Annotated in this window: 92 protein-coding genes, 4 tRNA genes, 1 other RNA gene and 1 pseudogene (1 of these 98 running past the window's edge); 77 read left to right on the top strand and 21 right to left on the bottom strand. The window is 44.3% G+C overall.

Annotated elements, in window-relative coordinates; genetic code table 11:
* The 9 genes and pseudogenes from HFM85_RS07180 to HFM85_RS16665 all read left to right on the top strand — a co-directional run.
* On the top strand, nt 1–787 hold the 3' portion of the coding sequence (locus HFM85_RS07180; RefSeq protein ID WP_173737569.1) for a hypothetical protein. 608 nt of this gene lie to the left of the window's left edge; the window shows 787 of its 1,395 coding nt (coding positions 609–1,395); the start codon falls outside the window, past its left edge; its stop codon occupies nt 785–787.
* A gap of 64 nt (nt 788–851) precedes the next feature.
* Nucleotides 852–2,030, top strand: coding sequence for a non-hydrolyzing UDP-N-acetylglucosamine 2-epimerase (wecB, locus tag HFM85_RS07175; RefSeq protein WP_173737641.1), 1,179 nt, complete (start codon nt 852–854; stop codon nt 2,028–2,030).
* A gap of 50 nt (nt 2,031–2,080) precedes the next feature.
* The gene (locus tag HFM85_RS07170) at nt 2,081–3,277 is read left to right on the top strand and encodes a polysaccharide biosynthesis C-terminal domain-containing protein (protein ID WP_173737570.1); all 1,197 of its coding nucleotides are present in this window, start codon (nt 2,081–2,083) and stop codon (nt 3,275–3,277) included.
* 22 nt (nt 3,278–3,299) lie between these two features.
* A complete protein-coding gene (locus HFM85_RS07165) occupies nt 3,300–4,538 on the top strand; it encodes a nucleotide sugar dehydrogenase (RefSeq protein ID WP_173737571.1) in 1,239 nt (412 codons plus the stop codon).
* 182 nt (nt 4,539–4,720) lie between these two features.
* Nucleotides 4,721–5,110, top strand: coding sequence for a VanZ family protein (locus HFM85_RS07160; protein WP_244092499.1), 390 nt, complete (start codon nt 4,721–4,723; stop codon nt 5,108–5,110).
* A 1-nt stretch (nt 5,111) separates the two neighbouring features.
* Complete coding sequence (glmM, locus tag HFM85_RS07155) at nt 5,112–6,500, top strand: phosphoglucosamine mutase (RefSeq protein WP_173737573.1); 1,389 nt, start codon at nt 5,112–5,114, stop codon at nt 6,498–6,500.
* A 66-nt stretch (nt 6,501–6,566) separates the two neighbouring features.
* On the top strand, nt 6,567–8,405 hold the full coding sequence (gene glmS, locus HFM85_RS07150; RefSeq protein WP_173737574.1) for a glutamine--fructose-6-phosphate transaminase (isomerizing): 1,839 nt from the start codon (nt 6,567–6,569) through the stop codon (nt 8,403–8,405).
* A 112-nt stretch (nt 8,406–8,517) separates the two neighbouring features.
* On the top strand, nt 8,518–8,667 hold the full coding sequence (locus tag HFM85_RS07145) for an AAA family ATPase (protein WP_173737575.1): 150 nt from the start codon (nt 8,518–8,520) through the stop codon (nt 8,665–8,667).
* A 58-nt stretch (nt 8,668–8,725) separates the two neighbouring features.
* Nucleotides 8,726–9,113 (top strand): annotated as a pseudogene (locus HFM85_RS16665) (PD-(D/E)XK nuclease domain-containing protein); the annotation flags it as partial.
* 47 nt (nt 9,114–9,160) lie between these two features.
* Here the strand turns inward: HFM85_RS16665 and HFM85_RS07135 are convergent.
* From HFM85_RS07135 to HFM85_RS07125, 3 genes are read right to left on the bottom strand one after another with little or no spacing between them, the layout of a single operon-like run.
* Nucleotides 9,161–9,799, bottom strand: a complete 639-nt coding sequence (locus tag HFM85_RS07135) for a hypothetical protein (protein ID WP_173737576.1) — start codon at nt 9,797–9,799, stop codon at nt 9,161–9,163.
* Nucleotides 9,799–10,704 (bottom strand): winged helix-turn-helix domain-containing protein, encoded by a 906-nt coding sequence (locus tag HFM85_RS07130; RefSeq protein WP_173737577.1) that lies wholly within the window; start codon nt 10,702–10,704, stop codon nt 9,799–9,801. Before HFM85_RS07130 ends, HFM85_RS07135 begins: the two co-directional genes overlap by 1 nt.
* 51 nt (nt 10,705–10,755) lie before the next feature.
* Nucleotides 10,756–12,255, bottom strand: a complete 1,500-nt coding sequence (locus HFM85_RS07125; protein WP_173737578.1) for a hypothetical protein — start codon at nt 12,253–12,255, stop codon at nt 10,756–10,758.
* Between the two features lie 179 nt (nt 12,256–12,434).
* Here HFM85_RS07125 and HFM85_RS07120 point away from each other — a divergent pair, with 179 nt between their 5' ends.
* Nucleotides 12,435–13,886, top strand: coding sequence for a hypothetical protein (locus HFM85_RS07120; RefSeq protein ID WP_173737579.1), 1,452 nt, complete (start codon nt 12,435–12,437; stop codon nt 13,884–13,886).
* 116 nt (nt 13,887–14,002) lie between these two features.
* Nucleotides 14,003–15,625: an LCP family protein gene (locus HFM85_RS07115; protein WP_173737580.1), complete on the top strand. Its 1,623-nt coding sequence runs from the start codon at nt 14,003–14,005 to the stop codon at nt 15,623–15,625.
* A gap of 138 nt (nt 15,626–15,763) precedes the next feature.
* Here the strand turns inward: HFM85_RS07115 and rfbD are convergent, their stop codons facing one another.
* The 4 genes from rfbD to HFM85_RS07095 all read right to left on the bottom strand — a co-directional run bounded on the left by rfbD (nt 15,764) and on the right by HFM85_RS07095 (nt 19,957).
* Nucleotides 15,764–16,696, bottom strand: coding sequence for a dTDP-4-dehydrorhamnose reductase (gene rfbD / locus HFM85_RS07110; RefSeq protein ID WP_173737581.1), 933 nt, complete (start codon nt 16,694–16,696; stop codon nt 15,764–15,766).
* The gene (gene rfbB / locus HFM85_RS07105; RefSeq protein ID WP_015525710.1) at nt 16,693–17,727 is read right to left on the bottom strand and encodes a dTDP-glucose 4,6-dehydratase; all 1,035 of its coding nucleotides are present in this window, start codon (nt 17,725–17,727) and stop codon (nt 16,693–16,695) included. Before rfbB ends, rfbD begins: the two co-directional genes overlap by 4 nt.
* Nucleotides 17,728–17,755: 28 nt before the next feature.
* Complete coding sequence (gene rfbA / locus HFM85_RS07100; protein WP_173737582.1) at nt 17,756–18,652, bottom strand: glucose-1-phosphate thymidylyltransferase RfbA; 897 nt, start codon at nt 18,650–18,652, stop codon at nt 17,756–17,758.
* A gap of 123 nt (nt 18,653–18,775) precedes the next feature.
* Nucleotides 18,776–19,957, bottom strand: coding sequence for a MerR family transcriptional regulator (locus HFM85_RS07095; RefSeq protein WP_173737583.1), 1,182 nt, complete (start codon nt 19,955–19,957; stop codon nt 18,776–18,778).
* 234 nt (nt 19,958–20,191) lie between these two features.
* Between HFM85_RS07095 and HFM85_RS07090 the strand changes: the two genes are divergently transcribed.
* A complete protein-coding gene (locus HFM85_RS07090) occupies nt 20,192–21,190 on the top strand; it encodes an acyltransferase (protein ID WP_173737584.1) in 999 nt (332 codons plus the stop codon).
* 170 nt (nt 21,191–21,360) lie between these two features.
* Nucleotides 21,361–22,071 (top strand): hypothetical protein, encoded by a 711-nt coding sequence (locus tag HFM85_RS07085; RefSeq protein ID WP_173737585.1) that lies wholly within the window; start codon nt 21,361–21,363, stop codon nt 22,069–22,071.
* An 86-nt stretch (nt 22,072–22,157) separates the two neighbouring features.
* Here HFM85_RS07085 and glgD read toward each other — a convergent pair whose 3' ends face one another.
* Entirely contained in the window at nt 22,158–23,279 is a 1,122-nt protein-coding gene (glgD, locus tag HFM85_RS07080; protein WP_173737586.1) for a glucose-1-phosphate adenylyltransferase subunit GlgD, read from the bottom strand.
* Nucleotide 23,280: 1 nt separating this feature from the next.
* A complete protein-coding gene (locus HFM85_RS07075; protein WP_119239971.1) occupies nt 23,281–24,420 on the bottom strand; it encodes a glucose-1-phosphate adenylyltransferase in 1,140 nt (379 codons plus the stop codon).
* A gap of 326 nt (nt 24,421–24,746) precedes the next feature.
* Between HFM85_RS07075 and HFM85_RS07070 the strand changes: the two genes are divergently transcribed.
* Complete coding sequence (locus HFM85_RS07070) at nt 24,747–25,400, top strand: DUF3786 domain-containing protein (RefSeq protein WP_173737587.1); 654 nt, start codon at nt 24,747–24,749, stop codon at nt 25,398–25,400.
* A 65-nt stretch (nt 25,401–25,465) separates the two neighbouring features.
* Here the strand turns inward: HFM85_RS07070 and HFM85_RS07065 are convergent, their stop codons facing one another.
* Both HFM85_RS07065 and HFM85_RS07060 read right to left on the bottom strand, forming a co-directional pair.
* Nucleotides 25,466–26,260 (bottom strand): ABC transporter permease, encoded by a 795-nt coding sequence (locus HFM85_RS07065; protein ID WP_173737588.1) that lies wholly within the window; start codon nt 26,258–26,260, stop codon nt 25,466–25,468.
* Entirely contained in the window at nt 26,253–27,020 is a 768-nt protein-coding gene (locus HFM85_RS07060; RefSeq protein ID WP_173737589.1) for an ABC transporter ATP-binding protein, read from the bottom strand. The genes HFM85_RS07065 and HFM85_RS07060 overlap by 8 nt, the downstream gene beginning before the upstream one ends.
* 212 nt (nt 27,021–27,232) lie before the next feature.
* On the opposite strand from HFM85_RS07060, the gene HFM85_RS07055 reads away from it, so the two are divergent.
* The 7 genes from HFM85_RS07055 to HFM85_RS07025 all read left to right on the top strand — a co-directional run bounded on the left by HFM85_RS07055 (nt 27,233) and on the right by HFM85_RS07025 (nt 34,641).
* Entirely contained in the window at nt 27,233–27,883 is a 651-nt protein-coding gene (locus tag HFM85_RS07055) for an epoxyqueuosine reductase QueH (RefSeq protein WP_173737590.1), read from the top strand.
* A 117-nt stretch (nt 27,884–28,000) separates the two neighbouring features.
* Nucleotides 28,001–29,380, top strand: coding sequence for an argininosuccinate lyase (gene argH / locus HFM85_RS07050; RefSeq protein WP_173737591.1), 1,380 nt, complete (start codon nt 28,001–28,003; stop codon nt 29,378–29,380).
* A 93-nt stretch (nt 29,381–29,473) separates the two neighbouring features.
* Nucleotides 29,474–30,559, top strand: a complete 1,086-nt coding sequence (asd, locus tag HFM85_RS07045; protein WP_173737592.1) for an aspartate-semialdehyde dehydrogenase — start codon at nt 29,474–29,476, stop codon at nt 30,557–30,559.
* 164 nt (nt 30,560–30,723) lie between these two features.
* The gene (locus HFM85_RS07040) at nt 30,724–30,960 is read left to right on the top strand and encodes a DUF3343 domain-containing protein (protein WP_173737593.1); all 237 of its coding nucleotides are present in this window, start codon (nt 30,724–30,726) and stop codon (nt 30,958–30,960) included.
* A 210-nt stretch (nt 30,961–31,170) separates the two neighbouring features.
* The gene (locus HFM85_RS07035) at nt 31,171–31,926 is read left to right on the top strand and encodes a formate/nitrite transporter family protein (protein WP_173737594.1); all 756 of its coding nucleotides are present in this window, start codon (nt 31,171–31,173) and stop codon (nt 31,924–31,926) included.
* Nucleotide 31,927: 1 nt separating this feature from the next.
* Complete coding sequence (locus HFM85_RS07030) at nt 31,928–33,976, top strand: DNA topoisomerase (protein WP_173737595.1); 2,049 nt, start codon at nt 31,928–31,930, stop codon at nt 33,974–33,976.
* The gene (locus tag HFM85_RS07025; protein ID WP_173737596.1) at nt 33,973–34,641 is read left to right on the top strand and encodes an LbetaH domain-containing protein; all 669 of its coding nucleotides are present in this window, start codon (nt 33,973–33,975) and stop codon (nt 34,639–34,641) included. Before HFM85_RS07030 ends, HFM85_RS07025 begins: the two co-directional genes overlap by 4 nt.
* A gap of 167 nt (nt 34,642–34,808) precedes the next feature.
* Here the strand turns inward: HFM85_RS07025 and HFM85_RS07020 are convergent, their stop codons facing one another.
* Nucleotides 34,809–35,546, bottom strand: coding sequence for a TraX family protein (locus tag HFM85_RS07020; RefSeq protein ID WP_173737597.1), 738 nt, complete (start codon nt 35,544–35,546; stop codon nt 34,809–34,811).
* Between the two features lie 247 nt (nt 35,547–35,793).
* On the opposite strand from HFM85_RS07020, the gene HFM85_RS07015 reads away from it, so the two are divergent.
* The 3 genes from HFM85_RS07015 to HFM85_RS07005 all read left to right on the top strand — a co-directional run bounded on the left by HFM85_RS07015 (nt 35,794) and on the right by HFM85_RS07005 (nt 37,979).
* Nucleotides 35,794–36,486, top strand: a complete 693-nt coding sequence (locus HFM85_RS07015) for an iron-sulfur cluster assembly scaffold protein (RefSeq protein ID WP_118071121.1) — start codon at nt 35,794–35,796, stop codon at nt 36,484–36,486.
* Nucleotides 36,487–36,525: 39 nt separating this feature from the next.
* The gene (locus HFM85_RS07010; protein ID WP_015525727.1) at nt 36,526–37,536 is read left to right on the top strand and encodes a GGGtGRT protein; all 1,011 of its coding nucleotides are present in this window, start codon (nt 36,526–36,528) and stop codon (nt 37,534–37,536) included.
* Nucleotides 37,537–37,685: 149 nt separating this feature from the next.
* Nucleotides 37,686–37,979, top strand: a complete 294-nt coding sequence (locus tag HFM85_RS07005) for a phage holin family protein (protein WP_173737598.1) — start codon at nt 37,686–37,688, stop codon at nt 37,977–37,979.
* Nucleotides 37,980–38,086: 107 nt separating this feature from the next.
* On the opposite strand, the gene HFM85_RS07000 is transcribed toward HFM85_RS07005, so the two are convergent.
* Complete coding sequence (locus HFM85_RS07000) at nt 38,087–39,370, bottom strand: O-acetylhomoserine aminocarboxypropyltransferase/cysteine synthase family protein (RefSeq protein ID WP_173737599.1); 1,284 nt, start codon at nt 39,368–39,370, stop codon at nt 38,087–38,089.
* A gap of 438 nt (nt 39,371–39,808) precedes the next feature.
* On the opposite strand from HFM85_RS07000, the gene HFM85_RS06995 reads away from it, so the two are divergent.
* The 9 genes from HFM85_RS06995 to HFM85_RS06955 all read left to right on the top strand — a co-directional run bounded on the left by HFM85_RS06995 (nt 39,809) and on the right by HFM85_RS06955 (nt 49,893).
* Complete coding sequence (locus HFM85_RS06995) at nt 39,809–40,813, top strand: Gfo/Idh/MocA family protein (protein ID WP_119239962.1); 1,005 nt, start codon at nt 39,809–39,811, stop codon at nt 40,811–40,813.
* A gap of 201 nt (nt 40,814–41,014) precedes the next feature.
* Complete coding sequence (locus HFM85_RS06990; RefSeq protein ID WP_173737600.1) at nt 41,015–41,848, top strand: sugar phosphate isomerase/epimerase family protein; 834 nt, start codon at nt 41,015–41,017, stop codon at nt 41,846–41,848.
* 45 nt (nt 41,849–41,893) lie between these two features.
* Complete coding sequence (locus HFM85_RS06985) at nt 41,894–44,002, top strand: cytidylate kinase family protein (protein WP_173737601.1); 2,109 nt, start codon at nt 41,894–41,896, stop codon at nt 44,000–44,002.
* Nucleotides 43,999–44,919 (top strand): sugar phosphate isomerase/epimerase family protein, encoded by a 921-nt coding sequence (locus HFM85_RS06980; protein WP_173737602.1) that lies wholly within the window; start codon nt 43,999–44,001, stop codon nt 44,917–44,919. Before HFM85_RS06985 ends, HFM85_RS06980 begins: the two co-directional genes overlap by 4 nt.
* A gap of 255 nt (nt 44,920–45,174) precedes the next feature.
* Nucleotides 45,175–46,080, top strand: coding sequence for a quinolinate synthase NadA (gene nadA, locus HFM85_RS06975; protein ID WP_173737603.1), 906 nt, complete (start codon nt 45,175–45,177; stop codon nt 46,078–46,080).
* Between the two features lie 24 nt (nt 46,081–46,104).
* On the top strand, nt 46,105–47,364 hold the full coding sequence (locus tag HFM85_RS06970) for an FAD-binding protein (RefSeq protein ID WP_173737604.1): 1,260 nt from the start codon (nt 46,105–46,107) through the stop codon (nt 47,362–47,364).
* A 101-nt stretch (nt 47,365–47,465) separates the two neighbouring features.
* Complete coding sequence (nadC, locus tag HFM85_RS06965; protein WP_118625355.1) at nt 47,466–48,320, top strand: carboxylating nicotinate-nucleotide diphosphorylase; 855 nt, start codon at nt 47,466–47,468, stop codon at nt 48,318–48,320.
* Nucleotides 48,321–48,512: 192 nt separating this feature from the next.
* Nucleotides 48,513–49,025, top strand: coding sequence for a transcription repressor NadR (locus tag HFM85_RS06960; protein WP_173737605.1), 513 nt, complete (start codon nt 48,513–48,515; stop codon nt 49,023–49,025).
* Nucleotides 49,026–49,242: 217 nt separating this feature from the next.
* Nucleotides 49,243–49,893: a trimeric intracellular cation channel family protein gene (locus tag HFM85_RS06955; protein WP_044961278.1), complete on the top strand. Its 651-nt coding sequence runs from the start codon at nt 49,243–49,245 to the stop codon at nt 49,891–49,893.
* 106 nt (nt 49,894–49,999) lie between these two features.
* On the opposite strand, the gene HFM85_RS06950 is transcribed toward HFM85_RS06955, so the two are convergent.
* Both HFM85_RS06950 and HFM85_RS06945 read right to left on the bottom strand, forming a co-directional pair.
* Nucleotides 50,000–51,724, bottom strand: coding sequence for an ammonium transporter (locus HFM85_RS06950; RefSeq protein ID WP_173737606.1), 1,725 nt, complete (start codon nt 51,722–51,724; stop codon nt 50,000–50,002).
* A 302-nt stretch (nt 51,725–52,026) separates the two neighbouring features.
* Nucleotides 52,027–54,129: a glutamine synthetase III family protein gene (locus HFM85_RS06945; RefSeq protein ID WP_173737607.1), complete on the bottom strand. Its 2,103-nt coding sequence runs from the start codon at nt 54,127–54,129 to the stop codon at nt 52,027–52,029.
* 391 nt (nt 54,130–54,520) lie between these two features.
* Here HFM85_RS06945 and purF point away from each other — a divergent pair, with 391 nt between their 5' ends.
* The 14 genes from purF (at nt 54,521) to HFM85_RS06875 (ending at nt 73,249) form a co-directional block, all read left to right on the top strand.
* Complete coding sequence (gene purF / locus HFM85_RS06940; RefSeq protein ID WP_119239956.1) at nt 54,521–55,915, top strand: amidophosphoribosyltransferase; 1,395 nt, start codon at nt 54,521–54,523, stop codon at nt 55,913–55,915.
* Nucleotides 55,916–56,193: 278 nt separating this feature from the next.
* Nucleotides 56,194–56,427, top strand: a complete 234-nt coding sequence (locus HFM85_RS06935) for an HPr family phosphocarrier protein (protein ID WP_456298181.1) — start codon at nt 56,194–56,196, stop codon at nt 56,425–56,427.
* A gap of 321 nt (nt 56,428–56,748) precedes the next feature.
* Nucleotides 56,749–58,377, top strand: a complete 1,629-nt coding sequence (locus HFM85_RS06930) for a CTP synthase (protein WP_173737608.1) — start codon at nt 56,749–56,751, stop codon at nt 58,375–58,377.
* Nucleotides 58,374–62,927, top strand: coding sequence for a glutamate synthase large subunit (gltB, locus tag HFM85_RS06925; RefSeq protein WP_173737609.1), 4,554 nt, complete (start codon nt 58,374–58,376; stop codon nt 62,925–62,927). Before HFM85_RS06930 ends, gltB begins: the two co-directional genes overlap by 4 nt.
* Before the next feature lie 13 nt (nt 62,928–62,940).
* Nucleotides 62,941–64,428, top strand: coding sequence for a glutamate synthase subunit beta (locus HFM85_RS06920; RefSeq protein WP_173737610.1), 1,488 nt, complete (start codon nt 62,941–62,943; stop codon nt 64,426–64,428).
* A gap of 227 nt (nt 64,429–64,655) precedes the next feature.
* Nucleotides 64,656–65,978 carry a type I glutamate--ammonia ligase gene (gene glnA, locus HFM85_RS06915; RefSeq protein ID WP_173737611.1) on the top strand — a complete coding sequence of 441 codons (1,323 nt, stop codon included), beginning with the start codon at nt 64,656–64,658 and terminating at the stop codon, nt 65,976–65,978.
* 38 nt (nt 65,979–66,016) lie between these two features.
* Nucleotides 66,017–66,571 carry an ANTAR domain-containing response regulator gene (locus HFM85_RS06910; protein ID WP_015525749.1) on the top strand — a complete coding sequence of 185 codons (555 nt, stop codon included), beginning with the start codon at nt 66,017–66,019 and terminating at the stop codon, nt 66,569–66,571.
* A 131-nt stretch (nt 66,572–66,702) separates the two neighbouring features.
* Complete coding sequence (gene aspS / locus HFM85_RS06905) at nt 66,703–68,034, top strand: aspartate--tRNA(Asn) ligase (protein WP_022426749.1); 1,332 nt, start codon at nt 66,703–66,705, stop codon at nt 68,032–68,034.
* Between the two features lie 14 nt (nt 68,035–68,048).
* Nucleotides 68,049–68,342: an Asp-tRNA(Asn)/Glu-tRNA(Gln) amidotransferase subunit GatC gene (gene gatC / locus HFM85_RS06900; protein ID WP_110102034.1), complete on the top strand. Its 294-nt coding sequence runs from the start codon at nt 68,049–68,051 to the stop codon at nt 68,340–68,342.
* A 15-nt stretch (nt 68,343–68,357) separates the two neighbouring features.
* Entirely contained in the window at nt 68,358–69,830 is a 1,473-nt protein-coding gene (gatA, locus tag HFM85_RS06895) for an Asp-tRNA(Asn)/Glu-tRNA(Gln) amidotransferase subunit GatA (RefSeq protein WP_173737612.1), read from the top strand.
* Nucleotides 69,827–71,266: an Asp-tRNA(Asn)/Glu-tRNA(Gln) amidotransferase subunit GatB gene (gene gatB, locus HFM85_RS06890; protein ID WP_119239952.1), complete on the top strand. Its 1,440-nt coding sequence runs from the start codon at nt 69,827–69,829 to the stop codon at nt 71,264–71,266. The genes gatA and gatB overlap by 4 nt, the downstream gene beginning before the upstream one ends.
* Nucleotides 71,267–71,272: 6 nt before the next feature.
* Nucleotides 71,273–72,496 carry an LL-diaminopimelate aminotransferase gene (locus HFM85_RS06885; protein ID WP_173737613.1) on the top strand — a complete coding sequence of 408 codons (1,224 nt, stop codon included), beginning with the start codon at nt 71,273–71,275 and terminating at the stop codon, nt 72,494–72,496.
* 129 nt (nt 72,497–72,625) lie between these two features.
* Nucleotides 72,626–72,952, top strand: a complete 327-nt coding sequence (locus tag HFM85_RS06880; RefSeq protein WP_118062612.1) for a cupin domain-containing protein — start codon at nt 72,626–72,628, stop codon at nt 72,950–72,952.
* Nucleotides 72,953–73,164: 212 nt separating this feature from the next.
* Nucleotides 73,165–73,249 (top strand) — tRNA-Leu (locus HFM85_RS06875).
* Nucleotides 73,250–73,439: 190 nt separating this feature from the next.
* On the opposite strand, the gene HFM85_RS06870 is transcribed toward HFM85_RS06875, so the two are convergent.
* A complete protein-coding gene (locus HFM85_RS06870; protein WP_173737614.1) occupies nt 73,440–78,539 on the bottom strand; it encodes an MBG domain-containing protein in 5,100 nt (1,699 codons plus the stop codon).
* 254 nt (nt 78,540–78,793) lie between these two features.
* Between HFM85_RS06870 and HFM85_RS06865 the strand changes: the two genes are divergently transcribed.
* The 10 genes from HFM85_RS06865 to rnpB all read left to right on the top strand — a co-directional run bounded on the left by HFM85_RS06865 (nt 78,794) and on the right by rnpB (nt 87,913).
* Nucleotides 78,794–78,878: transfer RNA gene (locus HFM85_RS06865), tRNA-Leu, on the top strand.
* 27 nt (nt 78,879–78,905) lie between these two features.
* A tRNA-Leu gene (locus tag HFM85_RS06860) sits at nt 78,906–78,990 on the top strand.
* A gap of 260 nt (nt 78,991–79,250) precedes the next feature.
* Entirely contained in the window at nt 79,251–80,261 is a 1,011-nt protein-coding gene (locus HFM85_RS06855) for a deoxyguanosinetriphosphate triphosphohydrolase (RefSeq protein WP_173737615.1), read from the top strand.
* A 19-nt stretch (nt 80,262–80,280) separates the two neighbouring features.
* Nucleotides 80,281–82,074 carry a DNA primase gene (gene dnaG, locus HFM85_RS06850; protein ID WP_173737616.1) on the top strand — a complete coding sequence of 598 codons (1,794 nt, stop codon included), beginning with the start codon at nt 80,281–80,283 and terminating at the stop codon, nt 82,072–82,074.
* 39 nt (nt 82,075–82,113) lie between these two features.
* Entirely contained in the window at nt 82,114–83,241 is a 1,128-nt protein-coding gene (rpoD, locus tag HFM85_RS06845) for an RNA polymerase sigma factor RpoD (RefSeq protein ID WP_173737617.1), read from the top strand.
* Complete coding sequence (locus tag HFM85_RS06840) at nt 83,234–83,962, top strand: tRNA (adenine(22)-N(1))-methyltransferase (RefSeq protein WP_243873832.1); 729 nt, start codon at nt 83,234–83,236, stop codon at nt 83,960–83,962. The genes rpoD and HFM85_RS06840 overlap by 8 nt, the downstream gene beginning before the upstream one ends.
* A complete protein-coding gene (locus HFM85_RS06835; protein ID WP_173737618.1) occupies nt 83,949–84,731 on the top strand; it encodes a Nif3-like dinuclear metal center hexameric protein in 783 nt (260 codons plus the stop codon). The genes HFM85_RS06840 and HFM85_RS06835 overlap by 14 nt, the downstream gene beginning before the upstream one ends.
* Nucleotides 84,732–84,756: 25 nt before the next feature.
* Entirely contained in the window at nt 84,757–86,424 is a 1,668-nt protein-coding gene (locus HFM85_RS06830) for a nucleoside kinase (protein WP_173737619.1), read from the top strand.
* Between the two features lie 8 nt (nt 86,425–86,432).
* Nucleotides 86,433–87,467: a selenide, water dikinase SelD gene (selD, locus tag HFM85_RS06825; protein ID WP_173737620.1), complete on the top strand. Its 1,035-nt coding sequence runs from the start codon at nt 86,433–86,435 to the stop codon at nt 87,465–87,467.
* A 94-nt stretch (nt 87,468–87,561) separates the two neighbouring features.
* Nucleotides 87,562–87,913: RNase P RNA component class A (gene rnpB, locus HFM85_RS06820), an RNA gene on the top strand.
* Nucleotides 87,914–88,003: 90 nt separating this feature from the next.
* On the opposite strand, the gene HFM85_RS06815 is transcribed toward rnpB, so the two are convergent.
* The 3 genes from HFM85_RS06815 to HFM85_RS06805 all read right to left on the bottom strand — a co-directional run bounded on the left by HFM85_RS06815 (nt 88,004) and on the right by HFM85_RS06805 (nt 89,831).
* On the bottom strand, nt 88,004–88,441 hold the full coding sequence (locus HFM85_RS06815) for an aspartate carbamoyltransferase regulatory subunit (RefSeq protein ID WP_173737621.1): 438 nt from the start codon (nt 88,439–88,441) through the stop codon (nt 88,004–88,006).
* Entirely contained in the window at nt 88,435–89,358 is a 924-nt protein-coding gene (pyrB, locus tag HFM85_RS06810) for an aspartate carbamoyltransferase (protein WP_173737622.1), read from the bottom strand. The genes HFM85_RS06815 and pyrB overlap by 7 nt, the downstream gene beginning before the upstream one ends.
* A 71-nt stretch (nt 89,359–89,429) precedes the next feature.
* On the bottom strand, nt 89,430–89,831 hold the full coding sequence (locus HFM85_RS06805; RefSeq protein WP_119240172.1) for a putative ABC transporter permease: 402 nt from the start codon (nt 89,829–89,831) through the stop codon (nt 89,430–89,432).
* 137 nt (nt 89,832–89,968) lie between these two features.
* Here HFM85_RS06805 and HFM85_RS06800 point away from each other — a divergent pair, with 137 nt between their 5' ends.
* The 6 genes from HFM85_RS06800 to HFM85_RS06775 all read left to right on the top strand — a co-directional run bounded on the left by HFM85_RS06800 (nt 89,969) and on the right by HFM85_RS06775 (nt 97,902).
* Nucleotides 89,969–91,270, top strand: a complete 1,302-nt coding sequence (locus HFM85_RS06800) for a bifunctional folylpolyglutamate synthase/dihydrofolate synthase (RefSeq protein ID WP_173737623.1) — start codon at nt 89,969–89,971, stop codon at nt 91,268–91,270.
* On the top strand, nt 91,263–92,393 hold the full coding sequence (gene pheA, locus HFM85_RS06795; protein WP_173737624.1) for a prephenate dehydratase: 1,131 nt from the start codon (nt 91,263–91,265) through the stop codon (nt 92,391–92,393). The genes HFM85_RS06800 and pheA overlap by 8 nt, the downstream gene beginning before the upstream one ends.
* A 25-nt stretch (nt 92,394–92,418) precedes the next feature.
* The gene (locus HFM85_RS06790; RefSeq protein WP_173737643.1) at nt 92,419–93,735 is read left to right on the top strand and encodes an ATP-binding protein; all 1,317 of its coding nucleotides are present in this window, start codon (nt 92,419–92,421) and stop codon (nt 93,733–93,735) included.
* 32 nt (nt 93,736–93,767) lie between these two features.
* Complete coding sequence (locus HFM85_RS06785) at nt 93,768–95,303, top strand: Ppx/GppA phosphatase family protein (RefSeq protein ID WP_173737625.1); 1,536 nt, start codon at nt 93,768–93,770, stop codon at nt 95,301–95,303.
* Between the two features lie 17 nt (nt 95,304–95,320).
* Complete coding sequence (locus HFM85_RS06780; protein ID WP_173737626.1) at nt 95,321–97,474, top strand: RNA degradosome polyphosphate kinase; 2,154 nt, start codon at nt 95,321–95,323, stop codon at nt 97,472–97,474.
* An 83-nt stretch (nt 97,475–97,557) separates the two neighbouring features.
* Complete coding sequence (locus tag HFM85_RS06775) at nt 97,558–97,902, top strand: hypothetical protein (protein ID WP_173737627.1); 345 nt, start codon at nt 97,558–97,560, stop codon at nt 97,900–97,902.
* Between the two features lie 113 nt (nt 97,903–98,015).
* On the opposite strand, the gene HFM85_RS06770 is transcribed toward HFM85_RS06775, so the two are convergent.
* Both HFM85_RS06770 and HFM85_RS06765 read right to left on the bottom strand, forming a co-directional pair.
* A complete protein-coding gene (locus HFM85_RS06770; RefSeq protein WP_173737628.1) occupies nt 98,016–99,185 on the bottom strand; it encodes a ComEC/Rec2 family competence protein in 1,170 nt (389 codons plus the stop codon).
* A 181-nt stretch (nt 99,186–99,366) separates the two neighbouring features.
* Nucleotides 99,367–99,438, bottom strand: a tRNA-Glu gene (locus HFM85_RS06765).
* A gap of 236 nt (nt 99,439–99,674) precedes the next feature.
* On the opposite strand from HFM85_RS06765, the gene HFM85_RS06760 reads away from it, so the two are divergent.
* From HFM85_RS06760 to HFM85_RS06695, 14 genes are all read left to right on the top strand, one after another.
* Nucleotides 99,675–101,348 (top strand): GGDEF domain-containing protein, encoded by a 1,674-nt coding sequence (locus HFM85_RS06760; protein ID WP_173737629.1) that lies wholly within the window; start codon nt 99,675–99,677, stop codon nt 101,346–101,348.
* Nucleotides 101,338–103,239, top strand: coding sequence for an EAL domain-containing protein (locus HFM85_RS06755; protein ID WP_330594767.1), 1,902 nt, complete (start codon nt 101,338–101,340; stop codon nt 103,237–103,239). Before HFM85_RS06760 ends, HFM85_RS06755 begins: the two co-directional genes overlap by 11 nt.
* A 261-nt stretch (nt 103,240–103,500) precedes the next feature.
* Nucleotides 103,501–105,426: a DNA gyrase/topoisomerase IV subunit B gene (locus tag HFM85_RS06750; RefSeq protein ID WP_119240180.1), complete on the top strand. Its 1,926-nt coding sequence runs from the start codon at nt 103,501–103,503 to the stop codon at nt 105,424–105,426.
* Between the two features lie 15 nt (nt 105,427–105,441).
* A complete protein-coding gene (locus HFM85_RS06745) occupies nt 105,442–107,688 on the top strand; it encodes a DNA gyrase/topoisomerase IV subunit A (protein ID WP_173737630.1) in 2,247 nt (748 codons plus the stop codon).
* A gap of 153 nt (nt 107,689–107,841) precedes the next feature.
* Nucleotides 107,842–108,675 carry a metal-dependent transcriptional regulator gene (locus HFM85_RS06740; protein ID WP_173737631.1) on the top strand — a complete coding sequence of 278 codons (834 nt, stop codon included), beginning with the start codon at nt 107,842–107,844 and terminating at the stop codon, nt 108,673–108,675.
* A 10-nt stretch (nt 108,676–108,685) separates the two neighbouring features.
* Nucleotides 108,686–109,519, top strand: a complete 834-nt coding sequence (locus tag HFM85_RS06735; RefSeq protein ID WP_173737632.1) for a hypothetical protein — start codon at nt 108,686–108,688, stop codon at nt 109,517–109,519.
* Nucleotides 109,520–109,631: 112 nt separating this feature from the next.
* Entirely contained in the window at nt 109,632–109,925 is a 294-nt protein-coding gene (locus HFM85_RS06730; RefSeq protein WP_148447618.1) for a nucleotidyltransferase family protein, read from the top strand.
* The gene (locus HFM85_RS06725; protein ID WP_173737633.1) at nt 109,909–110,319 is read left to right on the top strand and encodes an HI0074 family nucleotidyltransferase substrate-binding subunit; all 411 of its coding nucleotides are present in this window, start codon (nt 109,909–109,911) and stop codon (nt 110,317–110,319) included. Before HFM85_RS06730 ends, HFM85_RS06725 begins: the two co-directional genes overlap by 17 nt.
* Nucleotides 110,320–110,578: 259 nt before the next feature.
* Nucleotides 110,579–110,716, top strand: a complete 138-nt coding sequence (locus HFM85_RS06720; protein WP_173737634.1) for a hypothetical protein — start codon at nt 110,579–110,581, stop codon at nt 110,714–110,716.
* Entirely contained in the window at nt 110,703–110,888 is a 186-nt protein-coding gene (locus HFM85_RS06715) for an ATP-binding cassette domain-containing protein (protein ID WP_243873831.1), read from the top strand. Before HFM85_RS06720 ends, HFM85_RS06715 begins: the two co-directional genes overlap by 14 nt.
* A gap of 25 nt (nt 110,889–110,913) precedes the next feature.
* Nucleotides 110,914–111,297, top strand: a complete 384-nt coding sequence (locus tag HFM85_RS06710) for a YbaN family protein (RefSeq protein WP_173737635.1) — start codon at nt 110,914–110,916, stop codon at nt 111,295–111,297.
* A 7-nt stretch (nt 111,298–111,304) separates the two neighbouring features.
* Nucleotides 111,305–113,041 (top strand): ABC transporter ATP-binding protein/permease, encoded by a 1,737-nt coding sequence (locus tag HFM85_RS06705; RefSeq protein ID WP_173737636.1) that lies wholly within the window; start codon nt 111,305–111,307, stop codon nt 113,039–113,041.
* A complete protein-coding gene (locus HFM85_RS06700) occupies nt 113,041–114,813 on the top strand; it encodes an amino acid ABC transporter ATP-binding/permease protein (RefSeq protein WP_173737637.1) in 1,773 nt (590 codons plus the stop codon). Before HFM85_RS06705 ends, HFM85_RS06700 begins: the two co-directional genes overlap by 1 nt.
* 106 nt (nt 114,814–114,919) lie before the next feature.
* Nucleotides 114,920–115,343 (top strand): DUF3990 domain-containing protein (locus HFM85_RS06695; protein ID WP_173737638.1); only part of this gene is annotated, 424 nt, incomplete at its 3' end.

Raw genomic sequence — 115,343 nt, 5'->3', positions numbered from 1 at the left:
ATTGCCGGTAGCAAAATCATGGGAAGAAATAGATTCAGTCATTGTAGAGAATAATACAATTCGTGCTATGATGAATAATGAGGTAGCAGAACACTGGACACAATGGGCTGCAACTGATCGCAAATATTATTTGCGGGAGAAAATATTTAAGGATTCAGAAAAGTGTAAGCAGGTTATCGAAGCGTATCGAGAGGAAAAACTGGATGCATACAATCCGGAAGAACAGATTGATTATTTTCTTGCTAAATTATGGCAGAGAATAGAGAAAAGTGGAATATCATGGTTGTCAAAACATAAAAGCAGGGAAATTGACAGCAAAGCTGCTTCACTTGAGATTTTAAATTTTTTCAAAAATTGGGTAGAATATAATAGAGGCTGGGAAGTCATATTAAGTGCCGGAACTCAGAAGCGTGAAAAAATTGTGCAGCGAGTGATTCACTTATCTGGTATAGCCTATATTCAGGCAAATAATTTAAGCCTAAGTTGTGAAGCTGATGAGGGTAGAGGACCGGTGGACTTCAAAATTAGCCGAGGACAGGATATAACGGTTATAGAAGTAAAATTATCTTCTAATGGTCAGTATATGCATGGATATGACACGCAGGTGGAGGAATATGCAAAAGCTGAACAGACGGATAATATGATTTATGTATTAGTTGATGTTGGAAATCCAGTAAAGGTAAAAAAACTTCTTGATCGCTATAATAGAGATATAGATGAAGGTAAAAAAGTTCCAGAAGTAATTATGATAGATTCAACAAGTAAAGAATCTGCAAGTATCACATGATTACTATAATGAAGTGAATAACGTATATTGATAGAATATTCAAAGAAAGAGAGTGCAAATGGCAATGGGAACATATGATAATGTGAAATGGAAAGAAAATGGAAAATTAAAATTGTTAATTATTGTAGGAACCAGACCGGAAATTATCCGCTTGGCTGCTGTGATTAATAAAACTCGTAAGTATTTTGATGTGATTCTTGCGCATACCGGACAGAATTATGATTATAATTTAAATGGTGTATTTTTTAAGGACTTAAAGTTGGAAAATCCGGAAGTATATCTGAACGCTGTCGGAGCAGATCTTGGAGAAACCTGTGGAAATATTATTGCACAGAGTTATAAGCTGATGGTGGAGATTAAACCGGATGCGGTGCTGGTTCTTGGAGATACGAATAGCTGTCTGTCAGTAATTGGTGCGAAGAGATTGCATATTCCGATTTTTCATATGGAGGCAGGTAATCGTTGTAAAGATGAGTGTTTGCCTGAAGAGACAAACAGACGTATTGTAGATATTATTTCTGATGTGAACATGGCATATTCTGAACACGCACGCAGATATTTAGCGGATTGTGGTTTGCCAAAAGAGCGTACTTATGTAACTGGTTCGCCTATGGCAGAGGTATTGCATAATAATCTGGCAGAGATTGAAGCATCAGACATTCATAGCAGACTTGGCTTGGAAAAAGGGAAATATATTTTGCTGTCAGCACATCGTGAGGAAAATATTGATACAGAAAAGAATTTCTTATCTTTATTTAATGCAATCAACAAGATGGCTGAGAAGTATGATATGCCAATTTTATATTCATGCCATCCAAGAAGCAAAAAGAGAATTGAATCCACTGGATTTAAACTTGATTCGAGAGTAATTCAGCATGAACCACTTGGGTTCCACGATTATAACTGTCTGCAGATGAATGCGTTTGCAGTAGTGTCAGATTCGGGAACATTACCGGAAGAGAGTAGCTTTTTTACATCAGTTGGACATCCATTCCCGGCTGTATGTATCCGCACATCAACAGAACGTCCGGAAGCATTAGATAAAGCATGTTTTATTCTTTCAGGAATTGACGAAAAAGGATTGTTACAGTCTGTTGATACTGCAGTTGAAATGAACAGAGCAGGAGATTATGGTGTTCCAGTTCCAGATTATATTGAAGAAAATGTTAGTTCAAAAGTTGTAAAAATTATTCAGAGCTATACTGGTGTTGTTAATAAAATGGTTTGGAGAAAAGAAGTGTAAGTGGAATGTTGCGCTGATTCTATAACAAATGGAATAAGGATGTGAGTTGTATGAATATTTTGATAACAGGTGCGAAAGGCATGGTAGGGACTGCCTTAGTAAATAATTTAAAAAATATCCGGGATAACAAAAATAGGACAAGACCGAATATCTCAGTAGAAAATATTTATGAGTATGATCTTGATTCAACGCCAGAAGAATTAGATCAGTATTGTCAGAAGGCTGATTTTGTATTTAATCTGGCGGGAGTAAATCGTCCTGAAAATCCGGAAGATTTTATGAAAGGGAATTTTGGATTTGCTTCTGATTTACTGAATACATTAAAGAAGTACAATAATAAAGCAACAATTATGCTTTCTTCATCAATACAGGCTACACTTGCAGGACGTTTTGGAAACTCAGAGTATGGACGTTCAAAAAAAGCAGGCGAGGAATTGTTTTTTGATTATGCAAATGAAACAGGAGCTAAGGTTGCCGTATACCGTTTCCCTAATTTGATGGGACATTCCAGACCGAAATATAATTCTGCAGTATCAACTTTCTGTTGGGCGGTAGCAAATGATGAAGAATTTACTGTAAATGATAGTAGCACAGAATTGGAATTGCTGTATATTGATGATTTAGTAGAAGGTATGTTTGATCTGATAGAAGGCAAGGAGAAGCACTGCGAATTTGATGGTGTGGAAACGGTTATAAAAGCTGATGGAAAATATTGTTGCGTTCCAGTAACACATAAAGTTACATTGGGAGAAATCGTGGACTTATTGCAGCAGTTTAAAGAACAGCCAACGACACTTATGATGCCTAAGATGCCAGAAGGCTCTTTTGCAAAGAAATTGTACAGTTTGTATTTAACATATCTTCCAACAGAAAAATTTAAATATGTATTAAAAATGAATGTGGATGATCGTGGTAGTTTTACAGAATTAGTGCATACTCAGGATTGCGGTCAGGTGTCAATTAATATCAGCAGGCCGGGAATTACAAAAGGACAGCATTGGCATAATTCTAAATGGGAACTTTTCATTGTTGTGGCAGGACATGGCTTAATTCAGGAACGCAATATTAATACAGGAGAAAAGGTGGAATTTGAAGTAAGCGGAGATAAAATTGAGGCTATACATATGATTCCAGGCTGGACACATAATATTATCAACTTGAGTGAAACGGAAAATCTTGTGACTGTTATGACATGTAATGAGATTTTTAATCCAGAAAGACCGGATACATTTTTTGAAGAAGTATAGTATTTGGGGAGGTAGAAGTAAAATGAAAATAGCAGTAGCAGGAACTGGATATGTGGGACTTTCTATTGCCACATTATTATCTCAAAATCATGAGGTAATAGCAGTTGATATTGTTCCAGAAAAGGTGGAGAAAATCAATAAAAGGATCAGTCCGATACAGGATGAATACATCGAAAAATACTTAAAGGAAAAAGAGTTAAATCTGACAGCTACATTAGATGCGGAATCTGCATATAAAGATGCGGATTTTGTAGTTATTGCTGCACCTACGAACTATGACAGTAAGAAAAATTTTTTTGATACATCAGCGGTAGAAGCTGTGATTAAGCTGGTTATTGAATATAACCCAGATGCAATTATGGTAATTAAATCTACAATTCCGGTAGGGTATACCGCAAGTATTAGAGAAAAATTCCACTGTGATAATATTATCTTCAGTCCGGAATTTTTACGAGAGTCAAAAGCATTATATGATAATCTGTACCCATCCAGAATTATTGTGGGAACAGATGTTGAAAATGCTAGACTTGTAAAAGCTGCGAACACGTTTGCTGGATTGTTACAGGAGGGTGCGATTAAAGAAAATATTGATACTTTGATAATGGGATTTACAGAAGCAGAAGCGGTAAAACTATTTGCTAATACATACTTGGCTCTCAGAGTTTCATATTTTAATGAGCTTGATACTTATGCAGAAATGAAGGGACTGAACACACAGCAGATTATTAATGGGGTGTGCCTTGATCCTAGAATCGGTTCTCATTATAACAATCCGTCATTTGGTTATGGTGGATATTGCTTACCGAAAGACACAAAGCAGCTTCTGGCAAATTATGCAGATGTTCCACAGAATATGATGTCTGCAATCGTTGAGTCTAATAGAACAAGGAAAGATTTCATAGCAGATCGTGTGTTACAGAAAGCTGGATATTATGCTTATGGAGATGAGAATACATATGATGCTTCTATGGAAAAAGAGGTTGTAATTGGTGTATATCGTCTTACTATGAAATCAAATTCAGATAATTTCCGGCAGTCTTCTATACAGGGAGTTATGAAGCGTGTTAAAGCCAAAGGTGCGTCAGTTATTATTTATGAGCCAACATTGGAAGATGGAAGTACTTTTTTTGGCAGCCGGGTTGTAAACGATTTGGAAGAATTTAAAAAGCAAAGTCATGCAATTATTGCAAACAGGTATGATGTTTGTTTGAATGATGTAAAAGACAAAGTGTATACACGAGACATTTTTTACAGAGATTAAAAGATAAGTTATAAATTTAAATGAGAATATACAGGATAATCGTCACACAGAATTCAAATTGGGGAGTAAAAGGTTTCTTTTGGTTTTTTATATTATTAATTTTACTTGCGGGAAATTTGTTTCGATTATACAAAAAAGACAGAATTCGTTTTTCTCAAGGTCTTGCAGGAATTTCTCTATTTATGTATTTATGGACAGTGCTGGAATCCACGGTTTTTACGCGGATTCCATATGCACAGCCACAATATGAACTGCATCTTTTCTGGTCCTGGAAAGCGGTTTTTCTGCATCATGACAGAGAGATGCTTAAGGAAAATATTTTGAATTGCTTGTTGCTATTGCCTTATGGATGTTTGGTTCCGGTGACATTGGGACGAAAAATCGGATGGAAAGAAGGCTTGCTGATCGGTTTTGGAACATCGTCTGTGATTGAGACATTGCAACTGATTACCTGCCGGGGATTATTTGAATTTGATGATATTGTTCATAATGGATTAGGATGTATGTTAGGTGTTTTACTGATTTCATGGTTTTGCCAGAAAAATATTAATATACACGAAGGAGAGAACTAAAATGGGAAAATACTTCGGAACAGATGGCTTCCGCGGGGAAGCAGGTGTTTCTTTAACGGCTGATCATGCGTTTAAGATCGGGCGTTTTCTGGGATGGTACTATAATGAGCTTCGAAGAAGAGCCGGGGAGACGGCAGCTGCACGGATCGTGATCGGTAAGGATACCCGCCGTTCCAGCTATATGTTTGAATATTCGCTGGTTGGCGGCCTGGTGGCTTCTGGTGCTGATGCGTATCTTCTTCATGTTACAACTACGCCATCTGTAGCTTATGTGGCCCGTACAGATGGTTTTGACTGTGGCATTATGATTTCAGCCAGTCATAATCCTTACTATGATAATGGAATCAAGCTGATCAATGGTCAGGGTGAAAAAATGGAAGAAGAGACCATTGCACTGGTTGAGGATTATCTGGATGACAGACTGCAGCTTTTTGGTCAGAAATGGCACGAGATTCCGGCTGTAAAAGGGAAAGAGATTGGCAGAACCGTAGATTATGCAGCAGGGCGAAACCGTTACATTGGTTATCTGATTTCTCTTGGAGTGTATTCTTTTAAGGGAATGAAGGTTGGTCTGGATTGTGCAAATGGAAGTGCCTGGAATATAGCAAAAGCTGTTTTTGACGCATTGGGTGCAGAGACATATGTGATCAATGCCCAGCCAGATGGAACAAATATTAATAACAATGCAGGTTCTACTCATATTGAAGGACTGCAGAAACTTGTAGCTGATAATGGCCTGGATGTTGGTTTTGCCTATGATGGAGATGCAGATCGCTGTCTTTGTGTGGACGAGAAGGGAAATGTTGTCAGCGGTGATGCCATCCTTTATGTTTATGGCCGGTACATGAAGGAGAGGGGAAAACTTCTGACAAATACAGTTGTTACTACTGTGATGTCCAATTTTGGGCTGTACAGAGCTTTTGATGAAGCTGATATCGGGTATGCGAAAACTGCTGTTGGCGACAAATATGTTTATGAATATATGATGCAGAACGGGTGCCGTCTTGGAGGGGAGCAGTCCGGACATATTATTTTTTCCAAGTATGCATCGACGGGTGATGGTATTCTTACAAGCCTGAAGATGATGGAAGTTATAATGGCAAAGAAGAAAAAACTCAGCGAGCTTACTGCGGAACTGAAGATTTATCCGCAGGTGCTGGAGAATGTACGAGTTCTTGATAAGGTGGCTGCCCAGGCTGATGAAGATGTGCAGGCAGCAGTGCAGCGGGTCGCAGATGAATTGGGTGATGCAGGCAGGATCCTGGTGAGGGAGTCCGGTACAGAGCCGCTGCTCCGTGTGATGGTTGAAGCTGAGAGTGAGGAACTTTGCAGAAAATATGTGGATCAGGTTGTGGATGTTGTCCGTAGAAAGGGACATGCAGCCGAATAAAAATATGATTTATTTCTGAAGAGAAATGAATTTAGAGTACATGGGTGATAAGAGGAGTATAAAGTTATGTGTGGAATTGTTGGATTTACAGGAAAGCAGCAGGCAGCACCAATTCTTCTGGATGGTCTTTCTAAACTGGAATATAGAGGCTATGATTCGGCGGGTATTGCAGTTCGTGACGGGGAAAAGGATACTGAGGTGATCAAGGCGAAGGGGCGTCTTAGGATTCTTGCGGAAAAAACAAACGGAGGGGAATCTGTTCCGGGTATGTGTGGAATCGGACATACCAGATGGGCAACTCATGGGGAGCCTTCTGAGCGGAATGCGCATCCTCATATTAGTAATGATGGAAATGTGATTGCTGTACATAACGGGATCATTGAGAACTATCAGGAGCTGAAAGAGAAGCTTTTGCGTAAGGGATATTCTTTTTATTCTTCTACGGATACAGAAGTTGCAGTGAATCTTGTAGCTTACTATTACAAAAAATATGGGGAATCTCCGGTTGAAGCAGTTCGTCATGCTATGGTACGCATCAGAGGCTCTTATGCGCTGGCATTGATGTTCCGTGATTATCCGGAAGAGATTTTTGCAGCGCGAAAAGACAGCCCGATGATTCTTGGTGTGGAAGATGGAGAGTCTTATATTGCTTCGGATGTTCCTGCAATTTTGAAATATACAAGAAATGTTTACTATATTGGTAATCAGGAACTGGCTTGCGTGAAGAAAGGAGAAATCACATTTTATAATCTGGACGGCGAGGAGATCGAGAAGGAGCCGAAAGTTATTGAGTGGGATGCAGAGGCTGCGGAGAAGGCAGGATTTGAACATTTCATGATGAAAGAAATCCATGAACAGCCGAAGGCAGTTGCAGATACATTGAATTCCGTTATCCGTGATGGCAAGCTGGATCTTTCTGAAATCGGACTGGAAGAAGAGGTGATCCGAAGTATCAGCCAGATTTATATTGTGGCCTGCGGCTCTGCTTATCATGTGGGAATGGCTGCGCAGTATGTGATTGAAGATCTGGCCGGTCTTCCGGTTCGTGTGGAACTGGCATCAGAGTTCCGTTACCGTAAGCCGCTTCTGGATCCGAATGGACTTGCAGTGATCATCAGTCAGTCCGGTGAGACTGCTGACAGTCTTGCTGCGCTTCGAGAATGCAGGGAAAAAGGAATCCGTACACTGGCGATCGTAAATGTTGTGGGTTCTTCTATTGCCAGAGAAGCGGACAATGTATTTTATACTCTTGCAGGTCCGGAGATTTCTGTTGCTACGACTAAGGCATACAGTACTCAGCTGATCGCAGCATATGTGCTGGCTTTGCAGTTTGCAAAGGTCAGGGGAGAGATTACAGTGGAACAGTGTGATTCTTATGTAAAAGAGCTCCAGACAATTCCGGATAAGATTCAGAAGATCATAGAGGATAAGGAGCGTATTCAGTGGTTTGCAGCCAAGCAGGCTAATGCGAAGGATGTTTTCTTCATTGGGCGTGGTATTGATTATGCCATCAGTCTTGAGGGCAGTCTGAAGATGAAGGAGATCAGTTATATTCATTCAGAGGCTTATGCTGCAGGTGAGCTGAAGCATGGCACGATTTCCCTGATCGAAGATGGTACACTTATGATCGGTGTTCTGACACAGCCGGAGCTTTATGAGAAGACAGTGAGCAATATGGTAGAGTGCAAGAGCCGTGGTGCTTATCTTATGGGTCTGACAACTTTTGGAAATTATAATATTGAAGATACCGCTGATTTTACTGTTTATATTCCAAAAACAGATCCGCATTTTGCAACCTCTCTGGCTGTGATTCCGTTACAGCTGCTGGGATATTATGTGAGTGTGAATAAAGGTCTGGATGTGGATAAGCCTAGGAATCTGGCTAAGAGTGTTACGGTGGAGTAAGAGGACGGGGATGTCTTGTCCAAGCTTGTCGAAATAAATCCATAGACAAAGAGATCGTGTTGTGCTAATCTGAAATAAATCTGTTATTTGGGAGAGGAGTGGAGCACGGGCTATGAGAAGATGGAAGCTGCCGGTAGGAATTGAGAACTTCCAGGAGATCCGGCAGGCTGGATTTTATTATGTTGATAAGACAAGGCTGATGAACAGCTTCTTGAGCAGTGGGGGAAGGTTCCTGTGTTATTTCTCTCATTGCAGAATGTAGACGGGTTTACATTTGAGGATGCGAGATATCATCTGACAGAGCTGGTGGGCAGAGAAGCATTCTTGGGAAGACGATCAGTATTTTTGATAAAAAAGCACGAGATGGTGAGAAAGAGATTTTTTACCATGGAATTCTTCTGGGACTTTTACGAAGTGATCCAAACTGGCTGGTTCAGTCCAATGTGGAGTTTGGAGATGGTTTTGCAGATATTTTGATGGAACCGGAGGTATACGGATGCAGGGATCATTATTGAACTGAAGTATGTACAGACATTTGCCGGTTTGGAGAAGGCATGTGAGAGGGCTATGAATCAGATAAAAGAACGAAGATATGATGAGCATCTGCGTAATGATAGCCGAAATAAGATTCTGGCATATGGAATTGCTTTCTGTAAAAATAGATGTAGAGTGGTTGTTGAGAATATTTCTAAATATACCAGATTATAATTAAAAATGTGTAAGTGCCTCAAAATTGTTTGGGGCACTTACATATATTACTGTCTATTATTTATATTCCGCTGAATAATATTAGTATATACAGCGAGAAGGACGATTTTATCTTTTTTATCCTCGATAGAAGATATTATTTCATATATTTGCGAGGCTTCTTCTGTCCGGGTTGCAAATCTTCGGTTTAAAATATTTATGATTTTTTCGATTTGAGGATTTAAACGTTGGATAGTTGCTTTGTATTCCTCCGCAGGCATTTTTAATAGGTTGGTTGCCTGAAAATATGGAATTTCAGGGATTTTTTCAGCCAAAAAATATAATAAAATGGACTGAGATTTTATGTCCTGTGGAAATATATCAGATTTAAATACCACATTATAAATTTTAGAATAAAAATCTTGTTCATTTAAATTATCTAGTGTGAGGCTATGGATATATGCACTTAATAAAGAAAAATAGTGGTTCTGAGTTTCTTCGATATCTGTCTCAGCGATATATTTGTAATTTTTATCATCTTCAAATTTATACCGAGATACCTCTTCTAATAATTCCTGCAAAATAGAAGCAGGGTTATCAAGCTGTGATTCTGATAAAAAATCCATATATAAAGCATAATATATATCATAGATATTACCAGTTGCGTTACTGCATTTAATTTGAATCATTTCTCTTACATTTTTCATTATGCTAAATCCTTTTCTTCATAAATAATATTTTTTATATCGTCCAGTGCATCAAAATCATATTTTATTTTTCGAGCCATTAAGGTCACATCACCACCGTTGTCTTCTTTACTGTTTATCGGGATACCAGTTATTTCGTAGCGCTCTTTTTGTATTGTTTTATCAGGAGTATGAAGAACGGTAATGGTGTTGCCAGGAGCAATTTTTATGTTTGTAATTTCATTTTTGATATTGGGGTCATTGTATTCCAATAGTTTTTTTATAGTATCTTTAAAGGAATTTTCAGATGCTGATGCTTTTAGGTGGAATTTCAGTTGTTTTAATAATTCATCTCTATTTGTAGATACTGTTGTTTTGGCTCGTAATTGTCGGCTTAAATATCTGCCATTATCGCTTAATCTATATAATTTATATTTGCCAGCTTTACTGGATATTATAAGATTAGTAGAAGCTGCTTTTTTCATTATTTCCGATAAGGTAGATTCTTTTAAATCTAAATTTTTGCATATTTCTGAATGACTCATAATTCCATGGGCTTCTAATAGCAAAATAATATCTTTTAAATGCTTAACAGATAAAACCTGTTTTTGGTAAATTTGGGCTGTCAGATTTTCTTGCTGTTTTTCATGTAGAAAATCTTTGAATGTTTTTATGACGCCCATTAAAGTTCCTAATTGAAAAATAGCATCCTCTTTTGATGCCGTTGGTAAGTGATGTTCAAAATAATTCAATTGTGAGTTTCCGTAACGAAGGATTTGGCTAAGTGAAGAATTATCGGAATTATACCATTCGTTTATAACATATTCCTTATTATCAGAGGCATATTGGATTAGAGTAGTGTATTCTTGTTTCTCCAAAGATTCTGATAGATTTGTTTGGGTATGCATCCAGATTTCTTTGCGCATAAAATTTTCCTCCTTTTTAAGTGATTGATGATATAAATTTATTCGAATCTTTCATTGGATATTATGAGTTATATTTTCTTTTGTAAAAGATTCGGTTGTTTTTGAAAGTTCGAAATCCAGAGGGATTTTAACTTTAAAAACACAAGCCTTTATATTTTGGCATGAGAAGTTACAGCTACATTTACTGCCAAAAGTGATGGTTTGTGTTGTACCTGCAATTCCACATCCACCAATAGCTTTTTCGTTGGAAGCAACTGCTCCACAGCAGTTACCCCATATAATGGTAGTTCCGTAACATTTTAAAGCAGGTAAAGCATTGATAAAATCCTGTTCACCTCTGGAATAAGAAGGTACGATCAGTAGCGTTGCACCCAAACTTCCACATAGAAATTTTTGGATTCGATCCTGATCAGATAAAAATTCTGCGCATATTACAATAGCGATTCTATGGACATTCGGAATATGGATCAGTACAGTAGACCATTCTTGGATTTCCGCGAGAGCTTCCATTTTGTGGTTTTTTTTATCAACGAAAGGAATATGCTTTTCCTGATGACCGATAATCTGCCCGTCTAAACTGACAATAGTGGAACGATTATAATTATCTGACCAGTAGCTGGGGAGGATAGTTAACAATGGAACATTTTTGCCAGATGCTAATCTCAAATTGGAACATTCCCATAGAAAGGAATTATATTCGCCATCATTTTTCTCGGAAAGAGAAGTTCCTAACAGTTCTGGTGTGAAAAAAATATCGACATTCATATCTCCGGCTAAATTCCAGTCATTTTTAAGCCGTTCTAGTAGTTCTTCAGCGTGGTTCAGTGGCTTGACGAGTTCTCCATTATATTTTATACCGTTGCGTTCTATTGGCTGATCTTCAAGTTGTAATAGATCTTTACGATCAGATATTGGAGAAAACCCAATGGAAAAGGAACAGTCGTCTTTTTCAGTTAAAAAAGTATCAGATATAATTATGTTTTTTATAATGTTTTTATTGTCATATGAGACATAGCTGCAATGTTTAAGCAAGCCATTTATACCTTCAAAAATGTCTCTATTGGAAATATTTTTTTCAAAAAGTTCTTCATTACGAATGATATGCGGTGTTGCAATTGGAAATTTGGGATTGATCCAGATTCCAGTTTCATTGTAATTGGTGTTTAGGGAATCTATAACTGCATAATTATTCTCAGATACTGATACAAGACTAGTAAGTGAAAAATATATACGGTTTCCGGCTGTATTATTCTCGTTTCTGGTATAGGTTATCCGGAAATCTAACCACAGGCAAAAGGCAATAGCCATGATTTGCTGGCGATTTAAGTCTTTTTCTTTCTGGATAGTTTGTAAAAAATCTTCAAGATTATGCAGGAAGGAGTTATTATCATCACTCCAATAAGCATCTAAGGATGTTGTTACAAAACTTGAAACTTCTTCATAATCCTGAGCTGCAAATAGTTGGTTGAACATTTGGGGGATATTATTGACTATCTGTAGTGCTATTGCCATAATGTTCATATATTTCTGGGCGGATTGAGTAGATGTCATTTCTTTCACCTCCAAATTTACTTCATTATAGCATAATAAATTGAGATTGACAACAAACACTTCAATTTCAGTTCAATTTAATAAGATGTTAATTGATAAAAGGGGAATATTGTGCTATCATATCAGTATATGTCAGTTTGAAATATGGGTTTTTTAAATATAAATGAAGAAGGAAAAATATGGCAAATGTTAATGGAAATAAATGTATAGATGAAAAAGAATATAAAACTCCATGTGCAGATTGTCATGATACCAAAATAGAACAAAATGATCCAAAATTAGAGATGCTTAAAACTGCAAAAATCGACGCGATTAACAAAAAAACAAACGTGCTTAGAAAAAAAGCCAAAAAAAATGAAAAATCAGATGAGGAAGATTGGAAATCTAAATATTTGGAGTGGATTGCTGTTCTGCCGGCAGGAGGATTACAGCTGCTGGCGGGGGTATTGGTAAAGAATATTTGGAAGAGTTTAGCTATATTGTTGTTGGGGATATTTATACTAAAAGAGATTGAGCATATAATAGAAAAAATTTCTAAAAAAAGTATTGGTAAATGGAAAAACAGAATATTAAACTGTGAAATAATTATCCATTTTAAAAATGAGAAAATTAGGAAAGGAATTTTTCAGGAGGATATAGGTTTCACACAATATGAAATAGAATGTCAAAAAGAAAGAAAAGCAGCATCTTGGGAATGTATCCAGGATTTATTTGCATTTCAAAATAGGGTAAAAAGAATTGTGCGCAGGGCGATAGGACTAGCTGTTTTTGTAGTTGGTCTAAATGTGGCAATAGTAGGATTTAATAATTTAGATGCATCTGAAACAATAGAACAAGGCGATAATATGGCGAATAAAGATAATGCCGATAGTTACAAAGCTGAACAGAAACAAAAGGGAAAAACTGAAGAGAGAACAGAAGTAATAGCTGAAGAGGAAACAAATGAAGAAGAGGAGGTTGATGAAACAGAAGAGGCATTTAATCTGTTATGGAATTTATATCTGAGTGATCTGCAAATGGATGAAATTGTTAGTCTAGAAAATGCATTATCTGAAGCAAAGAATTTTTGTGTACAATGGATTGATAATGAACATTTTAAAGAGATAGATCGATGGCTATATACTGATATGGAAGTATATGATCTGGAAAGTTTTAGAAATGTGACTTTAAAAGAAAGAAATCTTTCGATAAATGATAACGCAAATGGAAGTATTCTTTTGAAATTGGGTAAGACTTACAGTAGTTCTATAGATGAATTTTTGGAGTCTTGCGGAGGTGTTAATATAACAGAAAGAACGATAGGAATTGCCTGCCTTAGAGGCACAGATATTTATATGAGTGCATTACGGCATGGAGTAAGCAGAAAGTCAGTGAAGGAAGAATGCTATAAGGGCGCAGCTTTGCTTCTGAGAGAGTTTGCAGATGAAGTATACGAGAAACAAAAATACAGGGAACTTGATAAATTGCAGAAGGAAGAACAGTCTGCAAAAGAATTTGTCCTTTATACATATTCAGCAGTATGTTATGAAAATGCAGCAGAGTATGGAGATGCTTTATGTAAGAAAGAAGCAGAAAAGATGAAAGCAGCTGCGAAAGACAACTGGGCATCATTTAAAAACTGGGTACCGTAGTCAAAGATTTGCAGCGAATAATTACAATATTAATATTCCTTGCTTTTACCTCAAAAAAAGCGTAAAATAATGAAGATGTTTAACTTAAACACTAAGACAAAAATGGAGGTTTGCATATGAGAAAAATGGGTAAGCATATCCCGGGGATGATCGTGACGCTGTTGGTTTTGATCGCTGCGATCGTGTTTGCAGTTATGCTCCTGAATATGAAAGTAGTCCCGACCAAGTTCCTGGCTGGTATTGGTTTGTTTATGCTGGTGCTGATTTTGATCGTTGGGGCTCTTGTCTGGAGTACTGATGGTAAGATAAGGTTTGTTGTAGGTGTGATGCTGGCAGCTGTTTTTGCGGCTGTGTTCATTCTTGGAAGTATGTATATTTATAAGACACATTCCGCACTTGCAGGGATTTCCGGTGTAAATACTGAGGTGACTGAGGTTGGTATTTATGTCCGTGCAGATGATGCCGCGGATTCTGTTGCCGCTACAGCAGATTATGTGTATGGTGTGCTGACAGATCTTGACAGAGAGAACTCTGATAAGGCGATTCAGGAAGTTGATTCTGAGGTTGGCAAGAGTGTTCAGGTTCAGGAGTATACAGGACTTACAGAGCTTGTAGACGGGCTTCTGAATGGCCAGACAGGTGCGATCGTACTGAACAGTGCATATTTAAGCGTTATTGAAGAGATGGATGGATATTCCGATGTTTCTTCAAGAATCAAAGAGCTGACAGTGAAGAAGGTAGAGACAACTATCGAACCGCAGGAGACTGAGAATGAGACAGCACAGAATACCAATGATGGTTCTGTATATACGATCTTTATCAGTGGTATTGACAGCCGAAGTGGTCTTGTGGCGAAGAGCCGAAGCGATTCCAATATTATTGCAACTGTGAATACAAATACAAGACAGGTACTGCTTGTTTCTACACCTCGTGATTATTTTGTTCCGCTTTCTATTTCAGGAGGACAGAAGGATAAGCTGACACATGCTGGTATCTATGGCATCAATGTATGTATGGATACTCTTGGAATGCTTTATAATGAGGATATCAATTATTATTTCAGGATCAACTTTGCAGGTTTTGAGCAGCTGATCGATGCACTGGGCGGTGTTACTGTTTATTCTGATTATGATTTTGATTCCAAGAATGAGACAGGATATCATTTTAACCAGGGGGAGAACTTACTGAATGGTGAGCAGGCACTGGTGTTCAGCCGTGAGCGTTATGCTTTTACTGAGGGAGACCGTCAGCGAGGTAAGAACCAGATGGCTGTTATCAAGGGTGTGATCAACAAGGCTCTTTCACCGGAGCTTCTGAAAAATTATTCATCTGTTCTTTCCAGCATTCAGGGATGCTTTGAGACAAATATCTCTTATGAGGAGATCGCGAGACTGCTTCAGCAGCAGCTGAATAATGGTGGTTCCTGGAATATTGTAAGCTACAGTGTAGATGGCAGCGGTGATACACAGAAGCCGTACTCCATGAGTCAGAAAGCTTATGTTATGATTCCGGATGAGTCTACAGTTCAGAAGGCTGAAGAGATGATGAAGAAGGTTCGTAATGGAGAGTCTGTTTCTCAGGAAGAGGCTGATGCAGCTACATCTGCAGCCGCTGCAGCAGATAATGATGTGCAGGCAACAGCAGAAGGCAGCACAGCTGCTGCTCAGGGAGAAACAGCCAATGCCACACAGGACGGCAGTGCAGAGACACAGCCGGCAGATGGTACTGTGCAGCAGTAATATAAATGTAGCGTGGATGGTAATAGCGTAAGGCTGCATTAAAGAAATCATAAAATTAGATAAATTAGATAACAATAATACAACAGCCCGGGAAGCACAAATAATTTCCCGGGCTGTATTTATATTATTGTATACGTATTACAGAATTTCTTTCAGATATCTCTCCAGTGCGTCCTGCCATGTAGGAAGGGGCTGGAAGCCGTTTTTCATAAGTTTGGACTTATCCAGGCGGCTGTTAAATGGTCTGACTGCTTTGGATACGCCGTATTCTGCAGTTGTGACAGGAGAAACTTCTACTTTCTCGTATTCTTTGTGGCCGAGGGCAGCAGCCTGGCGGAAGATTTCTTTTGTGAAATCATACCAGCTGATGTAGCCGCCTTCGTTGGTTGCGTGATAGTAGCCATATTTTTCTGTTTCCAGCATGTCTACCAGAAGGCGGGCAAGGTCGAAGGTATAGGTTGGTGTACCGATCTGGTCGCTGACAACAGTAAGTTTGTCATGAGTTTTTCCGAGGTTTACCATGGTACGGATGAAGTTCTTGCCATTTTTGCCGAATACCCAGGCAATACGCACGATAAAGAATTTATCTACAGTGCCGGATACAGCAAGCTCGCCGTCCAGTTTAGTCTGGCCGTATACGTTCTGTGGGGCGTAGTCCTTGCAGTCAGGATCCCATGGAGCAGTTCCCTGACCATCGAAAACATAGTCAGTGGAAATGTACATCATCTTAATGCCAAGCTCTTTGCAGATATCTGCAATGTTCTGGGTTCCCACAACATTGACAAGACGTACTTTTTCGCGGTTCTCCTCATCCTCGGCAGCGTCTACAGCTGTCCATGCGGCACAGTGTACCACAGCGTCCGGCCTCACTTCGCGGATCACTTTTGCGACAGCATCTTTATCTGTGATATCAAGCTGTACATACGGCATGGCAGTAACTGGTGTACCGTCAGCAATGCCGCTGTAGGAAGGAGCGATGTCACTTCCTACACCTTCATGGCCACGTCCGGAGAGTTCATTCATTACGTCATGGCCAAGCTGGCCGCCAACGCCTGTTACGAAAAATTTCATGCTTTAACCTCCTCACGGTTTCCATACATTTTTTCGTAGTAGTTCTGGTACTCGCCGGAGATGATAGTTTCCCACCACTCTTTATTATCAAGGTACCATTTGATCGTCTTTTTGATACCGTCTGCGAATTTTGTTTCAGGGAGCCATCCAAGTTCGTTGTGGATCTTGGTCGGATCGATAGCGTAACGCATATCATGACCTTTACGGTCAGCTACATGTGTGATCAGGCTCTCAGGTTTGCCGAGCTCTTTGCAGATCAGTTTAACGATGTCGATATTTTTCATCTCATTATGTCCACCTACGTTGTAAACCTCACCTACGCGTCCTTTGTGGATGATCAGGTCAATAGCGCGGCAGTGGTCTTCAACATAGAGCCAGTCACGGACGTTCTCACCTTTTCCGTAAACAGGAAGAGGCTTGTCATTCAGTGCATTGGCAATCATAAGAGGAATCAGCTTTTCCGGGAAGTGATACGGACCATAGTTGTTGGAGCAGCGACTGATGGTTACAGGCAGGCCGTATGTTCTGTGGTAAGCAAGAACAAGAAGGTCAGCACCGGCTTTGGAAGAGCTGTACGGGCTGCTTGTGTGGATCGGAGTTTCCTCTGTAAAGAAAAGGTCCGGTCTGTCAAGCGGAAGATCTCCGTAAACCTCATCAGTGGAAACCTGATGATAACGCTGGATACCGTATTTACGGCAGGCATCCATAAGAACAGCAGTACCTTTGATGTTTGTGTCAAGGAATACTTCCGGGTTCTCGATGGAACGGTCTACGTGGCTCTCAGCTGCGAAGTTTACTACGATGTCCGGATGCTCTTCTTCGAAGAGTTTGTAAACCGCATCACGGTCTGTGATGCTTTCCTTTACGAAGCGGAAATTCGGTTTGTCCATAACCGGTGCAAGAGTGGAAAGATTTCCTGCATAAGTCAGGCAGTCCAGGCATACGATGCGATAGTCAGGATGAGCCTCCATCATATGAAAAATAAAATTGCTTCCGATAAATCCGGCACCGCCGGTAACGATAATTGTCATGTGAAAAAATCTCCTTTTATAATATTATTCAGTGAAGTGCGTCCAGATATTTGCCATCCAGAACATCCTTCAGATACTGTCCATACTGGTTTTTCTTGAGGATTTCATAAACCTTGAGAACATCATCCTTTGTGATCCAGCCATTTAAGTATGCGATCTCCTCAAGGCACGCGATCTTACGGTGCTGATGCTGCTCCATGGTTTTTACGAAGTTAGTTGCCTCAACAAGGCTTTCATGTGTACCGGTATCCAGCCATGTAAATCCCTGTCCCAGAAGCTCAACATTCAGCTGACCTTTCTCAAGATAAATGCGGTTCAGGTCTGTGATCTCAAGCTCGCCTCTTGCACTTGGTTTCAGATTCTTTGCATACTCAACAACTTTGTTGTCGTAGAAGTAAAGACCTGTTACGCAGTAGTTGCTTTTCGGCTGTGCCGGTTTCTCTTCAATGGAAACAGCTTTTCCGTTCCGGTCAAATTCTACGATTCCGAAACGCTCCGGATCATCTACATAGTATCCGAAAACAGTAGCACCCTTGCCTGATTCAGCATTGTCAACAGCTGCTTTCAGGCGTTTTTTAAGGCCGTGTCCTGCAAAAATGTTGTCGCCAAGAACCATGCATACTGTGTCATTGCCGATGAATTCCTCACCGATGATGAAAGCCTGAGCCAGTCCGTCCGGGCTTGGCTGTACAGCATAAGTAAGGTTTACGCCGAACTGATGTCCATCTCCAAGAAGCTCCTCAAATCTTGGTGTATCCTGAGGTGTGGAAATGATCAGGATATCACGGATGCCTGCGTTCATAAGAACGGACATCGGATAGTAGATCATCGGTTTGTCGAAGATCGGCAGAAGCTGTTTGGATGTTACCATGGTAAGCGGGTAAAGACGTGTTCCAGAGCCGCCTGCTAAAATAATTCCTTTCATATCGTTTCTCCTTTACATTGTGATGTGCAGCATTGACGTACCTGCACTTTTTACTGTGACCTCATTATAAAAGATGACGTAAGGTCACTTTCAAGAGACTTTTTTCATATTTTTTATTTTTGTCTATTTTTCACAAAGAAATACGCCGGCATCCTTGGTAATGCGGAAACCTTTGGCAGTTTTTTTTGTGGCAAAGGCTCGGAATTCTTTGTAGTGGTCAAGAATATATTGATTCTGATTGCCATGACAGGAGAGAACATAGGAAATCAGTGGCTCTGCATCCTGGACCAGGAGAAAATCTTCGTAGGAGTGCCATTTTGCATCCGGGAAAAAAGGATCCAGGATTTTCCTGCCGTTTTCTCTTCCGAAACGTTCATAAAGTTTATCAGCGGAGAGAACGATTCGATCGTCAAAATCTTCTACAAGCTGGCTGACTTCCTGCATATGGGCTTTCCCGTAGGCACTGCAGAGAAAATGTCCTCCAGGGGAAAGCACGCGGCAGACCTCTTTCAGCACAGCAGGGATATCATCACAGTAAAAAAGTACATGATTGGCAATCACCAGATCAAAGCTTTCATCTTTGTAAGGAATCTTTTTGCAGTCAAAAGCCCGGAAAGCAAAGCGGGTATCAGAAGAACCGATGGCTCGTCTGGCATCTCGGAGCATCCCGCTGGAAATATCGGAAAGTGTAATGGAAATATCTTCCGGGATCAGCGAAAGATTCTCAGTCCATAAGGTTCCGTCACCGCAGCCAAGTTCCAGGATACGAAGTCCCGGTCTGATATGACATTGCTGGAAGATCCATGGGAACCAGCCCTGTTTGTTCTGAGAGTACAGATTGTGGAGGTTGATCCTGGAGGAAATATTGGTGGCATTCTGATACTGGTTTTTGAGACTTTTTTCCATGCCTGTAAGGTGGATCAGGTTCAGCATCTGGCTCCAGTCGATGGTGTGCTGCTCCTGAATCACCTGCGCTGTATCCTGGATGGCTTTTTCCACCAGCTGCATCTGTTCAATCCGGTCACGGACAAGACGAAGCTGGATATTAAGGGAATTGAGCATAAAATGGTAGTCAGAATCGCCGATCGTCATTTCGCGGATATCATCCAGGGAAAAGCCAAGGTATTTCAGCAGCAGGATCTGCTGAAGCCTTGCAAAATCCTCGTCTGTATAAAAACGTGCGCCGGATTCGGTGACGAGAGAGGGTTTCAGGATATCCTGTTTATCATAATAGCGGACAGTACGCAGAGTTACGTGTGCCATGCGGGCAAATTCGCCGGAAGAATAGTAGCCGTCTTTTTTCATAAAAAATAGAATCCTTTCTGAGGAAATAACAAACATCCTGTCATAGAAGTCATAAAAGAATTATAATTCAGATCCGGAAGCCGTACAAGAGTAAAACGTATAAGAGCAAACCGTACAGGAGAAAAACAGCATTGACAAAATTCTGCTGGTTTGTTAGTATATCGTTTCGAAAAAAAGGGAACCCCGGAATCATATTTCCGGGATAAGCGTTCGATATAAAAAGGAGTAATTTTTATGCGAAACCGTACTCTGGATATGGTAAAGGCGATCTGTGCTTATGCAGTTGTGCTTCTTCACGTCCATTTTCCGGGAAATGCCGGAATCATAGCCAATGTACTTGCCAGATTTGCAGTACCTGTGTTTTTTATGGTATCCGGATATTTTTGTTTCCGTGGCGATGATACGGAATTTATAAGAACCGGAAAAAAGATCCGGCATGTTCTGAAGCTGATGCTTGTGGCATTTCCGGTCTGCTGTCTGTGGGAGCTGATCCAGAATTACATCGACGGAGCAAGCCAGAAGGAATGGCTGGAAGCCCTGGTTTCGGGGGAACATATCCGCCAGTTTCTTCTATATAATAACAGCTCTCAGGTGAAATGGCATCTGTGGTTTCTCCCGGCACTGCTCTATTGTTATCTTCTTTTTGCCCTGGCAGCAAGATTCCGGATTTGTAAGCAGGCATATGTTCTGATACCGGTGCTTCTTCTGATCCATTTTGGAATGGAGGAATTTTCGACCTTCCTGTTCCCGGAAAAGCATTTCCGTGTTATGCAGTTTCGAAACTATCTGTTTACCGGATTTCCGTTTTTTATGTTGGGACATCTGATACACAGACATCAGGAAAAGCTGGAAGCCTGGTTTGCCGGAAAAAAAGTGTTTCTTTTGTATGGCATGGTAGCTGGCGGCGGGATCGCAAGTCTGCTGGAATACCGGTATTTTGGCAAACTGGAATTGTTTCTGGGTTCAGTATTTATGGCTGTTGGCCTTTTTCTCATTGCAATCATGGGAAAGAATCGGAAAGTGCCCGAGCTTCCGGCAGCCATCGGACAGAAATATGCGTTTTTTATTTATCTGTTTCATCTCTGCGTGGCTGATATCCTGAAGGATGTGGCTGTGGCAGCTGGAATTGAGAAAAATCTTTTATATCTGTGGATGAGACCGGTGATGGTCTGTATTCTTGTGACTGCTGTGGCGGTAATGTATGGATATGGAATGAGGATCTGTCGGAAATAGAAGAGTTTATGGTATTTTCATATTTATGCGCTGTGATTTTGTACCAAAATATGCTAAAATATCCTTTATTGATAAGTCGCAGCATCCACCCGGAGGATGCGGGGAAAGCGACTGGAATATCCCGCTTCAGGATAAAAAATACTGAGACATGAAAGACAAAGGAGATTTTTATGGATTTACAAAACAGAGCGGAGGCCGGCAGTGACGGACACGATGAGAGTGTACTGAATCCGGAGATGCCCAACGAAACTGATCTGACGAAGAAGGAACGCCGCCGGATCGAAAAAGAGAAACTGAAGGGAATGGGAACAGGTAAGAAGATTCAGTATATCTGGATGTATTATAAGATACATATGCTGTGCGTGCTTCTTGCCATTGGCGGAGTCTGTCTGGGAGTGAATATTTATCGTCACGCACAGATGAAGACGGTGCTTTCCATTGCAGTGGTGAATGCAGGGAATTTTGACTCTGAGAAGGTGGAAGAGGATGCTCTGAAGACACTGGGAACAGAGGATAAATATGCAGAAGTCAGTGTGGCGCAGAATCTGATGACGGACGAGACAGGAGAGGATTTTGATTACTATGCCAGGATCGCATATGTGACGGAAATCCAGAGTGCTACCGTTGATGTCCTGATCATGCCGAAGGAACTCTATGAACATGAGAAAGACAGCGGAATGTATGCAGATCTCAGGGAAACATTTGGAGATGAGGTGTTTGAGTCTCTGGGCGCTGTGGATGATCAGCATCTGGAGCTTGACGGCAACAGTAGTGTTGCAGAGGAATTTGGCCTGAGATATGATCCGGTGTGCATCTGCCTTCCGGGTAATGTGAAGAATAAGGATAATGCGTTGAAATGGATCCAGTCTGTTCTGAAATGACGGATCCATATGCTTAGCTGAGTACAGAGATAAATAAGGCCTCCGGTTCGTAACACAGGAACCGGAGGCCTTATTATATATGAATATTACAGTGTATCGTTACGTTTGATGTAGCCAGGCTCATCAGCAGGACTGATGATCTCCTTGGCATGTGTGATCTTGGCATGCTTGTCTACGACCAGATTTTCGATATGGACATTCTCACCGATGGTGCAGTCCGCAAGAACGACACAGTTCTTGATAACAGCGCCCTTTTTGATGGTACAGCCACGTCCGACAATGGAATTCTCTACAGTTCCCTCGATCATGGAGCCGTTGGAGATAACGGAGTTGGAAACATTAGCTGTGTCAAAATAATGGGTCGGACAGGAGTTGTTGGTGCGTGTATAGATCGGCCAGTTATCATGGAAAAGATCCGTTGCAGTTTTGTAGTCGATCAGATCCATATTTGCATCGTGATAGCTCTTGAAATCAGTGATCGATGCAAAATATCCGCGATGAGATATACCACGCACATCCAGCTCACCGTCTCTGCAACCGGCATTGATCACGTCTGCAAGGGTATAAAGAGAGGAAATCTCTTTTGCCTTATGGATGAGGCTGATGAAAAGCTCCTTGCTCATTACGTAGGTATCCATGAAAATGTTGCGGTTCTTTGCATTGCCGTGGTTGTGCTCAATGGAGAGAACACCCTTCTGACGGTTCAGGTTCAGGATGTGGCAGTTCAGATGGTTCTCCTTGGCATTATCAACGGAATGATAAAGCATGGTCACATCCGCGCCGGATTCGATATGGGCATCGATCAGCTTGGAGTAGTCGGTGGTGTAGATCATGTAATTCGGAGCGATAACAACATACGGATAATGAACTGCTTCGATGCACTCCAGATTGGAGTAGTAGTTGTCGATATCGGTGTTATAGATATCGTTGACTCCGGAATGCTCTGAAAAGAGGATCTGGAGATTACCGCTCTTGGAGTTGATGTTGTAGTGACGTCCGGTTCCGAGATGTTCCACAAGAGAACGGGGTTTGTTCTTTACATAGACCTGAATGTACTCGATCCCGCTGTTGGTCATATTTGAGATCGGGAAGTCGATGACACGATATCTTCCGAGAAATGAAAAGGCGCCGATCGCACGGTAGTCCTGAAGCCCCTCCACATGGATATTTCTTTCTGAGGAATTCACGATTCCAAATGCTTTAAACATATTACTCAGCCCCCTTTACACGTTTTGATACAAGTTCGATGTGCTCACTGTCCTTGGAACCGACACGAGCGTTGGCACCGATCACGACTCCGCCTGCAACGAGAGCACGCTGGACAACGGCACCTGCCTCGACAACAACACCCGGCATCAGGACACTGTCGATGATCTTGGCACCAGGACCGACCTTGACGCCTGTGAAAAGTACAGAGTTGGTGATCTCACCCTCCACAACACAGCCCTGAGTGATGAAAGCAGTGTTGATCACAGCGGTATCACAGATATACTGTGGAAGAGATGTAGCATCCTCAGTGTAGATCTTCCAGGTAGGATCGTTAAGATCCAGTTCACTGTTTGGACTGAGAAGATCCATGTTTGCTTCCCAGAGGGAATCAATGGTTCCTACATCCTTCCAGTAGCCTTTGAACTTGTAGGCGTAGAGTGCCTTATCCTGTGCTAGGAGTGTAGGGATGATGTCTTTACCGAAATCGTGATTGGAATCTGGATTTTTGATATCTGCCAGCAGGAGCTTGCGCAGAAGCTTCCAGTTGAATATGTAGATACCCATGGAGGCAAGATTGCTCTTCGGGTGTTCCGGTTTCTCTTCAAATTCCACGATGCGGTCATCTTCACCGGTGTTCATGATACCGAAACGGCTGGCTTCCTTCATGGGAACCTCGATAACTGCAATAGTCGCATCTGCCTTATGTTGGATATGGTCATCAAGCATCTTTGCATAATTCATCTTATAGATGTGGTCACCGGAAAGGATCAGAAGGTATTCCGGGTTCTGTGAGTCGATGAAATCAATATTCTGAGAGATCGCATCAGCTGTTCCACGGTATACATCCAGACCGGCATCAGCCTTCTCACGTGGAGGAAGTACATAAACTCCGCTGTCCTTGGCATCAAGGCCCCAGCGGCCACCGGCTGCTACATAGCTGTTCAGTAAAACTGATTCATACTGTGTCAGTACACCTACGACATCAATGCCACTGTTGGCACAGTTACTGAGCGGAAAATCTACGATACGGTATTTACCGCCATAACCAACGGCTGGCTTGGCAACTTTATTCGTCAACTCGTGAAGACGACTTCCTCTTCCACCGGCCAGGATCATTGCTAACATACTGTTTTGTTTCATGGCGAATCCTCACTTTCATTTCTTGTTTACCGCCAGGAAAAAATTAACCATTAAAACGATAAACTTTGTTCATATTATACACCTTTTTGAAATGGAAATCTAGTTTTTTGTGCAAAAAAACGTTATTTTTGTGTTAAAATTTTTAGCAGATAAGTAAAATTCATGGCATGATTTGTCGGATAAGAACGAAACATACAAAGTCAGTCCACAATGCCGGAGAAAAATCAGAAACATTCAGGTCCGGATATGCTTGTGCATAAGAGGGAAAAAGTGTATTCTGAAAAAAACAACGTAAAATATAACAAAATACTTCGGGAGGAAATGTGATGCAGGAAGAAAAAATTTCCAACTATGTGAAGCTCTGCATGGAATGGGCGGATAAATTTATGCAGATGGATCGGAAGGATCTGTTAAGACGGGTTCCTGAGCTGAAAGAAGAAAAAGGATATCTGACGATAGAGCATTTTGGACGAAAATATGGGATCAGTGAAAAGGATGGAAGTATCTGCAGCCTGGATGGGGATCAGGAGCCGGGCACAACGGAGATGCTAAATATTTATACACTCCTTGGCTACGCAAAAGAAGGCGCTTTTTTTATGGACAGGTGGGTTCCTTTTGCAGATCTTCGCAATGCCAGGCCTTTTGCACCAGCATACAAGATCGGTGAGACGGATGTGTTCAGTGCAACATTTTCCGGCCATGCGAAGGAGCTGCGGGAAGCTTTTATAAAACTTGGAGGAAAAGGACTTCCTCAGGGAGATGTGGGCTATGAGATCAAAGCGTTCCAGTGCATTCCACTGCGGTTCTTTTTCTGGGATCGTGATGAGGAGTTTGAAGCAGAAGGAAACATTCTCTTTGATTACAGTGCAACGGATTTCAATCACGTGGAAAGTGCAGTATCCATTGCTGACGTAGGAATCAAACGTCTGGCAGAGATTGCAGGCTTGCCTCTCCGGGGAAAAAATTTCCACATGCATTAAGATAACAGCCAAAAGCGAGGCAAAGCTGCTTTTGGCTGTTTTAACCAGTGACAATAAGAGGTTCATTATTTCTTTTGAACACTCTTTTCTACAAGGTTCAGCACTGCGTACAGACCCATAGCAATGATGCACAGGATCACAATGGACATCAGCACCCAGGTGAGCTTAAAGGTCTGGCTGCCGTAGATAATAAGATATCCAAGGCCTCTTCTGGCACCGATGAATTCGCCGATGATCACGCCAACCAGACAAAGGCCGATATTTACCTTCATAACACTTAAGATCAGAGGAACAGAAGCTGGCAGAACGATTTTTGTCAGCTTCTCTTTTTTATGTCCGCCAAGAGTTTCGATCAGTTTCAGTTTATCCGGATCAGCCTGGCAGAAACCGGAATACAGATTGATGATGGAGCCAAAGATGGCAACGGATATACCGGCTACAACGATGGTACGTTCATTGGCACCGAGCCATACAATAAGAAGCGGCGCAAGAGCTGATTTCGGCAGACTGTTGAGAACCACAAGATAAGGTTCCAGAACCAGGGAAGTCCGTGGAGAGCACCAGAGAAGGACTGCGGTTCCCACACCCAGGAGCACAACAAAAAAGAAACTGACAAGAGTCTCTGTCAGCGTAACTGCAATATGGAAAAAAAGCGACTGATCCCTGCACATGGTGAGGAAGGTTTTTGCAATCAGGGATGGACTGCTGAAAATAAAAGAGTCGATCCATCCGCGTGCGGCGGACACTTCCCAGAGTCCCATAAACAGGACAAAGATAAGGATGCGCGCTGCAAAAATCAGGTGTTTTTCTTTTTTCTTCTGGGATAGATATTGTTTCTGTCGGGTGGAAATTTCAGGCATTTTTGTTCAGCTCCTTCCATATAAGATTGAAATATTTTTTGAAATCAGGAGCATTCCGGGAAGTCAGAGGGGTACGTTTTTCCACAGAAAGATGGATATCCACTACTTTTTGAACTGTGGCAGGACGGGCGGAAAGAACCAGCACCTGGTCAGCCATGCTGATAGCCTCAGAGATATCATGCGTCACCAGAATGGCAGGCTTGCCTGAGCTTTTGAGGATTTTTCCGATGTCGTCACTGACATTCAGCCGTGTCTGGTAATCCAGCGCAGAAAAGGGCTCATCCAAAAGTAAAAGTTCAGGCTCCAGCACAAGGGTGCGGATCAGTGCTGCGCGCTGGCGCATACCGCCGGAAAGCTGGGAAGGCCTGGCATCCCGAAAGCGGTCAAGACCGTAGGTGTGAAGAAGCTCTTCTGCGTGTGCAAGCTTTTCAGGGGTGAGTTCTCCACGGATCTCAAGGCCAAGGAGGATGTTTTTATAGATGCTGCGCCATTCCAGAAGATGGTCCTTCTGGAGCATGTATCCAACAGACGTACTGCCGGAAGAAACTGTTTTTCCCTTTAGAGTGATGGAGCCGCATTCAGGTTCGATCAGGCCGGCGATAAGGTTAAGAAGGGTGGATTTTCCGCAGCCGGAAGGTCCTACAATGGACAGGAATTCACCAGGCATCAGGTCAAAGGATATATGGGAAAGGGCGGGTGTCTCGCCGGATAAGGTGTGATAGGAAAGACACACATCCCGTACTTTTAAGACAGGATCCATGAATATTTGCCTCCGTTTCATATTTGATGGTATAATATTATCATATGTCTGAATCATAAGAAGGCGCACGGATAAGAGAATGTTCCGTGGTGCCGGGGATAGATTCGGCAATATAGAAAATGATGATTACAGTTTACAGGTAATATATTCAGAGTATTGCTGGTCATGCAGCAAACAGTAATGAATACGATGGACGGAAAGGAGATCCGATTTTGAATAAAAGAAATTATCAGAAAGAGCTGGATAAGCTGATCGAAAATGTTCGGAAAGAAGGCAGAACCCCCAGACTTTTTCTTCACGCCTGCTGTGCGCCGTGCAGCAGTTATGTGATGGAATACCTGTCACAGTATTTTGAGATCACCATATTTTTTTATAATCCCAATATTGCGCCTGAAGAAGAATATGCTCACAGGGTGGCAGAGATCCGCCGGCTGATCGGAGAGATGGAGTTTACCCATCCGGTGTCTCTGGTGGAAGGACATTATGATCCGAAGGAATTCTATGATATGGCAAAAGGTCTGGAGGATGTGCCAGAGGGAGGGGAACGCTGCTTTAAGTGCTATCGTCTGCGTATGGAAGAGGCGGCGAAAATTGCCAGGGACGGCGGTTATGATTATTTTACCACCACTCTTAGTATCAGTCCTTTGAAAAATGCAGAAAAGATCAACGAGATCGGTGAGGAGCTGTCAGGGATTTATAAAGTCACTCACCTGCCGTCTGATTTCAAGAAGAAGAACGGCTATAAGCGTTCCATTGAATTATCCCATGAGCACGAATTATACAGGCAGAACTACTGCGGATGTGTTTTTTCAAAAAGAGAAGCCCAGGAGCGGGACAGGCAGAGAAACGCAGAAAATGTATAAGTATGAAAATCTTTGCATTTTTATGAAAGTATGGTACACTAACACAGAGAAGTGCAGAAGAATTTTTGCCCGACAAAATATTTTCTGCAGCAAAAAAGAAAAGTGAGGAAGAATAATATGGCACAGTTATGGGGAGGCCGTTTTACAAAAGAAACGGACAAGCTGGTTTATAATTTTAACGCATCGATTTCCTTTGACCGGAAATTTTACAGACAGGATATCCGCGGAAGCAAGGCACATGTAGCCATGCTTGCGAAACAGGGGATTCTGACAGAAGAAGAAAAGAATCAGATCACAGAGGGACTGGACGGAATCCTGGCAGATGTGGAGGCAGGCAAGCTTGAGATCACATCTGAATATGAGGATATCCACAGCTTTGTGGAGGCAAACCTTATCGATCGTATCGGGGATGCAGGAAAGAAGCTTCACACAGGAAGAAGCCGTAATGACCAGGTAGCTCTTGATATGAAGCTTTATGTCAGGGATGAGATCGATGAGACAGATAAAGAGCTGAAAGACCTTCTTCTTGCCCTGCAGAAGATCATGGAAGAGAACGTACACACCTATATGCCCGGATTTACTCATCTTCAGAAGGCACAGCCGGTAACTCTGGCTCACCACGTGGGTGCTTATTTTGAGATGTTCCGAAGAGACAGAGACAGACTGTTCGATATCCGTAAGAGAATGAATACCTGTCCTCTTGGAGCAGGAGCACTGGCAGGAACTACTTATCCGCTGGACCGTGCCTATACTGCAGAGCTTCTTGGCTTTGATGCACCGACCAGAAACAGCATGGATTCCGTATCTGATCGAGATTACGTGATCGAGCTTCTCAGTGCGTTTTCTACCATTATGATGCACCTGAGCCGTTTTTCCGAGGAGATCATTCTGTGGAACTCCAATGAGTACCGTTTCGTTGAAATCGATGATGCATACAGCACTGGCAGCAGTATCATGCCGCAGAAAAAGAACCCGGATATCGCAGAGCTTGTCCGCGGGAAAACAGGCCGTGTCTACGGTGCGCTGACATCTATCCTTACAACCATGAAGGGAATTCCGCTTGCATACAACAAAGACATGCAGGAAGACAAAGAGCTTACTTTTGATGCTATTGACACTGTAAAGGGCTGTATCGCTCTGTTTACAGGCATGGTTTCTACTATGCAGTTTAACAAGGCGAACATGGAGGCAAGTGCAAAGAGAGGCTTTACAAACGCTACAGACGCAGCAGATTATCTGGTAAATCACGGAGTTCCGTTCCGTGATGCTCATGGTATCGTAGGAAGATTGGTTCTCCTTTGCCTGGACAGAGGAATCTCCCTGGATGAGCTTCCGCTCTCTGAGTACAAGGAGATCAGCCCTGTGTTTGAAGAGGATATCTACGAAGCTATCAGCATGAAGACCTGTGTGGAGAAACGTGTAACATTAGGTGCACCTGGACCGGATGTGATGAAACAGGTGATCGCTCAGAATAAAGATTATCTTAAAAAAAATTAAGATAATGCTTGCATTTTTGGAAAAATTGGTATAGTATTTACGGAAAAGACAAATGTGTGCCATAGAGGGACACAAGATGAGGAGAGTTTTATTATGAGTGAAAAGCTTAAAGTCGGTATTTTAGGTGCAACTGGAATGGTTGGTCAGAGATTTATTTCTCTTCTGGAGAATCATCCGTGGTTTGAGGTGGTTACTGTGGCAGCAAGCCCCAGAAGTGCAGGCAAGACCTACGAGGAGGCTGTAGGCGGCAGATGGAAAATGGATACTCCGATGCCGGAGGCAGTGAAGAAGCTGGTAGTTATGGATATCCACGAGGTAGAGAAGGTTGCAGCTACTGTTGACTTTGTATTTTCCGCAGTTGATATGACGAAAGATGAGATCAAGGCTATCGAGGAAGAGTATGCCAAGACAGAGACACCGGTTGTTTCCAACAACAGTGCACACCGCTGGACACCGGATGTTCCGATGGTAGTTCCGGAAATCAACCCGGAGCATTTCGATGTTATCGAGTTCCAGAAGAAACGTCTTGGAACAACTCGCGGATTCGTAGCTGTTAAGCCGAACTGCTCTATCCAGAGCTACGCACCGGTACTTACCGCATGGAAAGAATTCGAGCCATATGAAGTAGTAGCTACTACATACCAGGCTATTTCCGGAGCAGGAAAAACATTCAAAGACTGGCCGGAGATGGAGCACAATATTATCCCGTATATCGGTGGTGAGGAAGAGAAGAGTGAGAAAGAGCCGTTAAGACTCTGGGGTAAGATCGAGGACGGCGTGATCGTTCCGGCTACCACACCTGTTATTACATGTCAGTGTGTACGTGTTCCGGTTCTCAATGGACATACAGCAGCTGTTTTTGTTAAATTCCGCAAGAAACCAACAAAAGAGCAGCTGATCCAGAAACTTGTTGAGTTTAAGGGAGCTCCGCAGGAGCTTAACCTTCCAAGTGCTCCGAAGCAGTTTATCCAGTATCTTGAGGAGGATAACCGTCCGCAGGTACAGATGGATGTAAACTATGAGAACGGAATGGGAGTATCTGTAGGACGTCTTCGTGAAGATACTGTTTACGATTACAAGTTCATCGGACTTTCCCATAACACAGTAAGAGGAGCTGCAGGCGGAGCTGTTCTCTGTGCAGAGACTCTGAAAGCTAAGGGATATATCCAGGCTAAATAATCAGGTAAATCTTCATATGAAATAAAAAGTATCAGCAGAACGGGATATCGGAGCTTTTCGGTGTCCTGTTTTTGCGTCTCAGAGGAAACTTCTGAAGGGGTCTGCAAAGAGAATGCCTGTGAAGTGTCCGTGCGACAGGAGCGTATATTAAGGAGCAGAAGTAAATGCGTAAGAAAGAAATTCGAACGGTAATTACCTTTTCTACCACAACAGCAGCTATGAAGATGGAAAAAACGTCTAAGGAGTCGGGATTTTCGGGAAGGCTGATTCCGATCCCGTCTGAGATCAGTGCCGAATGCGGGCTTGCCTGGAAATGCGAGAAGCAGTCTGAGGAAGAGACAGAGATTTTTTTGCAGGAAAAAGAGCTTGCATGGGACGGAATCTACCGGGTTCTGACTTAACTGAATGCAGAGTGAGAATATCCGCCTGACGGAGATAGTGTTTGTTGTGTGTAACAATACATGATTTTTCGGAAATTTTCTCATTTTTGTTGTGAACTATTTGATAAAGTGTTACAATATGAAAAGCAGATTTCCGTAAAGCGTGCTGCTGTGAACAAAGAAGCAGCAGCAAAGTGCCACGCTTGCTAAAAAAATGTGGAGGTGCTATTTATGAACAGGGAGGATGTAGAGAAACTGTCAACCGCTGCGAAAGGTAAGATCAATCTCCTGAACAGCAACTTTGGAAAATACTTTATGCGGGCGATCATGGCCGGATTTTTTATTGATGTGGCGATGATCTACAGTAATGTTGTGGGAAATGTATTTTCCAAGACATTCCCGGAATGGGGGAAATTCCTTGGAGCCATCGTGTTCTCCATCGCGGTACTTCTGATCGTGATGGTAGGCGGAGAGCTTTTTACAGGTAACAATCTGGTAATGGCGTTTGGTGCGTATGACAAGAGCGTATCATGGAAAGACGTTGGCAAGGTATGGGGAATCAGTTATATCGGCAATTTTGTGGGATGCCTGATTCTGGCATGGATTTTTGTAGGTGCCGGAGCGTCCGGTACTGCAGATTATTTTGCCGGCTTTATAAACGGAAAACTCAGTATTCCGGCAGGACAGATGTTTTTCCGTGCAGTGCTTTGTAATTTCTTTGTCTGTCTTGCAGTGCTTTGCGGCATTAAGCTTAAGAGTGAGTCAGGCAAGTTTCTGATGATCGTGATCTGTATTTCAGGTTTCGTTGTCAGCGGATTTGAGCACTGTATTGCAAATATGGGCATCTTTACAGTTGCGTATTGTATGGTTCCCGGATTGTCTGTCGGTGCCATGCTTAAGAGTATGGTGATCGTAACATTAGGAAATATAGTTGGCGGAGCTGTGCTTCTTGCATGGCCGCTTAGAAAGATGAGTGCAGATAAATAGTATGGCAAAGGCTTTATACATAGCAGAGAAGCCCAGCGTGGCACAGGAATTTGCGAAGGCTTTGAAGATTAACGGTCAGAGAAAAGACGGATATCTGGAATCCAGCGATTCTGTAGTGACCTGGTGTGTTGGACACCTGGTTACCATGAGCTATCCCGAAAAATATGATATCAAGTATAAAAGGTGGAGTTTTGATACCCTGCCTTTTTTGCCGCGCGAATTTAAATATGAAGTGATTCCCGGGGTCAGAAAACAGTTCGAAATCGTAAAAGGACTGCTGAACCGAACTGATATAGAGACCATTTATGTGTGTACTGATTCAGGGCGTGAGGGAGAATATATCTACCGGCTGGTGGCGCAGATGGCAGGTGTAAGTGGGAAAGTCCAGAAAAGAGTGTGGATCGATTCCCAGACAGAAGAGGAAATCCTTCGAGGAATCCGGGAAGCAAAAGATATCTCAGAGTATGATAATCTGGCAGCGTCTGCCTATCTCCGCGCAAAAGAAGATTACCTTATGGGGATTAATTTTTCCAGAGTGCTGACTCTGCGCTATGGAAACAGTGTAACGAATTATCTCCATTCCAAATATCAGGCGATCGCAGTTGGCCGTGTAATGACCTGTGTTCTTGGAATGGTGGTGCGAAGAGAACGGGAGATCCGTGTCTTTGTGAAGACACCGTTTTACCGTGTCTTAAGCAGCATTGCTCTTGCGGGAGAGAATTTTGACGGAGAGTGGAGAGCTGTGGAAGGTAGCCGGTATTTTCAGTCCCCGTATCTTTATAAAGAGAACGGCTTCAGGAAAAAAGAGCATGCACAGATGCTGATCGATCAGCTGATGGTGAACCAGCCCCTTTCCTGTATTGTGGAAAAGGTGGAACGAAAAAAAGAAAACAAAAATCCGCCGCTTCTTTTTAACCTGGCGGAGCTTCAGAATGTGTGCTCAAAGCTGTTTAAGATCAGTCCGGACGAGACACTCCGGATCGTACAGGAGCTTTATGAGAAAAAGCTGGTGACTTATCCTAGAACGGATGCCAGAGTTCTTTCCACGGCAGTGGCCAAGGAGATATACAAGAATATTTCCGGTCTTCGAAATTATCAGCAGGCCGGTGCTGCAGCAGCAGAGGTTTTTGGGATGGAATCCTGGAAAAGCATTGCAAAGACCAGGTATGTGAATGACAAGCAGATCACAGACCATTATGCCATCATTCCTACCGGTCAGGGGCTGAATTCATTGGAAAAGGTGTCTCTTACAGCACAGAGGGTGTATGAGACTATTGTACGGAGATTCCTGTGTATCTTTTATCCTCCGGCAGTTTATCAGAAGGTCAGCCTTGTGACGAAGCTTGACGGTGAGGCATTCTTCTCATCCTTTAAGGTTCTGAAGGAAGAGGGGTATTTAAGAGTTGCCGCGAATTCTTTTGCCCGGAAAAAAGTTTCTGACGGTGAGAAAGACGGTAATGGAGAGGAAGAAGAGGTTTCCTGTGATACCGTGCTTCTGGATGCGTTGCAGAAGCTGAAAAAGGGTGATATACTTCCTGTGAACGGCTTAAGTATCAAAGAGGGTGAGACTTCACCGCCCAAGAGATACAATTCCGGTTCCATGATCCTTGCCATGGAAAATGCAGGTCAGCTGATCGAGGATGAAGAGCTTCGTGCTCAGATCAAGGGCAGCGGGATCGGCACCAGTGCTACCCGTGCTGAGATTCTGAAGAAGCTTTTTAACATCAAATATCTGGCACTGAATAAAAAGACTCAGGTGATCACTCCAACGCTTCTTGGGGAAATGATTTTTGATGTGGTAAACTGCTCTATCCGGCAGCTTCTGAATCCGGAGCTTACTGCAAGCTGGGAAAAGGGGCTCACCTATGTGGCAGAGGGGAGTATTACGGAACAGGAATATATGGATAAGCTGGAACATTTTGTGCGGGTAAGGACCCGGCAGGTTGAGGCCAGCAATTATCAGTATAACCTGCGGCAGTTTTTTGATGCGGCCGCTGTAAATTACAGGAAGCAGGAGCGGGCTTCCGGACAGGGAGGAAAAAAATCATGATGAAAGATTTTACCATCAGCAATATGCTGGATCTGGGCGAGACCATCGCTGCAGAGCTTTTTGAGGGAAAGACCTATCCGTGGGAAGTTCTTCCGGAGATCGGAGATTTTATCATTAAACTGGGAAAAACTCTTGACCCGGCTGAGTATGAGGAAAAAGGCGAGAATATCTGGATCGCAAAATCAGCTGCTGTTGCACCGACAGCAAGCATCACAGGTCCGGCGATCATCGGTAAAGACGCTGAGGTGCGCCACTGTGCGTTTATCCGCGGCAAGGCCATTGTTGGCGAGGGCGCAGTAGTTGGTAATTCCACTGAGCTTAAGAATGTAGTACTGTTTAATAAGGTACAGGTTCCGCATTACAACTATGTTGGAGATGCAGTACTTGGATACAAATCCCATATGGGAGCCGGATCAATTTGTTCTAACGTAAAATCCGACAAGAAACTTGTTGTTGTGAAAGACGGAGATGAGAAGATCGAGACCGGACTTAAAAAGTTCGGAGCAATGCTTGGAGATCATGTTGAGGTTGGCTGCGGTTCTGTACTCAATCCGGGAACTGTGATCGGAAGAAATTCCAATATCTATCCCCTGTCACCGGTAAGAGGATGCGTTCCGGCAGATTCTATTTATAAGAATGCCAAAGAGATTATTAAGAAAAAGTAAGTAAAAGAAGATTTCTTTTTTACTGAAGTGATTCGTAAACAGAGAACAGGCCCGCAAAGCGGGCCGTTTTTTTGTTCAGTTTAAATTCTATCGGCATAGTGTCTCCCTGGAAAAAGGCCCCATTCCCATTCTGTCAAGAACAAAAATTCCCCGAAAAGAAATTAACACTATGACAAAAACAAAATCCGCCTGATCACCACCAGTCCTATAATATGGACCGGATAAAACCAGTAGAAGAAGTATTTCGCCGCTTTTCCGCGGATAAATCCTCTTTCTCCATTGTACATGTTAATGGACAGAAAAGCGAAACAGGCCCTCCATTCATAATAGAGCCAGCAGCTTCCCAGGATCGCCTGTCCCGGTTTATCGTTTCTCATATAATACATGATCAGCAGAAAAATATATCCCCGCCATCCGTAATCTGCTTTCAGAAAAACAGAAACAGCAAGCAGTCCCAGGATACAGAAGAGCTGCATTGTTTGTTTAGCCTGAAAATGTTCGATTGCACAAAATGCCAGATACCCAAGGAAAAGAGTGAAAAACACATTCTGTTTTTCATAACGCAGAGTGTTGGTGAACATCAGGTTCCACGGGATTTCAGAAATCAGTGAAAAAATAAAAAGATTCATGCCATACCGGAAACGGTCATGGGTATGCAGAAATCCCTCCAGAAGGAGAAAACAGAAGATTGGAAATGCCACCCGGCCGATATCACGAAAAATCAGATACACACTGTATTCTCTTCCGAAAAGTGTAAAAAGAGTTTTAAGAGCAGGTTGATACATACTTAAAAGAACTGCGCCAATATGATCGATCAGCATAGTAACAACAGCAATCACTTTCAGCGTGCTTCCGCTGAGAATCCGGTATTTTTCTGGAAAAACAGATTCTGCTGATACGTTCATAAAAAATACACCTCCAAGGTCAGACTTGCTAATATATTATCACAGATATTGAGCAGTTGCCAGAAATATTTGACAGTTAGGCATATAATACCCGAAGAGATAACTTCCAATAATATACCTTTTATGGCAAAAAATTATCAAATATGACTGGACGAAACAAAGGTTTTGTGAGAAAATACCCATAGGGTGTTATCGAACTTTTTTTCTCAATAACATCGGTCAATCTATACTTGAAAGGAGTTTTAAAATGATTTATTCACGCGAAGTAGAAGAAATGTGTCCAGTGGCACAGGGCGTACATCATGGTGCCGCTCCGATCCCGGAAGAAGCAAAATGGGTTCAGGCAAAAGAAGTAAAGGATATCTCCGGATTTACACACGGTGTAGGCTGGTGTGCTCCACAGCAGGGTGCCTGTAAGCTGTCCCTTAACGTAAAAGAGGGAATCATTCAGGAGGCACTTGTTGAGACAATCGGATGTTCAGGAATGACTCATTCTGCAGCTATGGCAGCAGAGATCCTTCCGGGCCTTACAGTAATGGAGGCACTGAACACAGACCTTGTATGTGATGCAATCAATACAGCTATGAGAGAGCTTTTCCTTCAGATCGTATACGGACGTTCCCAGTCTGCATTCTCTGAGGACGGACTTGCAGTAGGTGCTGGTCTTGAGGATCTTGGAAAAGGACTTCGTTCTCAGGTTGGTACAATGTATGGAACTCTGAAAAAAGGACCTCGTTACCTTGAGATGGCTGAGGGTTATGTTACAGGTATCGCTCTTGATGAGGACGATGAGATCATCGGATATCAGTTCGTAAGCCTTGGAAAAATGACTGACTTCATTAAGAAAGGTGATGACCCGAACACAGCATGGGAGAAAGCAAAAGGTCAGTACGGCCGTGTTGCAGATGCTGTTAAGATCATCGACCCAAGAAAAGAGTAATTACATTCGTAAGGTGAAAAAATCAGGAGGTTACAGGAAATGGCTTTATTTGAATCATATGAGAGACGAATTGACAAGATCAATTCTGTTTTAAACAGCTATGGAATCGCTTCTATCGAAGAAGCTGAGAAAATCACTAAAGACGCAGGTCTGAACGTTTACGATCAGATCAAAGGCATTCAGCCGATCTGCTTTGAGAACGCTTGCTGGGCTTATACAGTAGGTGCAGCAATCGCAATCAAAAAAGGCTGCAGAAGAGCAGCTGATGCAGCAGCAGCTATCGGAGAGGGACTTCAGGCATTCTGTATTCCGGGATCCGTTGCAGACACACGTAAAGTAGGTCTTGGACATGGAAACCTTGGAAAAATGCTTCTTGAGGAAGAGACAGACTGCTTCTGCTTCCTTGCAGGACATGAGTCTTTTGCAGCAGCTGAGGGTGCTATCGGTATCGCTGAGAAAGCAAACAAAGTTCGTAAAAAACCTCTTCGTGTTATCCTGAACGGTCTTGGTAAAGATGCTGCTCAGATCATCTCCCGTATCAACGGCTTTACATATGTAGAGACAGAGTATGATCCATATAAGAACGAGGTTAAAGAAGTATTCCGTAAATCCTATTCAGAGGGACTTCGTGCAAAAGTAAACTGCTACGGCGCAAACAGCGTTCCAGAGGGTGTTGCTATCATGTGGAAAGAGGGCGTTGACGTTTCCATCACTGGAAACTCCACAAACCCGACTCGTTTCCAGCATCCGGTAGCAGGAACATACAAAAAAGAGTGCAACGAGAAAGGTAAAAAATACTTCTCAGTTGCTTCCGGCGGTGGTACAGGACGTACACTTCACCCGGACAACATGGCAGCAGGTCCTGCTTCCTACGGTATGACTGATACACTTGGACGTATGCATTCTGACGCTCAGTTCGCAGGATCTTCTTCCGTACCGGCTCACGTAGAGATGATGGGTCTCATCGGCGCTGGAAACAACCCGATGGTTGGTATGACAGTTGCTGTAGCTGTTTCCGTACAGGAAGCTGCTGACGCTGGAAAGTTCTAATTTCGGATAACGAAAAATAGTGGGAAAGGCTGTAAACTCTAGGGTTTGCAGCCTTTTTTATGCAAAGCGTGATGCGATTTTGAAGAATTTGTGAAACAAATTTCAGAAGAGTTCATAAAATAAAACAAAGCTGCAGTGGCAGGTTATTTATGGAAGCACTTGTGAATTATATTAAACCGGAATTGCTGATTACAGCAGTTGCTTTGTATTTTATGGGAATTGCACTGAAGGAAGCCCAGGCTGTGAAGGACAAATATATTCCGTTGATACTGGGAGGTGTGGGGATTCTTATATGTGGGATCTATGTATTTGCCACCTGCTCCTGCGTTGGTGGCCAGGACATTGCCATGGCGGTATTTACATCTGTAACACAGGGAATCCTGGTAGCAGGACTTTCTACATATGTAAATCAGCTGATCAAACAGTTGGAAAAAGATGAATAACTGTATATGATAAAGAGAAAGCTGAAAAAAGGAAAAATAAACAGAGTCTATATCAGAAACACCAGGGAAGTATCCGCAATTCCGGACACTTCCCTGAATATGTTTTATCAGGCATTCTCAAGTGCCTGATCCAGATCTTTGATAATATCCTCCGCGTTTTCAATACCAATGGAAAGACGGATCATTCCAGGAGAAACCCCTGCCTCAACCAGCTGTTCGTCGTTCATCTGGCGGTGAGTATGGCTGGCCGGATGAAGGACCATGGTAATAGAAGCGGCAACATGGGTAGCAATTGTGGCAAGCTTCAGGCTGTCCATAAAACGGACTGCTGCATCACGGCCGCCGGTCAGCTCAAAGGAGATAACACCGCAGGTTTGACCGTTTTTCATATATTTCTGTGCCAGTGCATGATATTTGTCATCTGGAAGACCGGCATAGTTTACGTGAGAAACTTTTTTGTGGGCATTCAGGTACTCGGCGATCTTCTGTGCATTGGAACAGTGGCGTTCCATACGGAGCGGAAGTGTCTCCAGTCCAAGATTTAGAAGAAAACAGTTCATTGGAGACGGAATAGAGCCGAGATCACGCATCAGCTGAGATGTAGCCTTGGTGATATAGGCTTTTTTACCAAACTGTTTGGTGTATATTACACCGTGGTAGGATTCATCCGGCTCTGTCAGACCATGATACTTATGTCCGTAAGCATCCCAGTCAAAGTTTCCGCTGTCAACAATGGCACCGCCAACCTGAACAGCATGTCCGTCCATATATTTGGTAGTAGAGTGAGTAACGATATCAGCACCCCACTCGAACGGGCGGCAGTTTACCGGCGTAGCAAAAGTGTTGTCCACAATAAGCGGCACGCCGTTCTGATGTGCAACGCGTGCAAATTTCTCAATATCAAGAACAACAAGGGCAGGGTTGGCAATAGTCTCTGCAAAAAGAACCTTTGTATTCGGCTTAAATGCAGCTGCGATCTCTTCCTCGCTGGCATCTGTATCAACGAATGTGCAGTCAATTCCCAGCTTCTTAAAGGTAACAGCAAGAAGATTGAACGTTCCACCGTAAATTGTGGAAGCTGCAACAACATGGTCGCCTGCTTCACAGATGTTAAATACTGCATAGAAGTTAGCTGCCTGTCCGGAAGAAGTAAGGATCGCAGCAACACCGCCTTCCAGATCGGCAATCTTCGCAGCGACTGCATCATTGGTTGGATTCTGGAGACGGGTGTAGAAATATCCATCTGCTTTCAGATCAAATAACTGTCCCATCTCATCTGTTGTATCATACTTATAGGTAGTGCTCTGGTAAACTGGAAGTGCACACGGCTCACCTTTGGAAGGAGTGTAGCCGGAATGGATACATTTGGTTTCTAAATTATAATCGCTCATAGGGGTAATTCCTTTCTGAAACATCTTATTTCCGTAGAAAATGAAATGCTCTTGTTCATTTTTTATAAATCTATCTACGATTATAACTCTTTATGTGTGAAAACACAACAATATTCTCCGTAAACTATAGTGGGGTATAAGGGAAAAGAAAGAAGCGCGTTCTGGTGCACACATCAAAACGTTACATAATTAACACAAAGAACAGGGAAGATAGCACTTGCTGTTAGCTGTATAATTAAAAAACATCTAAAAACTCTTGAAAAATCAACAGAAAATTGTAAATCAAGTAACGAATTGTGAAAACGCATAAAATTGAATCAGAAAATTTGTACAAAAAGGATATTGCGTTCACGTGCACAAAATGATAATATAGCATCATCAAGAACGGAACAGAAACGAAAAACAAACAAAATAATAAAATGAACGGAGGAATTTAAAATGTTAAGAGTTGGAGTTATCGGATGCGGCGGAATGGGAAGAGATCATATCAGAAGACTGACAGAGAAGATCCAGGGAGCGGAAGTGGTAGCTGTCTCAGATGTATTTGAGGAAAGCGCAAGGAAAGCAGCCCAGATCTGCGGAGCAAAAGTTTATGCAGACAGTAAGGAGCTTATCAATGCAGAGAGCGTAGATGCAGTATTTATCGTATCTCCGGGCTTTGCACATGTAGATTCCCTTCTTCAGGCAATCGAGGCCGGCAAGAGAATTTTCTGTGAGAAACCATTATGTACAACTGCTGAGGACTGTCTGAAAGTGGTAAAGGCAGAGGAGGCAGCCGGTAAACACCTTATCCAGCTCGGATTTATGAGACGTTATGATAAGGGATATCAGCAGATCAAGGAGGCACTTGCAACCGGTGAATACGGCGAGCCGCTGATCCTTCACTGTACACACAGAAATCCGGAGGTAGGAACCAATTATAATACACCGATGGCTGTGCACGATACCGCAATACATGAGATCGATGTTCTTCACTGGCTTGTAGATGACGAGTATGAATCCGCACAGGTAGTAATGCCAAGAGTGACAAAATATTCTCACTCCGAGCTGAAAGATCCGCAGATCATGATGCTCCGTACAAAAAAAGGCGTGTGCATTGATGTGGAAGTATTTGTAAACTGCAAGTTCGGATATGACATCAACTGTGAAGTTGTATGTGAGGATGGCGCGCTGAAAATGGCACAGCCGGCTTATCCGTCTATCCGTAAAAATGCAGCAGTATCCAGTGCCATTGACACAGACTGCTTCGTAAGATTTAAAGACGCTTATGATAAAGAAGTTCAGGACTGGGTTGACAACGCAGAGGCAGGAGTAATCACAGGACCGAATGCATGGGATGGATACCTGGCAGCGATCACTGCAGATGCTCTTGTAAAAGCGCAGGAAACCGGTCAGATCGAGAAGATCGTCACAGCAGTTGAGAAGCCGGAATTTTATAAATAAATATATATTACGAACTCCACCTCATCAAGTGTGAGTTATCATACCAGCTTATTGTCGCAGGCTTTCCCAATGCGCCTGCGGCGGCAGTCACCGGCAGAGTCCGATTCCGCTACAGTTTTACAGAAGCTGCAGCGGAAATCCTCCGGTGAGATCGATCAGAATAATCGACTGAAAAGTAAAAATATATGGAGGGTATTGAAGATGAAATTAGGATTTAATGAAGCAACTGCACTGGAATGTAAAGGACAGTCTCTTATGGCAGACCTGGAGATGTGTGAGAAATATGGCTTTGATTATATTGAGATCCGCTTTGACTGTGTAAAGGATTATCTTAAAGAGCATACACTGGAGGAACTGGCAGACTGGTTTAAGAACCATCATCTGAAACCATGGGCATATAACACTCTGATCTTCTTTAACCAGAGAGATGAGGCAGGGGAAAAAGAGATTGACGACGAAGTTGATTTTATCCTGAAGGTTTCCGAAGCTATCGGAATGAAAATGCTGATCACAGTTCCGAGTTTTGATGTAAAAGATAAATCTGTAAGTGAGATTAAAGAAGAAGCAGTTGCGCGTCTTCGATACCTTTCTGACAAAGTGGGCTCTGATATGAAGATCTCCCTGGAGTTCTGTGGTGCACCGAACTGCTCCATCAACCAGTTTGGGACAGCTTATGATGTAGTAAAAGCAGTGGACAGAGATAATGTAGGCGTTACTGTGGACACTTTCCATTTCCATGAGATGTGTTCACGCCTGGAAGATTTAAAAGCAGCAGATGGCAGGAAGATTTTTGCATACCATTTAAATGACTGTGAGGATCTTCCTCTTGGCTCCTGCGGAGACGATAAGAGACTGTGGCCGGGTGAAGGCGTTGTAGATCATGCGGGAATCGCAGCAGCACTGAAGGAGATTGGTTTTGACGGTGTATGCACTATCGAAGAGTTCCGTCCGGAGTACTACGCAATGAGCCATGAGGATAATGTGAAAAAAGCTGCAGAAGTCACCAGAGATTTTGTACAGAAATATTTCGGATAATTCATTCAGAAAGGTCCGACCTTAAACCGATAGGAGGTAGATACTATGGCTGGTAAGGGAATCCCTGAATTGTTGAATTATAAGCAGAAAGGGAAAGACTTGAATGAATTCATCAAGGTTCCGTTGTCGGAAAAACTGGCATATTGCTTTGGCGATCCGGCACTGACCTTGATGTATACCATGACTACAACTCTGCTGATTTATTTTTATACCAATGTTGTTGGAATATCAGCAGGTGCAGTAGGAATGATCATGCTTTTGTCCCGTATTTTTGACGGATTTTCCGATGTGCTGATGGGAACTGTTATCGACCGGACCCATTCCAGGTATGGAAAGGCAAGGATCTGGATTTTAAGACTTGCAGTTCCCTATGCGCTGGCAGCGGTGCTTCTGTTCACTATGCCGCCGATAGGAAATATGGGAAAGATCATTTATGCTTTTGTTACTTATAATATCATGAATACGGTTGTATACACTGCTATCAGCCAGCCGTTCCATGCACTGGGCTCTCTGATGAGCCGTGACCGCCGTGAGCGTGATGTGATCTGTAACATCCGCATGGTATTGTCTATCACGGCAAGTATGATCATTACTGCGTTTACGCTGCCGCTGATCAATATCGTGGCAAATATTACAGGTAATCAGCAGATGGCCTGGATTCTGGTAACTGCTGGCTATGCGATCATTTCTGTCGGTGTGCTTGTGAACACTTATATGATTTGTACAGAGCGCGTTTCAGCAGCAAAACAGGAAAAGGAAGATATTCCTTTTGCGGAAGCATTTAAAGCAACTGTTACCAACCGGTATTTTCTCATTGCTCTGGGGCTGATGATCTTTTATACCGCATATCAGATCATTATCGGAACGGACCTTACCTATTACTGCCAGTATGTACTTGGAAATGTAGACCTCGTCATGCCTCTTTCCGCAGCTGAGAAACTGGCAACTGTGGCAGGAATTGCCCTTCTGCCGAAGGTGCTTCCGCGCTATGGAAAAAGAAATCTCATCTGTGCCGGCTGTATCCTGGGGGTTGCAGGACAGCTTCTGTTTCTGATGAACATTACCAGCGTTTCTCTTGGCGTTGTAACCTGTATTATGAGAGGAATCGGAATCGCACCGTTTTATGGCGTGCAGTATTCTCTTCCAAGTGATGCCATTGAGTATGGCCAGTGGAAAACCGGCAAGCGTGTGGAGGGTCTGATGTTCTCGTCTATGAGCATGGGCCAGAAAGCAGGTTCAGGACTGACTTCTGCTATTATGGGAGGAATTCTTTCGGCAGCATATTTTGATGGAACAAAGGCAACAGCAGCGGAGCAGTCGGCAGAAGCCATCCGTGTGATCAAGGAATTTTATCTGTATGTTCCGATAGCAATCTGGGTGGTGATGTTTGTGATCGCAGCCTGCTATCAGTTGGATAAAGTTTATGACAGGATGATGAGAGAGCTGATCCAGAGAGAAGCCGGAGAAAAAACTGCATCTGTACAGGGCGAGATCCAGTCCATGCCATTACCGGAAGCTTCCGGAAACCGGATCAACGTGGCAATCGGAAGACTGTATGGCAGCAGTGGAAGAAAGATTGCCGAGGATGTTGCAAAAGCACTGGACTGCAAGGTTTATGACCGCCAGATCATCTGTCTTATGGCAGAAAAGTTCGGTATGGAGAAAGCAGATCTGGAAAGCGTAAAGCAGTATCTGGATTCTTATAATTATGAGGACTCTGAGCTTACGTTTTCCCCGTATGGACATTCATCGGCAGGTGCGGCAGCAGATTACACAGGTGTTCAGATGTTTGAAGTGCAGAGTCAGATCATCCGAGAACTCTCTGAGAGAAGACCAGGTGTATTCCTGGGAAGATGTGCCAACTATGTACTTCGCGGAGAGCCGCATACATACAGCTTTTTCGTTTATGCAGATGATGATTACCGGGAAAAAGAGGGACAGGAATATTATAAAGGTCAGTCTCTTGGAGAGCTGAAAAAACGTGATCAGATCCGAAATGAATACTATGAGAAGTTTACCGGAATCCGCAGAGACGATCCCCATTATTACGATATGGTGATCAATGTATCCAAAACAGGAGCGGCCGGAGCTGCCGGTCTGATCCTGGATTATATCCGGAATAAAGAAGAGGAAAAAGGAGGGAATGCATCATGAAGATCGCATTTGACGTAGATGTTCTTGCAAAGCAGATGGATATCAACCGTATGGTTCATCAGGTTGCAGATTGGGGGTACAAATATATTGAACAGTCTCCTCATCCGAGAATCAATCCATTCTATAAGCATCCGCTGTTTTCGAAAGAGTGTGAGCAGGAATACAGACAGGCTTTGAGGGAAACCGGTGTAGAGATTTCTTCTTTTATCGTAGTATACCGTTGGTCCGGTCCGACAGAGGAACAGAGGCAGTTTGCGGTTGCAAACTGGAAGCGTATGATACAAATTGCAGGAGATATGGGCGTAAAAGTTATCAATACAGAGCTTTCCGGTGATCCGAACCAGCAGGAGATCTGCAATGGTATGTGGTTTAAATCCATGGAAGAGCTGCTTCCTCTGATTGAGCGTGAGGGCATCCGCGTGGAAATCCAGTCCCATCCGTATGATTTTTGCGAGCTGAATAATGAGACCTGTGATATGGTGAAATCGTTCCGTTCTCCAAACCTTGGATACGTATATTCTTCTCCGCATGGATTCTTCTATGATGAAGGAAAAGGTGATGTGCGTTCCATGCTGAAATATGCAGGCGATGAGCTGACACATGTGCTCTTTGCAGATACTTTTAACCAGACTATGGACTGCAGATATATTCTGAATCCACCGTGGCTTAATGGACGTGGAAAAGCAGATGTGACTGTACATCAGCATTTGGCTATGGGCGAAGGAGATGTGGATTTTGACGGGATTTTTGAGACATTGAGAGAAATGGATTTCGCCAACAAGCAGCTGAAACCAGATGCGCCGAAAGCTGGCGGCGATAATATTGCCTGCGTTTCCATGTTTGGATTCCCTGAGAAGATGGATAAACAGGCACCGGAAGCAAGAGAGCGGATTGAAAGAGAGCTGCTGGGTAAATAATGAATGCGTGCAGAAACACGGTTTCCAGAATGAAAGTTTCATTGTGGAAACCGTGTTTTTTTGCTGCCTTTTTTACAAAAACTTTACATATATCAAACAACTGTCTTGTCACATGTAAAGGACTGTGGTATTATGTGTAAGATGTTTTGAAAAAGCTACATGATAATAAAAAAGCAGATCAGAAGTATCTGCATAATAAAGACCAGAAAGCAAAAGCAGGAATTCAAAAAAATCCTGCAGGAAAGGTGAAAGATAATGACAGTTGCAGAAGAAATCCAGAAATTAAAAAAAGAAAAAGATGCCATCATCCTTGCACACTACTACGTGCGTCCGGAAGTACAGGATGTAGCAGATTATATAGGAGATTCTTTTTATCTGAGCAAGATCGCAGCCAGCGCGAAAGAGAAGACCATCGTGTTCTGTGGCGTAGGATTTATGGGAGAAAGCGCAAAGATATTAAGTCCGGACAAAACCGTTCTGATGCCTGCAATGGATGCAGACTGTCCGATGGCCCATATGGCAACAGAGGAAGGCATCCGTAAAGTGCGTGAAGAATATGACGATGTAGCAGTTGTCTGTTACATCAATTCCACAGCAGCACTGAAAGAGCTTTCAGATGTATGTGTTACTTCCGCAAATGCAGTAAAGATCGTGAAGGCACTTCCGAACAAAAATATCTTTTTTATTCCGGACAGAAATCTTGCACACTTTATTGCAGAGCAGGTTCCTGAGAAGAATTTTATTTATAATGAAGGATTCTGCATTGTCCACGAATTTCTGGATCCGGAAGAAGTAAAAAAAGCGAAAGAGGACCATCCGGATGCACTGGTTCTGGCTCATCCGGAATGTCCGCAGACAGTTTTAAAACAGGCTGATTATATCGGAAGCACATCCGGGATCATTAAATATGCGCAGGAAAGCGATAACAAAGAATTTATCATCTGCACAGAATGCGGCGTTCAGTACAAGCTGGAAACCATCTGCCCGGATAAAAAATTCTACTTCACAGAAACGGTTCCGGTCTGCAAAAACATGAAAAAAGTACTTCTGGAAAAAGTTCTCCATGTTCTGAAAACAGGAGAGAATGAAGTGTATGTAACAGATGAGACTCGTGAAAAAGCAAAGAAACCGCTGGAACGGATGCTGGAACTGGCAAAATAAACAGAGACAGAGAGGCGAAATGCAATGAAAATTAAAACAGATGTAGTGATCGTCGGAACAGGTGTTGCAGGAATGTTCAGTGCGCTGAAGCTTCCGCGGGATAAAAAGATCGTGATCATCACAAAAGAGGATATGAGAAGCAGCGATTCTTTCCTGGCGCAGGGTGGAATCTGCGTGCTCCGTGATGAAAATGATTACGACAGTTATTTTGAAGATACCATGAAGGCAGGACATTACGAAAACAGAAAAGAATCCGTTGACATTATGATCCGAGGCTCCAGGGACATCATTAATGACCTTGTTGGATATGGTGTGGATTTCAAGATGGATGGAGATGATTTTGCCTATACAAGAGAAGGCGCACATTCCAGACCGAGGATACTTTATCATGAAGATATCACAGGAAAAGAAATTTCCGAAAAGCTTCTCCAGCAGGTGTTAAAGCTTGATAATGTAACAATTCTGGAATATACTACCATGCAGGATATTCTTGTGGAAAACGACAAATGTGCGGGCTTAAAGGCTGTTTCCGCGGAAGGTAACAGAGATCGTCTGAAAGAAATGGAAGCTGGAAATGCTGTGAAGATCCAGGAGGAAATCCAGCCAGGTGGAGAAATCCAGGTAGAAATCTATGCACAGGATACGATCCTGGCAAGCGGTGGAATCGGAGGAAGATATGAGCATTCCACCAACTATCCACATCTCACAGGTGACGCCCTTGATATTGCGAAAAAACATAATGTGCGTCTGGAACATCTGGATTATGTGCAGATCCATCCGACAACGCTGTATTCCAAGAGACCAGGCCGAAGATTTCTGATCTCAGAATCAGTCCGCGGAGAAGGTGCAGTACTTTATAACAGCAAAAAAGAGCGGTTTGTCAATGAACTTCTTCCAAGAGATGTAGTAACAAATGCGATCCGGGAAGAAATGAAAAAAGAAGGAACAGATCACGTATGGCTTTCCATGGAGAATATTGATAAAGATACGATCCTGAATCATTTTCCGAATATTTATCAGAGATGTCTGGAAGAAGGCTATGATGTGACAAAGGAATGTATCCCTGTTGTTCCTGCTCAGCATTATTTCATGGGAGGAATCTGGGTGGATTCTGACAGCAAGACCAGTATGGACCGGCTTTATGCAGTGGGAGAGACCAGCTGCAACGGTGTACATGGAGCTAACAGGCTGGCAAGTAATTCCCTGCTGGAAAGCCTTGTGTTTGCAAAGCGCGCGGCGAAAGCAATCTCCACAGAAAAGAAAAGTGCTGCAGGTGCGGCGTGAATGCAGCCTGCAATATAATATCCGTATTATGAAAGAAGAGAGCAGCCTTGCTTCGGAGAACAGGGCTGCTATGATAATTAGGAAAGAGAAGGTATTGTAAAATGAATAAAATTACAATGACACTCCAGGTAGATCATCTGATCCTGGAGGCTTTAAAAGAAGATATTTCAAGCGAAGACGTTACCACAAACTCTGTTATGAAAGAAGCAGTTCCGGGAGAGGTAGACCTGATCTGTAAAGAGGATGGAATCATTGCGGGACTGGAAATCTTCAGCCGTGTATTTACGCTTCTGGATGCTGATACAAAAGTAGAGCTGTTCTGTAAAGACGGTGATGAAGTAAAAAAAGGTCAGAAAATGGGAAAAGTTACCGGAGATATCCGCGTGCTTCTTTCCGGCGAGCGTGTAGCACTGAATTATCTGCAGAGAATGAGCGGAATCGCAACTTACACACATTCGGTTGCGTCTCTTCTTGAGGGAACAGGGATCACTTTACTGGATACCAGAAAAACAACGCCGAATATGCGTATTTTTGAGAAATATGCAGTTCGCGTAGGCGGCGGACAGAACCACAGATATAATCTTTCTGATGGAGTTCTGCTGAAAGACAATCACATCGGAGCGGCAGGAAGCGTTGCAAATGCTGTAAAAATGGCACAGGAGTACGCTCCTTTTGTCCGCAAGATCGAAGTTGAGGTGGAAACTCTTGCTCAGGTAAAAGAAGCTGTTGAAGCTGGAGCAGATATCATCATGCTTGACAACATGACTCCGGAAATGATGAAAGAAGCAGTAAAACTCATTGACGGAAGAGCGAAAACAGAATGTTCCGGAAATGTTACAAAAGAAAATATTGCAAAGATCAGGGATGTTGGTGTAGACTATGTATCAAGTGGTGCATTAACACATTCCGCACCGATTCTTGATATTTCACTTAAGAATCTTCATCCGCTTTCCTGAAGATCACGGAATTTTGCAAAATACCGAGTGCTGTGACAGGAAATATCCGGAATATCAGAAAAAAAGAAGCGAGAATTGTCGGAAGCAGAGGCATAACAGGTAATATCTGAACCGGGTGGGAGATATCGCGAGAATGAAGGAGATAGATATCGGAATAAAAAGTACAGGTACAGCCAGGAAAGGGGAACTTAAATGACTGGTTCAGAACGCAGGACAGCGATCATGGATCAAATTAAAAACAGTGACCGGCCGGTCTCGGGAAGTGCTCTGGCCAGAACATTTCAGGTCAGCAGACAGGTGATCGTGCAGGATATTGCGCTGATACGCGCAGAAGGGAACGACGTGATATCCACCAACAGGGGATATATTTTCAATGCTCCTCATACTGTGAGCCGGATATTCAAAGTGCATCATACAGATGCAGATCTGGAGAATGAGCTCTGCGGGATTGTGGATCTTGGCGGAAAAGTGATCAATGTAATGGTGAATCACAGAGTTTACGGACATATTGAGGCAGAACTGAATATCAGATCCAGACGCCAGGTTGAGAACTTTATGGAGGATATCCGAAGCGGCAAGTCCAGTCCTCTGAAGAATATCACATCGGATTATCATTATCATAAAGTAGAAGCAGAATCCGAGGAAATCCTGGATATGATCCAGGATATGCTGAAACGGCGAGGATTTCTGATCGAAGCAGAATAACAGAAGTCAGATACAAAAAGAAAAGATATACAGAATGAGAAAATTCTGTTAATATGAAAATATAGTGATCACGAAAATAGGAGAAGGAATCCTGCATGGCAGGGTTCCTTCTTGCACCCTGCGGAAATGTGCACCTTGTGGAAATGTACAGACAGGGAAAACAGGATGCAGATATGAGGGTGAGAAAAAATACGGTTTGATATGCATGGAGGGGGAAATGGATTATCAGAGCATGTTTACATTTATGCTGGAGATGGCAGGAACTATTGCGTTTGCTGCTTCCGGAGCTATGGTGGGAGCGCAGCGGGGAATGGATATTTTCGGGGTCTGCGTTCTAGGAGTGGTGACTGCAGTGGGAGGAGGAGCTACCAGGGATATTATCCTGGGAATCGTGCCGCCGGGAATGTTTCAGGATCCGCTGTATACCATTGTGGCAACAGTGACGTCCTGTATTGTTTTTGCAGTGATGTACTGGAAACAGGAGCTTCTGGAAGGCGGGAACCGGCTGGTCTATGATAAGGTGATGCTGGTGATGGATACGGTTGGACTTGGCGTGTTTACTGTTATGGGTGTTGATAAGGGGATTTCACAGGGATATATGGGAAGAACTTTTTTTCTTGTGTTTCTTGGGACTGTCACAGGAGTTGGCGGCGGTCTGATCCGTGATATGATGGCAGGAGTACCGCCATATATTTTTGTGCGCCATATTTATGCCTGTGCATCTATTGTAGGTGCCATTGCCTGTGTTTGGATATACAGGCTGTGGGGTGGAGTGCCGGCTATGGTGATCGGAACGGTAGTGGTGATCCTGATCCGGTATCTGGCAGCGCATTATCGGTGGAATCTGCCGAGACTGAGAAGAGAATAATATATGAAAAGATCCGGAACATTTAAGGAATTGTTCCGGATCTTTTCTGGCTTTTATTTGGTTTATATTGCGTAGAAAGATTTTATCTGTTTTGATTATAAGAGGATCATGCGTCTGTATCCTGCAGAGCCAGGAAGCCTTCCTCGCCGGTACGGATCTTTACTACGTTTTCGATGTCGTAAACGAAGACTTTACCATCACCGATCTGGCCGGTATGAAGAACTGCCTTTGCAGTATCAATAACCTTCTGAATAGGTACGAGACTTACAACGATCTCGATCTTAACCTTCGGACGGAGGTTCATGTCAACCTCAACACCACGATAGTAGGTTGGAGCACCCTTCTGAACACCACATCCCATAACGTTTGTGATAGTGATACCGGTTACGCCAATCTCGTTCATGGCCTGCATAAATTCATCCAGCTTGTTCTGACGTGTGATGATAACAACTTTTGTCAGTTTGTGTACGCCGTCTGCCGGAATCTCAGGAACAGATTCAGCAGGAGCAGAAGGAGCGTGTTTTACAACAGGGGCTTTTACGGAAGTTCCCATTGGAGCCGGAGCCTTTGTCATGGTATCCTGTACAAAGAATCCATCGTATGCACTTGCAAGGCCATGCTCTTTCACATCCAGACCTGCAATCTCTTCCTCAGCGGAAACGCGAAGACCGATGGTGTGTTTGATCGCCTGGAAGATAATTGTCATAGTAACAGCAACCCATGCGATAGTAATAGCCATACCAATAAACTGAACACCAAAGCCGTGGAAACCACCGCCTGTGAGGAGACCTTTCCACTCGGTACCTGCACCGTCAGAGAAAAGACCTACAGCAAGAGTTCCGAAAACACCGTTGAGACCGTGAACACCAACAGCACCAACAGGGTCATCAATTTTGAGAACTTTGTCAATGAATTCAATACCAAATACTACAATGAATCCGGAAATGATTCCGATGATAGCTGCAGATGTAGGAGATACAGTATCGCAGCCTGCTGTGATGGCTACCAGTCCTGCAAGAGAACCGTTGAGTGACATGGAAACATCCGGTTTTTTGTAGCGGATCCATGTGATCAGCATAACTGTTACAGTTGCAACGGCAGCTGCAAGGTTTGTTGTTACGAAGATTTTTCCGGCACTTACAATGGCATCGCCTTCCATGCTGACAGTGGATGCACCGTTGAAACCGAACCAGCAGAACCAGAGGATAAATACACCAAGTGCACCAACAGTAAGGTTATGTCCGGGGATTGCTCGGGATTTACCGGATTTGGAATATTTTCCGATACGAGGTCCGAGGATAATGGCACCGATCAGTGCTGCAACACCACCAACCATATGAACGGCACAGGAACCTGCGAAATCATGAAATCCCATCTGGCTAATAAAGCCACCGCCCCAGATCCAGTGGCCGGATACAGGGTATACAACGAGACTGATCAGTAAACTGTAGATACAGTAGGAGATGAATTTAGTACGCTCTGCCATGGCACCGGATACGATAGTTGCAGAGGTAGCACAGAATACTGTCTGGAAGATGAGAAATGCCCAGAAAGGAACTCCATCCGGAAGCATTGCGTTTCCGTAGTTTGCCTCTGAGGCGATTCCTCCGATCTTACCGAAGAAACCGTTTCCTGCACCGAACATGATGCCGAATCCAACCAGCCAGAAGACCGGAGTTCCGATACAGAAATCCATCAGGTTTTTCATGATGATATTACCTGCGTTTTTTGCTCTTGTGAATCCTGTTTCAACCATTGCAAAGCCAGCCTGCATGAAGAAGACCAGTGCGGCACCGACGAGGACCCATAATGTGTTTACTGAAGAATACATAGTAACACTCCCTTTCCCAATTTTTTCTTTCCTATTATATAAGATATATACAGAAAGGATTTTTATAATACCGGACAGGAGAAAAACAGACAGAATTTATCCAGTATCAGTATAACGAAAAAGCGCAGGAGAGAGGAAATTCTCTTCCGCGCCTTTACGAAATCAAAATAAGTATATGTAAAACAGGGGATATCTGTATCGTGTGATTAATGGATGAGGAAATCGATAATGAATTATGAAGTAGAGTTCATAAGGGATATCCCCTGTATTTACCGTATGAAATTGTTATCTGATATCAGTTGTCAGATAGAGAATAACAGCTCGTCATAAGTCGGATATGGAAGTAACTCATCCGGGATCAGAGCCTCTGCCTCATCAGCGGATTTTCTTAAAGCTTCCATGTCTTCCAGAACAGTTCCCTGATAAGCCTTAGAGCATGCAAGTACATCGTCAGAAGAAGCAAGAGCTTTTGCTGTATCTGCTTTCAGAGTTTCCAGATCCGTTGCCATGGTGTCTGCAAGTGTACTCAGTTTGGAGATCAGAGCAACTTCGCTTGCTACAGAAACGTCAGCTACTACAGATTTCTTTGCAGCTGCAGTATCTGCAAGCTTTTCAACATATGTATATACAGAAGGAATTACCTGTTTCTGGATCATCTCAGCAAGAGTGTTGGACTCGATGTTGATGGTCTTATAATAGTTCTCAAGCCAGATCTCGTAACGGGAGAAGAGTTCTTCCTTTGTAAAGATGCCATGCTTTGTAAACAGCTCAATGTTCTTCTCGGCAATGAAATGAGGAAGAGCATCAGGAGTTGTTTTCAGGTTGTAGAGACCGCGTTTCTCAGCCTCTTCAACCCACTCGTCTGTATAGCCGTTTCCGTTAAAGATGATGCGTTTATGCTCTTCAATGGTTTTCTTAAGAAGTGCATGTACTGCGCTTTCCATTTCTTCTTCCGGAACATCCTTAAGAGCTGCGCTGAATTCAGCAAGAACCTCTGCAACAGCAGTGTTTAGTACGATGTTCGGGTTTGCAACAGATGCCGCGGAACCAAGCATACGGAACTCAAATTTATTTCCTGTAAATGCAAACGGTGAAGTACGGTTTCTGTCTGTGGTATCCTTTGTGAAGTGAGGAAGTACCTTTGCTCCGATATCCATCTGTACTGCATGCTTGTTGTTGAAGAAGGTGTCATTTTCAATGGATTTCAGTATGTCTGTCAGCTCGTCTCCGAGGAAGATGGATACGATCGCAGGCGGTGCCTCGTTTGCTCCGAGACGATGATCGTTTCCGGCACTTGCAACGGATACACGGAGAAGATCAGCGTAATCGTCAACGGCTTTAATAACAGCTACCAAAAATACCAGGAACTGTGTATTCTCTGCCGGTGTTTTTCCAGGATCAAGAAGGTTTACACCTGTGTCTGTGCTCATGGACCAGTTGTTGTGTTTACCGCTTCCGTTGATTCCCTCAAATGGTTTCTCGTGAAGGAGGCAGACCATGTTGTGCTTGTCAGCAACTTTTTTCATAATTTCCATGGTCAGCTGGTTGTGGTCGACAGCAACATTTGTGGTATCAAATACAGGAGCCAGCTCGTGCTGTGCAGGAGCAACCTCGTTATGCTTTGTTTTGGCCGGAATGCCAAGCTTCCAGAGCTCTTCGTCAAGATCATGCATGTAAGCAGCAACACGAGGTTTCAGAGCTCCGAAGTAATGATCCTCCATCTCCTGTCCTTTTGGTGCGGAAGCTCCCAGAAGTGTACGTCCGCAGAAAATCAGGTCTTTTCTCTTTTTATAGAGATCCTTGTCAACCAGGAAGTACTCCTGCTCAGGTCCTACTGTTGTGTTGATATGACGAACCTCTTTGTTTCCAAGGATGTGAAGAATACGAACTGCTTCTTTGTTAAGTTCATCCATGGAACGGAGAAGAGGAGTTTTCTTATCAAGTGCCTCTCCGCTGTAGGAACAGAATGCTGTAGGAATGTAAAGTGTCTTATCTTTGATGAATGCTGGTGAAGTAGGATCCCATGCTGTATATCCTCTTGCTTCGAAAGTAGCACGAAGACCACCTGACGGGAAACTGGATGCATCCGGCTCACCTTTTACCAGCTCTTTACCGGAGAAATCCATGATCACCTGTCCATCACCTGTAGGGGAGATGAAGCTGTCATGTTTTTCTGCTGTTACGTTTGTCATCGGCTGAAACCAGTGTGTGTAATGTGTTGCACCGTTTTCGGTAGCCCATTCTTTCATTGCAACTGCTACGGAATTTGCAACATCCAGCTCCAGATGAGTTCCGTTTTCAATTGTTTTCTTTAATGCTTTGTACATGTCCTTTGGCAGTTTGCTTCGCATCACTTTGTCATTGAATACAAGACTGCCATACATTTCAGGGATACTCTGTGCCATATAGGTACACTCCTTTCGATTTCACTCATTCATTATAATTTTTAATTATCTTATAAGGACCGCTGCCGGAATGACCGGTATTACGGGCCGAAAAAAACAAAAAAAGCGCTTCAGATACTTGTCGTATCCAAAGCGCCTTTGCTTTATGTGTTGCAGTATACACCAAAATTAAAGATTGTCAAGAGCTTTTTTAAAAAAAATCTAAAAAATCGATCAGGGCGATCGGACTGTCGGAAAATAGGCAGGGTTGACAAATCTTGTCCTTTTATTATAATCTGATATCGTAGTTATACATTCGAAAAGTCAGTGATCGCCATAAGTGATCATGGAAAAAGAAGCTTTTTGACCAGTTACAAAGATACACAATACGGAAAAACAGATGGAGGAAAATATGTCAGGAGTAAAGGAAGAATGTGGCGTATTCGGGATTTATGATCTGGATGGAGGGAATATTGCACCATCTATTTATTATGGTCTTACTTCGCTGCAGCACAGGGGACAGGAGTCCTGCGGAATGGCCGTTTCAAGGACGGACGGAGAAAGAGGAAACGTACAGTTTCATAAAGATCTCGGACTGGTAAGCGAAGTTTTACGAAAAGATGTTGTACATAATATGAATGGTGACATCGGAATCGGACATGTTCGTTATTCCACCACCGGAGAGTCTGTTGCGGAGAATGCACAGCCGCTGGTACTTTCTTATATTAAGGGAAGTCTGGCATTGGCGCATAACGGAAATCTGGTTAATACAGAAGCTCTGAAATGGGAACTGATCCAGACAGGAGCGATCTTCCATACAACGACAGATTCAGAGGTTATTGCTTTCCATATTGCAAGAGAGCGTGTTCATTCTGCAACAGTAGAGGAAGCAGTACATAAAACAGTAGAGAAGATCAGGGGCGGATATGCGCTTGTGATCATGAGCCCGAGGAAGCTGATCGGTGCCCGTGACCCGTACGGACTGAAACCACTTTGTCTTGGAAAGAGAGACAATGCTTATGTTCTGGCATCTGAGAGCTGTGCACTGACATCTGTAGGAGCGGAATTTATCCGTGATATTGAACCGGGTGAGATTGTCACGATCACCAGGGACGGACTGAAATCTAGCAAACTGGCTGAACAGAAAAAGCATGCTCATTGTGTTTTTGAATATATTTATTTTGCAAGACTGGACAGCACCATGGATGGCGTAAAAATCTATGATGCAAGGATTCGTGGAGGAAAATCTCTTGCAAAGTCCTATCCGGTAGAAGCGGATCTGGTAACCGGTGTACCGGAATCCGGACTTCCGGCAGCAAAAGGCTATTCGGAGGAATCCGGGATTCCGTTTGGCTTTGCATTCTATAAAAACAGTTACATTGGAAGAACTTTCATTAAGCCTACACAGCAGGAGAGAGAGTCAAGCGTTCATCTGAAGCTGAGCGTTCTGGAATCAGTGGTGAAGGGTAAGAGAATCGTTCTGGTGGATGATTCCATTGTCCGTGGAACTACCATTGCCAATCTGATCCACATGCTGAAAGAAGCCGGAGCCAAAGAAGTACATGTACGTATCAGCTCCCCGCCATTTTTACATCCCTGTTATTTCGGTACGGATGTGCCGTCCAATGATCAGCTGATCGCGGCACAGCATAGCACGGAAGAGATTCGCAAGATGATCGGTGCGGATTCTCTTGGCTACATGCAGATTGATTATCTGGAAGGCATGGCGGGTGGACTTCCGCTGTGCAAAGCATGCTTTGATGGTAATTATCCGATGGAGATACCAGAAGAAATCAAACAGGATTAATGAACTATATGGAATTAATCTCACAGTTAAAAATGATGGATTGAAAAATGAAAATATGAAAACTGCACAATAAATATCTAAGAAACCCGGATTTTATCATATAAAATTCGGGTTTCTATAGGAAAAACGTCCAAAACGATAAAAAATATCAACTTGACAAATCTGACAATATGAGACATAATGTGGGACAACCAGATGAGAAAAGGCCGCTGGTCTGGAAAATACAGGAAAACAGCGAGGCCGGAACAATGCCGGTTTTTACCGAGATAAAAGAGAGGATGATATTTATGTCTAAAAAAATTAGATTGAATGCGACAGAGGATGTTAAAGAATTTGTTAAGGCTGCAAGTAAATGTGATTTTGATGTAGATATTTCATATAATAGAATTTTAATTGATGCAAAATCTATTCTTGGGATACTCAGCATGGATCTGACCAAGGTTCTTACAGTAACCTGTCATGGTGAGGATCATGAGTTTAATTGTTTCCTTCAGAAATATGCAGTTGCCTGACAGACAGTGCAGAGACAGATAAGATATAAAAGACATAAAAAGAAAAGACAGACGTGGCTGCAGAGACAGGAAATCAGATGGAAATCCTCGGCAGGCGTCTGTTTTTTATTTGTAACCATTTTATAGGAAGAAATTCCGCAGATTATATGAAAAATCAGTTATTGACAAATAAAAAAAAATAGTTTATAGTAAACCATATTTTATATGAAAGATAACTGACAAAGGCGTCAGGAACGGATACCACAGGGGAATTCTCGCCCCTTGGAACCTGTTCCGGACGCCTTTTTGTTGTGGAACACAAAATGGAGGAGGAAATCGAAGATGGCAGTAAAGTATGTTTTTGTAACGGGTGGAGTTGTTTCTGGTCTGGGAAAAGGAATTACCGCAGCGTCTCTTGGGCGCCTTCTGAAAGCCAGAGGGTATCAGGTGACCATGCAGAAATTTGATCCCTACATTAATATTGACCCGGGAACTATGAACCCCATTCAGCATGGAGAGGTTTTTGTAACCGATGACGGTACAGAGACTGATCTTGACCTTGGACATTATGAACGTTTCATTGATGAAAGCCTTGACAAGAATTCCAATGTGACAACCGGTAAGATTTACTGGTCTGTTCTTCAGAAAGAGCGTCACGGTGATTTTGGCGGAGGTACCGTTCAGGTGATCCCGCACATTACCAATGAGATCAAGAGTCGTTTTTACAGAGCAAAATCCGCAGACGAAGACAGAATTGCCATCATCGAGGTTGGCGGTACAGTCGGTGATATTGAGAGTCAGCCGTTCCTGGAATCCATCCGTCAGTTCCAGCATGATGTGGGGCATGACAATGCAATCCTTATCCATGTAACTCTGATCCCATATCTCCGTGCTTCCGGAGAGATGAAGACCAAACCGACCCAGGCCAGTGTAAAAGAGCTTCAGGGAATGGGAATCCAGCCGGATGTCCTGGTATGCAGAAGCGAGTATCCTCTTACCGAGGATATCCGTGGAAAGATCGCCCTGTTCTGTAATGTGCCTGTAAGCAATGTGCTTCAGAATCTGGATGTGGAATATTTATATGAAGCGCCTCTTGCAATGGAGAGAGAAAAGCTTGCAGACGTGGTACTGCAGAGCTTAAGACTTGAGAACCGCAAACCGGATCTTACAGACTGGGAGAATATGGTGGAAAATCTCCGTCACCCTGATAAAACGGTGAAGATTGCCATGGTTGGTAAATATACACAGCTTCATGATGCATACTTAAGTGTTGTGGAAGCACTGAAGCATGGAGGAATCTCCTGCCGTGCAAAGGTTGATATCGTGTGGGTAGATTCTGAAGAACTCAATGAGAAGAACCTGGATCAGACCCTTCATTCCGTAGATGGTATTCTGGTTCCGGGAGGATTCGGAAACCGTGGTACAGAAGGAATGATCCTTGCGGCGCAGTATGCAAGAGTTCATAAGATCCCGTACCTTGGAATCTGCCTGGGAATGCAGATGGCTATTGTGGAATTTGCCCGCCACGTACTTGGATATGAAGATGCCAACAGCATTGAGCTGGCACCGGAGACCACGCATCCGGTCATTGCCCTGATGCCGGATCAGGAGGATGTGGAAGATCTTGGAGGAACCCTTCGTCTTGGAAGCTATCCGTGTGTGCTTGCCGAAGGCTCCAGATCCTATGAGCTTTTTGGAAAGAAAGAGATCCAGGAACGCCACAGACATCGTTATGAGGTAAACAACGCATTCCGTAAGGAACTGGACGAAAAGGGAATGTCCATTGTGGGAACATCCCCGGATGCTCATATTGTTGAGATGATCGAAATTGCCGGACATCCGTTCTTTGTGGGAACACAGGGACATCCGGAATTTAAATCCAGACCAAACCATGCACATCCTCTGTTCCGTGGATTTGTGCAGGCGGCAGTTGATAAAAAGACGGCAGAAGAAGCTGCAATGAAAGGATGAGAAAAATGAGAGAAGTAGCAAATCAGCAGCAGGGCCTCTACCGCCCTGAATTCGAACATGACAACTGCGGTATCGGAGCCGTTGTTAATATAAAAGGAAAGAAAACACATGATACAGTTGCCAATGCTCTTAAGATCGTAGAGAATCTTGAGCATCGTGCTGGTAAGGATGCAGAAGGAAAAACCGGTGATGGTGTCGGTATCCTTCTTCAGATTTCCCATAAATTTTTTAAGAGGGTCTGTAAAAAAGAGGGCTTTGACATTGGTGGTGAGAGAGAATACGGTGTAGCCCAGCTCTTTTTCCCGCAGCAGGAGATCAAACGTGCCCAGGCAAAGAAGATGTTCGAGATCATCGTGGAAAAAGAGGGATTGGAGCTTCTGGGATGGCGTACAGTGCCGGTTTTCCCGGAGGTACTCGGCCATAAAGCGAAAGAGTGCATGCCGTGCATCATGCAGGCATTCGTTAAGAAGCCGGAGGATGTGGAAAAGGGCCTTGCCTTTGACCGTATGCTTTACATCGCACGCCGTGAATTTGAACAGAGTAATGACAATACCTACGTGGTTTCCATGAACAGCCGTACCATCGTATACAAAGGTATGTTCCTGGTAGGACAGCTCCGCACCTTCTTTGGTGATCTTCAGAGCCAGGATTACGAGTCTGCCATTGCAGTGGTACATTCCCGTTTCAGTACCAACACGAACCCGAGCTGGGAGAGAGCACATCCGAACCGTTTCATTGTACATAACGGTGAGATCAACACGATCCGTGGCAATGCCGATAAGATGCTTGCCCGTGAGGAAAACATGGAGTCTCCGTATCTGAAGGATGAGCTGCACAAGGTTCTTCCTGTAGTTAACCGCAATGGCTCTGACTCCGCAATGCTTGACAATACCCTGGAATTCCTGGTTATGAGTGGAATGGATCTTCCACTTGCAGTGATGATTACAATTCCGGAGCCATGGGCAAACAACGATACGATCTCTCAGGAGAAGAGAGATTTTTATCAGTACTATGCGACCATGATGGAGCCATGGGACGGTCCTGCGTCCATTCTGTTCTCAGATGGTGATGTGATGGGAGCAGTTCTTGACAGAAACGGTCTTCGTCCATCCAGATACTATATCACCTCTGATGGTTATATGATTCTTTCCTCAGAGGTTGGTGTTCTTCCTGTAGATGAGGAGAAGATCGTATTAAAAGAACGTCTTCATCCGGGAAAAATGCTTCTGGTTGATACCGTTCAGGGTCGTGTCATTGACGACAATGAGCTCAAAGAAAAATATGCGAAAAAACAGCCTTATGGTGAGTGGCTGGACAGCAATCTGGTACAGCTTCATGATATCAAGATCCCGAACCAGAGAGTTGTCGAGTACACACCGGAGGAGAGAGCACGCCTTCAGAAAGCATTCGGATATACTTATGAGCAGTACCGTACTTCCATCCGCAACATGGCATTAAACGGCTCAGAAAGCATCGGAGCCATGGGACATGATACTCCGCTTGCAGTATTTTCCAAGGAACATTATCCGCTGTTCGACTACTTTAAACAGCTTTTCGCACAGGTAACAAACCCGCCGATCGATGCGATCCGTGAGGAAATCGTTACTTCCACAAGTGTATATGTAGGAAAAGACGGAAATCTTCTGATCCAGAAGCCGGAGAACTGTCAGGTGCTGAAGATCAACAATCCGATCCTGACCAACACCGATATGCTGAAGATCAAGAATATGAAAAAGGACGGCTTCAAGGTTGTAACAATTTCTACATTATATTATAAGAGCACAAAGCTTGAACGTGCCATTGACCGTCTGTTCGTAGAGGTTGACAAAGCCTTCCGTGAGGGAGCAAACATCCTGGTCCTTTCTGACCGCGGTGTTGATGAGAACCATATGCCGATCCCGTCCCTGCTGGCGGTTTCCGCAGTACATCAGCATCTTGTAAAAACAAAGAAGAGCACGTCCCTTGCCCTGATCCTGGAATCCGGTGAGCCAAGAGAAGTTCATCATTTCGCAACACTTCTCGGATATGGAGCAAGCGCAGTCAATCCGTATCTGGCACTGGATACCATCCATGAGCTGATCGACACACATATGCTGGATAAGGACTATTATGCAGCCGTTGATGATTACAATCATGCGGTGATCAGCGGTATCGTAAAGATCGCTTCCAAGATGGGTATTTCCACTATCCAGTCCTATCAGGGATCTCAGATCTTTGAGGCAATCGGAATTTCCCAGGATGTGATCGATCGTTACTTTACAGGAACCGTAAGCCGTGTAGGCGGAATCACACTGGAAGATATCGAGGATAACGTAGAAAAACTTCATTCTGAGGCATTTGATCCACTTGGACTTGCCACAGATCTTACTCTGGACAGTGTAGGTGCCCATAAGATGAGAAGCCAGGGTGAAGAGCACAAATACAATCCGCGTACCATCCATCTTCTCCAGCAGTCCACTAAACAGGGCAGCTATGAGATGTTCAAGGAATATACAAAGCTGGTAGATGACGAGGGACATGGAAACTTAAGAGGTCTTCTGGACTTTAAGTTTGCCAAGGAGCCTATTCCCATCGACCAGGTTGAGAGTGTTGAGGATATTGTAAAACGATTTAAGACAGGTGCTATGTCTTACGGTTCTATTTCCCAGGAAGCTCATGAGACTCTGGCTATTGCAATGAACCATCTCCATGGAAAATCAAATACAGGTGAGGGTGGTGAAAGTGATGAGCGTCTGGATTCCGCAGGAACAGACAATGACCGCTGCTCTGCGATCAAACAGGTAGCAAGCGGACGTTTCGGTGTTACCAGCCGTTACCTGGTTTCTGCAAAAGAGATCCAGATCAAGATGGCACAGGGTGCAAAGCCTGGTGAAGGTGGACATCTTCCTGCAAAGAAGGTATATCCGTGGATCGCAAAAACCCGTCATTCTACACCGGGAGTCAGCCTGATCTCTCCGCCGCCTCATCATGATATCTACTCTATCGAGGATCTTGCAGAGCTGATCTATGACCTGAAAAATGCAAATAAATATGCGGATATTTCCGTAAAGCTGGTTTCTGAGGCTGGTGTTGGTACTGTAGCCGCCGGTGTTGCAAAGGCCGGAGCACAGACTGTTCTGATCTCCGGATATGACGGAGGTACAGGAGCAGCGCCAAGAAGCTCCATCCATAATGCAGGACTTCCATGGGAGCTTGGACTTGCAGAAACACATCAGACACTGATCATGAACGGACTTCGTAACCGTGTACGTATCGAGACAGACGGTAAGCTGATGAGCGGTCGGGACGTTGCCATTGCAGCACTTCTCGGTGCAGAGGAATTCGGTTTTGCAACAGCACCGCTTGTAACTATGGGCTGCGTGATGATGAGAGTCTGCAACCTGGATACCTGTCCGGTTGGTGTGGCTACCCAGAATCCGGAGCTTCGTAAGAGATTCCGCGGAAAACCGGAGTATGTGGAGAACTTCATGCGCTTTATCGCACAGGAGCTGAGAGAGTACATGGCACGCCTTGGTGTTGCCACCATTGATGAGATGGTAGGCCGTACAGACCTTCTTACAGTTTCTGACAGTGTGCAGGAGCCGCATAAGGGTAAGGTTGATTTAAGTGCCATCCTGAACAACCCATATGCAGGAAAGGGTAAAGTAACCTTTGATCCGAAGGCTGTATATAATTTCAATCTTGAGAAAACTCTGGATGAAAAAGTTCTGGTCAGAAAATGTGCACCGGCGATCCAGAAGGGTGAGAAGGTTTCTGTTGATGTAAACGTTACTAATACAGATCGTGCATTTGGTACCATTCTCGGATCTGAGATCACAAGAAACCATAAGGACGGACTTGCGGAGGATACTGTAACTGTAAACTGTACAGGTGCAGGCGGACAGAGCTTCGGCGCCTTTATCCCGAAGGGACTGACACTGAAACTGACCGGTGACAGCAACGACTATTTCGGAAAGGGACTTTCCGGCGGTAAGCTGATCGTTAAGGTTCCGGAGAAGGCCGGATACAAGGCTGAAGAGAACATCATCGTCGGAAACGTAGCACTCTATGGTGCAACCAGTGGAACTGCATTTATCAATGGTGTTGCAGGTGAGCGTTTTGCAGTACGTAACTCCGGTGCGGTTGCAGTTGTTGAGGGCGTTGGCGAGCATGGCTGCGAGTACATGACAGGTGGCCGTGTGGTAGTTCTTGGAAAAACAGGAAAGAACTTTGCAGCAGGTATGAGCGGCGGTATCGCTTATGTTCTTGATGTGGATAACGTTCTTTACAAGAACCTCAATAAAGCAATGATCTCCATTGAAAAAGTGAATAATAAATATGATAAAAAAGAGCTTCGTGATCTTATCGAGGCTCATGTGGAAGCAACAGGCTCCGAGATCGGTAAGAAGGTGCTGGCTGATTTTGATTCCTATCTGCCTCACTTCAAAAAACTCATTCCGGATGAGTACAAGAGAATGATCACATTAAGTGCAAAGCTGGAAGAAAAAGGTCTGACCAGCCAGCAGGCACAGATGGAAGCGTTCTATGAGAGCATCGGCGTGAAACATTAAGGAGGATGAGGAAATGGGAAAGCCAACTGGATTTTTAGATTATGAAAGAGAAACGGCAAAGGTTCTGCCGCCAAAGGAACGTATTCAGAATTTCAACGAATTTCGAGTTCCGTTAAATAAAGAAAAACAGAAACTTCAGGGAGCACGCTGTATGGCCTGCGGCGTCCCCTTCTGCCAGGCAGGTATGATGATCGGCGGAATGGCTTCCGGCTGTCCGCTGCACAATCTGGTTCCTGAGACAAATGATCTTGTGTATACAGGAAACTGGAAGCAGGCATTCCTTCGTCTGAACAAGACACATAGTTTTCCGGAGTTTACATCCAGAGTGTGTCCGGCACTTTGTGAGGCTGCATGTACCTGTAACCTGAACGGAGAGCCGGTCAGCACAAAGGAGAATGAGAAAGCTATTATTGAGACAGCCTATGCAGAGGGATGGGTAAAGCCGCAGATTCCGCCTGTCCGCACAGGAAAGACAATCGCAGTTATCGGAAGTGGTCCTTCCGGACTGGCAGCAGCGCAGCAGCTGAACCGCCGTGGTCACAGCGTAACAGTATTTGAGAGAAACGACCGTATCGGAGGACTTCTCCGCTACGGCATTCCGAACATGAAGCTGGAGAAAAAGGTCATTGACCGCAGACTGAAGCTGATGGAAGAGGAAGGCGTGAAATTTGTTACCAATATCAATGTTGGTGTTGACATTACTGCAGAACAGCTTCTGAAGGATTATGACCGTGTTCTTCTCTGCTGCGGAGCTTCTCATCCGAGAGATATCAATGTTCCGGGAAGAGATGCCAAGGGAATTTACTTTGCAGTGGATTTCCTGAAGCAGGTAACAAAAAGTCTTCTGGATACAGATTTTGCAAAATTCCCATATGAGCTTGCAAAGGGCAAAAATGTTCTGGTTATCGGTGGCGGAGATACCGGTAATGACTGCGTGGGAACCTCCATCCGTCTTGGCGCAAAATCTGTAACACAGCTTGAGATGATGCCGCAGCCTCCTGCAGCAAGAACTCTTTCCAATCCATGGCCGGAGTGGCCGAAGGTCCTGAAAACCGATTACGGCCAGGAAGAGGCTATTGCAGTATTTGGCCATGATCCTCGGATCTATCAGACAACCGTTACCGAGTTTATCAAGGACAAAAAAGGAAATGTCTGCAAGGCCAAGATCGTAAAACTGAAAAGTGTAAAGGATGAAAAGACCGGAAGATTCAATATGGTACCGGTTGAGGGCAGTGAGGAAGTGATCCCTGCAGATGTGGTCCTTATTGCAGCCGGCTTCCTTGGCAGCGAGAAATATGTGACAGATGCTTTCCGTGTAGCACTTACACCAAGAACCAATGTGGAGACGAAACCTGAGCAGTATGCAACAAGTGTAGACCGTGTATTCACAGCAGGTGATATGCACCGTGGACAGTCTCTTGTTGTATGGGCGATTCATGAGGGACGTGAGGCTGCGAAGGCAGTTGACGAATCATTGATGAGCTATTCATATTTACAGTAAAATAACAGATACCAGGGGCAAAAGGTCAAAAAACTGTTCGTGTTTCCGCGATAAAGCTTTTGAACTTTTGCCCCTTTTAAAAAATGGTTGACAAAGAATTGACCGATTGCTATAATTACGTCCATGAACAAGGGTGTTCTTCAGGAGCGGAAGCTCTCTGAAGTGCACCCTTTTTCTGATTTTAGGGTAATTATTTTGTGTGATGAGGAAATAAAGGAGAGAATACTATGGGAAATTATACCAGAGAAGAGATTCTTGCAATGGCAGAGGAGGAAGACGTAGAGTTCATCCGCCTCCAGTTTACGGATATGTTTGGAACTCTGAAAAATATTGCGATCACAGCAAGAGAGCTTCCAAGAGCCCTGGATAACCAGTGCGTTGTATATGGCTCTCATATTGCGGGCATTGTGGGAGAGAAGGAGCCGGATCTGATCCTGTATCCGGACTATGATACCTTTTCAATTCTCCCATGGCGTCCTCAGCAGGGAAAGGTCGCAAGACTGATCTGCGATATGCGCCGCGCAGACGGATCTGAGCATGAGATGAGCTCAAGATATATTCTGAAAAAAACAGCGCAGAAAGCAGAAGAGGCAGGTTATACCTGCTATGTTGACCCGGAATGTGAGTTTTTCCTGTTTCATATTGATGACAACGGAATGCCTACAACGGTTTCTCACGAAAAAGCCGGATACCTGGATGTAAGTCCGGTGGACTTAGGCGAAAATGCAAGACGTGACATGGTACTGACTCTTGAGGATATGGGATTTGAGGTGGAATCCTCTCATCATGAGACAGCACCTGCACAGCATGAGATCGCCCTTCATTACGGGGAAGCACGTGAGATGGCAGACGAAGTTATAACCTTTAAGATGGCAGTAAGAACTGTAGCCAAACGTCATGGACTTCATGCGACATTTATGCCGAAGCCAAGACGGGAAGTAAACGGTTCAGCCATGCATATCCATTTTTCACTGTTTAAAAATGGAAAAAATATTTTCGTGGATCAGGATGATCCGTCCAAACTCAGTGAAGAAGCATGTTTCTTTATCGGAGGTCTTCTGGCACATAGCCGGGAGATGGCTCTTGTCACAAATCCGCTTGTAAATTCCTACAAACGTCTTGTGCCTGGATTTGATGCACCGACAGAACTGACCTGGACGAGAAATAACCAGAATTCACTTGTAAGGATCCCGAGAGTTAATGGTGCTGATACCAGGATCGAGCTTCGAAGTCCGGATGCTGCATCCAACCCGTACCTTGTTTTTGCGGTATGCCTGGCAGCGGGCATGGATGGAATCCAGAAGAAGATCTATCCTACAAAAGCTTCTGACCGTTCTCTTTCCGAGTCGGATCAGAAGGAACAGGGTATCGAGAATTTACCGGAGAACTTACGGGAAGCGATCACACTGTTTGAAGAAAGTGACTGGATGAAGGAAATCCTTGGAGAAGCCTTCTGCAAACAGTATGCGCAGGCCAAGAGAAAAGAGTGGCTGCGTTATTCCCAGGAGATTTCAGACTGGGAGATCGAGGAGTATCTGTATCGGATCTGATGAACGAGGCATAATAGGACGAAAGAGAGTGGCGGCTTATGAACACGAGTATCGTGATTGCATTACCGAAAATAGAAGATGCAAAAAAGATCCGCACAGTCCTTAACCGATATGGATTCACGGTAGCGGCGGTATGCAATTCGGGTGCAAATGCCCTTGCCAGTATCTCGGAGCTTGATGGCGGCGTTCTGCTTTGCGGTTATCATCTTCAGGATATGTACTACCGTGATCTTCTGGACTATATGCCGGATTATTTTGAAATGCTGCTTATGGCCTCCCGGGGAGTGATCAGTGAGGCGCCAACATCCATTTTATGTGTGGGAATGCCTCTGAAAGTCGGAGATCTGGTAAATACGGTAAGCATGATGCTTTCCCAGATCGAAAGGCGCTGGAAAAAAGATAAGAAAAAGCCGAAGCAGCGTTCATGGAAAGAACAGAATTATATTTCAAATGCAAAGATGCTTTTAATGGAAAGAAATCACCTGAGCGAGGATGACGCATACCGCTATATCCAGAAATGCAGTATGGATTCCGGAACCAATATGGTTGAGACAGCCCAGATGGTTCTGATGCTTTTATATGATTCTGTGTAAAAAACAACAAAAAAACAACAGAGCGGACAGAAATGATCTGCTCTGAATGCCTGATATCACACCGGATCGGGGAAAATTCCGCAGGGGATTTCCTGATTCGGTGAAACTACTTTGAATTGGAGGATGAGGGAATGGAATTTATGGATGGAATCTGTAAGACTAGAGAATGTGCCTGGGATGTGCTTCTTTCCGAGAGCATGAAAGACCAGGAAGCAACAGTGGAAGGTGCAATACACAGCATCCGTAATATGGGTGATGTGGCATTTGTGATACTTCGAAAAAAAGAAGGGCTTTTTCAGACTGTATATGAGAATGACAAGACAAATGTTTCCATTCATGATCTGAAGGAGGCAATGTGTGTGCGTCTCACAGGAACTCTTCATGAGGAAGAAAGAGCGCCTCACGGAAGAGAGCTCCGCATCAGCCATGTGGAGATCCTTTCCTCACCTGCAGAGCCTCTTCCACTGGCTATCGACAAATGGAAGCTGAACACTTCCCTGGAGGCAAAGCTGAATTATCGTCCTATCGCCCTGCGTAATGTGCAGGAGCGTGCAAAATTCAAGATCCAGGAAGCTCTGGTGCGGGCATTTCGTGATTATCTCTATGAAAAGGGATTTACCGAGATCCACACACCGAAGATCGGAGCCAGAGGTGCAGAGGGTGGTGCAAATCTGTTCAAGCTGAGCTATTTCCATAAACCGGCTGTTCTGGCACAGAGCCCACAGTTTTATAAACAGATGATGGTAGGCGTTTTTGACCGTGTATTTGAGACCGGTCCTGTATTCCGTGCAGAGAAGCACAACACAAAACGTCATCTGAACGAATATACAAGCCTTGATTTTGAGATGGGCTATATCAACGGATTTGAGGATATCATGGAGATGGAAACCGGATTTCTTCAGTATGCGGTAGAACTTCTTAAGAAAGACTACGCTCATGAGCTTTCCATTCTGAAGGTGGAGCTTCCGAAGGTGGACAAGATCCCGGCAGTACGTTTTGACAAGGCCAAAGAGCTGGTAGCTGAAAAATATAAACGCAAGATCCGCAACCCATATGATCTGGAGCCGGAGGAAGAAGCGCTGATCGGAAGATATTTCAAAGAAGAATATGATGCTGATTTTGTTTTTGTCACACATTATCCGTCTAAGAAGCGTCCGTTCTACGCAATGGATGATCCGTCAGATGAGAAATTTACATTAAGCTTTGACCTTCTGTTCAAGGGACTTGAGGTAACTACAGGCGGACAGCGTATCCATGATTATCAGATGCTGAAGGATAAGATCGCAGCCCGTGGCATGGATGAAGAGGGTATGGAGCAGTATCTGGATACCTTCAAGCATGGAATGCCGCCTCACGGAGGACTTGGAATCGGACTGGAACGTCTTACCATGCAGATCCTCGGAGAAGAAAACGTTCGTGAGACCTGTTTGTTCCCACGTGATATGAACAGACTTGAGCCGTAATAAGGAGAAAAAAGATGGCAAAGATAATCGATGATGAAACAATGGAAAATGTCTGCATTCTTGCGAAGCTTTCTCTGACAGAGGATGAAAAGGAAAAAGCAAAAGAGGACATGCAGAAGATGCTGGACTATGTAGACAAGCTGGATGAACTTGACACTTCTTCCGTAGAGCCCATGTCCCATATTTTTGAGGACGAAAACGTATTCCGTGAAGATATTGTGACAAACGGAGACAATCATGAGGCGATGCTTGCCAATGCACCGAAACAGAAAGAAAACCAGTATCAGGTTCCGAAAACAATTGGATAAGACAGGAGACAGGACATGGATTTGGGAAAATTAACCGCATTACAGCTTGCGGAAAAGATCAAGCAGCATCAGATAAGCGTCCTGGACGGTGTGAAATACGTATTTGATCAGATCGAAGCAAAAGAGGACAAGGTCCACGCTTATCTTGATACTTACAAAAAAGAAGCCTATGCAAGAGCCAAAAAGGTACAGAAGGGCATTGAGGACGGAACTTATACCGGACCTCTTGCAGGTGTACCTGTTGCAATTAAAGATAATATCTGCATCAAGGGAAAAACAACTACCTGTGCATCAAAGATCCTTGAGAATTTTGTGCCGCAGTACAATGCCGAGGTTATTGACCGCTTGGAACAGGCAGGTCTTGTGATCATCGGAAAGACAAACATGGATGAGTTTGCCATGGGAAGTACCACAGAGACATCCGCTTACGGCGTCACCAGAAACCCGTGGGATCTGGAGCATGTTCCGGGCGGCTCCTCCGGCGGCTCCTGTGCGGCAGTGGCAGCAGGAGAGACTTACCTGGCACTGGGTTCTGATACCGGCGGTTCCATCCGTCAGCCAAGCTCCTATTGCGGTGTTACCGGAATCAAACCGACATACGGAACAGTATCCCGTTACGGACTGGTTGCCTATGCATCCTCTCTGGATCAGATCGGACCGGTAGGAAAGGATGTTGCAGACTGTGCGGCACTTCTTGAGATCATTGCCGGACACGATGCCAAGGACAGCACCTCCATGAAGAGAGAGGATCTTGATTTCTCTGCTTCTATGACGGATAAGATCGTGGGAATGAAATTCGGCGTGCCGAAGGAATATCTCTCAGAGGGACTGAACCCGGAGGTAAAAGAGGCCTTTATGAATACGCTGAAGAGCCTTACCGAGATGGGCGCAGTGGTAGAATTTTTCTCCATGAAGACAACAGAATATATGATCCCTGCCTACTACATCATTGCCAGCGCAGAGGCCAGCTCCAATCTGGAGCGCTTTGACGGTGTGAAGTACGGCTTCCGTGCAAAAGAGTACGAGGGACTTCATGATATGTACAAGAAGACAAGGACTGAAGGTTTCGGCGAGGAAGTAAAGCGCCGTATCATGCTTGGCTCCTTTGTGTTAAGCTCCGGTTACTACGATGCTTACTATCTGAAAGCACTTCGCACAAAAGCCCTTATCAAAAAGGAATTTGATCAGGCCTTTTCCAAATATGATGTTCTTCTTGCCCCGGCATCACCCTTTACGGCGCCGAAGCTGGGAGAGAGCCTGAAAGATCCTCTTGCCATGTATCTTGGCGATATTTATACGGTAGCAGTAAACCTGTGCGGACTTCCCGGAATCACAGTTCCATGCGGAAAAGACGCAGCAGGACTTCCGATCGGAATCCAGATGATCGGTGATTGCTTCAAAGAAAACAACCTGTTCCGCGCAGCACATGCCTATGAGAAAAAACGTGGTGATTTCGGAACAGCGATGGAAGGGGGAGAAAAGGCATGAAACAGTATGAGACAGTCATAGGACTTGAGGTGCATGTGGAGCTTGCCACAAAAACAAAGATCTTTTGCGGATGCTCCACAGAATTCGGAGGCGCACCAAATACACATACCTGCCCGGTCTGCACCGGTATGCCGGGCTCTCTTCCGGTCCTCAACAAAAAAGTGGTAGAGTTTGCTATCAAGGCAGGTCTTGCGGCAAACTGCCATATCCATCAGTACTGCAAGTTTGACCGTAAGAACTATTTTTACCCGGATAATCCCCAGAACTATCAGATATCTCAGCTGTATCTGCCGATCTGCTACGACGGAGCTGTTGAGATCGAGACTTCCGCAGGCAAAAAGACTGTACGTATCCATGAGATGCATATGGAGGAGGATGCCGGTAAGCTGATCCATGATGAGTGGGAAGACTGCTCTCTTGTTGACTATAACCGAAGCGGAGTACCGCTGATCGAGATCGTATCCGAGCCGGATATGAGAAGCTCTGAGGAGGTTATCGCATATCTGGAAAAGCTCCGCTGCACCATGCAATATCTGGGAGTTTCTGACTGCAAGCTCCAGGAGGGATCCATGCGTGCTGATGTCAACCTTTCTGTCCGTGAGGTGGGAAGCGAGACCTTCGGAACAAGAACAGAGATGAAGAACCTGAACTCCTTCAAGGCCATTGCGAGAGCAATCGAGGGTGAGAGAGAACGTCAGATCGAGCTTCTGGAAGAAGGCAGATCCGTTGTCCAGGAGACAAGAAGATGGGACGATAACAAAGAGTCTTCCCATGCCATGCGTTCCAAGGAGGATGCAAAGGATTACCGTTACTTCCCGGACCCGGATCTTCCGCCGATCCACATTTCCGATGCATGGATCGAAGAGCTGCGTACTTCCATTCCGGAGCTTCGTGAAGCCAAGATGGAACGTTATCAGAAGGAGTATGAGCTTCCGGCCTATGATGCAGGAATCCTTACCGAATCCAGACATCTGGCAGGGCTTTTTGAGGAGACAGCGGTTCTTCTCGGAAACCCGAAAAAGGTGGCAAACTGGTTTATGGTGGAGGTTCTCCGCCTGACAAAGGACAAGGGCCTTGATCCTGAGAAAGTAAACTTTACACCGAAGCATCTGGCAGACCTTCTTTCCATGGTAGAGAAAAAAGAGGTCAGCGCACAGAATGCCAAGAAAGTATTTGAAAAAGTGTTTGACGAGGATATTGATCCGGTTGTATATATAGAAGAGAATGGTCTTAAGATCGTAGAAGACACAGGCCTTCTCACTGAAACTGTGAAAAAGATCGTAGATGCAAACCCCGGACCGCTGGCAGAGCTTCTGGGCGGCAAGGATAAGGTTATGGGATTTTTCGTAGGACAGCTGATGAGAGAACTGAAAGGCAAGGCAAATCCTGACAGCGTCAGAAAAGCACTGGCAGAGGAAATTGAGAGAAGGAGATAAAATACTATGGTTACAGTAAATCAGAATTATTTAAAACTTCCGGGAAGCTATCTGTTTTCCAATATCGCAAAGAAGGTAAGCGCATATAAGGAGGCCAATCCGGAATTTAAGGATTCTGTGATCAGTCTTGGAATCGGTGATGTGACACAGCCCCTTGCGCCGGCGATTATTGATGCCCTTCATAAATCAGTAGACGAGATGGCACATGCAGAGACATTCCACGGATATGCTCCAGATCTCGGATATGAGTTCTTAAGAAGTGCCATTGCAAAAAATGATTATCATTCCAGAGGCTGTGATATCAGCGCAGATGAGATCTTTGTTTCTGACGGTGCAAAGAGCGATTCCGGAAACATCCAGGAGATCTTCGGACTGGATAACAAGGTTGCAGTTTGCGACCCGGTTTATCCTGTATATGTAGATACCAACGTTATGGCTGGACGTACTGGTCTTTATAACAAGGAGAGAGAGAACTTTGACGGCGTGATCTACATGCCTTGCAAAGAGGAGAATGGTTTCCTTCCGGAGATCCCGGCAGATGAAGTACCGGATCTGATTTATCTCTGCTTCCCTAACAATCCTACCGGCGGTGCTATCACAAAGGCTGCTCTTCAGGAGTGGGTCAACTACGCCAACAAAAACGGCTGCGTGATCATCTATGATGCAGCATATGAGGCATATATTTCTGAGGAGGATGTTCCGCACAGCATTTATGAGTGCGAGGGTGCAAGAACCTGTGCCATCGAGCTTCGAAGCTTTTCCAAAAATGCAGGCTTTACAGGCGTCCGTCTTGGATTTACTGTTGTTCCGAAGGAACTGGTGCGTGATGGCGCAGAGCTTCACAGTCTCTGGGCAAGACGCCACGGAACCAAGTTTAACGGTGCTCCGTACATTGTACAGAGAGCAGGTGAGGCTGTTTACTCTCCGGAGGGAAAAGCACAGCTGAAGGAGCAGATCGCTTATTACATGCGTAATGCAAAGACTATCCTTGAGGGACTTTCTGCAGCAGGATTTTCCGTATCCGGTGGAAAAAATGCTCCATACATCTGGCTGAAAACACCGGATCAGATGACTTCCTGGGAGTTCTTTGATTATCTCCTTGAGAAAGCACACATCGTAGGAACACCAGGTTCAGGCTTTGGTGCACACGGCGAGGGATATTTCCGTCTGACTGCATTCGGAAGCTATGAGAATACATTGGAAGCAATTGAGAGAATTAAAAATCTGTAATCTATAACAATGAGGATTGCGAAAATTCATCATATCGTTTATAATTGTACGGGAAGTGAAGCACAGACCGCAGAGAGTCTGGGTTTATAAAAATTCACAATTTACGCAATCACGAAAGGGGATTTTATCATGGGTATCAGAAGAGTAGAAAATATGTGCGGCGGTAAAGGTCATGTGATCATCAAAGACATTCTTGAGGGAGATGAGCTGAAAGGAAAATGCGGACTTTACGCACAGGTTACTATTGAGAAAGGCTGTTCTCTCGGATACCATGAGCATCATGGCGAGACAGAAACCTACTATATCTTAAGTGGTGAAGGCGAGTACGATGATAACGGTGTAAAACGTCCGGTAAAAGCCGGTGATATTACCATCACACCAGATGGAAAAGGACATGGTCTTACAAATACAGGAGAGACAGATCTTGTATTTATGGCACTGATTATCTTTGACTGATTCATATAGACGAAATATAGAAAACAGAAGTATGATAAGGGGCGGCCTTTTTGGTAAGGCGGCCCCTTATAATTGAACGAAATGTACCAATTGTATAAATAAAAAATATTTTATATATTTTTTAGAAAAAAGTGTTGACATATAGAGACACCTTTGTTATACTATCACATGTCGCGAGGGAGAAAATAAAAAATCCCAAAGAAATGCGATATGCGGAAGTGTCGGAACTGGCAGACGAGCAAGACTAAGGATCTTGTGAGCATTGCGCTCGTGTGGGTTCAAGTCCCATCTTCCGCATTTTATGAAAGTGGGAACGGTGAGAGATCACGGTTCTTTTTTTATATGTATTGTCTGTGCTTTAACCGAATGTGTCCACTTTTATCTGTTTGTCGAAAAGTATATAGAGAAAGCACCGTATCGCGGAGTCTGGAATATTCCGGCCTGTTTGTGATACGGTGCTTTTGTTTTTAGATGTTTAGGTGTTTGATTATTTTACTTTTACGGAAGCTGTTTTGCTCCAGGTAGAGTAATAGTTCTTTTTGCTCACTGTTTTCACTGTGCGGATTCGAACATAATATTTTTTGCCTCTGGTCAGTTTTTTCAGAACTGCTGATTTTGAGGCGCCTTTTACTGTGATCGTTCTGGCACTCTTCATGCTGCTTGCAGTGCTGTACTGGATCTGATAAGAGGTAATGGATTTTACCTGCTTCCAGGATACAGTTGCCTGGCCTTTTGCTGAGGACTTCAGAGAAAGACTGCTGACAGGAAGCGGGCGTACAGAGATGCTGATTTTCGCAGAAACAGCGTTGTAATTTTTGCCCTGTGCTGCAGTGATGGTAACAGTGGCCTTTCCCGGACTTAACGGAATGATGCTGGTTCCGGATATCTTTACGATTTTACTGTTGGAAGCTTTCAGGGATATCTTTCCATCGGTTTTTTTACGCTTGATCACTGCTGTCTTGCGGCTGCTTTGTGTCAGTGTGAGTGCTGCTGCGGTTGGAGTGAGCGTAGCTTTTGCACGTTTGATCCGGAAGGTAACAGTTTTGACACCTGAATAAGCTCCGATGCCTGTGATCGTTACTCTGGCAGTGCCAGCATTGATATTACTGGTGTAAGCAACGGAGTAATCGGTACCGTTTGTCAGGGCTTTATCATTGCAGGTGACTGTGACAGATGGTGTAATGGCCTTTCCGTTGTAAGTGAAGGAAGCAGCGGATAGTTTTACATCTGCAGTACTTAAGTCAGTGGCGGCAATGTTGAAAGTTTTGGAGATGGAGCCTGTATAATTGCCGGTTCCGGATGCAGTGACAGAAGCGGTTCCGATATTGGTATTATTTTTGTATGAAAGAGTATAGTCGGTTTCTTCTGACAGATGTTTCTGGCCAATGGAGATTGTGACCTCCGGTTTCTTTTCGGTTCCGTCATAGATAAATGAGGATGCGGAAAGCGTAATGGAGGCTTTTGAAAGGTCAGCCGGATTAATGGTGAAACTTTTGGCTGTGGAGCCGGAGTAGCTGCCCTTGCCTGTGATGATAACAGAGGCCGTGCCTGCGTTTATATTGTTTGCGTAAGCAATGGTGTAATCTTTATCAGCTGAGAGCAGTTTGCTGCCTGCTTTCACTGTGACACCTGGTTTTTTCTCCGTGCCGTCATAAGTAAAGGCTGAATTGGAAAGTGTAACAGTCACACCGGTGAAAGTAGCGGCAGTGATGGTAAAGTCTTTTGTCTGAGAACCGGAGTAATTGCCCTTGCCTGTGACAGTGACAGAAGCAGTACCTACGTTTGTGTTGTTTTTGTAGGAAATGGTGTAGTCTTTGTTGAGCGTTAACTGTGTGTTTCCGGTTTTGACAGTGATTTCCGGTTTCTTTTCTGCACCGTCATAGATGAAGGAAGAAGCAGAAAGAGAAACAGTGGTTCTGGTAAAATCGGCCGGATTAATGGTAAAGTTTTTCGTCTGAGAACCGGAGTAGCTGCCTTTGCCGGTGATGGTAACAGAAGCCGTACCAGCGTTTATGTTATTTTTGTAAGAAACAGTGTAGTCAGTGTTTGTGGTAAGCAGTTTGCTGCCATTCTTTACAGTGATCCCTGGCTTCTTTTCTGCTCCATCATAGGTGAAGGAAGAGGCGGAAAGAGAAACGGAAGTTTTTGCAAAGTCAGCGGCGGTAATCGAGAAGTTCTTTGAAACAGAACCTGTGTAATTTCCCTTTGCTGTGAGGGTAACGGAAGCAGTACCAACGCTTACGTTGTTCTTATAAGAAACAGTATAGTTAGTGTTTGCAGTGAGCTGCCTGTTGCCAATCTTAACTGTAACACTCGGTTTTTTCTCCGTGCCATCCCATGTGAAGGAGGAAGCAAAGAGCGTAACGGAAGCCTTGGTAAAGTCAGCTGGATTGATTGAAAAAGCTTTTGTTATAGTACCGGAATATTTTCCCTTGCCGGTGATAGCAACAGAGGCAGTACCGACATTGATATTATTGCTGTAGGAAACTGCGTAATCAGTACCGGAAACCAGTAATTTGCTGCCGGATTTAACTGTGATCTCCGGCTTTTTCTCTGTACCATCGTAAGTGAAGGAGGAAGCAGAAAGCTGTATATCACATTTGCTGAAGTCACTGGCTTTGATCTGGAAAGTTTTTGTAACAGAGCCGGTATAGTTGCCCTTACCTGTTGCAGTGACGGAAGCAGTACCGGTGTTTACGTTATTTTTATAGAAAAGAGAATAATCGGTGTTATATGTAAGCTTTGTATTTCCGTTAGTGATCGTCATATCCGGGCATTTCTCAGAACCGTCATAACTGAAAGAATCCTGGGAAAGAGTCGCTGTATATTTGCTGATATCGGCAGGTTCGATCTGGAAAGTTTTGCTTGCGGAACTGTAAAAGTTTCCTGTACCGGAAATTGTAACGGAAGCAGTACCGGCATTGGTATTGCTGCGGTAGTACAGATGATAATCCTGATCTTCTGTTAAGGTGTTGCCGTTGCATTTAACAGTAACCAGGGGCTTTTTTTCTGTACCATCATAAGTGAGGGAAGTATCAGAAAGGGTAATGTCGCAGTTGCTGATGCTTCCCCGATTGATATAAAAAGCTGTGGTAAAATAGCCGGAATAGTTACCGATACCTGTAATGCCGGCACGGGCTCTTCCGATAGAAGTGTTGTTCTGATATTCCACCGTATAGTCTTTGCCGCGGGTCAGTGCTTTTCCATGGTCTGTGATGACCACATTTGGCTCCTGAGGCTTGCCGTCATAAATACAGTTTTCAGGAGAAATTGTACAAGTGGTAGAGCTGCTGTAGATTCTGGCTGGCTGAATGGTATATTTTTTTGTAACAGAACCGGTATATTTTCCGATTCCGGTAAATGTTACAGTGAAAGTGCCTGCATTGACCTGATCGCCTTTGTAAGTCGCTGTATAATCAGTACCTTCTGTCAGAGTAAGGCCGGAACGATATATTTTGACTTCAGGATCTTTTTTTGTGCCATCGTAATATCCTATATAGCCGTGAGAAAAGGTGAAAACATCTTCACTCAGCATGTCCACATACAATTCAGAAGTAAATACAACGGACGGGTTATATTTGGACTGTATGGTAAGAATGGCTTTTCCTGATTTTTTCGGAGTGATCACTGCAACACTGTTGCTTGTCTGCTGTACAGTGAGTATACTGTTGTCTGAGCAGGAGATCGTGCAGTCCGACAGATAGTCATCACCGGAATCACCGGAAAACCAGGTTGACCAGTCTACTGTGTAAGTGAGATCTTTTGTAAGAAACTCACTTCCGTTTAGTGTATGGTAGCTGGAATTGGAAGGGGTGATATAGGCGGAAATTTTTGTTGGAACTGCTGCCTTGGAAGTGATTCCGCATACACGGCAGGTTTTATCTACCTGATTATTCTCGACAGTTGTTCCGTATACATATTTATGACCATTCTCAATTCTTGTTGCATGGTTGGAGGAGAGATCAGAAAGATTGATCTCATAAAATGTGTTATGGTTGTTTTTCCATGCATACCAGATCAGCTTACCATTAATAATAGAAGGAACACAGTCGGAAAGATTTCCGGCCATCTTGTAAGTGGAGCCAACCTGCTGGCCGGTTCCGTCGATCGCTGTGTAGTAAACATAGCCCTGACTGGACCAGAGAAGCACAAAACTGTTGCTGCCTGTTTTTACCAGATGAGGAGTGGTGGCACTGTCACTGGTGCCTGCGTAATTGGAAAAATACCGTACAACAGGAGTTCCGCCGGATTTTGAAACGGAAGCTACAAAAACATTTCTGGAATTATCATCTGCGTCATAGTTTCCGGCAGCCAGATAAGAGGAATCAGAATATTCAAAGCCACCCTGAGATGCACCGGTATAGTTATTTCCGATTGAGCCTGGGAAAGTCATGAGATCAAATTCCTTACAGGTGTCGGTGTTGGAACCCCATGTTCTCTGTGGGACAAAAGATCCGTTGCTGATATCGGTCCGGTACTGAAGGACTGTAATAGCACGTGGGTAGGCATCGCCATGATCTGAACCCAGAAGTGTACCGTTGTCGATCTGGATAAACTGGTTAAAAGAGTGGCTGACATATCCGAGATCTGTATTCATAACACTTGTAAATGAATCAGCAATGGACATATTGGAAGTATCCACGGAAAAAGTCACATTAGCCTGGTGGCCATTGTACATTTCATGGCAGGTGCGGACAAAAAGGTATTTTCCGTTTACAGCCATACGAGCAGAACCTGCATCAAAAGGATAGGTGGTATTGGCACCAAAAAGTCCGCAGGAACCTAAAGCCTGCCAGGTTTTTGAATATTTGCAGACACGGTAAACTTCTTTGTTGTTGTCTTTTTCAGTATTGTTCTGACCGGTGAGAATATAATAATTATCACCGGTTTCGTAAAAACCTCCAAATTCAGGAAGCGGAAGATCCAGAGTCATAGTCTTTTTTAGATTGTATCCGGAGTCGTAATATTCGATCAGGATCTTGCCATCAATGGCTCCGCTCTGAACGCGCATAAGATAACCATCCGGACTTGTAGTAAGATAAGATTCCACAGGTGCAGACCAGTTAGTATAATTCTGGCTCTCCAGGTTGCTGCCTTTATATACCGTACATGTGGTAGAGACGGAAGAAGATATCGGGATATCTGCTTCAGCAGCAGTGCCTCTTTTTCGGGCCATCTGAGTTTCCAGTGAATCATCCAGGATACCGGCCAGAGCCTGTTCTGCCTCTCCGGAAGAAAAATCATCATTTCCCTTGGAATCGGAAAAATCATCCTCTTCGCCGGCACTGAAAGGATCAGTGCTATCTGCGGAAGGATCATCTGCTCCGTTTTCAGCAGGTGCAGGATCATCGGGTGACTGGAGCAGGTCATCGGCTGGTTCTTCCAGGGTGTCTGGGCTGTCGGGAGAAGAAGCTTCATCTGTTGCTGCTGGCTGATCCTGGGAAGTATCTGCAGGTGCTTCTGTATCAGTGATATCATCCGCAGAAAAAAGCTCTGAGGAAAGATCAGCTGCACTGACAGGAGCTGAAGTGCCAAGTATGCAGGCAGAAAGAAAAATCGACAGTATCTGTGCTTTTTTGTTTTTCATATGTACCTCCTTACAGATTAGATATAAGCGGATATAAAATCCAATTATATTTTACTACAAAGAAGAAAAATATGCTCGAATAATGTTGGAAAAGGCAGAAAAAAGGCAGAAAAAAGGCAGAAAAAACAGGAAATTGCAACAGAATCAGAAATTATGAAATTTTTGAAAAAAAGTGTTGACATATAGAAACCACTTTGCTATACTATCACTTGTCGCGAGGGAGAAAATAAAAAATCCCAAGGAAATGCGGTCATGCGGAAGTGTCGGAACTGGCAGACGAGCAAGACTAAGGATCTTGTGAGCATTGCGCTCGTGTGGGTTCAAGTCCCATCTTCCGCATTGGAAATTTCCAATGAAATGCGATATGCGGAAGTGTCGGAACTGGCAGACGAGCAAGACTAAGGATCTTGTGAGCATTGCGCTCGTGTGGGTTCAAGTCCCATCTTCCGCATGACTTTAAGGCAGAGCTGCGAATAGCAGCTCTGTTTTTGGCTATACAATTATATAAGCGCAGGGCAAATGCCTTACAGTATTTGTGCCCGTTTTATATACAATATAAGAATTTTGGACATCTTCAGTTCGTATCGGACGATAAACCCAATGTTTTTTGAATTTTTTTTGAAAAAAGAGGAATTTGCGATTTTATGTAGAATATAATTAATAGAGGGTATTTTTGTCGCCGCTGTTTGTCAGACTGTGGAGGAAATGCTTATGAATATCAGGGAGAGCATGGAACTAAGAGAACAAGAGCTTTTAAGCCCATTTGCTTCTCACAGCACAGATACCAGAGGCCGGGACAGACCGGAAGAGGAATGCGATGTGCGGACTGCGTACCAGAGAGACAGAGACAGAATTCTTCACTGCAAGGCTTTTCGACGCATGAAGGATAAGACACAGGTATTTTTGGCACCTCAGGGAGATCATTACCGGACCCGGCTGACACATACGCTGGAGGTATCCCAGATCGCCCGGACCATTGCTAGGGCACTTCGGTTAAATGAGGACCTGGTAGAAGCTATTGCGCTTGGACATGATCTTGGGCACACGCCCTTCGGACATTCCGGTGAGAAGGCTCTGGAGCAGGTACATCCGGGAGGCTTTGCCCACTATAAACAGAGCGTCCGGGTCGTGGAAATACTGGAGAAGAATGGAAACGGACTGAATCTTACCTGGGAAGTAAGAGATGGGATGAAGAACCACCGCACCAGCGGGAAACCGTCCACGCTGGAAGGACAGGTAGTGCGTTTTTCTGACAAGATTGCCTATATCCATCATGATATGGACGATGCCCAGAGAGCGGGAATTATAACAGAAGATGATATTCCTGTTACAATGAGAACTTTTTTGGGCTATACCACGAGAGAACGGCTGAATACTTTCGTACATAATATTATAGAGAACAGTTTGGATAAGGACAGCATCAGCATGTCGCCAGATGTTTATGAGGCGATGATGGATCTTCGCTCCCTGATGTTCCGGAATGTCTATGAGAATCCGGTGGCTAAAAAGGAAGAAGAGCGGGCAATGAAGATGCTGACTGAATTATATGAATACTATACAGACCATCCGGAAGCCATGCCAGAGGAATACAGGGAACTGGCGAAATGCCGGGGCGTTCCCAAAGAACAGGCTGTATGTGATTACATTTCGGGAATGACAGACCAGTATTCCATGAAGAAATTCAGGGAACTCTACATACCGAAATGCTGGGAGGTCTATTAAATGGAAAAGAGGGATAAATATGCGTTATTCAGATGACATCATAGAAGAGGTCCGGATGAAAAATGATATTGTAGACGTGATATCCCAGTATGTGAAACTGACAAGAAGGGGAAGCACTTATTTTGGACTGTGTCCCTTTCATAATGAGAAGACACCTTCCTTTTCCGTAACACCATCCAAGCAGATGTATTACTGCTTTGGCTGCGGAGCAGGAGGAAACGTATACAATTTTGTCATGGAATATGAGAATTATTCTTTTGGAGAGGCACTTTCCCACCTGGCTGACCGGGCAGGCGTGAAACTTCCGAAGATCGAATATTCTAGGGAAGCAAGAGAAAAAGCAGAACAGCGGGCAACACTTCTGGAGATCAACAAGCTGGCCGCGCAGTATTTTTACTATCAGTTAAGGAGAGAGAGCGGAAAGACAGCCTATGGATATCTTTTAGGCAGGGGGCTTTCCGAGGAGACGATCCGAAAATTCGGTCTTGGATATTCAGATAAGTACAGTGATGATCTGTATAAATATCTCAAGGGCAAAGGATACAGTGATGAACTTCTCCGTGAATCAGGATTGTTTAATGTGGATGAGCGGCGGGGAATGTATGATAAGTTCTGGAACCGTGTGATCTTTCCCATCATGGATGTGAACAACCGTGTGATCGGTTTCGGAGGCCGTGTCATGGGAGAGGGTAAGCCGAAATATCTAAACTCGCCGGAAACGAAGATATTTGACAAGAGCCGTAACCTGTACGGCCTGAATGTGGCAAGGACGACGAGGAAGAATTATCTCATCCTCTGTGAGGGATATATGGATGTGATCGCCATGCACCAGGCGGGCTTTACCAATGCGGTAGCGTCCCTTGGAACAGCACTGACATCCGGGCATGCAAGCCTTGTGAAGCGTTATACCAGGGAAGTGCTTCTTCTGTATGACAGTGACGGTGCAGGTATCCGGGCTGCGCTCCGTGCGATTCCGATCCTTCGGGAGGCGGGTGTGACGTCCAGGGTAGTAAGCCTGAAACCGTGGAAGGATCCGGATGAGTTTATTAAGAATGAAGGGGCGGAGGCGTTTGAAGAGCGGCTTAATCAGGCGACAGACAGTTTTATGTTCCGCGTGCATGTTGCAGAGCAGGATTTTGCAATGGATGCACCGCAGGGACAGAATCAGTTTTTTGAGCGGTGCGCCCAGATGCTTCTGGAACTTTCTGATGAACTGGAGAGGAATCTTTATATAGAAGCAATTGTGAAGGAATATGGCCGTTATGGCGTGGGAACGGAGGATATCCGTAAACGAGTTAATACCCTGGCCATGAAAGGAACACCTGCTGAGAAAAGGATTCAGCCGAAATCCGGAATACCTGAGACAAAGAAGAAGGAATCTGCTGCAGATAAAGCCCAGAAGCTGATGCTGACCTGGCTTGTGAATTATCCTGGGATTTTTGAACAGGTGGAGAAATATATATCACCGTCAGATTTTGTGGTTCCGCTGTATAAGCAGGTTGCCGAGATGCTGTTTGATCAACATAAAGAGGGAGAGATCAATCCCGGTAAACTTCTTAATGCGTTCACAGACAGTGAGGAGCAGAGAGAGGTAGCATCGCTTTTTAACGCAACGATCCATCTGGAGAATGAGGGAGAACAGCAGAGGGCTTTTTCCGATGCACTTCTCCGGATTAAGGAAGAAAGTCTGAAAGAAAAGAACCGTACCTGGAATCCGGCTGATATGGCAGGGCTTCAGGAACTGATAAAAGCAAAAAAAGAACTGGAAGACCTTGGAAGAAAGCGGCAGCAGCTGCATATTTCTTTCAATTAAGGATAAAATATAAACACTATATGGAGGTATAGAGCACCTATGGAAATGAATATGGCAAAATTCAGCGAGAAACTTGTAGAGCTTCTTGAACTTGCAAAAAAGAAAAAGAATGTGCTGGAATATCAGGAGATCAGTGATTTTTTCAAGGATTCCCCACTGGAAGTCGAACAGATGGAGAAGGTTTTTGATTTTCTGGAGGCCAGCGGTGTGGACGTTCTCCGTATCACAGATAACGGTGGTGACGAACTCCTCCTTGATAACGACATAGATATGGAAGGTATGGATGATGAGGAAGAGGTAGAGCTTGATAAGATCGACCTCTCTGTTCCGGAGGGTGTCAGCATTGAGGATCCTGTCCGCATGTACCTGAAAGAGATCGGTAAAGTCAGCCTGTTAAGCGCAGACGAGGAGATTGAGCTTGCGAAGAGAATGGAGAAAGGTGATGAGGCTGCCAAGAAGCGTCTGGCAGAGGCGAACCTTCGTCTTGTTGTCAGCATTGCGAAACGTTATGTAGGACGTGGAATGCTTTTTCTTGACCTGATCCAGGAAGGAAATCTTGGTCTTATCAAGGCTGTTGAGAAATTTGACTACAGAAAAGGCTACAAGTTCAGTACCTATGCGACATGGTGGATCCGTCAGGCCATCACAAGAGCCATCGCTGATCAGGCACGTACCATCCGTATCCCGGTGCATATGGTTGAGACAATCAACAAACTGATCCGCGTTTCACGTCAGCTGCTTCAGGAGCTTGGACGTGAACCTACGCCGGAAGAGATTGCAGAGGAGATGGACATGCCGGTAGACCGTGTACGTGAGATTTTAAAGATCTCCCAGGAGCCGGTGTCTCTGGAAACCCCGATCGGCGAGGAGGAAGACAGCCATCTTGGTGATTTTATCCAGGATGATAATGTTCCGGTTCCGGCAGATGCAGCTGCATTTACACTTCTCAAAGAGCAGCTGGTAGAGGTATTAAGCACGCTGACAGACCGTGAGCAGAAGGTACTCCGTCTTCGTTTCGGACTGGATGACGGTCGTGCCAGAACTCTTGAGGAAGTTGGAAAAGAATTCAACGTTACAAGAGAGCGTATCCGTCAGATCGAGGCGAAAGCTCTGCGTAAACTGCGTCATCCCAGCCGCAGCCGCAAGCTGAAGGATTACCTTGACTAAAAATAATATATCCGCACAACTTTCCATGCGTCTTCTGGCTATTGCCAATATGGTAACAGAAGGAAACCGACTGGCAGACGTAGGATGTGACCATGGCTATCTGTCAATCTATCTTGTCAGTAAGAAGAAAGTACCGTCGGCCATTGCCATGGATGTCCGTCCGGGACCGCTTTCAAGAGCCAGGGAAAATATCTCCCGTTATGGCCTTGAAGACTACATAGAGACCCGTTTAAGCGACGGGCTTATGAAAATGGAGCCGGGAGAGGGAGATTCCCTTGTGATCGCCGGCATGGGCGGTCCTCTGATGGAGAGGATATTAAATGATGGAGTGAAGGTCCGGGAGGGGTTTCAGGAACTGATCCTGCAGCCTCAGTCGGACCTTCCTCATTTCCGGCATTTTCTTGCTGAGATCGGCTGGGAGATCGTAAGCGAGGAAATGATAAAGGAAGATGGGAAATTCTATCCTATGATGAAAGCTGTGCGTAATGAATCCGGGAAAAAAATCTCATATACAGAGGAAGAAGCCTGGTTTGGCCCCCTTCTTCTGAGGGAATGTCATCCTGTTTTGAAGGAATATCTTCTTCGGGAGGCAGCAATCCGTGAAAAAATCCTGGCGGGGCTTTTAAGTGCGCCATCTGAATCTGCGAAAGCCCGCCTTGCTGAAGTAAAGGAGGAAATGGAGCTGATAAAGTCAGCCCTGAAACGATATGAAAGTATATGAACTGATCGAATGGCTGAATGAACATCATCCGCAAAGGTTTGCGGAAGACTGGGATAATGTAGGTCTTCTGGTAGGAGATGACCAGAAAGAAATTTCGCATATTTTTCTTGCACTGGATCTCACAGAGCCTGTCCTTGATGAGGCTGTGAAAACAGGGGCAGACATGATCCTCACTCATCATCCGATGATCTTTTCCGGGATCAAGAAGATCAATAACCATACATTTACGGGAAGAAAGATTTTGCGTCTGATCCGTGAGGATATTCCGTATTTTGCCATGCACACCAATTATGATGTGATCGGTATGGCAGATTTAAGTGCAGATTATCTGAAGCTTCAGGAAACAAAAGTACTCACTGTTACTGATGAGTCCGGGGAACAGCCGGAGGGATTTGGAAGAGTTGGAAAACTGCCGTATCCGATGACTCTCGGAGAATTCGGAACATATGTAAAAAAATGCAACGGACTTCCGGATGTGAGAGTTTATGGAGAGCTTGACCGGAAGATCGAGATGGTGGCGATCTGTACAGGAAGCGGAAAGAGTATGATCCGTGATGTGATGGCAGCAGGAGCGGATGTATATGTGACAGGTGATATTGATTATCATACTGCGATCGATACCATGGCAGAGGGCCTGGCTATTGTAGATGCAGGACATTACGGAACGGAGTATATTTTTGCGGAGGCTATGGCAAAGGAACTGAATGAGGCCTTTCCGGAGCTTAAGACAACTTGCGCCAGCGTGAAAAATCCATATATTGTTTTATAAATATAAGCCTGTGGAGGTGATCGTTATGGAACTGACGATGATTAAAGTGACCATAAACGGAGAGACAAAAGAATATCCCAAGATGACTTCTTATTCCGAGATTGTTAAAGATTATGAGGGTACAACAGAGTATCCGGTAATTCTTGTAACTGAGAACGGAAAGCTCCGTGAGCTGCATAAGAAGGTGAGACATGACTGTACCGTAGGTTTTATCACTGCGAAAGATAGCGCAGGGCGAAAAACATATCGGCGTAGTGCTGTTTTTATCCTTTTGAAAGCGATCTTTGATGTGGCTGGAAAGGAGAATGTGGATCATGTTGTGATTCATTATTCCATCGGAAATGCATTGTATTTTACCATGAAGGGGAGTGCAATACTGAATCAGGAACTGATTGATAAGGTGAAAATGCGGATGCGTGAACTTGTTGACCGGAAGATACCGATCTGTAAACGAAGTGTCAGCACAGATGATGCAATTTCCATGTTCCACAGGCATCATATGTATGATAAGGAGAAGCTGTTCCGTTACCGTCGGGTATCAAAGGTGAATATCTACAGTCTTGAGAATTTTGAGGATTATTTTTACGGATTTATGGCACCGGATACCGGGTATGTGCAGTATTTTGACCTGCAGCTTTATGATGAGGGATTTGTACTGATCCTTCCGCGACAGAAGAGTCCGGATATTCTGGAGCCTTTTGAGCCACAGGATAAGATCTTTCATGTGCAGAAGGAATCAGAAGAGTGGGGAGATAAACTGGAGGTTGCTACAGTTGGAGATCTCAATGACCGGATCACCAGAGAAGGTGTACAGAGTCTGATACTGATCCAGGAAGCTCTTCACGAGGCGAAGATTTCTTCGATTGCGGAGGAAATCCGGCGGAGAGGAAATGTGAAATTTGTGATGATTGCAGGGCCTTCATCTTCCGGAAAAACAAGCTTTTCACACAGATTATCGATTCAGCTTTCAGCACATGGGCTGAGACCACATCCCATTGCTGTGGATAATTATTTTGTGGACCGAAAGCATACGCCGCTGGATGAATTTGGTGAAAAGAATTATGAGTGCCTGGAAGCAATCGATATCAAACAGTTCAATCAGGACATGCTGGATCTTCTTGCAGGAAAAGAAGTGGATCTTCCGACCTTTAATTTTAAGACCGGATTCAGGGAATATAAAGGGGATAAACTGCAGCTTGGAAAGGAAGATATCCTGGTGATCGAGGGAATTCACGGACTCAATGACAAACTGAGTTATGCGCTTCCCAAAGAGAGTAAATTCAAGATTTATATCAGTGCACTGACCCAGTTGAATATTGATGAGCATAACCGTATTCCGACTACAGATGGAAGACTGATTCGAAGAATTGTCCGTGATGCGCGCACACGTGGAACTTCTGCAAAAGAGACCATTGCAAGATGGCCGTCTGTAAGAAGAGGTGAGGAGCAGAACATCTTCCCGTTCCAGGAAGAAGCAGATGTAATGTTCAATTCTGCTCTTGTGTATGAGCTGGCCTGCCTGAAAGTTTATGCAGAACCGCTGCTTTTTGGAATTGACAAAAATGAACCGGAATATCAGGAAGCGAAGAGACTTCTGAAATTCCTGGATTATTTTGTGCCGGTGCCATGTGAGGGAGTTCCGTTTAATTCGCTGCTCAGGGAGTTTATTGGCGGCAGTTGCTTTAATGTATAGGAGGGTTTATGAAAAAGAAAGTACAACTGACAAAACTGGCTCCCAATTGTGGCTGTGCGGCAAAGGTTGGACCGGGGACTTTGGCCGGAGTTCTTGGAAATCTGCCGAAGTTCTGTGATCCAAACCTTCTGGTTGGGACAGATACTTCGGATGACGCCGCCGTTTATAAAGTTTCTGATGATCTGGCAATGATCCAGACACTGGATTTTTTTACTCCTGTAGCAGATGATCCTTATGATTTCGGACAGATCGCAGCAGCCAATGCGTTGAGTGATGTGTACGCTATGGGGGGAGTGCCGAAAACTGCTTTGAATATTGTGGCATTTCCGAAAAATATGGATGTGGAGATCCTTGGAGAAATCCTTCGTGGTGGAGCCGACAAGGTGATGGAAGCAGGAGCAGTTCTTGCAGGCGGACATACTATTCAGGATGATACACCTAAGTACGGGCTTAGCGTAACGGGATTTGTGAATCCGAAGAAATTCTGGAAAAATTACGGGGCGCAGACAGGGGATAAACTGATCCTCACAAAACCGCTTGGTGCAGGAATTATAAATACAGCTATCAAAGCAGACCTGGTATCAGAAGAAGCAAGAACAGCAGTACTTGCCTCCATGAAGTTTTTGAACCGGTCAGCCTGTGAAGCTTTCCGGAAATTTGAGATTCATGCCTGCACAGACATAACAGGATTTGGTCTCGGCGGACACGCCACAGAAATGGCCGCAGCCAGTGACAGGACCATTGTGATAGACACAGAGAAGCTGCCGTTATTTCCGGATGTGGAGATGTATGCGTCCATGGGACTGATTCCGGGAGGAGCCTACAGAAACCGGGAATATGCCAATAAAACCGGAGTGAAAAGTTCAGCAGTGCTCTGGAAAGAAGATGTGGTATTTGATCCACAGACTTCCGGTGGTTTGCTGGCAGCAGTTCCGGAAAAAGATGTCCCATATATTATGGAAGAATTAAATGCAGCAGGTCTGCAGGCTGGGGTAATAGGAGAAGTAACAGACAGACAGGAGTGGACGCTGGAACTTAGATAATCGTGTTGCTGCTCCTAATGGGATGGAAGCGCGGGTGTTCTGAAAAAATTCCGGCTTTACAAGTCTGTATACCTGTGCTAAAATATCAACTGCGCAGCCAGTCCAGGTGATCGCGGCTGAACAGACGAAAGGGTTCAGACGAGGAAAGTCCGGGCTTCACAGGGCAGGATGCCGGATAACGTCCGGTGGAGGCAACTCCCAGACCAGTGCAACAGAAATAAACCGCCCCGTTTATACGAGGTAAGGGTGGAAAGGCAGTGTAAGAGACTACCGCCGCTGTGGTAACAGAGCGGGCACATGTAAACTCCATTCGAAGCAAGACCGAGAAGAAAGCCATACGGCGGCCCGTCGTGCTTTCAGGTAGGTCGCTGGAGCCTTCTGGCAACGGAAGGCCTAGATAGATGATCACTCAACGACATAACCCGGCTTATCGGTCTGACTGCGTATAATAAGCACATTAATTAAAAAGCAGCTGTATTCCATGAATCAATCGAAACTGATTTACAGAATGTCAGCTGCTTTTTTTATACAGTCAATTACTTATTACGTTTTCCTCTATACTTCTCCTCGCAGTACTTACAGCGGTAAATCTCTTTCTCCTCATCTGCAAGAACAAAAATCTGATCCAGTCCCTGCTCGATGGAAGTGATACAACGGGGATTCTTGCATTTGATCACGTTCACTACCTGTTTCGGCAGCTTCAGTTCTTTTTTTGCAACGATCTTCTCATCTTTAATAATGTTTACAGTGATGTTGTGATCGATAAAACCAAGAATATCAAGATCCAGATCCTCGATCGGGCATTCTACTTTGATGATATCTTTTTTGCCCATTTTCTGGCTGCGGGCATTCTTGATGATAGCTACAGTACAATCCAGCTTATCCAGATTCAGGTCATGATAGATAGTCATTGCCTTGCCGGCTTTGATATGATCCAGGACATAACCTTCACGAAGAGCACCTACGTTCAACATGGCAGTTCCACCTCCAGTAATGTAAGAATCAGGGCCATACGGACATAAACACCATACTGGACCTGTTTGAAATAAGCGGCACGCGGATCAGAATCCACTTCAACAGAAATCTCATTAACACGCGGAAGCGGATGAAGGATATACATATCCTTCGGAGCAAGTTCCATCTTCTGTTTATCCAGAACATAGAAATCTTTCATGCGGATATAATCCTCTTCGTTAAAGAAACGCTCCTTCTGAACACGGGTCATGTACAGGATATCAAGAGCTGGAAGTGCGTCCTCGAGACGTTCCTCCTCGACGAACTCGATATTGTTGCGCTTTAGTACATCCTCACGGATATAGCTTGGGATACGAAGCTCTTCCGGAGAGATCAGGACGAATTTTACGTTCTCATAACGCACCAGTGCCTCGATCAGAGAATGGACAGTACGTCCGAATTTCAGATCACCACAGAGACCGATCGTGATATTGTCAAGTCTGCCTTTGAGGGAACGGATAGTTAAAAGATCAGTTAATGTCTGAGTAGGATGCTGGTGGCCACCATCTCCAGCATTGATCACCGGAATATTGGATGCCATAGAAGCTACAAGCGGAGCACCTTCCTTCGGGTGACGCATAGCACAGATATCTGCATAGCAGGAAACAACGCGAATGGTATCGGCAACACTCTCGCCCTTAGATGCTGAGCTGGAATCGGCAGAAGAAAAACCAAGAACCTTTCCTCCGAGATTCATCATGGCTGCCTCGAAACTTAAACGTGTACGTGTACTTGGTTCATAAAACAGTGTCGCAAGCCTTTTATCATCACAGGTGTGCGCATACTTTTTAGGATTTTTCCCGATATCATCGGCGAGATTCAGAAGCTTCTCAAGCTCTTCAACCGAGAAATCCAACGGACTCATTAAATGTCTCATGTTGTACCTCCAATTATTTACTGGAAAATCAGATTCCCTTCCAGATATCATAATATATAAACGTGAGTTTTTCAAGATGATTTCCGAGGATTTTGTCGAAGAAGCCATTCAAAGAAAAGACCGGTGATGAACCACAGAGGTGCATAGTCCAGTCGGATCACGCCTTTATATTGCAGCGGAACATGAGAATAATCCCAGGGGCAGATATGAAGTTTCCGGTAAAAAGAACCGCTTAGGAATTCCACCAGAAAAATCCCGCAGCTGTAGAAAACTCCGCGTATCATAACCGGAAAACGGGCAAGCTTATGATAGGCAGGGCGGATGACAGCGGCCAGACCGTACACCGGAAACATCAGAAGAGATGTTTTTCCCATCATGGTAAAGTGACCGGTAAAAAGAGAGTGCAGTCCGGTCCAGATGATTTCCAGGCACCAGCCTGTAAAACCGCACAGAAAAAAATCCTTCTTTTGCATACCAAAACCTCTTCTCGTAAGCAAATTTTTCACACACATTTAACATGGAAAAGCATCTTTAATAGTATCCCCTGCCTTGAAAAAAATATACGTGTGGTTTATAATGAACGAAACACACGCGGAAGGAGAAACAGACAATGAATTATGAAGAAAGTCGCGCCTATATCAGAGCCGCAGAACTGAAGAAAGGCATCGTTCTGGGACTGGATAATATGAGGGAGCTGATGAGGCGTCTTGGTGATCCGCAGGATGAACTGAAATATGTTCATGTAGCAGGAACCAACGGAAAAGGGTCTGTGATCGCATATCTGTATTCCGCTTTATCAGGTGCAGGCTACCGGGTCGGAAGATATATTTCACCGGCTGTCTATTCCTACAGAGAGAGGATGGAAGTAAACGGAGAGCCTGTCAGCAGAGAGAAATTTGCAGCATATGTGACAAGGATCGCGGAAGTGATCGATGACATTGTGAAGGAAGGCAAACCGCATCCATCAGTATTTGAAATTGAAACAGCAGCCGCATTTCTTTATTTTCAGGATGAGAAATGCGATATTGTATTAATGGAAGTTGGCATGGGCGGCGATCTGGACGCCACCAACATAATCCGTACGACAGTTCTTTCCATTCTGGTATCTATCAGTATGGATCATACGGCATTTCTTGGAAATACCCTGAGTGAAATCGCAGAGAAAAAAGCCGGCATTATCAAGCCGGACAGTCATATGGTAACAGTGAAGCAGCAGCCGGAAGCAGAAGCTGTGATCAGAAGAATATGTGAGGAACAGAATGTACCATACGAGGTGGCTGACCGGGATGACGCGGAAGTTCTGGAAGCATCTATGACAGGACAGACTTTTCTTTATAAAGGAGAGAAGTACACGATATCCCTGGCAGGTGCATACCAGAAGGAGAATGCGGTGGCAGCACTCCGGGCACTGGAGATCCTGAATGAGCAGGGATATCCCACAACACAGGAGCAGAGGCAGGATGGCCTGAAACGCACCACTTGGCCTGGAAGATTCGCACTTCTTGGAACGAAGCCGGATTTTGTTGTTGACGGAGCACATAACCCTGCTGCGGCAGATATGCTGGCAGCATCTGTTGAGAGGTATTTTAAAGGCAGAAGGATTATCTACATCATGGGAATGTTTCGTGACAAGGATTACCGCAAAGTCATCCGGAAAACAGAGAAGTACGCAGATACCATTCTGACTATCGCGGCACCTGATAATCCCAGAGCACTGTCCCCCGGGGAGCTGGCAGATGCAGTGAGGGAGTTCCATTCGGATGTAAGGTCATATGATGATATTGAATCGGCAGTGGCAGAGGCTTATCATCTGGCAGGAACAGAGGGTGTGATCATTGCTTTTGGTTCTCTGGCATTTTTGGGAGACCTTACAGAAATTATCAAGAAACATAACGGAGGAAATAATGACTGATTTGGAAAGATACAGAGACGAGATCGATGAGATTGACAGCGAGATCGTGCGTCTCTTTGAAAAACGAATGAAGGTGAGTGAAGAAGTCGCTGAATATAAGATCAAGACAGGCAAGCAGGTTCTGGACCCGGTTCGTGAGAGTCAGAAGATCCACACACTGAAAGAAAAGGCGCACGGAGAGTTCAACAGTCTTGGCGTGCAGGAGCTTTTTCGCCAGATCATGGCAATCAGCCGCAAGAGACAGTACCAGCTTCTGACAGAGCACGGAATTTACGGAGAGCGTAATTTCACAACTGTAAAGCACGTTCCTCTTGAGAATGCCACAGTTGTTTTTCAGGGCGTGGAAGGTGCATACAGCTATGCAGCAATGCGTCAGTACTTTGGTAAAAAGATTGAAAGCTACCATGTAAAAACATGGCGTACAGCCATGGAGGATGTAACTAACGGAAAGGCAGACTACGCAGTGCTTCCTATTGAGAATTCCACCGCAGGTATTGTGGCTGATATCTACGATCTTCTCATGGAATATAAGCTCTATATCGTAGGCGAGCAGATCATTCGTGTGGATCATGTGCTTCTTGGGCTTCCGGATGCAGAACTTGGTGATATTACAAAGGTTTGCTCCCATCCCCAGGGACTTGCACAGTGCAAGGCATTTCTGGAGGAGCATTCATCCTGGAAAAAGAAAGCAGTGGAGAACACCGCAGGAGCAGCCAAGATGGTCAGTGAGACAGGTGACAAGAGCGTTGCAGCTATCGCAAGCCGTGAAGCAGGTGAGGTGTTCGGCCTGAAAGTCCTGGCAGAAAACATTTGCAGGGAAAAAGCGAACTCCACACGTTTCATCATTGTAAGCAGAAAGCCGGAATATGAGGAAAAAGCCGGAAAGATCAGTATCTGTTTTGAACTGCCTCATGAAAGCGGAACTCTTTACAATATGCTTTCCCACATTATTTACAACGGACTGAACATGACAAAGATCGAGTCCCGTCCGATTCCCGGAAAATCCTGGGAATACCGATTCTTTGTTGATTTTACGGGAAGACTTGGTGAGAGTGCAGTGGAGAATGCGTTAAGAGGAATCGAAGCGGAGGCGAATGTGCTTCGCGTACTTGGAAATTATTAAGATACAGAGGAGTTAGATTATTATGTTGGCAAGAATTCAGGAATGTATCCTTTACCGTGATTTTTCAGACGGTGAGATACTGGACAATATGGCGGAGATTATCAATCTTTATGAGTCCGATGAGGAAGCTCTCAGGGCAAAAGCGAATCAGTTTTTTCAGTGTGTGAACGGACTGGTGGAACTGGCAGGAATGTACGGATTTTCCGGAAATATCTGGCATACATATCTTACGTTCCTTCTGGTAAATCATGAAAATGCATTCAGTATGGCAAGTGAGATTCGCGGAGCCATCAAAGGCAGCATCAATGACCTTGCAAAAAATGATTTCCGGATATTCAAAGAGCTGTACGATTTCGACATCACTGTTTTTGACAAAGTATTTGGAACCGCATGCTGCAGGGTAATCTGTGATTATCAGACACCGGATGAGAACAGCAAGCTCTTTAATACAAGGATCCGTGACCGTATCTGCCAGATGAGCAAGACACTGGCAGCAGCTTCCACAACTGAGGAATTCATGGATGATATGATTGCTTTTTATAAGGATTTTGGTGTAGGTAAGCTTGGTCTTCACAAGGCATTCCGTATCGGACATGATGAGGATGGCAAGGTAGAGATCCAGCCGATCACAAGAATTGCACATGTGAAGATCGATGATCTGGTAGGCTACGAGATCGCAAAAAAGAAACTTATCGATAATACAGAGGCTTTTGTCCAGGGAAGAAAGGCGAACAACTGTCTGCTTTTCGGTGATGCAGGAACCGGTAAATCTTCCAGCATCAAGGGTATCCTGAATCAGTATTATGATCAGGGACTTCGTATTATTGAGGCCTACAAGCATCAGTTCCAGGATCTCAATGAGGTGATCGCCCAGATCAAGAACCGTAATTACCGTTTTATTATTTACATGGATGATCTTTCCTTTGAGGAATTTGAGATCGAGTATAAATATCTGAAAGCAGTAATCGAGGGCGGACTTGAGAAGAAACCGGATAATGTCCTGATCTATGCAACGAGCAACAGACGTAATCTTGTACGCGAGCGCGCAACTGACAAGCTGGAGATCGCAGATGACAATGATCTGCATTCCTCTGATACAGTACAGGAGAAGCTTTCCCTTGTATACCGTTTTGGTGTCCGCATCTACTTTGGAAAGCCGGATAAGAAGCAGTTTCAGGAAATCGTCCGGACACTGGCAGCCCGTTATGGAGTTACCATGCCGGAAGATGAGCTTCTTCTTAAGGCAAACCAGTGGGAAATTTCTCACGGAGGCCTGACAGGACGTGCTGCGCAGCAGTTTATAGATTATATTGTGGGAACAGAGGAAGAAAAAAAGAAATAGTCCACCCGTGTTGGGGGAAAGGATGATGAACTATGGCTGTGACAACCTTTGCGGCAATTGATATAGGATCCTATGAAGTCAGCATGAAGATATTTGAAATGTCCAGGAGAATCGGCTTCAGGGAAATTAATGATGTCCGTTACCAGCTGGAGCTGGGACGGGGAACATATGCAGCAGGACGTCTGGAGATGGAGACTGTAGACGAGCTGTGCGAGATTTTGAATGATTTTAAACGCATGATGGCAGACTTTGGGGTGGAAAGCTGGCGTGCGTGTGCAACAAGTTCGCTCCGCGAGCTTAAGAATCCGACGATCATTCTGGAGCAGATATATCAGAGAACAGGTATAAGGGTGGAGATCTTAAGCAATGCGGAACAGCATTTTCTCGGATATAAATCCATTGCAGCTATTGAATCCGGCTTCAAAAAAGCTATTCAGAAAGGCACAGCAATCCTGGATATCGGAGGTGGAAACCTGCAGGTATCACTATTTGATAAGGACGCATTGGTGCTGACGCAGAGTATTCGTATGGGAAGCCTTCGTATCCGACAGCGGCTGAAAGACCTGGAGAAAACAACTCCACATTATGACAGGCTGGTAGAGGAATTTATCCGCAACGATCTCATGAGCTTTCAGAGACTTTATCTGAAGGACAAAGAAATCTCCAATCTGATCCTGATGGGGGATTTTCTCACAGATACCATATTCCAGGAGAAATCCGGGGAAAATATAATCACAAAGACGGAGTTTCTGAAGAAGTATGACTCCATCGTAAATATGTCAGATTATGATCTTGCGGATTCTATGGGGCTGGAGCCGGAATATGCTTCCCTGATCATTCCGAATATGGTCATCATCCGTAATTTTATAGAACTTTTTCAGGCAGAAGCTTTGTGGATACCTGGAGTTTCCCTTTTAGATGGAATTGCTTACGATTATTCGGAAAAAAACAAATATCTGAAAAGTGCCCACAATTTCGAAAATGATATCCTGGTAGCTTCCAGAAACATTGCCAGACGCTATTCCAGCGGAAAGAATCATCTTACAGGAACCTGTGACCTGGCACTGGATATTTTTGACAGCACAAAAAAGATTCACGGCATGGGAAAAAGAGAGCGACTTCTCCTGCAGATCTCAGTGATCCTTCATGACTGCGGAAAATATATCAGTATGACGGATGTGGCAGAATATTCATACCAGATCATTATGGCAACGGAGATCATCGGGCTTTCCACTGAGGAGCGTCAGGTGATTGCCAGTGTGGTGAGGTATAATACAAAGGAGTTTGGCTGCTATGAGGAGATCAACAGAGAGACTGCCATGAGCCGGGAAGAGTATCTTCTGACTGCCAAGCTGGCGGCAATTTTGAGGCTGGCTAATGCTATGGACAGAAGCCACTACCAGAAGGTAAAGGCTCTCAATGTGAAGCTGAAGGACAGAACCCTTTATCTGATCATAGATTCTGTGAAAGATGTTTCCCTAGAACTTGGCTTGTTGAAAGATAAGACGGAATTTTTTGAGTCAGTGTTCGGAATCCGGCTTGTAATGAAGCGGAAAGGCAGAGCATAACGGAGGAGGTTTTGGGTATGAAATTTAAAGAATTTGAAAAACCGGAATATTTTGTAAACAGGGAATTAAGCTGGATCAAGTTTGATGACAGAGTTTTAAGTGAGGCCAGGGACAAAAGTCTGCCTCTCTTTGAGAGACTGAAATTTTTAAGCATCACATCCTCCAATCTGGACGAGTTCTACATGGTCCGTGTGGCATCCCTGAAAGATCAGGTTCATGCAGGATATAAGAAAACAGACATTGCAGGAATGACATCAAAGGAACAGCTGAAGGCCATCAGCCAGCAGACCCACGACCTGGTTCATGTGCAGTACAGTACATTAAACAGGTCTCTGGTTCCTGCCCTGGAGAAAGCAGGGCTTCATGTGATTTTTGAACATGAGGCATTTTCCGAGAAACAGAAAGAGTTCGTGGATCAGTATTTTGAGGATAATGTATATCCGGTCCTCACGCCGATGGCTATGGACTCATCCAGACCGTTTCCTCTGATCCGAAATAAGACACTGAACATCGGAGCACTCCTTTCCAAAAAAGATACAAAAAAAGGCAAAGAAGAGATTGATTTTGCTACAGTGCAGGTTCCTTCCGTACTTCCGAGAGTGGTAATCATCCCTTCTGAGAAGAAAGGCCATACAACAGTGACTCTTCTGGAGCAGATCATCGAACGAAACATTGATAAGCTGTTTTTGAGCTATGATGTGATCTGTGCGCATCCATACAGAATTATGCGTAATGCAGATCTTTCCATTGATGAGGATGAGGCTGAGGATCTTCTGGTGGAAATTCAGAAACAGCTGAAAAAACGTCAGTGGGGTGAGGTGATCCGTCTGGAAGTGGAAGATAAGATGGACTCCAGACTTCTGGATATCCTGAAAATGGAATTTCAGGTTCATGGAGATGATATCTTCTTTATCAATGGACCGCTGGATCTTACCATGCTGATGAAGGTTTACGGCATTGACGGCTACGATCAGTTCAAAGAGCCGAAATATAAACCTGCAGCAGTGCCTGCATTCCAGAATGATAAAGATATTTTTCAGGTGATCCGTGAGGGCGATGTGTTTCTTCATCATCCGTATATGAGTTTTGATCCTGTGGTAAATTTTGTGCGCCAGGCAGCAAAAGATCCGGATGTGTTGGCAATCAAGCAGACACTTTACCGTGTCAGCGGCAATTCCCCTATTATTGCGGCACTTGCACAGGCAGCTGAGAATGGCAAGCAGGTTTCCGTTCTGGTAGAACTGAAAGCACGTTTTGATGAGGAGAATAATATCGTCTGGGCGAAGATGCTGGAGAAAGCAGGCTGCCATGTAATCTATGGTCTGGTCGGCCTGAAGACCCACAGCAAGATTACCCTGGTGGTGCGCAGAGAAGAGAATGGAATTCGCAGATATGTGCATCTTGCAACCGGAAACTATAATGATTCCACAGCGAAGCTTTATACAGACTGCGGTATTTTTACCTGTGATGAGCGGTTCGGTGAGGATGCAACAGCTGTATTTAATATGCTTTCCGGATATTCAGAGCCGAAACGCTGGAACAAGCTGATCGTTGCGCCGATCTGGATGAAAGACCGTTTTGTAAAGATGATCGAGAGAGAGGCAGAGCATGCGAAGAACGGAGAGGAAGCTCATATTGTGGCAAAGATGAATTCTCTCTGTGATCCTGTGATCATGGCTGCTTTGTATTATGCTTCTTCCTGTGGAGTGAAGATCGATCTTCTGGTGAGAGGTATTTGTTGCTTGAAAGTGGGAATCCCGGGCATCAGCGAAAATATCCATGTGCGTTCTATTGTCGGCAATTTCCTGGAACACAGCCGGATCTTTTATTTTAAGAATGGTGGAGCAGATGAAATCTACATGGGCAGCGCAGACTGGATGCCACGTAACCTTGATCGTCGTGTGGAGATCGTTTTTCCTGTGGAAGATGAGGCCATCAAGGAAGAGATCCTACATGTGCTGGATCTGGAATTCCGCGATAATGTAAAGGCTCATATCCTGCAGCCTTCCGGAAACTATGAGAAGCAGGATAAAAGAGGTAAAACCCTGGTAAATTCCCAGATGGAATTCTGCCGCGAAGCTACAGAGAGGGCAAAGGCTGTAAAGAAAGAGAAAAAAGAAAAGAAGAGAGTCTTTGTTCCGGCCGAACCTGCGGAGGATGTGGAAGAATGAAAAAATAAGAACGATATGTGCTTGAATGCCGGACCGTATTGTGCTATACTGTGAGCATCATACGAGAAGGGAGGATAGATTTTATGACAGACAGAGAAATGCTGGAGATGCTAGTTGAAGGCCAGAAGCAGATATTTCTACGTTTGGACGGTGTTGACAGCAGGTTGGACGGCATTGATAATCGATTAGATGGCATTGATAATCGATTAGACGGCATTGATGTAAGACTTGATGGAATTGACAGAGAATTGCTTGCTATCAAAAATCGTCAGGATACACTGGAGGGACGTCAGAGATTGCTGGAGAAGAAATTTGACCATCTGGTTAATGTAGACATTAAGCATCTGAAAGACACGCAGGATACTATTGTAGTGCTGCTGCAGGCGAAAGGCATAATTCCGCAGATACAGGAATCTATCCACGTCTAAGCAGAAATCGTACATAAGAGAAATAATCAGATAAGATACATAAAGAAAAGGACAGTGATATCATATACACTTACATATGATACCGCTGTCCTTTATTAGATAATAAAGCTACATCAATAACATTTCTTACAAGCTCCATACCCGGCGGCTTCTGCCTGGGAACGGGTCATCTCTGTGGCATTATCAGGATTCATATTTCCGCAGTTTGGAATCCTGTGATATTTGCTTCCTGTAGCAGAAATCCATACCATATCCCCGACTGGCTCCGGATCAGCCTGAACATTTGCAGAAGAATCTGCGCCAGCCGCAGCATCAGAAATATAATCGGAACTGGCTGAACTGCTGCTGCCATAAGCAGAGGAAGGCTGCGTACCGATATCTGTCTCATCTCCGGCTGAATAATCATTACAGGGATTCTGGTTCCATTGGATATCGTTTCCGTCGCTGACAGCAATGACAGTGCCCTGCTCATCCGTCCGGAATACCTGGATTCCCATATCAGAGAGTTTATCCATAGTATCCTTATGAGGATGTCCGTAAGAGTTTCCTGCGCCGCAGCTGATCACTGCATATTCAGGAACTGTCTGCTGAAGAAGATCCCAGGTAGTGGCAGTAGCAGAGCCATGATGTCCTGGAACGATCACGTCACAGGAAAGATCAAGGCCAAGATCACAGATAGCTTCCTCACCGGCAGATTCAGCATCCCCTGTAAAAAGAAAATGATTACTTCCGTTTTCCAGTCGGATAGCAACAGAATTGTCATTATCATTGCTGCTGATGGACTGAGGAGAAAGAACTGTAAACTTACCGCTTCCAAAAGAAAAATCCGTACCAGGATCAGGATGCTGGACGTTAAGTCCCTGGGAAGAAACCTCGTTTTCAAAAGACTGATAGATCTTTGTATCCTGCACATAATCCGCACCGATCACATTTTTTACGGAAAAATTGTCCAGGCATCCAACGAGTCCGGCTACGTGATCCTCATCGTAATGAGACGAGATCATATAGTCAATAGTGGAAACATTTTGCTTCTGCAGATAGGAAACAACGAAACTGGAATGTCCCCGGTCGCCTCCGTCATACAGAAGATTTTCTCCCTGGGACTGAACCAGAATAGAAAGTCCCTGTCCCACGTCCAGAAAATGAACAGCCATTGTCGTGTCAGCAGAAGCGGCCTCAGCTGTATAAGCAGCAGAGGGAACTCCTGCGGCTGTCAGCAGAATAAGCAGCAGCGAAAGCAAAAATGTCTGCAGCTTTCTGCGAAAAGAAAGTTTGTGATGCATGAGAAGTCACCCCTTATCTGAAGTATTTTTACAAAAAAATTATAAAACAGAAGAGAAAAAAATGCAAAAAATAATCAGAACACATATTCTGATGACATTTTTGATGATACTCTTGTTTTTCATCACTTCCAGAACAATGAAAAAAGCAGTTAGAATAAGGTTTCTAACTGCTTCTACGCAATAGCCAGTACGGGAATCGAACCCGTGTTTCCGCCGTGAGAGGGCGGCGTCTTAGCCCCTTGACCAACTGGCCATATTCATTATTTATTGTCGTTTGATTGCGACCTTTGTTGTTTCCCTCAACCGACTTCGTTAGTATATAACACTTTCTTTCAAAATGCAAGTACTTTTTTTGCTTTTTTGAAAAAATTTTTTATATATATTTATTGAACATTTTTGACAATTTTTTTGACGGAAAATTGTATTGATGTTATGATAGAACACAGAGAGTAAAAAGAAAAGATTATGAACGGTTAAAAGAGGAAAAAAATGACTTACAAAACAAAAAAAAATACAGGACGGAAGCTGGAAACGGTTTTGCTTTTTGCTACGTTTGCCGTTTTTGTACTGCTGTTTCTGATATTCTGCGAGGGTGGGATCTGGCAGAAACAGGAACAGGTGCAGCCGTTGTCCGGTGGATGGTATTATATAGAAGATGGAGTACGAAAAGATATCACCCTTCCGGCAGAACTGCCAGCCCAAAAAGGAGAATCACTCATCCTTTATAATGAAAATCCGGGCGAAGATAATGCAGAGATGACGGTGATAACTACAGGCGCACAGTATGACCTTGTGATCCGTCTGGACGGAAAGATCCTGTACCAGTATAAAGAAGCACTTTTTGCACGGAATACCCAGATGAAATCCAAACTGGACTGCATTGCACCTCTGGGAAATGACACGAAGGGAAGAGTACTGACTTTAAGCTACCATACTCCACAGCGCGGAAAGTACAAGATCGATCAGGTCTACATAGGAACTGGCAGAGCAGTGGCACTGTACCAGCTGAAAAAAGAAATCATTCCACTGGGAGCGGCAGTTGTCATGATCGTATTATGTGCAGTTGCGTTGTGTATTTTTCTCTATTTGAGAAATCGGAAGATGTCAGGTGGCCGGTTCCGGGATGTAGCTCTGTTTCTTGGGATGTGCAGTATATGGCTGGTAACAGATTCTTCTATGGCACAGAGCTATAGCAGCAGTCCTGATGCTTTATGTCTGGTATCTTTTTACATGTTTATGCTGTTTGCCGTGCCGATGATCCATTTTCAGCAGAAGATGGGAAACATGTCAAGATACAAGATCCTGGATATCGGAATCCAGGCCTTTTACTGTAATGCACTGGTGCAGGGAATCCTGGTGCTTTTGGGGATCGCACAGTTCACAAATATGCTGTTTGTTACCCACATCCTGCTTTTTACGTGGGTACTGATCCTGGCAGTGCTTCTGATACGGGAGTACAGGCAGGAGAAGAGAAAAGAACTGCTCTTTCTTCTTATAGCCTATGTTATTGTAGGGGCAAGCGGATTAAGCGCACTGCTTCTGTACTGGCTGTTTGAGATTCCTTATTATGGTGCAATCTTTGAACTGGGAATTCTGGCATTTCTGGTACTCCTTATTGCAGATGTTGTTATGGAAATGGCAGATAATATCCGTTACCGTATGGAAACCCAGGCCTACGAACGTCTTGTCAGAGAAGATGGACTGACAGGGTTTGAGACAAGAACAGGATTTGAAAAAGCCCTCGAAGAGATGGTCGTTCACACTGGAGAATATCAGGATATTCTTCTTATTTATATTCATATTGATCATCTCCGCTTTACAAATAAGGAATTCGGGCGGGGACTGGGAGATGAACTGGTAGCAGCTTCTGCCAGATGTATTGAGAATGTTTTTCGGGAGAAAGGCACCTGTTATCGTATTGGAGACGATGAATTTGCGGTGCTTGTCCGTGATCCGGAGAAACCGGAATGGTTCTGGCTGGAACAGCTGAAAAAAGAAGCAGGAAACAGTGAGAAATCTGGCAGATGCCGTGTTTCTTTATCTGCAGGGAGCAGCTGTCTCAGAAAACCCGATGGAAGCTATAAAACCATTGGGGACTGGAAATATGAGGCAGACCAGAAGCTTTATGAGAACAAAAAGAAGGAGGAAAAAAGTGTATACTAATTATTTTCAGGTAACAGCGCTTGTCCTGATAGCATTGATCTCGGCCCACTATTTTTCTCATAAAAGACTGAGCAATGTAGAAAACCGGCTTTTTGCGAATTTTCTGGCTCTGGGTGGTATTTATGTGGCGCTGGATCTGATCTGCGGATTTTTTGCAGAAAAAGGATGTGGGACAAGGCGGCAGACAGCAGAAGTTGTTTTTACTCTGTACTATCTCTGTACGGTGATACTTCCCTATATGTTTTTCTGCTATGTACGTATTATCACAGGAAGACAGAAAGAGAAATATAAATGGCTGAAAACTGCATGGTTCGTTGTACCGGTAGGCATGTGCCTTGCTGTACTTCTGAACATCAGGATCAGATGGCTGTTTGATTTTAATAAAAATGGTCTGCTGACGAAAGGTTTTTTTCATGACATGATCTATGTTTATACAGCATTTTTTGCTCTGATCATTGCATATTTTACTGCGCGTTATGGAAAAACAGCAGAGGAGGAGATCAGGCAGACGATCTGGAGATTTCTTGGAATTGAGACAGGCTGTCTTGCTGTTCAGCTTCTGACAGGAAGATGGCTGCTTACTGGTTTTGGAGTGGCAGCAGGATTATGGCTTATTTATCTGACTTTAAACAATCCCGGAGATTACACGGACAGTATGACAGGGCTTTTTGACAAGCAGTATTTTGACAAATGGATCGGAGAAAAAATATACAGGAAAGATAGTTTTCATCTGCTGGCTGTTGATGCCTGCGATATGAAGCAGATCAACAGGATTTATGGTACAAGTGCAGGCGACCAGCTTTTGATCCAGCTGGCAAAAGGGATTCAGGAGATCACAGGATCTCTCCAGGTGTTCCGCGTTACAGGAAACAGTTTTCTGGTAGTGCTGGATTCCCTGTCTGATTACGAAAAAGCCAGAGATGAAATAAGAGAATTTCTGAAAAAACCGTTCCATATAGGAAAAGAAAATGTGACGTTGCATGCAGCAATCTGCGGGATCATGAATGCTGAGAAAATGGAAAAAGAAGATATTCTTCTTGCATATATTGAATATATGGGATCACTTTCCCAGAATACGGAAGATACGGTGCTGATCCAGTCGGACAGCAGACTCCTGGAAGGATTCCGGTATGAACAGGAAGTGGAGCATTTTTTAAGGAAGGCAGTAGAAGAGGATCTGTTTGAGGTATATTATCAGCCGGTTTACTCCATAAAAAAACAGAGTTTTATTACACTTGAGGCACTGAGCCGTTTGAAACATCCTACACTGGGGATGATCCCGCCGGATGTTTTTATCGGGATCGCAGAAAAACAGGGACTGATCTCAGAGGTTGGAAAACTGCAGCTTCGAAGAGTCTGCTGTTTTATCAAAGAGCACGAGTATATTATGCAGAACATCTGGAATGTGAAATTTAATCTGTCTCCTTCTGAACTTATGAAGCCTGGATACAGCCGCGTGCTTATCGGGATCATACAGGAATATGGTCTGAATCCTGCGTATTTTCAGTTTGAGATCACAGAAACGGTAGCTACGGAATACAGTGAGAGTTTCTGTACAGCTATCGAGGATTTTGCGGAAGCAGGAATACATATGTGCCTGGATGATTTCGGTTCTGGTTATGCCAATCTGAATGCTGTGCTGCGGATCCCGTTTTCGGCAGTAAAAATGGACAGATCGCTTCTGATGAACGTCTGTACGGATAAACAGGCGGCACTTTTTTATCACAGTATTGTAATGACCATGCAGCATATGGGCTACAAGGTGATCGCAGAAGGTGCAGAGACAGAAGAGGAAGTAAAGCTTCTGGAAAAATGGGGAGTGGATATGATCCAGGGATATTATTTCTCGAAGCCCTTAGATAAGAAAAAACTTCTTGAAAAAATTTCGTGACAGCTCTGTTTGACTGACAAATAAAGAAATATTGAAGAAACAGGAAACATACTTTTTTAAGGATAATATGTTACTGGCTGTGGAAAGAACAGTAACGCCAGCATTCCCGAAAAGAGCAGTGTTTCCTGTTTTTGCTTGCAGTTTCGAGGCTCTTTTGATAGAATAGATAAGCTGTTGCAATAAAAAAACAATTGAAAATAATAAATATTTTTGATATAATACAAACAAATGTTCGAAACAAAAAAGAAAGGAATCAGTGGAATGGCAAAGAAAGACACTTATGATGCGGGCAGTATCTCTGTCCTGGAAGGCCTTGAGGCCGTACGTAAACGTCCCGGTATGTATATCGGAAGCGTGTCCAGAAAGGGACTGAACCATCTGATATACGAGATCGTGGATAATGCGGTGGATGAGCATCTTGCAGGATACTGCAGCCGGATCCATGTAGTTCTTGAGAAGGACGGTTCCTGTACAGTAGAAGATAACGGACGTGGAATCCCGGTTGACATGCATGCCAAGGGAGTATCAGCAGAGCGTCTTGTTTTTACAACCCTTCATGCAGGCGGTAAGTTTGATAATTCCGCATACAAGACAAGCGGCGGTCTTCATGGTGTGGGATCATCAGTAGTAAACGCTTTGTCCACATATCTGGACATTAAGATCAGCCGTGACGGTTATATACATCATGACCACTATGAGAGAGGAATCCCGACTATTGAGCTGGAGGAAGGCCTTCTTCCGAAACTGGGGAAGACGAAAGAAACAGGAACCTGCGTCAATTTCCTTCCCGATCCGGAGATCTTTGAGAAGACTCGTTTCGGGGCAGCTGATGTGAAGAGCCGTCTTCATGAGACTGCTTATCTGAATCCGGAACTTACCATCCATTTTGAGGACAGAAGAGGCGAGACACCGGAAGATATCGAATATCACGAGCCGGAAGGAATCGTTGGTTTTATTCGTGATCTGAATAAGAATGCACAGCCTCTTCATGAAGCGGTATATTTCAAAGGTGAAGCAGATGGGATCAGTGTTGAGGTGGCTTTTCAGTTTACCAATGAGTTCCGTGAGAATGTTCTTGGATTTTGCAACAATATTTATAATGCAGAGGGCGGTACCCATCTCACAGGATTTAAGACAACTTTTACAACAGTTATGAATACTTATGCACGTGAGATCGGTGTGCTGAAAGATAAAGATCCGAACTTTACAGGAGCAGATATCCGAAACGGCATGACAGCAGTTGTATCTATCAAGCATCCCGCGCCCCGTTTTGAAGGACAGACCAAGACCAAGCTTGACAACCAGGATGCGTCAAGAGCTACAGGTAAAGTTGTGGGAGAACAGCTTGTGCTCTTCTTTGATCGAAATCTTGAGACATTAAAGACTGTACTTTCCTGCGCAGAGAAGGCAGCAAGGATCCGTAAGACAGAAGAACGTGCCAAGACCAATCTCCTCACCAAGCAGAAATATTCTTTTGACTCCAATGGCAAGCTTGCTAACTGCGAAAAGAAAGATCCGTCTCTCTGTGAGATCTTTATTGTAGAGGGAGATTCTGCCGGCGGCTCTGCCAAGACAGCCAGAGACCGTAACTATCAGGCAATCCTTCCGATCCGCGGTAAGATCCTTAACGTAGAAAAGGCTACCATTGATAAGGTGCTGGCCAATGCAGAGATCAAGACAATGATCAATGCATTCGGCTGTGGTTTTTCTGAAGGCTACGGAAACGATTTTGATATTACCAAGCTTCGTTATGATAAGATCGTAATCATGGCCGATGCGGACGTGGATGGTGCGCATATTTCCACCCTGCTTCTGACCTTGTTTTACCGTTTTATGCCAGAGCTTATTTATGAGGGGCATGTGTATATCGCTATGCCGCCTCTTTATAAGGTGATGCCGAAGAAGGGGCAGGAGGAATATCTCTACGATGATAAGGCCCTTGAGAAATATCGTAAGAGCCATAAACCGGGAAGCTTCACACTCCAGAGATATAAAGGCCTTGGTGAGATGGATGCCCAGCAGCTGTGGGAGACCACACTGAATCCGGAGACCAGGATGATGAAGCGTGTGGAGATCGAAGATGCGCGTATGGCTTCTGATGTGACAGAGATCCTGATGGGAAGCGATGTTCCGCCACGTAAGGCCTTTATCTACGAGCATGCTACAGATGCAGAGCTGGATATTTGATTGGGAGAATAAATTATGAATACAAAACAGGACAATATCATCCGCACAGATTATGCGGAGATCATGCAGAAATCATATATCGATTATGCCATGAGCGTTATCATTTCCAGAGCACTGCCGGATGTACGTGACGGACTGAAGCCGGTACAGCGCCGTACCCTTTACGATATGTATGAGCTTGGTATCCGCTACGACCGCCCGTACCGTAAATGTGCCCGTATCGTTGGAGATACCATGGGTAAATATCATCCTCATGGAGACAGCTCCATTTATGATGCCCTTGTAGTTATGGCACAGGAATTTAAGAAGGGTCGCACACTGGTAGACGGACATGGAAACTTCGGCTCTATTGAGGGAGATGGAGCCGCAGCCATGCGATACACAGAAGCTCGCCTGGAGAAGCTGACCCAGGAGGTTTTTCTGGAAGACCTGGATAAGAACGTTGTGGACTTTATGCCGAACTTCGATGAAACAGAGAAGGAGCCTGTAGTACTTCCGGTGCGTATTCCGAATCTCCTTGTAAACGGAGCAGACGGAATCGCCGTTGGTATGGCTACCAGTATCCCGTCTCACAACCTCGGGGAAGTGGTGGATGCGGTGAAGGCATATATGAAGAACAATGATATCAGCACCCGTGGGCTGATGCGTTATCTCAAGGGTCCGGATTTTCCGACAGGTGGTATCGTAGTAAATAAGGATGACCTTGTAAAAATCTATGAATCCGGAACAGGCAAGCTCCGTATCCGTGGACGTGTGGAAGTGGAGAAATTAAAGGGCGGCCGTCAGCAGCTGGTGATCACAGAGATTCCATATACCATGATCGGGGCCAACATCGGAAAATTCCTCAATGATATCGCAACCCTGGTGGAAACCAAGAAGACCACAGATATCGTGGATATTTCCAACCAGTCCTCTAAAGAAGGAATCCGTATTGTTCTGGAACTGAAGCGTGACGCAGATGTTGAGAACCTTACCAACATGCTCTACAAGAAAACCAGACTGGAGGATACCTTCGGTGTCAATATGCTGGCAGTTGCAGACGGAAGACCGGAGACATTGGGACTGAAACAGATCATTGCCCATCATGTGGACTTTGTATTTGAAGTCAATTCCAGAAAGTACAATACACTTCTTGCAAAAGAACAGGAGAAGAGAGAAATCCAGGAAGGTCTGATCAAGGCCTGTGATGTGATCGATCTGATCATCGAGATACTCCGTGGCAGCAAGAGCCGCGACCAGGTAAAGAAATGTCTGACTGACGGTGTTACAGAAGGGATTAAATTCAAGACCAAAACCTCTGAGAAAGCTGCAAAATCTCTGAAATTTACAGAGAAACAGGCCACAGCTATCCTGGACATGCGCCTCTACAAGCTGATCGGTCTGGAAATCGATGCCCTGATGAAGGAGCATGAGGAAACCATGAAGAACATTGCTACCTATGAGGATATCCTGAACAATTATGATTCCATGGCAGCAGTGATCATGGGAGAACTGGATCAGATCAAGAAGGAATACGGCAGTAAGCGTAAGACTTCCATTGAAAACGCAGAGGAAGCTGTTTATGAGGAGAAGAAGATGGAAGAGACCGAAGTCTGCTTCCTGATGGACCGTTTCGGATATATGCGTCTCATTGACAAGAACGCCTACGAGCGTAATAGAGAAGCCGCTCACGCAGAGAGCCGCTATGTCTTTACCTGCATGAACACGGACAAGATCTGTATCTTTACAGATACCGGCAAGCTCCATACAGTGAAGGCAGAGGATATCCCGCTGGTACGTTTCCGTGATAAAGGTGTTCCGGCAGATAATCTGGGTAATTATGACAGTACTTCCGAGCAGATCCTTTATGTGGCACCACTGAGCCAGGTGGCAGCCTCCACAGTACTCTTTGTTACAGAGAACGGTATGTGCAAGCTGGTAAAAGGAGAAGAGTTCCGTGCTTCCAAGCGTACCATTGTTTCCACCAAGCTTGCAGAGGAGGATCGTCTTGTATTCGTAGGAGCAGCGGACGAGATGGATCAGGTTGTGTTCCAGTCTGAAAAGGGATACTTTCTTCGTATCATGAAAACCGAGATCTCCGTCACCAGGAAAAACGCCATGGGTGTCCGCGGCATGAAGCTTACCGGCGAAGACCGCATCCACCATGCCTACCTCCTGGAAAGCCGCCAGGAGTATGCTATTACCTACCATGACAAACCATACGTACTCAACAAAGTCAAGCTCGCCAAGCGAGACACCAAAGGTGTGAAGCCGAGAGTGTGATCATCATCCTACCAGCTAAATTACAACAATCCTGTAATCCAGCTGGTGGGATTTTTTTACCCTCTTGACATCCCCGCAGCCCATCTCCTATAATAACAATTAGCCTGAACTAACACAGCCGCAAATACAAATAAAGTTCAGAACAGAAAAACCATGAAAAATGATCAGGATTTCACAGAAGAACTGGGTCACAGCATGCCCTCTTCCAAAAGAGAAACCGAAGAAGACATGCTGGAAGAGCTCTGTTCTCTTGCAAAAAAGGACGCCCGGATCACCATTCCGGAGATCTGTGGGCGGATGGAGATGACCCGGAGGGAAGTGCTGGCCTATCTGAAGCAGCTCTCCGCACGGGGCTATGTAAAAACAGAAGAAAAAAACTCCTACGTTTGTCTCACAGAACTGGGACGCATGCGCGGAGAAGAATGCCGCCACCGTCATGAAACCTTCACCCAGTTTCTGGAGTATGTAGGTGTAAACAGCGAAACCGCAGAAGAAGACGCCTGCCGCATGGAGCATGTAGTAAGCGAAGAAACCGTGCAGCAGATCCATAATTTCATCAACTACGGAAGCACCTTTGAGCGTGTCATGAAAAACACAGACCTCCGGTATTACTACGAACCGGGAGACTACACCTTCATGATGGGCATTTACTACATGGAAAAAACCTGCCCGAGAAGGCTGACCACAGAATTTAAAGACTACCGGGAGCAGATCTGCCTCCACGTAAAAGAAGAGGACAGCTACTTCGAACTCCTTTGCACAGACCAGACAAAGAACCGTCTGGACCTCTGGTACCAGGACCCGGAGACTGGCTGGATGAAAGCTGCCGAAAAAGACGGAAACCCACTGATCCCTACCAGCGTATTTCAATATTTTCTCCGGCATCACGACCCGGTCATAGAGGGAACCGCTCTTGTGGCATTTGCCAGAGAAGACGAGAAACCCATGGAATGGAATAGCCGGGAGCTGGATGTACATATCTGGTAGGAGGAAGATTATGGAAAAAGAAAACACCGAAGGACTGCTCCACCCATCCATGCTGCAGATACGATATCTGTCAGAACTTGCAAAAATAGGCAAAAAACGAGGCAGCGTGGCACTGATCGCCGATACCTGCGGAGTCAGTCACGGACCGGTAAGCCGTTTCTTTAAAGAATGCATCGGCGCAGGATACCTGAACGAAGGCTATGAATTTACTGAAAAAGGTACTCGTGCACTGAAAACATACCAGAGGATCCTGAAAGAAGTCGGTGCCTATCTGGAACGGATCGGAATCCCGGCACCCGAGATCCCCGAAAAAACAAGACAGCTCATAGAGAACGTAGACTACAGCCTTCTCATGACCATGACCAGAAATTCCAGTCAGGTAAAGGAATCCCGAAACCAGACAAATGCAGATGAAGGAAGCCTCTATTATCTGGATCATGTGCTGGAAAAGGGCTGCTTCGAGGTAGGAATCGCTATTTATCAGATGAACACAGAAGGCACAACAAAGCTTTCCATGGCAAACAATGGGTTCGAGCATCTTGCCCGCATCAGGAACAACACCCGGGGAAACTGGTTGGAACTGACCACCCGTGAGATGCACGCCTATTCCCGGATCGACGGGGCAGATATGCGGGGAAGGCTCTCATCCCTGAAATACGTAGACAAAGGACAGCTCTACGAAGCCACCATCCGTGATGGCAAAGTCCGCATTCCCCTAAGTGCCTGCCGCTTCATGAAGACCCGCCAGGGCAACGTAAAAGGAATGGTCTCTATTACCGTCACCTGCAGCGTAGGCAAAGCCCACATGCCTGAGAGTACGGCACTTCTGATGTTCTGGCTGTAGAAATCCGGAGAACCGCATATAAGGCACTGGCTTTTTCGTAAGCTGGTGCCTTTTTTATTGTTAAGCAGATGGAAATATGCTATGCTTATAAATATTGAGAGGTGATAAGCATATGAAATATGATCTTCCGGAAAGAGTGCAAAAGGATATCTGCTCATTTGCCAGAAAACATTCCGTTACAAAAGTAATCCTCTTTGGATCCCGTGCAAGAGGAGATAATACAGAAAGAAGCGATGTGGATATTGCGGTGTATGGCGGAGATTTTGATGCATTTTACTGGGATATCAGAGAAAAGGTGCATTCCCTTCTGATGTTTGATATAGTAGAAGCAGATCATCAGATATCTGAAGAGCTGGAAAATGAGATTAAAAAGGATGGGGTCGTGATTTATGAAAAAACTCGATAATTTCTCAAATTGTCTTACCGTACTGAAGAATGCTGATTTCAAGATGGCAGATAACAACGAGATATACCGGACTGGGGTGATCGGGCAGTTTAATCTTACTTTTGAGCTGGCATGGAAAGCATTGCAGGAAGTGATGAAGCAGCATGGTGTGACAGATGCACAGACAGGTTCTCCTCGGGAAATCCTGCAGCTTGGTTACAAACTGGGATTTGTGGATGATGCGCAGGTATGGCTCCTCATGCTGAAGAAGCGTAATACGTCCGTACACATATATAACGAAGAAGAAATCGACGAAATGCTCCTGCTGATCCGGGACAGCTTCCTTCCTGCCTTTCTGGAGCTTGAGAGAACTCTGAAGAAAAAACTTCAGGAAGTAGAAGAGGAATGGGAATAGAACTTAACCAAACGTGGGTTGCAGATATCTGCCAGACCATGACCGATTAAAAGCCGAAATGAAAAAAATTCGGCTTTTTTTTGTGCCAAAAATCCGGAAATGCTGATGTTTACAGGATTTTTGAAAAATATAAATGGTTCCCGCAGGGAACGGAAAACGAAAAAATAGTTGACCCAAACTAACACTTGTGATTAAATGACAGCAGAGAGTTAGACATGGGTAACAGGAGAGAATGTGCCCTGGCCTGCTTAAAAGAAGGGTGTGCGACACCTTACCACATAAGGAGGAAAGAAATGAGAAGAAAGAATTTATGGCTTCGCCTGTCATCCTGTATCAGGATGCCTGCATTGGTCTTGACTGGAATAATGTAAAGAAAGTAAGCGATGATACTTCATGATATCAACCAGTCCATCTATTTTTCTGATAAGATCATCGGTCTTGCCGGAGGAAAAGTGATCGTAGAAGGCGAGCTGGAAGAGGTCATCACAGAGGAAAGCATCTATGCTCTTTACGGTATTGATCTGAAGGTGGCAAGAGTAGATGGACGTAAATTCGTTTTAACCGTCTAAAGCGTATATAAGAAAGGAAAAGAAAATGAGAAATCCATTGAAAATATTCTGGATCCTGCTGGGGTTTCTTTGCCTTGGACTTGGCACCATCGGAGTTGTCCTTCCGATCCTGCCTACGGTTCCCTTTTATATGGCAACGCTGTTCTGCTTTGCAAAAAGCTCGGAACGGCTCCATACCTGGTTTATAGGAACAGACCTTTATAAAAAACATCTGGACAGTTTTGTGCAGAAAAGAGCCATGACGCTTGGAACCAAATGCAAGATCATCGGCATGGTGACCGTAGTTATGGTCATCGGATTTATCTGCATGAAAAATGTGCCTGTGGGAAGAATCTGCATAGCCGTTGTGTGGGTATGCCACATTCTGTATTTCTTCCTCAGAGTAAAAACTGTGGAGCCGGAGGTGTGAGCAGCCAATGATCAAGACAAGACTGGTGGGACTTTTATCCCACGCAAAAAAATATATCGTGTATACGATCCTGTGGCAGTGGCTTGCCCTGCTGTCCCAGGTGATTGCCGTTTTTTCCATTGCAGGGCTGCTGGAAAAAGTGATTTACGGTTCCGTTACTTCAGAAAGTGTAAAACGGACAGTTCTTACGCTGATCCTGGTTGTTGTAATCCGCTTCTTCTGTGAGCGGATGGGCGCAAGGTCGTCCTATCTGGCCTGCGTGGATGTAAAGCGGATCCTCAGAGAAAAAATTTATGAAAAAATGCTGAAGCTGGGTGCTTCCTACAGAGAGCAGGTTTCCTCCTCTGAAGTGGTGCAGGTTTCCACAGAAGGTGTGGAGCAGCTGGAAACCTATTTCGGAAAATATCTCCCCCAGCTGTTTTACAGCCTGATCGCACCGGTAACACTCTTTGTGATCCTCTGCCGGGTGAGCTTAAAAGCCAGCGTGGTACTTCTGATCTGTGTGCCGCTGATTCCCATTTCCATTGTGGTGGTACAGAAGATCGCCAGGAAGCTTCTTAACAAATACTGGAGCATTTATACAGGACTTGGAGATTCCTTCCTGGAAAATCTTCAGGGTCTGACTACCTTAAAGATCTATCAGGCAGACCAGCAGAAAGCAGACGAGATGGATGCGGAGTCCCAGCGGTTCCGCCAGATCACCATGAAGGTTTTAACCATGCAGCTGAATTCCACCAGTGTGATGGATATTGTGGCTTACGGCGGTGCGGCCATTGGTATGGCGGTGGCGGTGACGGAGTTTCTACATGGGAATTTAAACCTTTCCGGAACCCTCTGCATTGTGCTTCTGTCCAGTGAGTTTTTTCTGCCGCTGCGGCTGCTTGGATCCTTTTTTCATATTGCCATGAACGGTATGGCTGCCAGTGATAAGATTTTCCGGATATTGGATATTTCAGAGCCGAAAGCCGGAGAGAAGACTCTGCCGGAGGGCGGTCTGGATATTTCTTTTCGGGATGTGCATTTTTCCTATGAGAAGGACCGTGAGATCCTTGGCGGGATCGATCTTCAGGTTCCTGCGGGAAGTTTTGTTTCCCTGGTTGGAGAGTCCGGCTGTGGTAAGAGTACCATTGCGGGAATCCTCTCCGGAAAGAACCGGGAGTTTTCCGGTGATATCCGTATCGGAGGAGTTGCCCTCGGGGACGTTCGCGAAGATGACCTGATGGAACATGTGGTTCTGGTGCTCCACAACAGTTATCTCTTTAAGGGAACAGTCCGTGAAAATCTTCAGATGGCAAAAACGGATGCCACGGATCAGGAAATGCGGGAGGTCCTTAAAAAGGTCAATCTCCTTGGATTTCTGGATACCCAGAACGGGCTGGATACGGTTCTTCTGGAAAAGGCGGGAAATCTTTCCGGGGGTCAGTGCCAGCGCCTTGTGATCGCAAGAGCACTTCTTAAAAATGCTCCGGTATACATCATGGATGAGGCAACTTCCAATATTGATGTGGAAAGTGAAGAACTGATCATGGATGTGATCCATGAGATCGCAAAAACAAAGACCGTGCTTCTGATCTCCCACAGACTTGCCAATGTGGTGGAGTCTGATCAGATCTGTTTTCTGAAAGACGGCCAGATCAAAGAGCGTGGAAAACACGAAGAGCTGATGACTCTGGATGGCGATTACCGTCATCTGTATGAGAGCCAGATGGCGCTGGAGAATTATGGAAAGGAGGGGAATGTGTGATGACCAGGAAGCGTAGAAGTGCCATTGCCATTATGGGAAGTCTTATCGGGCTGGTGAAACCCCTTCTCCATATTATGCTGGCGGCTATTCTTTTAGGAACCGTGGGATACCTATGTGCCATTTTTCTGACCATCCTGGCAGGACAGGTGATCCTCCATGGCCTGGCAGGAAGTGCAGTAGGTGCCGGGATTTCTGGTATTCCGGAGGTTGTTATAAAGAGTACCTGGCTTGCCGGAACTTCTGTGAAAGGAATCATTGCCGTTATGATCCTGATTGCGGTGCTCCGTGGTGTCCTTCATTATGTGGAGCAGTATTGTAACCATTTTATCGCGTTTAAACTTCTGGCGATCATCCGCCATAAGGTATTTGCGGTTTTGCGTAAGCTCTGCCCTGCGAAGCTGGAAGGTCGTGACAAAGGGAACCTGATCTCCATTATCACCACGGATATTGAACTTCTGGAAGTTTTTTATGCGCATACCATTTCCCCCATTGCTATTGCAACACTGACTTCTGTGATCATGGTAGTTTTTATCGGAAGATATCATGTGCTTGCCGGAGTTCTGGCTCTGACCGCCTATCTGATCGTAGGTGTGGTGATTCCCCTGTGGAATGGAAAGCATGGAAGTCAGAAGGGTATGGAATTCCGTACGGAGTTTGGTGAGCTGAACAGTTTTGTGCTGGATTCTCTCCGCGGTCTTGATGAAACCATCCAGTATGATCAGGGTGAAAAGAGAAAAGGCCAGATGTCTGACCGTTCTCGGAAGCTTGCGGGAATGCAGGAAGACTTAAGCCGGATGGAAGGCTCTCAGAGATCATTTACGAATCTGATGATTCTGCTTGCGTCCTTTGGAATGCTGGCGCTGATGATCCATCTTTATGGAAAAGGTGAGATCGGTTTTGACGGAATCCTGACCTGTACCATTGCCATGATGGGATCTTTTGGCCCGGTTGTGGCACTGTCCAGTCTTTCCAATAACCTGAATCAGACTCTGGCAAGTGGTGAGCGTGTGCTTTCGCTCCTGGAGGAGAAACCACTGGTGGAGGAGATTCCGGATGGAATCGAGTTTCACGCAGTTGGAAGGTTTAATGATGTGGAGAAACAAGATGAATCCGGTGATGGATTTACAGGTGCAGAAGCCTCTCGTGTGACATTCGCATATGAAGATGAAACCATCCTGGACGACTACTCCCTGAAACTTGCACCGGGTAAGATCACCGGTATCCATGGAGCCAGCGGTTCCGGAAAATCCACACTTTTAAAGCTTCTGATGCGTTTTTGGGATGTAAGTGCAGGCAGCATTTTCGTAGATAGCAGAAATGTAAAAGAGATCCCGACACGCAGGCTCCGTGATCTGGAAAGCTATGTGACACAGGAAACCCACCTGTTCCACGATTCCATCGCAAACAATATCGCCATCGCAAAGCCAGGCGCAACCCGTGAGGAGATCATGGCTGCCGCAAAAAAAGCCTCCATCAATGACTTCATTATGACCCTTCCAAAAGGATATGACACAGAAGTCGGAGAACTGGGAGACACTCTCTCCGGCGGTGAAAAGCAGAGAATCGGAATCGCAAGAGCCTTCCTCCACGACAGCCCGCTCCTTCTTCTGGATGAGCCAACCTCCAATCTGGATTCCCTGAACGAAGGCATCATCCTGAAATCCCTGAAGGAAGATAAAGCCAACCGTACCGTCGTGCTGGTGTCACACAGAACTTCTACGATGAAAGTAGCGGATGTGGTGTATGAGATGGAGAATGGGAGAGTGTCGTGATATAGATGCTCTTGTGAGAGTAAAATATATTGCGATTTTCGATACACATTTGTTATAATAGCTCCAGGAAACTATTGTGTTAAGTCCAATCTGAAAAGGAGTGCATATGACTTTATATCATGGAAGTAAAGATATAATAGAGTATCCGGAAATCAGAAAAGCCCGATTTAACAAAGATTTCTACTTTGGCTTCTATTGTACGAATATCGAAAAACAGGCAGAACGGTGGGCGACAAGGTATGGAGAAAAGGGATGCATTAACAGGTACGAGTATACAGAAAATACAGAATTAAAAATTCTTAGATTTGAGAAAATGACAGAAGAATGGCTGGACTTTATTATTTCCTGTCGAAGTGGACAAGCACATCAGTATGATATTGTGGAAGGACCGATGGCAGATGATACGATCTACAATTACCTGCAAAACTATCTGGATGGTAAGATTTCAAGATCTGCTTTCTGGGAACTGGTAAAATTTAACAAATGTAGCAAGAATTCTCCCACCTCTTCAGGTGGTGAGATGAATTGCA

It is taken from the genome of Blautia schinkii, assembly GCF_013304825.1.
In the GTDB taxonomy this organism is placed as follows: Bacteria; Bacillota; Clostridia; order Lachnospirales; family Lachnospiraceae; genus Blautia_A; species Blautia_A schinkii_B.
The sequence above is the reverse complement of the archived record's forward strand: the minus strand, read 5'-3'. Positions and strand labels throughout refer to the sequence as shown.

Coding starts and splice junctions, on each gene's coding strand:
- wecB (WP_173737641.1), top strand. CDS start 852: ATGGGAACATATGATAATGTGAAATGGAAAGAAAATGGAAAATTAAAA.
- HFM85_RS07170 (WP_173737570.1), top strand. CDS start 2,081: ATGAATATTTTGATAACAGGTGCGAAAGGCATGGTAGGGACTGCCTTA.
- HFM85_RS07165 (WP_173737571.1), top strand. CDS start 3,300: ATGAAAATAGCAGTAGCAGGAACTGGATATGTGGGACTTTCTATTGCC.
- HFM85_RS07160 (WP_244092499.1), top strand. CDS start 4,721: ATGTATTTATGGACAGTGCTGGAATCCACGGTTTTTACGCGGATTCCA.
- glmM (WP_173737573.1), top strand. CDS start 5,112: ATGGGAAAATACTTCGGAACAGATGGCTTCCGCGGGGAAGCAGGTGTT.
- glmS (WP_173737574.1), top strand. CDS start 6,567: ATGTGTGGAATTGTTGGATTTACAGGAAAGCAGCAGGCAGCACCAATT.
- HFM85_RS07145 (WP_173737575.1), top strand. CDS start 8,518: ATGAGAAGATGGAAGCTGCCGGTAGGAATTGAGAACTTCCAGGAGATC.
- HFM85_RS07135 (WP_173737576.1), bottom strand. CDS start 9,799: ATGAAAAATGTAAGAGAAATGATTCAAATTAAATGCAGTAACGCAACT.
- HFM85_RS07130 (WP_173737577.1), bottom strand. CDS start 10,704: ATGCGCAAAGAAATCTGGATGCATACCCAAACAAATCTATCAGAATCT.
- HFM85_RS07125 (WP_173737578.1), bottom strand. CDS start 12,255: ATGACATCTACTCAATCCGCCCAGAAATATATGAACATTATGGCAATA.
- HFM85_RS07120 (WP_173737579.1), top strand. CDS start 12,435: ATGGCAAATGTTAATGGAAATAAATGTATAGATGAAAAAGAATATAAA.
- HFM85_RS07115 (WP_173737580.1), top strand. CDS start 14,003: ATGAGAAAAATGGGTAAGCATATCCCGGGGATGATCGTGACGCTGTTG.
- rfbD (WP_173737581.1), bottom strand. CDS start 16,696: ATGAAATTTTTCGTAACAGGCGTTGGCGGCCAGCTTGGCCATGACGTA.
- rfbB (WP_015525710.1), bottom strand. CDS start 17,727: ATGACAATTATCGTTACCGGCGGTGCCGGATTTATCGGAAGCAATTTT.
- rfbA (WP_173737582.1), bottom strand. CDS start 18,652: ATGAAAGGAATTATTTTAGCAGGCGGCTCTGGAACACGTCTTTACCCG.
- HFM85_RS07095 (WP_173737583.1), bottom strand. CDS start 19,957: ATGAAAAAAGACGGCTACTATTCTTCCGGCGAATTTGCCCGCATGGCA.
- HFM85_RS07090 (WP_173737584.1), top strand. CDS start 20,192: ATGCGAAACCGTACTCTGGATATGGTAAAGGCGATCTGTGCTTATGCA.
- HFM85_RS07085 (WP_173737585.1), top strand. CDS start 21,361: ATGGATTTACAAAACAGAGCGGAGGCCGGCAGTGACGGACACGATGAG.
- glgD (WP_173737586.1), bottom strand. CDS start 23,279: ATGTTTAAAGCATTTGGAATCGTGAATTCCTCAGAAAGAAATATCCAT.
- HFM85_RS07075 (WP_119239971.1), bottom strand. CDS start 24,420: ATGAAACAAAACAGTATGTTAGCAATGATCCTGGCCGGTGGAAGAGGA.
- HFM85_RS07070 (WP_173737587.1), top strand. CDS start 24,747: ATGCAGGAAGAAAAAATTTCCAACTATGTGAAGCTCTGCATGGAATGG.
- HFM85_RS07065 (WP_173737588.1), bottom strand. CDS start 26,260: ATGCCTGAAATTTCCACCCGACAGAAACAATATCTATCCCAGAAGAAA.
- HFM85_RS07060 (WP_173737589.1), bottom strand. CDS start 27,020: ATGGATCCTGTCTTAAAAGTACGGGATGTGTGTCTTTCCTATCACACC.
- argH (WP_173737591.1), top strand. CDS start 28,001: ATGGCACAGTTATGGGGAGGCCGTTTTACAAAAGAAACGGACAAGCTG.
- asd (WP_173737592.1), top strand. CDS start 29,474: ATGAGTGAAAAGCTTAAAGTCGGTATTTTAGGTGCAACTGGAATGGTT.
- HFM85_RS07040 (WP_173737593.1), top strand. CDS start 30,724: ATGCGTAAGAAAGAAATTCGAACGGTAATTACCTTTTCTACCACAACA.
- HFM85_RS07035 (WP_173737594.1), top strand. CDS start 31,171: ATGAACAGGGAGGATGTAGAGAAACTGTCAACCGCTGCGAAAGGTAAG.
- HFM85_RS07030 (WP_173737595.1), top strand. CDS start 31,928: ATGGCAAAGGCTTTATACATAGCAGAGAAGCCCAGCGTGGCACAGGAA.
- HFM85_RS07025 (WP_173737596.1), top strand. CDS start 33,973: ATGATGAAAGATTTTACCATCAGCAATATGCTGGATCTGGGCGAGACC.
- HFM85_RS07020 (WP_173737597.1), bottom strand. CDS start 35,546: ATGAACGTATCAGCAGAATCTGTTTTTCCAGAAAAATACCGGATTCTC.
- HFM85_RS07015 (WP_118071121.1), top strand. CDS start 35,794: ATGATTTATTCACGCGAAGTAGAAGAAATGTGTCCAGTGGCACAGGGC.
- HFM85_RS07010 (WP_015525727.1), top strand. CDS start 36,526: ATGGCTTTATTTGAATCATATGAGAGACGAATTGACAAGATCAATTCT.
- HFM85_RS07005 (WP_173737598.1), top strand. CDS start 37,686: ATGGAAGCACTTGTGAATTATATTAAACCGGAATTGCTGATTACAGCA.
- HFM85_RS07000 (WP_173737599.1), bottom strand. CDS start 39,370: ATGAGCGATTATAATTTAGAAACCAAATGTATCCATTCCGGCTACACT.
- HFM85_RS06995 (WP_119239962.1), top strand. CDS start 39,809: ATGTTAAGAGTTGGAGTTATCGGATGCGGCGGAATGGGAAGAGATCAT.
- HFM85_RS06990 (WP_173737600.1), top strand. CDS start 41,015: ATGAAATTAGGATTTAATGAAGCAACTGCACTGGAATGTAAAGGACAG.
- HFM85_RS06985 (WP_173737601.1), top strand. CDS start 41,894: ATGGCTGGTAAGGGAATCCCTGAATTGTTGAATTATAAGCAGAAAGGG.
- HFM85_RS06980 (WP_173737602.1), top strand. CDS start 43,999: ATGAAGATCGCATTTGACGTAGATGTTCTTGCAAAGCAGATGGATATC.
- nadA (WP_173737603.1), top strand. CDS start 45,175: ATGACAGTTGCAGAAGAAATCCAGAAATTAAAAAAAGAAAAAGATGCC.
- HFM85_RS06970 (WP_173737604.1), top strand. CDS start 46,105: ATGAAAATTAAAACAGATGTAGTGATCGTCGGAACAGGTGTTGCAGGA.
- nadC (WP_118625355.1), top strand. CDS start 47,466: ATGAATAAAATTACAATGACACTCCAGGTAGATCATCTGATCCTGGAG.
- HFM85_RS06960 (WP_173737605.1), top strand. CDS start 48,513: ATGACTGGTTCAGAACGCAGGACAGCGATCATGGATCAAATTAAAAAC.
- HFM85_RS06955 (WP_044961278.1), top strand. CDS start 49,243: ATGGATTATCAGAGCATGTTTACATTTATGCTGGAGATGGCAGGAACT.
- HFM85_RS06950 (WP_173737606.1), bottom strand. CDS start 51,724: ATGTATTCTTCAGTAAACACATTATGGGTCCTCGTCGGTGCCGCACTG.
- HFM85_RS06945 (WP_173737607.1), bottom strand. CDS start 54,129: ATGGCACAGAGTATCCCTGAAATGTATGGCAGTCTTGTATTCAATGAC.
- purF (WP_119239956.1), top strand. CDS start 54,521: ATGTCAGGAGTAAAGGAAGAATGTGGCGTATTCGGGATTTATGATCTG.
- HFM85_RS06935 (WP_456298181.1), top strand. CDS start 56,194: ATGATATTTATGTCTAAAAAAATTAGATTGAATGCGACAGAGGATGTT.
- HFM85_RS06930 (WP_173737608.1), top strand. CDS start 56,749: ATGGCAGTAAAGTATGTTTTTGTAACGGGTGGAGTTGTTTCTGGTCTG.
- gltB (WP_173737609.1), top strand. CDS start 58,374: ATGAGAAAAATGAGAGAAGTAGCAAATCAGCAGCAGGGCCTCTACCGC.
- HFM85_RS06920 (WP_173737610.1), top strand. CDS start 62,941: ATGGGAAAGCCAACTGGATTTTTAGATTATGAAAGAGAAACGGCAAAG.
- glnA (WP_173737611.1), top strand. CDS start 64,656: ATGGGAAATTATACCAGAGAAGAGATTCTTGCAATGGCAGAGGAGGAA.
- HFM85_RS06910 (WP_015525749.1), top strand. CDS start 66,017: ATGAACACGAGTATCGTGATTGCATTACCGAAAATAGAAGATGCAAAA.
- aspS (WP_022426749.1), top strand. CDS start 66,703: ATGGAATTTATGGATGGAATCTGTAAGACTAGAGAATGTGCCTGGGAT.
- gatC (WP_110102034.1), top strand. CDS start 68,049: ATGGCAAAGATAATCGATGATGAAACAATGGAAAATGTCTGCATTCTT.
- gatA (WP_173737612.1), top strand. CDS start 68,358: ATGGATTTGGGAAAATTAACCGCATTACAGCTTGCGGAAAAGATCAAG.
- gatB (WP_119239952.1), top strand. CDS start 69,827: ATGAAACAGTATGAGACAGTCATAGGACTTGAGGTGCATGTGGAGCTT.
- HFM85_RS06885 (WP_173737613.1), top strand. CDS start 71,273: ATGGTTACAGTAAATCAGAATTATTTAAAACTTCCGGGAAGCTATCTG.
- HFM85_RS06880 (WP_118062612.1), top strand. CDS start 72,626: ATGGGTATCAGAAGAGTAGAAAATATGTGCGGCGGTAAAGGTCATGTG.
- HFM85_RS06870 (WP_173737614.1), bottom strand. CDS start 78,539: ATGAAAAACAAAAAAGCACAGATACTGTCGATTTTTCTTTCTGCCTGC.
- HFM85_RS06855 (WP_173737615.1), top strand. CDS start 79,251: ATGAATATCAGGGAGAGCATGGAACTAAGAGAACAAGAGCTTTTAAGC.
- dnaG (WP_173737616.1), top strand. CDS start 80,281: ATGCGTTATTCAGATGACATCATAGAAGAGGTCCGGATGAAAAATGAT.
- rpoD (WP_173737617.1), top strand. CDS start 82,114: ATGGAAATGAATATGGCAAAATTCAGCGAGAAACTTGTAGAGCTTCTT.
- HFM85_RS06835 (WP_173737618.1), top strand. CDS start 83,949: ATGAAAGTATATGAACTGATCGAATGGCTGAATGAACATCATCCGCAA.
- HFM85_RS06830 (WP_173737619.1), top strand. CDS start 84,757: ATGGAACTGACGATGATTAAAGTGACCATAAACGGAGAGACAAAAGAA.
- selD (WP_173737620.1), top strand. CDS start 86,433: ATGAAAAAGAAAGTACAACTGACAAAACTGGCTCCCAATTGTGGCTGT.
- HFM85_RS06815 (WP_173737621.1), bottom strand. CDS start 88,441: ATGTTGAACGTAGGTGCTCTTCGTGAAGGTTATGTCCTGGATCATATC.
- pyrB (WP_173737622.1), bottom strand. CDS start 89,358: ATGAGACATTTAATGAGTCCGTTGGATTTCTCGGTTGAAGAGCTTGAG.
- HFM85_RS06805 (WP_119240172.1), bottom strand. CDS start 89,831: ATGCAAAAGAAGGATTTTTTTCTGTGCGGTTTTACAGGCTGGTGCCTG.
- HFM85_RS06800 (WP_173737623.1), top strand. CDS start 89,969: ATGAATTATGAAGAAAGTCGCGCCTATATCAGAGCCGCAGAACTGAAG.
- pheA (WP_173737624.1), top strand. CDS start 91,263: ATGACTGATTTGGAAAGATACAGAGACGAGATCGATGAGATTGACAGC.
- HFM85_RS06785 (WP_173737625.1), top strand. CDS start 93,768: ATGGCTGTGACAACCTTTGCGGCAATTGATATAGGATCCTATGAAGTC.
- HFM85_RS06780 (WP_173737626.1), top strand. CDS start 95,321: ATGAAATTTAAAGAATTTGAAAAACCGGAATATTTTGTAAACAGGGAA.
- HFM85_RS06775 (WP_173737627.1), top strand. CDS start 97,558: ATGACAGACAGAGAAATGCTGGAGATGCTAGTTGAAGGCCAGAAGCAG.
- HFM85_RS06770 (WP_173737628.1), bottom strand. CDS start 99,185: ATGCATCACAAACTTTCTTTTCGCAGAAAGCTGCAGACATTTTTGCTT.
- HFM85_RS06760 (WP_173737629.1), top strand. CDS start 99,675: ATGACTTACAAAACAAAAAAAAATACAGGACGGAAGCTGGAAACGGTT.
- HFM85_RS06750 (WP_119240180.1), top strand. CDS start 103,501: ATGGCAAAGAAAGACACTTATGATGCGGGCAGTATCTCTGTCCTGGAA.
- HFM85_RS06745 (WP_173737630.1), top strand. CDS start 105,442: ATGAATACAAAACAGGACAATATCATCCGCACAGATTATGCGGAGATC.
- HFM85_RS06740 (WP_173737631.1), top strand. CDS start 107,842: ATGAAAAATGATCAGGATTTCACAGAAGAACTGGGTCACAGCATGCCC.
- HFM85_RS06735 (WP_173737632.1), top strand. CDS start 108,686: ATGGAAAAAGAAAACACCGAAGGACTGCTCCACCCATCCATGCTGCAG.
- HFM85_RS06730 (WP_148447618.1), top strand. CDS start 109,632: ATGAAATATGATCTTCCGGAAAGAGTGCAAAAGGATATCTGCTCATTT.
- HFM85_RS06725 (WP_173737633.1), top strand. CDS start 109,909: ATGAAAAAACTCGATAATTTCTCAAATTGTCTTACCGTACTGAAGAAT.
- HFM85_RS06715 (WP_243873831.1), top strand. CDS start 110,703: ATGATACTTCATGATATCAACCAGTCCATCTATTTTTCTGATAAGATC.
- HFM85_RS06710 (WP_173737635.1), top strand. CDS start 110,914: ATGAGAAATCCATTGAAAATATTCTGGATCCTGCTGGGGTTTCTTTGC.
- HFM85_RS06705 (WP_173737636.1), top strand. CDS start 111,305: ATGATCAAGACAAGACTGGTGGGACTTTTATCCCACGCAAAAAAATAT.
- HFM85_RS06700 (WP_173737637.1), top strand. CDS start 113,041: ATGACCAGGAAGCGTAGAAGTGCCATTGCCATTATGGGAAGTCTTATC.